104 protein-coding genes and 2 tRNA genes (1 of these 106 cut by a window edge) are annotated in these 113,017 nt (G+C 64.2%); 35 read left to right on the forward strand and 71 right to left on the reverse strand.

What is annotated here, in order from left to right:
• The 11 genes from AC1DMA_RS24420 to flgB form a co-directional block, all read right to left on the reverse strand.
• On the reverse strand, positions 1-1,016 hold a 1,016-nt coding region (locus AC1DMA_RS24420), incomplete at its 3' end, for an MCP four helix bundle domain-containing protein (RefSeq protein WP_478145755.1).
• Between the two features lie 45 nt (positions 1,017-1,061).
• On the reverse strand, positions 1,062-1,583 hold the full coding sequence (locus AC1DMA_RS24425) for a chemotaxis protein CheW (RefSeq protein ID WP_478145756.1): 522 nt from the start codon (positions 1,581-1,583) through the stop codon (positions 1,062-1,064).
• 11 nt (positions 1,584-1,594) lie between these two features.
• A complete protein-coding gene (gene flgJ, locus AC1DMA_RS24430) occupies positions 1,595-2,587 on the reverse strand; it encodes a flagellar assembly peptidoglycan hydrolase FlgJ (RefSeq protein WP_478145757.1) in 993 nt (330 codons plus the stop codon).
• An 8-nt stretch (positions 2,588-2,595) separates the two neighbouring features.
• On the reverse strand, positions 2,596-3,711 hold the full coding sequence (locus tag AC1DMA_RS24435) for a flagellar basal body P-ring protein FlgI (RefSeq protein WP_478145758.1): 1,116 nt from the start codon (positions 3,709-3,711) through the stop codon (positions 2,596-2,598).
• Between the two features lie 2 nt (positions 3,712-3,713).
• The gene (locus tag AC1DMA_RS24440) at positions 3,714-4,382 is read right to left on the reverse strand and encodes a flagellar basal body L-ring protein FlgH (protein WP_478127099.1); all 669 of its coding nucleotides are present in this window, start codon (positions 4,380-4,382) and stop codon (positions 3,714-3,716) included.
• Between the two features lie 98 nt (positions 4,383-4,480).
• The gene (gene flgG, locus AC1DMA_RS24445) at positions 4,481-5,263 is read right to left on the reverse strand and encodes a flagellar basal-body rod protein FlgG (protein WP_478127100.1); all 783 of its coding nucleotides are present in this window, start codon (positions 5,261-5,263) and stop codon (positions 4,481-4,483) included.
• An 8-nt stretch (positions 5,264-5,271) separates the two neighbouring features.
• Positions 5,272-6,015, reverse strand: coding sequence for a flagellar basal body rod protein FlgF (locus AC1DMA_RS24450; RefSeq protein WP_478127101.1), 744 nt, complete (start codon positions 6,013-6,015; stop codon positions 5,272-5,274).
• Positions 6,016-6,028: 13 nt separating this feature from the next.
• A complete protein-coding gene (gene flgE, locus AC1DMA_RS24455; protein WP_478145759.1) occupies positions 6,029-7,249 on the reverse strand; it encodes a flagellar hook protein FlgE in 1,221 nt (406 codons plus the stop codon).
• A gap of 66 nt (positions 7,250-7,315) precedes the next feature.
• Positions 7,316-8,002, reverse strand: a complete 687-nt coding sequence (locus tag AC1DMA_RS24460; RefSeq protein WP_478145760.1) for a flagellar hook assembly protein FlgD — start codon at positions 8,000-8,002, stop codon at positions 7,316-7,318.
• 30 nt (positions 8,003-8,032) lie between these two features.
• Positions 8,033-8,428 (reverse strand): flagellar basal body rod protein FlgC, encoded by a 396-nt coding sequence (gene flgC, locus AC1DMA_RS24465; RefSeq protein WP_478127360.1) that lies wholly within the window; start codon positions 8,426-8,428, stop codon positions 8,033-8,035.
• A 36-nt stretch (positions 8,429-8,464) separates the two neighbouring features.
• Positions 8,465-8,872 (reverse strand): flagellar basal body rod protein FlgB, encoded by a 408-nt coding sequence (gene flgB / locus AC1DMA_RS24470; RefSeq protein ID WP_478145761.1) that lies wholly within the window; start codon positions 8,870-8,872, stop codon positions 8,465-8,467.
• Positions 8,873-9,045: 173 nt separating this feature from the next.
• Here flgB and flgA point away from each other — a divergent pair, with 173 nt between their 5' ends.
• The 3 genes from flgA (at position 9,046) to AC1DMA_RS24485 (ending at position 10,579) form a co-directional block, all read left to right on the forward strand.
• Positions 9,046-9,753, forward strand: coding sequence for a flagellar basal body P-ring formation chaperone FlgA (gene flgA / locus AC1DMA_RS24475; RefSeq protein WP_478145762.1), 708 nt, complete (start codon positions 9,046-9,048; stop codon positions 9,751-9,753).
• Positions 9,754-9,836: 83 nt separating this feature from the next.
• Positions 9,837-10,127, forward strand: coding sequence for a flagellar biosynthesis anti-sigma factor FlgM (gene flgM / locus AC1DMA_RS24480; protein WP_478127106.1), 291 nt, complete (start codon positions 9,837-9,839; stop codon positions 10,125-10,127).
• A complete protein-coding gene (locus AC1DMA_RS24485; RefSeq protein WP_478145763.1) occupies positions 10,124-10,579 on the forward strand; it encodes a flagella synthesis protein FlgN in 456 nt (151 codons plus the stop codon). The genes flgM and AC1DMA_RS24485 overlap by 4 nt, the downstream gene beginning before the upstream one ends.
• 32 nt (positions 10,580-10,611) lie before the next feature.
• On the opposite strand, the gene AC1DMA_RS24490 is transcribed toward AC1DMA_RS24485, so the two are convergent.
• The 3 genes from AC1DMA_RS24490 to AC1DMA_RS24500 form a co-directional block, all read right to left on the reverse strand.
• Positions 10,612-11,745, reverse strand: coding sequence for a zinc-binding dehydrogenase (locus tag AC1DMA_RS24490; RefSeq protein ID WP_478145764.1), 1,134 nt, complete (start codon positions 11,743-11,745; stop codon positions 10,612-10,614).
• A 49-nt stretch (positions 11,746-11,794) separates the two neighbouring features.
• Complete coding sequence (yjjJ, locus tag AC1DMA_RS24495) at positions 11,795-13,174, reverse strand: type II toxin-antitoxin system HipA family toxin YjjJ (RefSeq protein WP_478145765.1); 1,380 nt, start codon at positions 13,172-13,174, stop codon at positions 11,795-11,797.
• Positions 13,175-13,272: 98 nt separating this feature from the next.
• Positions 13,273-14,586: a hemolysin family protein gene (locus tag AC1DMA_RS24500; protein ID WP_478145766.1), complete on the reverse strand. Its 1,314-nt coding sequence runs from the start codon at positions 14,584-14,586 to the stop codon at positions 13,273-13,275.
• 23 nt (positions 14,587-14,609) lie between these two features.
• Here AC1DMA_RS24500 and AC1DMA_RS24505 point away from each other — a divergent pair, with 23 nt between their 5' ends.
• A complete protein-coding gene (locus AC1DMA_RS24505) occupies positions 14,610-15,452 on the forward strand; it encodes a symmetrical bis(5'-nucleosyl)-tetraphosphatase (protein WP_478145767.1) in 843 nt (280 codons plus the stop codon).
• Between the two features lie 119 nt (positions 15,453-15,571).
• Here AC1DMA_RS24505 and AC1DMA_RS24510 read toward each other — a convergent pair whose 3' ends face one another.
• From AC1DMA_RS24510 to guaD, 4 genes are all read right to left on the reverse strand, one after another.
• Positions 15,572-17,035 carry a DEAD/DEAH box helicase gene (locus AC1DMA_RS24510; protein WP_478127112.1) on the reverse strand — a complete coding sequence of 488 codons (1,464 nt, stop codon included), beginning with the start codon at positions 17,033-17,035 and terminating at the stop codon, positions 15,572-15,574.
• Positions 17,036-17,204: 169 nt separating this feature from the next.
• On the reverse strand, positions 17,205-18,086 hold the full coding sequence (ypfJ, locus tag AC1DMA_RS24515; protein WP_478145768.1) for a KPN_02809 family neutral zinc metallopeptidase: 882 nt from the start codon (positions 18,084-18,086) through the stop codon (positions 17,205-17,207).
• Positions 18,087-18,262: 176 nt separating this feature from the next.
• Positions 18,263-18,829: a dCTP deaminase gene (gene dcd, locus AC1DMA_RS24520; protein ID WP_478127114.1), complete on the reverse strand. Its 567-nt coding sequence runs from the start codon at positions 18,827-18,829 to the stop codon at positions 18,263-18,265.
• A 70-nt stretch (positions 18,830-18,899) separates the two neighbouring features.
• On the reverse strand, positions 18,900-20,189 hold the full coding sequence (guaD, locus tag AC1DMA_RS24525) for a guanine deaminase (protein ID WP_478145881.1): 1,290 nt from the start codon (positions 20,187-20,189) through the stop codon (positions 18,900-18,902).
• A gap of 190 nt (positions 20,190-20,379) precedes the next feature.
• Here guaD and AC1DMA_RS24530 point away from each other — a divergent pair, with 190 nt between their 5' ends.
• A complete protein-coding gene (locus AC1DMA_RS24530) occupies positions 20,380-21,549 on the forward strand; it encodes a glycosyltransferase family 4 protein (protein ID WP_478145769.1) in 1,170 nt (389 codons plus the stop codon).
• On the forward strand, positions 21,546-22,208 hold the full coding sequence (locus AC1DMA_RS24535; RefSeq protein ID WP_478145770.1) for an acyltransferase: 663 nt from the start codon (positions 21,546-21,548) through the stop codon (positions 22,206-22,208). Before AC1DMA_RS24530 ends, AC1DMA_RS24535 begins: the two co-directional genes overlap by 4 nt.
• A 25-nt stretch (positions 22,209-22,233) precedes the next feature.
• Here AC1DMA_RS24535 and AC1DMA_RS24540 read toward each other — a convergent pair whose 3' ends face one another.
• The gene (locus tag AC1DMA_RS24540; RefSeq protein WP_478145771.1) at positions 22,234-23,343 is read right to left on the reverse strand and encodes a BMP family ABC transporter substrate-binding protein; all 1,110 of its coding nucleotides are present in this window, start codon (positions 23,341-23,343) and stop codon (positions 22,234-22,236) included.
• A 188-nt stretch (positions 23,344-23,531) separates the two neighbouring features.
• On the opposite strand from AC1DMA_RS24540, the gene AC1DMA_RS24545 reads away from it, so the two are divergent.
• Positions 23,532-25,730 (forward strand): phosphocholine-specific phospholipase C, encoded by a 2,199-nt coding sequence (locus tag AC1DMA_RS24545; protein ID WP_478145772.1) that lies wholly within the window; start codon positions 23,532-23,534, stop codon positions 25,728-25,730.
• A 62-nt stretch (positions 25,731-25,792) separates the two neighbouring features.
• On the opposite strand, the gene AC1DMA_RS24550 is transcribed toward AC1DMA_RS24545, so the two are convergent.
• The 12 genes from AC1DMA_RS24550 to AC1DMA_RS24605 form a co-directional block, all read right to left on the reverse strand.
• Positions 25,793-26,209, reverse strand: a complete 417-nt coding sequence (locus AC1DMA_RS24550) for a hypothetical protein (RefSeq protein WP_478145773.1) — start codon at positions 26,207-26,209, stop codon at positions 25,793-25,795.
• A gap of 118 nt (positions 26,210-26,327) precedes the next feature.
• On the reverse strand, positions 26,328-27,395 hold the full coding sequence (locus tag AC1DMA_RS24555) for an adenosine deaminase (RefSeq protein WP_478127120.1): 1,068 nt from the start codon (positions 27,393-27,395) through the stop codon (positions 26,328-26,330).
• Entirely contained in the window at positions 27,395-28,396 is a 1,002-nt protein-coding gene (locus AC1DMA_RS24560) for an aromatic ring-hydroxylating dioxygenase subunit alpha (RefSeq protein WP_478145774.1), read from the reverse strand. Before AC1DMA_RS24560 ends, AC1DMA_RS24555 begins: the two co-directional genes overlap by 1 nt.
• Positions 28,397-28,477: 81 nt before the next feature.
• The gene (locus tag AC1DMA_RS24565; protein WP_478145775.1) at positions 28,478-29,653 is read right to left on the reverse strand and encodes a BMP family ABC transporter substrate-binding protein; all 1,176 of its coding nucleotides are present in this window, start codon (positions 29,651-29,653) and stop codon (positions 28,478-28,480) included.
• Between the two features lie 66 nt (positions 29,654-29,719).
• On the reverse strand, positions 29,720-30,640 hold the full coding sequence (locus tag AC1DMA_RS24570; protein ID WP_478145776.1) for an ABC transporter permease: 921 nt from the start codon (positions 30,638-30,640) through the stop codon (positions 29,720-29,722).
• On the reverse strand, positions 30,640-31,788 hold the full coding sequence (locus AC1DMA_RS24575) for an ABC transporter permease (RefSeq protein ID WP_478145777.1): 1,149 nt from the start codon (positions 31,786-31,788) through the stop codon (positions 30,640-30,642). Before AC1DMA_RS24575 ends, AC1DMA_RS24570 begins: the two co-directional genes overlap by 1 nt.
• Positions 31,781-33,322, reverse strand: coding sequence for an ABC transporter ATP-binding protein (locus tag AC1DMA_RS24580; protein WP_478145778.1), 1,542 nt, complete (start codon positions 33,320-33,322; stop codon positions 31,781-31,783). Before AC1DMA_RS24580 ends, AC1DMA_RS24575 begins: the two co-directional genes overlap by 8 nt.
• Before the next feature lie 155 nt (positions 33,323-33,477).
• Positions 33,478-34,761 (reverse strand): NCS2 family permease, encoded by a 1,284-nt coding sequence (locus AC1DMA_RS24585; RefSeq protein WP_478145882.1) that lies wholly within the window; start codon positions 34,759-34,761, stop codon positions 33,478-33,480.
• A gap of 171 nt (positions 34,762-34,932) precedes the next feature.
• The gene (locus AC1DMA_RS24590) at positions 34,933-35,889 is read right to left on the reverse strand and encodes a LysR family transcriptional regulator (RefSeq protein WP_478127126.1); all 957 of its coding nucleotides are present in this window, start codon (positions 35,887-35,889) and stop codon (positions 34,933-34,935) included.
• Positions 35,890-35,954: 65 nt separating this feature from the next.
• Positions 35,955-38,381 carry a xanthine dehydrogenase molybdopterin binding subunit gene (xdhB, locus tag AC1DMA_RS24595; RefSeq protein ID WP_478145779.1) on the reverse strand — a complete coding sequence of 809 codons (2,427 nt, stop codon included), beginning with the start codon at positions 38,379-38,381 and terminating at the stop codon, positions 35,955-35,957.
• A gap of 1 nt (position 38,382) precedes the next feature.
• Positions 38,383-39,963 (reverse strand): xanthine dehydrogenase small subunit, encoded by a 1,581-nt coding sequence (gene xdhA / locus AC1DMA_RS24600; protein ID WP_478145780.1) that lies wholly within the window; start codon positions 39,961-39,963, stop codon positions 38,383-38,385.
• Between the two features lie 119 nt (positions 39,964-40,082).
• Positions 40,083-40,994, reverse strand: a complete 912-nt coding sequence (locus AC1DMA_RS24605) for a LysR family transcriptional regulator (RefSeq protein ID WP_478145781.1) — start codon at positions 40,992-40,994, stop codon at positions 40,083-40,085.
• Between the two features lie 94 nt (positions 40,995-41,088).
• Between AC1DMA_RS24605 and AC1DMA_RS24610 the strand changes: the two genes are divergently transcribed.
• From AC1DMA_RS24610 to AC1DMA_RS24645, 8 genes are all read left to right on the forward strand, one after another.
• On the forward strand, positions 41,089-42,285 hold the full coding sequence (locus tag AC1DMA_RS24610; RefSeq protein ID WP_478145782.1) for a PQQ-dependent sugar dehydrogenase: 1,197 nt from the start codon (positions 41,089-41,091) through the stop codon (positions 42,283-42,285).
• Positions 42,286-42,320: 35 nt separating this feature from the next.
• A complete protein-coding gene (locus AC1DMA_RS24615) occupies positions 42,321-42,935 on the forward strand; it encodes a c-type cytochrome (RefSeq protein WP_478127131.1) in 615 nt (204 codons plus the stop codon).
• A gap of 59 nt (positions 42,936-42,994) precedes the next feature.
• Positions 42,995-45,148: a thiamine pyrophosphate-dependent enzyme gene (locus AC1DMA_RS24620; protein ID WP_478145783.1), complete on the forward strand. Its 2,154-nt coding sequence runs from the start codon at positions 42,995-42,997 to the stop codon at positions 45,146-45,148.
• Positions 45,149-45,153: 5 nt separating this feature from the next.
• Positions 45,154-46,770, forward strand: a complete 1,617-nt coding sequence (locus tag AC1DMA_RS24625) for an indolepyruvate oxidoreductase subunit beta family protein (protein ID WP_478145784.1) — start codon at positions 45,154-45,156, stop codon at positions 46,768-46,770.
• 137 nt (positions 46,771-46,907) lie between these two features.
• The gene (locus AC1DMA_RS24630) at positions 46,908-47,954 is read left to right on the forward strand and encodes a TRAP transporter substrate-binding protein (protein ID WP_478145785.1); all 1,047 of its coding nucleotides are present in this window, start codon (positions 46,908-46,910) and stop codon (positions 47,952-47,954) included.
• 44 nt (positions 47,955-47,998) lie between these two features.
• A complete protein-coding gene (locus tag AC1DMA_RS24635; protein ID WP_478145786.1) occupies positions 47,999-48,505 on the forward strand; it encodes a TRAP transporter small permease in 507 nt (168 codons plus the stop codon).
• Positions 48,502-49,803, forward strand: a complete 1,302-nt coding sequence (locus AC1DMA_RS24640; RefSeq protein WP_478145787.1) for a TRAP transporter large permease — start codon at positions 48,502-48,504, stop codon at positions 49,801-49,803. Before AC1DMA_RS24635 ends, AC1DMA_RS24640 begins: the two co-directional genes overlap by 4 nt.
• The gene (locus tag AC1DMA_RS24645) at positions 49,803-50,222 is read left to right on the forward strand and encodes an acyl-CoA thioesterase (protein ID WP_478145788.1); all 420 of its coding nucleotides are present in this window, start codon (positions 49,803-49,805) and stop codon (positions 50,220-50,222) included. The genes AC1DMA_RS24640 and AC1DMA_RS24645 overlap by 1 nt, the downstream gene beginning before the upstream one ends.
• A 92-nt stretch (positions 50,223-50,314) precedes the next feature.
• On the opposite strand, the gene AC1DMA_RS24650 is transcribed toward AC1DMA_RS24645, so the two are convergent.
• Complete coding sequence (locus AC1DMA_RS24650; RefSeq protein ID WP_478127138.1) at positions 50,315-50,677, reverse strand: SPW repeat protein; 363 nt, start codon at positions 50,675-50,677, stop codon at positions 50,315-50,317.
• 150 nt (positions 50,678-50,827) lie between these two features.
• Here AC1DMA_RS24650 and AC1DMA_RS24655 point away from each other — a divergent pair, with 150 nt between their 5' ends.
• Positions 50,828-51,154 carry a RodZ family helix-turn-helix domain-containing protein gene (locus tag AC1DMA_RS24655; RefSeq protein ID WP_478127139.1) on the forward strand — a complete coding sequence of 109 codons (327 nt, stop codon included), beginning with the start codon at positions 50,828-50,830 and terminating at the stop codon, positions 51,152-51,154.
• Positions 51,155-51,291: 137 nt separating this feature from the next.
• On the opposite strand, the gene AC1DMA_RS24660 is transcribed toward AC1DMA_RS24655, so the two are convergent.
• The 4 genes from AC1DMA_RS24660 to AC1DMA_RS24675 form a co-directional block, all read right to left on the reverse strand.
• Positions 51,292-52,164 carry a carbohydrate ABC transporter permease gene (locus AC1DMA_RS24660; RefSeq protein ID WP_478145789.1) on the reverse strand — a complete coding sequence of 291 codons (873 nt, stop codon included), beginning with the start codon at positions 52,162-52,164 and terminating at the stop codon, positions 51,292-51,294.
• A 130-nt stretch (positions 52,165-52,294) separates the two neighbouring features.
• A complete protein-coding gene (locus AC1DMA_RS24665; RefSeq protein ID WP_478127141.1) occupies positions 52,295-53,206 on the reverse strand; it encodes a carbohydrate ABC transporter permease in 912 nt (303 codons plus the stop codon).
• Between the two features lie 41 nt (positions 53,207-53,247).
• Positions 53,248-54,576: an ABC transporter substrate-binding protein gene (locus tag AC1DMA_RS24670; protein WP_478127142.1), complete on the reverse strand. Its 1,329-nt coding sequence runs from the start codon at positions 54,574-54,576 to the stop codon at positions 53,248-53,250.
• A 36-nt stretch (positions 54,577-54,612) separates the two neighbouring features.
• The gene (locus tag AC1DMA_RS24675) at positions 54,613-55,686 is read right to left on the reverse strand and encodes an ABC transporter ATP-binding protein (protein WP_478145790.1); all 1,074 of its coding nucleotides are present in this window, start codon (positions 55,684-55,686) and stop codon (positions 54,613-54,615) included.
• 156 nt (positions 55,687-55,842) lie between these two features.
• Between AC1DMA_RS24675 and AC1DMA_RS24680 the strand changes: the two genes are divergently transcribed.
• Genes AC1DMA_RS24680 through AC1DMA_RS24690 form a run of 3 tightly spaced genes read left to right on the forward strand, consistent with a single transcriptional unit; the run spans position 55,843 to position 59,589 of the window.
• Positions 55,843-56,670 carry a FadR/GntR family transcriptional regulator gene (locus tag AC1DMA_RS24680; RefSeq protein WP_478127144.1) on the forward strand — a complete coding sequence of 276 codons (828 nt, stop codon included), beginning with the start codon at positions 55,843-55,845 and terminating at the stop codon, positions 56,668-56,670.
• Between the two features lie 10 nt (positions 56,671-56,680).
• On the forward strand, positions 56,681-57,697 hold the full coding sequence (gene denD, locus AC1DMA_RS24685; protein WP_478145791.1) for a D-erythronate dehydrogenase: 1,017 nt from the start codon (positions 56,681-56,683) through the stop codon (positions 57,695-57,697).
• Positions 57,697-59,589 (forward strand): IlvD/Edd family dehydratase, encoded by a 1,893-nt coding sequence (locus tag AC1DMA_RS24690; protein WP_478145792.1) that lies wholly within the window; start codon positions 57,697-57,699, stop codon positions 59,587-59,589. Before denD ends, AC1DMA_RS24690 begins: the two co-directional genes overlap by 1 nt.
• 523 nt (positions 59,590-60,112) lie before the next feature.
• Here the strand turns inward: AC1DMA_RS24690 and AC1DMA_RS24695 are convergent.
• From AC1DMA_RS24695 to polA, 3 genes are all read right to left on the reverse strand, one after another.
• Positions 60,113-61,015, reverse strand: a complete 903-nt coding sequence (locus AC1DMA_RS24695; protein WP_478145793.1) for a LysR family transcriptional regulator — start codon at positions 61,013-61,015, stop codon at positions 60,113-60,115.
• 16 nt (positions 61,016-61,031) lie between these two features.
• Positions 61,032-62,330 carry a M20/M25/M40 family metallo-hydrolase gene (locus AC1DMA_RS24700; protein WP_478145883.1) on the reverse strand — a complete coding sequence of 433 codons (1,299 nt, stop codon included), beginning with the start codon at positions 62,328-62,330 and terminating at the stop codon, positions 61,032-61,034.
• 128 nt (positions 62,331-62,458) lie between these two features.
• Positions 62,459-65,251, reverse strand: coding sequence for a DNA polymerase I (gene polA, locus AC1DMA_RS24705; protein WP_478145794.1), 2,793 nt, complete (start codon positions 65,249-65,251; stop codon positions 62,459-62,461).
• 98 nt (positions 65,252-65,349) lie between these two features.
• Between polA and AC1DMA_RS24710 the strand changes: the two genes are divergently transcribed.
• The 3 genes from AC1DMA_RS24710 to AC1DMA_RS24720 are packed head-to-tail and all read left to right on the forward strand — an operon-like array spanning position 65,350 to position 67,588.
• Positions 65,350-65,733 carry a hypothetical protein gene (locus tag AC1DMA_RS24710; RefSeq protein ID WP_478127150.1) on the forward strand — a complete coding sequence of 128 codons (384 nt, stop codon included), beginning with the start codon at positions 65,350-65,352 and terminating at the stop codon, positions 65,731-65,733.
• A 7-nt stretch (positions 65,734-65,740) separates the two neighbouring features.
• A complete protein-coding gene (locus AC1DMA_RS24715) occupies positions 65,741-66,784 on the forward strand; it encodes a homoserine kinase (protein ID WP_478145795.1) in 1,044 nt (347 codons plus the stop codon).
• Between the two features lie 9 nt (positions 66,785-66,793).
• Positions 66,794-67,588: a BPSS1780 family membrane protein gene (locus AC1DMA_RS24720; protein ID WP_478127152.1), complete on the forward strand. Its 795-nt coding sequence runs from the start codon at positions 66,794-66,796 to the stop codon at positions 67,586-67,588.
• A 31-nt stretch (positions 67,589-67,619) separates the two neighbouring features.
• Here AC1DMA_RS24720 and AC1DMA_RS24725 read toward each other — a convergent pair whose 3' ends face one another.
• Positions 67,620-70,019, reverse strand: a complete 2,400-nt coding sequence (locus AC1DMA_RS24725; protein ID WP_478145796.1) for a UvrD-helicase domain-containing protein — start codon at positions 70,017-70,019, stop codon at positions 67,620-67,622.
• 220 nt (positions 70,020-70,239) lie between these two features.
• On the opposite strand from AC1DMA_RS24725, the gene AC1DMA_RS24730 reads away from it, so the two are divergent.
• The gene (locus AC1DMA_RS24730) at positions 70,240-71,217 is read left to right on the forward strand and encodes a GMP reductase (RefSeq protein WP_478127154.1); all 978 of its coding nucleotides are present in this window, start codon (positions 70,240-70,242) and stop codon (positions 71,215-71,217) included.
• Positions 71,218-71,249: 32 nt separating this feature from the next.
• On the opposite strand, the gene AC1DMA_RS24735 is transcribed toward AC1DMA_RS24730, so the two are convergent.
• Positions 71,250-72,116, reverse strand: coding sequence for an alpha/beta hydrolase (locus AC1DMA_RS24735; protein ID WP_478145797.1), 867 nt, complete (start codon positions 72,114-72,116; stop codon positions 71,250-71,252).
• Positions 72,117-72,207: 91 nt separating this feature from the next.
• On the opposite strand from AC1DMA_RS24735, the gene AC1DMA_RS24740 reads away from it, so the two are divergent.
• Positions 72,208-72,283 (forward strand) — tRNA-Ala (locus AC1DMA_RS24740).
• A 276-nt stretch (positions 72,284-72,559) separates the two neighbouring features.
• Here the strand turns inward: AC1DMA_RS24740 and AC1DMA_RS24745 are convergent.
• Positions 72,560-73,465 carry a LysR substrate-binding domain-containing protein gene (locus AC1DMA_RS24745; protein WP_478127363.1) on the reverse strand — a complete coding sequence of 302 codons (906 nt, stop codon included), beginning with the start codon at positions 73,463-73,465 and terminating at the stop codon, positions 72,560-72,562.
• Between the two features lie 151 nt (positions 73,466-73,616).
• Here AC1DMA_RS24745 and AC1DMA_RS24750 point away from each other — a divergent pair, with 151 nt between their 5' ends.
• Genes AC1DMA_RS24750 through AC1DMA_RS24760 form a run of 3 tightly spaced genes read left to right on the forward strand, consistent with a single transcriptional unit; the run spans position 73,617 to position 76,208 of the window.
• Positions 73,617-74,390, forward strand: a complete 774-nt coding sequence (locus AC1DMA_RS24750; RefSeq protein WP_478127176.1) for an SDR family NAD(P)-dependent oxidoreductase — start codon at positions 73,617-73,619, stop codon at positions 74,388-74,390.
• Positions 74,391-74,418: 28 nt separating this feature from the next.
• Positions 74,419-75,111 carry a cupin domain-containing protein gene (locus AC1DMA_RS24755; protein WP_478145798.1) on the forward strand — a complete coding sequence of 231 codons (693 nt, stop codon included), beginning with the start codon at positions 74,419-74,421 and terminating at the stop codon, positions 75,109-75,111.
• Entirely contained in the window at positions 75,108-76,208 is a 1,101-nt protein-coding gene (locus tag AC1DMA_RS24760) for a flavin monoamine oxidase family protein (RefSeq protein ID WP_478145799.1), read from the forward strand. The genes AC1DMA_RS24755 and AC1DMA_RS24760 overlap by 4 nt, the downstream gene beginning before the upstream one ends.
• A gap of 69 nt (positions 76,209-76,277) precedes the next feature.
• On the opposite strand, the gene AC1DMA_RS24765 is transcribed toward AC1DMA_RS24760, so the two are convergent.
• The 3 genes from AC1DMA_RS24765 to AC1DMA_RS24775 all read right to left on the reverse strand — a co-directional run bounded on the left by AC1DMA_RS24765 (position 76,278) and on the right by AC1DMA_RS24775 (position 78,215).
• On the reverse strand, positions 76,278-77,180 hold the full coding sequence (locus AC1DMA_RS24765) for a DUF1254 domain-containing protein (protein WP_478145800.1): 903 nt from the start codon (positions 77,178-77,180) through the stop codon (positions 76,278-76,280).
• On the reverse strand, positions 77,159-77,350 hold the full coding sequence (locus AC1DMA_RS24770; protein WP_478127180.1) for a hypothetical protein: 192 nt from the start codon (positions 77,348-77,350) through the stop codon (positions 77,159-77,161). The genes AC1DMA_RS24765 and AC1DMA_RS24770 overlap by 22 nt, the downstream gene beginning before the upstream one ends.
• Positions 77,351-77,507: 157 nt before the next feature.
• A complete protein-coding gene (locus AC1DMA_RS24775; RefSeq protein ID WP_478145801.1) occupies positions 77,508-78,215 on the reverse strand; it encodes an SDR family oxidoreductase in 708 nt (235 codons plus the stop codon).
• A 107-nt stretch (positions 78,216-78,322) separates the two neighbouring features.
• On the opposite strand from AC1DMA_RS24775, the gene bktB reads away from it, so the two are divergent.
• From bktB to AC1DMA_RS24800, 5 genes are all read left to right on the forward strand, one after another.
• Entirely contained in the window at positions 78,323-79,504 is a 1,182-nt protein-coding gene (gene bktB, locus AC1DMA_RS24780; RefSeq protein ID WP_478145802.1) for a beta-ketothiolase BktB, read from the forward strand.
• Between the two features lie 64 nt (positions 79,505-79,568).
• Positions 79,569-79,644 (forward strand) — tRNA-Lys (locus tag AC1DMA_RS24785).
• A gap of 164 nt (positions 79,645-79,808) precedes the next feature.
• Positions 79,809-80,381: a TetR/AcrR family transcriptional regulator gene (locus tag AC1DMA_RS24790; RefSeq protein WP_478127183.1), complete on the forward strand. Its 573-nt coding sequence runs from the start codon at positions 79,809-79,811 to the stop codon at positions 80,379-80,381.
• Positions 80,382-80,450: 69 nt separating this feature from the next.
• Positions 80,451-80,924, forward strand: coding sequence for a (2Fe-2S)-binding protein (locus AC1DMA_RS24795; protein WP_478127184.1), 474 nt, complete (start codon positions 80,451-80,453; stop codon positions 80,922-80,924).
• A gap of 13 nt (positions 80,925-80,937) precedes the next feature.
• Positions 80,938-83,202: a xanthine dehydrogenase family protein molybdopterin-binding subunit gene (locus AC1DMA_RS24800; protein ID WP_478145803.1), complete on the forward strand. Its 2,265-nt coding sequence runs from the start codon at positions 80,938-80,940 to the stop codon at positions 83,200-83,202.
• A gap of 30 nt (positions 83,203-83,232) precedes the next feature.
• Here AC1DMA_RS24800 and AC1DMA_RS24805 read toward each other — a convergent pair whose 3' ends face one another.
• Complete coding sequence (locus AC1DMA_RS24805) at positions 83,233-84,687, reverse strand: alpha/beta hydrolase (RefSeq protein ID WP_478145804.1); 1,455 nt, start codon at positions 84,685-84,687, stop codon at positions 83,233-83,235.
• A 150-nt stretch (positions 84,688-84,837) separates the two neighbouring features.
• Here AC1DMA_RS24805 and AC1DMA_RS24810 point away from each other — a divergent pair, with 150 nt between their 5' ends.
• On the forward strand, positions 84,838-85,260 hold the full coding sequence (locus tag AC1DMA_RS24810) for a GAF domain-containing protein (RefSeq protein WP_478127187.1): 423 nt from the start codon (positions 84,838-84,840) through the stop codon (positions 85,258-85,260).
• A 16-nt stretch (positions 85,261-85,276) separates the two neighbouring features.
• Here AC1DMA_RS24810 and AC1DMA_RS24815 read toward each other — a convergent pair whose 3' ends face one another.
• The 3 genes from AC1DMA_RS24815 to AC1DMA_RS24825 all read right to left on the reverse strand — a co-directional run bounded on the left by AC1DMA_RS24815 (position 85,277) and on the right by AC1DMA_RS24825 (position 87,971).
• On the reverse strand, positions 85,277-85,792 hold the full coding sequence (locus AC1DMA_RS24815) for a DUF1697 domain-containing protein (RefSeq protein ID WP_478127188.1): 516 nt from the start codon (positions 85,790-85,792) through the stop codon (positions 85,277-85,279).
• Positions 85,793-85,824: 32 nt separating this feature from the next.
• Positions 85,825-86,049, reverse strand: a complete 225-nt coding sequence (locus tag AC1DMA_RS24820; protein WP_478127189.1) for a hypothetical protein — start codon at positions 86,047-86,049, stop codon at positions 85,825-85,827.
• A gap of 86 nt (positions 86,050-86,135) precedes the next feature.
• Positions 86,136-87,971 carry an ATP-binding protein gene (locus AC1DMA_RS24825; RefSeq protein WP_478145805.1) on the reverse strand — a complete coding sequence of 612 codons (1,836 nt, stop codon included), beginning with the start codon at positions 87,969-87,971 and terminating at the stop codon, positions 86,136-86,138.
• A gap of 173 nt (positions 87,972-88,144) precedes the next feature.
• Here AC1DMA_RS24825 and AC1DMA_RS24830 point away from each other — a divergent pair, with 173 nt between their 5' ends.
• On the forward strand, positions 88,145-88,651 hold the full coding sequence (locus tag AC1DMA_RS24830; protein ID WP_478127191.1) for an SRPBCC family protein: 507 nt from the start codon (positions 88,145-88,147) through the stop codon (positions 88,649-88,651).
• A gap of 8 nt (positions 88,652-88,659) precedes the next feature.
• Here AC1DMA_RS24830 and AC1DMA_RS24835 read toward each other — a convergent pair whose 3' ends face one another.
• Both AC1DMA_RS24835 and AC1DMA_RS24840 read right to left on the reverse strand, forming a co-directional pair.
• Positions 88,660-89,922, reverse strand: a complete 1,263-nt coding sequence (locus AC1DMA_RS24835; protein WP_478127364.1) for a DUF2252 domain-containing protein — start codon at positions 89,920-89,922, stop codon at positions 88,660-88,662.
• A 256-nt stretch (positions 89,923-90,178) separates the two neighbouring features.
• On the reverse strand, positions 90,179-91,144 hold the full coding sequence (locus AC1DMA_RS24840) for an AraC-like ligand-binding domain-containing protein (protein ID WP_478145806.1): 966 nt from the start codon (positions 91,142-91,144) through the stop codon (positions 90,179-90,181).
• A 156-nt stretch (positions 91,145-91,300) separates the two neighbouring features.
• Between AC1DMA_RS24840 and AC1DMA_RS24845 the strand changes: the two genes are divergently transcribed.
• Positions 91,301-92,347 (forward strand): carbon-nitrogen hydrolase family protein, encoded by a 1,047-nt coding sequence (locus AC1DMA_RS24845; protein WP_478145807.1) that lies wholly within the window; start codon positions 91,301-91,303, stop codon positions 92,345-92,347.
• A 12-nt stretch (positions 92,348-92,359) separates the two neighbouring features.
• Here the strand turns inward: AC1DMA_RS24845 and AC1DMA_RS24850 are convergent, their stop codons facing one another.
• From AC1DMA_RS24850 to AC1DMA_RS24945, 20 genes are all read right to left on the reverse strand, one after another.
• Positions 92,360-92,800 carry an acyl-CoA thioesterase gene (locus AC1DMA_RS24850; RefSeq protein ID WP_478145808.1) on the reverse strand — a complete coding sequence of 147 codons (441 nt, stop codon included), beginning with the start codon at positions 92,798-92,800 and terminating at the stop codon, positions 92,360-92,362.
• The gene (locus AC1DMA_RS24855) at positions 92,797-93,336 is read right to left on the reverse strand and encodes a MarR family winged helix-turn-helix transcriptional regulator (RefSeq protein WP_478127195.1); all 540 of its coding nucleotides are present in this window, start codon (positions 93,334-93,336) and stop codon (positions 92,797-92,799) included. The genes AC1DMA_RS24850 and AC1DMA_RS24855 overlap by 4 nt, the downstream gene beginning before the upstream one ends.
• Positions 93,333-94,106, reverse strand: coding sequence for an SDR family NAD(P)-dependent oxidoreductase (locus AC1DMA_RS24860; protein WP_478145809.1), 774 nt, complete (start codon positions 94,104-94,106; stop codon positions 93,333-93,335). The genes AC1DMA_RS24855 and AC1DMA_RS24860 overlap by 4 nt, the downstream gene beginning before the upstream one ends.
• A gap of 46 nt (positions 94,107-94,152) precedes the next feature.
• Positions 94,153-95,760 carry an ATP-dependent acyl-CoA ligase gene (locus tag AC1DMA_RS24865; protein ID WP_478145810.1) on the reverse strand — a complete coding sequence of 536 codons (1,608 nt, stop codon included), beginning with the start codon at positions 95,758-95,760 and terminating at the stop codon, positions 94,153-94,155.
• Positions 95,750-96,481 carry an ABC transporter ATP-binding protein gene (locus AC1DMA_RS24870; protein WP_478145811.1) on the reverse strand — a complete coding sequence of 244 codons (732 nt, stop codon included), beginning with the start codon at positions 96,479-96,481 and terminating at the stop codon, positions 95,750-95,752. The genes AC1DMA_RS24865 and AC1DMA_RS24870 overlap by 11 nt, the downstream gene beginning before the upstream one ends.
• A complete protein-coding gene (locus AC1DMA_RS24875; RefSeq protein ID WP_478127365.1) occupies positions 96,478-98,193 on the reverse strand; it encodes a branched-chain amino acid ABC transporter ATP-binding protein/permease in 1,716 nt (571 codons plus the stop codon). Before AC1DMA_RS24875 ends, AC1DMA_RS24870 begins: the two co-directional genes overlap by 4 nt.
• A gap of 137 nt (positions 98,194-98,330) precedes the next feature.
• Complete coding sequence (locus tag AC1DMA_RS24880; RefSeq protein WP_478127199.1) at positions 98,331-99,386, reverse strand: branched-chain amino acid ABC transporter permease; 1,056 nt, start codon at positions 99,384-99,386, stop codon at positions 98,331-98,333.
• A gap of 19 nt (positions 99,387-99,405) precedes the next feature.
• Positions 99,406-100,563, reverse strand: coding sequence for an ABC transporter substrate-binding protein (locus AC1DMA_RS24885; RefSeq protein ID WP_478145812.1), 1,158 nt, complete (start codon positions 100,561-100,563; stop codon positions 99,406-99,408).
• Positions 100,564-100,602: 39 nt separating this feature from the next.
• On the reverse strand, positions 100,603-101,085 hold the full coding sequence (locus tag AC1DMA_RS24890) for an aromatic-ring-hydroxylating dioxygenase subunit beta (RefSeq protein ID WP_478145813.1): 483 nt from the start codon (positions 101,083-101,085) through the stop codon (positions 100,603-100,605).
• On the reverse strand, positions 101,082-102,407 hold the full coding sequence (locus tag AC1DMA_RS24895; RefSeq protein WP_478145814.1) for an aromatic ring-hydroxylating dioxygenase subunit alpha: 1,326 nt from the start codon (positions 102,405-102,407) through the stop codon (positions 101,082-101,084). Before AC1DMA_RS24895 ends, AC1DMA_RS24890 begins: the two co-directional genes overlap by 4 nt.
• Positions 102,408-102,435: 28 nt before the next feature.
• Positions 102,436-103,578: an ABC transporter substrate-binding protein gene (locus tag AC1DMA_RS24900; RefSeq protein WP_478145815.1), complete on the reverse strand. Its 1,143-nt coding sequence runs from the start codon at positions 103,576-103,578 to the stop codon at positions 102,436-102,438.
• Between the two features lie 115 nt (positions 103,579-103,693).
• Entirely contained in the window at positions 103,694-104,851 is a 1,158-nt protein-coding gene (locus AC1DMA_RS24905; RefSeq protein ID WP_478127204.1) for an ABC transporter substrate-binding protein, read from the reverse strand.
• 176 nt (positions 104,852-105,027) lie between these two features.
• Complete coding sequence (locus AC1DMA_RS24910) at positions 105,028-105,759, reverse strand: SDR family NAD(P)-dependent oxidoreductase (RefSeq protein WP_478145816.1); 732 nt, start codon at positions 105,757-105,759, stop codon at positions 105,028-105,030.
• Positions 105,756-106,568 (reverse strand): cyclase family protein, encoded by an 813-nt coding sequence (locus AC1DMA_RS24915; protein WP_478127206.1) that lies wholly within the window; start codon positions 106,566-106,568, stop codon positions 105,756-105,758. The genes AC1DMA_RS24910 and AC1DMA_RS24915 overlap by 4 nt, the downstream gene beginning before the upstream one ends.
• Before the next feature lie 59 nt (positions 106,569-106,627).
• A complete protein-coding gene (locus AC1DMA_RS24920; RefSeq protein WP_478145817.1) occupies positions 106,628-107,881 on the reverse strand; it encodes an SDR family NAD(P)-dependent oxidoreductase in 1,254 nt (417 codons plus the stop codon).
• Positions 107,878-109,047: a thiolase family protein gene (locus AC1DMA_RS24925; protein WP_478145818.1), complete on the reverse strand. Its 1,170-nt coding sequence runs from the start codon at positions 109,045-109,047 to the stop codon at positions 107,878-107,880. Before AC1DMA_RS24925 ends, AC1DMA_RS24920 begins: the two co-directional genes overlap by 4 nt.
• Positions 109,044-110,666: an AMP-binding protein gene (locus tag AC1DMA_RS24930; RefSeq protein WP_478145819.1), complete on the reverse strand. Its 1,623-nt coding sequence runs from the start codon at positions 110,664-110,666 to the stop codon at positions 109,044-109,046. Before AC1DMA_RS24930 ends, AC1DMA_RS24925 begins: the two co-directional genes overlap by 4 nt.
• A 7-nt stretch (positions 110,667-110,673) precedes the next feature.
• Complete coding sequence (locus AC1DMA_RS24935) at positions 110,674-111,156, reverse strand: aromatic-ring-hydroxylating dioxygenase subunit beta (RefSeq protein ID WP_478127210.1); 483 nt, start codon at positions 111,154-111,156, stop codon at positions 110,674-110,676.
• Between the two features lie 130 nt (positions 111,157-111,286).
• Positions 111,287-112,600, reverse strand: a complete 1,314-nt coding sequence (locus AC1DMA_RS24940; protein ID WP_478145820.1) for an aromatic ring-hydroxylating dioxygenase subunit alpha — start codon at positions 112,598-112,600, stop codon at positions 111,287-111,289.
• Positions 112,601-112,612: 12 nt separating this feature from the next.
• Positions 112,613-113,017, reverse strand: the 3' portion of a protein-coding gene (locus AC1DMA_RS24945) for a PDR/VanB family oxidoreductase (RefSeq protein WP_478145821.1). Its footprint extends 588 nt past the window's final position; 405 of the gene's 993 nt are visible here — the last part of the coding sequence; the start codon falls outside the window, past its right edge; the stop codon is at positions 112,613-112,615.

The following is a 113,017-nucleotide window of genomic DNA, read 5'->3' on the forward strand; positions in this document are numbered from 1 at the left end:
CTGACCACGCTGCCGCCCTTGACCGCGACTGCCGAGGCCGACACTGCGAGTTGGTTCGCCTGCCGCGCGTTGTCCGCGTTCTGCTTCACCGTGGAGGTCAGCTCTTCCATCGAAGCCGCCGTCTCTTCCAGCGAACTCGCCTGCTCTTCAGTGCGCGATGAGAGATCGTGATTGCCCGCCGCGATCTCCTGCGAAGCCACGAGGATCGAATCCGTCGATGCGCGAATGCGGCCCACCACGTCGGTGAGCTTGTCTTCCATTTCACCCATTCCGCGCAACAGACGTCCGAAGTCGCCGCCGCGATCGGAATCGAAGTCCTTGCTGAGATCGCCCGCGGCAACGGTCTCTGCAATCAGCAGCGCCTCGCCGATCGGCTCGACGATGCTGCGCGTCAACAGCCACGCCAACACGGCACCCACGGCCAGCGCGATCAGTGCAAGCACGACCAACTGGGTCCGGCCCGAACGGTCAAGCCCGTCGATCGCATCTGCGGATTTGTCGATCTGCTCCTTCTGATAGGTGAGCATCGCGCGGATGCTTCCGTCATAGCTGTCGAGTGCAGCCAGCAGCTTGTCGCCGCTGAGCCGGTCGGCTTCCTCGCGCTTGCCTTCGGACTTGAGCTTGAGAATCGTGTTGCGAAGCTCGACGTATTCGCCCCGGTTCTTCTTGATGTCTGCGCTCAGCGCAAGCTCTTCAGGCGATGCAAGAACACTCTCGAGCCGCTTCTGCGCCTCCGAGATCGCCGCACTGGTCTTGGTGATGTTCTTCTGCAGGTAATCCTGCACTTCGGCATCGTTGCTCTTGAGCAGCGAGAAGGTGCGCACGCTGTTCGTGCTCGTGAGCAGGAGCCAATTGGCCGCCAGACGTTCTTTCTCGAGCGACTTCCGCGCCATCTCGTGCGTCGCGTCGCCAAGGCTCTGCAATCGCATCACACCGACGACGGCGATCGCGGCAGCCAATGCCAGCACCAGCGCGAATCCGCTTCCGAGGCGCGTCCCGATCTTCCAATCCTTCATTCCGGTCTCCCATGGTTTCGTTATGGATTTCAGGGTTTCAGGGCCTCAGGCGGCCATCTTCTCGATCAGTCCCATGTCTTCGCTGGACATCAGGCGGTCGATGTCCACCAGGATCAGCATCCGCTCGTCCAGCGTGCCCAGGCCGATCAGGTAGTCCGTGTCCAGCACCGAGCCCATCGCGGGTGCCGGCTTGATCTGCTCGGCCGCCAGCGTGATCACGTCGGAGACGCTGTCCACCACCATCCCCACCACGCGGCCTCCGATGTTCAGCACGATCACCACCGTGAACTGGTCATAGCTCGGCGTGCCCAGCGCAAACTTGATGCGCATGTCGATGATCGGAACGATGATCCCGCGCAGGTTCACCACGCCCTTGATGTACTCCGGAGCGTTGGCAATGCGCGTGACCGCGTCGTAGCCTCGCAGCTCCTGCACCTTCTGGATGTCGATGCCGTATTCCTCGTCGCCCAGCGTGAAGGTGACCACCTCCAGGCGACCCGCGCTCGCGAGTGCCGCCGCCGCAGCGGCGCTGCTCGCGTGTTGTTGAATGCTCGTGATCTCTGCCATTTGGATTCCTTTCAACCGAACTTCTGCATGATGCGAACCAGCTTCTGGCCGTATTGCGGATCCGTCGCGTAGCCCGCGCGCTGCAAGCCGTGTGCGGCTTCGGCCGGGTCGTCGGTGGCCAGCACGTTGGCGTAGCGCGGATTGCGCGTCATGAAGCGCGCGTAATCGGTAAATGCCTCGTCATAGGAGCCATAGGCCCTGAACTTCGCGCGCACGCGTTGCGGCTCGCCATCCACGTATTCGGTCGTGGTCGTCTCGACCACGGGGCCCTTCCAGCTGCGGTCGGCCTTGATGCCGAAGAGATTGAAGCTCTGAGTGCCATCGTCGGCACGGATCTCACGCTTGCCCCAGCCGGATTCGAGCGCGGCCTGCGCCAGGATCAGCGGAGCCGGCACGCCGCTCGCGTTGCTCGCCGCCTGTGCAGAGGCGCCCATGCGGTTGACGAATCCGTCGATGTGGCTCTGCAGCGATGCCGTAGCGGCCGAGCTGCTTGCCGAGCGATCGTTGTTGACCTGGTAGGCACTGAGATCCGCACGCGCCGCGGGCGACGGCGAAGATCCCACCGGCACGCCGGCGTCCGGCTTCAGCGGCATCGCGCCGCGAGGTGCCAGGGACATCGGCGCGACGTCGGCGTCCATGTTGGTCGAACCTGACGCGACGCTGCGCTGGAGCTGCGCCAGCATGGCCTCAGCCAGGCCCACGCCGCGTCCCGACAGGTTCTGTGAAAGCTGCTGGTCGAGCATCGACGTGTAGATCTTCTCGTTCTGGCCACCGTCGAGCAGGCCGCTGGATGGCGTCGCCTCGCGCATGCTCTTGAGCACCATGTTCATGAACATGGCCTCGAACTGGCGAGAGACCTGCTTGAGACCCTCTTCCGGCGAGTTGCGGACGGTGCGGCGCAGGGCATCGACGCCCTGCACATCGAGCGCGAAACGCTGGTCGAGTGCGCCGGCACGGCTGCCGGCGTCGCTGCCGGTCCACGAAGTGGCTGCGGGGATCGCCATGTCCGCCCTCAGATGATTTCAAGCTCGGCGCGCAAGGCACCGGCCGATTTCATCGCTTGCAGGATCGAGACCAGGTCCTGCGGATTTGCGCCCAGGGCATTGAGACCCTTGATCACATCCGAGAGGGAAGCACCGCTGCGCACCATCTGCAGCGCACCGCCGGATTGGTTCACCGAGATTTGCGAAACCTGCGCGGCAACCGTGTTGCCGTTGGAGAAAGGTCCGGGCTGGCTCACCACCGGCTCGGTGTTGATGACCACCGACAGATTGCCGTGCGCGACTGCACAGTCGTTGACGCGGACGGCCTGGTTCATGACCACCGAGCCCGTGCGCGCATTGACGACGACGCGTGCCACCGCCTGCGCGGGCGTGAGTTCGACGCCTTCGAGGCGCGCGAGGAAGCTGACCCGCTCCTGGGGCGCCTCCGGGGCACGGACGCGAATCACGCGCGCGTCGACAGCGTCCGCAACGCCTGAACCGAACTGCCGGTTGATCGCCTCGACAGCCTTCTGTGCCGTGCTGAAATCCGAACGCGTGAGTTCGATGGTCAGCATGCCATCGCCGCCGATGGAAGACTCCACCGTGCGCTCGACGGTCGCTCCCGACGGAATGCGTCCGGAGCTCAACTGGTTGATCTGCACCTTGCTGCCGTTGGCCGACGCACCCGCGCCACCGACGACCATGTTCCCTTGCGCGATGGCATACACCGAACCGTCCACACCCTTGAGTGGTGTCATCAGCAAGGTGCCGCCGCGCAGGCTCTTGGCATTGCCCATGGACGATACGGTCACGTCGATGCTCTGCCCTGGCCGCGCGAACGAAGGCAGCGTAGCAGTCACCATCACCGCCGCCACGTTCTTGAGCTGCATGTTCACGCCTTGCGGGATGGTGATGCCGAGCTGCTGAAGCATGTTGTTCAGGCTCTGCGTCGTGAACGGCGTCTGCATCGTCTGGTCGCCCGTACCGTCGAGGCCCACCATCAGGCCGTAGCCGATCAGCGGGTTGTCGCGGACGCCCTGGATGGTCGCGAGCTCCTTCAGTCGCTCGGCATGCACGTAGGGGTTGAGGCACAGGGCGCAAAGGGCGCCCAGCGCGGCGGAGAGGATGAAGCGTTTGGTGATCATGATCAGAATGGCGACACATTCAGGAAGATGCGCTGCATCCAGCCCATGTGCTGGGCCTCGTCGATGTAGCCCTTGGCCGTGTATTCGATGCGCGCGTCGGCCACCTGGGTCGACAGCACGGTGTTTTGGCCGGTCACCGTGCGCGGATTCACCACACCCGAGAACCGGATGAATTCGGTCCCCTGGTTGATGCCCATCTGCTTTTCCCCACTCACCAGCAGGTTGCCGTTGGGCAGCACGTCGGTCACCGTCACGGTGATCACGCCGTTGAAAGTGTTCGCGGCATTGGCGCCGCCCTTCGCGGTCAGCGCGTTCGAGCCGGACATCTTCGCGTCCTGCCCGTCAAGCAATCCGATCATGAACTTCGGAATCGTCGCAAAGGCCGCACCCACGCTGCCATCGCGGCTCGCGTTGGCCCCCGAGTTCTTGCTCGCATTCACCTTCTCGCTGATCACAATCGTCAGGATGTCCCCGACATACCGTGGCCTGCGGTCCTCGAACAGCGCCACCCCCACGCTCTCATTGAAGATCGCCCCCGTAGACGGCCGCCGCTGCATCGACCCCATCGTGTCCGCCCGCGCCGTCATAGGCTGATGCACCAACGGCTCCCGAGGCAACTGCGCACACCCGGCCGACAACACAACGACGCCCCAAAGAACCCCCGCGCCCATACCAGAGACACCGCGGAACCGGCTCCGCCGGGCCGCCGGTGTCGCCCCCTTCCAGGGGGTAGGCGAAGCGACACGAAGTGCGCGAAGCCTGGGGGTAGTCATAGCTGCGCCAGCCGTTGCAGCATCTGATCCGACGTCTGGATCGCCTTGCTGTTGATCTCGTACCCGCGCTGCGTCGCGATCATGTTCACCAGTTCTTCCACCACGTTGACGTTCGACGCTTCGGTGTAGCCCTGGCTCAGGATGCCCGCGCCATCGACGCCGGGGTTCACCAGGTTGGGCGCGCCGGACGAATCGGATTCGGTATAGAGGTTCTCGCCCGTGCTCTGCAGCCCGGCCGGATTCAGGAAGGTGGCGAGCTGGAGCTGGCCGACCTGCACGGTCGCCGTGCTGCCTGCCTGCGTGACCGAGACGATGCCGTCGCGCCCGATCGTCATGCTCGTGGCGTTCTGCGGAATCGTGATGACCGGCTGGATGGTGAAGCCGCTCGCCGTCACGAGCTGGCCGTCCTTGTCCGTCTGGAAAGAGCCATCGCGCGTGTACGAGGTCGTGCCGTCCGGCATCAGCACCTGGAAGAAGCCGGCGCCATTGATGCCGACGTCCTTCGGGTTGTCCGTCTTCGTCAGGTTGCCTTGCGAGTGCATGCGCTCTGTCGCGACCACGCGCACGCCGGTGCCGACTTGCAGGCCCGAAGGCAGGCGCGTCTGATCGGAGGTCTGGCCGCCCACCTGACGCAGGTTCTGGTAGAGCAGGTCCTCGAACACCGCGCGGCTCTTCTTGAAGCCGGTGGTCGCCACGTTGGCAAGGTTGTTCGACACCACGTCGAGTTGCGTCTGCTGGGCTTCAAGGCCGGTCTTGGCGACGTAAAGGGAACGGATCATTGGATTTCTCAGTTGTAGGCAAGCAGCTTGTTGGCTGACTGCGCGTTGGTGTCGGCGGACTGGATCGACTTCATCTGCATCTCGAAGCTGCGTCCGTTGGCGATCATTGCGACCATGGCTTCGACCGGGTTGACGTTGCTGCCTTCCACCGCACCCGCGGTGACCGTGACGGCGGGATCGGCATCGGCGGGCGGCAGCCCGGGGCGCATCCGAAAGAGGCCGTCGTCACCGCGCACCAGATCGGCCGTCTGCGGGTTGACGAGCTTCAGGCGGCCGACTTCGGACACGCCGGTGATCGGATCGCCAGGGCCGCGCGCGGCGATGGCGCCGTCCGCGGCAATCGTGACAGTGGAACCGGGCGGAATCACGAGCGCACCGCCGTCGCCGACGACCGGACGCGAACCCATCGTCATCACTTGGCCGTCCGGACCCACCTGCAGGTTGCCGACGCGCGTATAGGCCTCGCCGCCATCCGGCGTCTGGACCACGAGCCAGCCGTCGCCCTTGACCGCGACATCGAGCTCGCGCCCGGTCTCGGTGATCGGGCCGTGCGAGAAGTCGGCGCCCGCCGTGGTCGCCGCCACGAATGCACGCGTCTGCGCTTCCTCCCCAACGACCGGCACCGCACGGAAGGCATTCACCTGCGCGCGAAACCCGGGTGTCGAGACGTTCGCCATGTTGTTGGCGACCGAGGCCTGCTGTTCCATGGCCTGCTTGGCGCCGCTCATGGCGACGTACAACATTCGATCCACGGCTGCTCCTGCTTCAGCGCATGTTGATCAAGGTCTGCATGACCTGATCCTGCGTCTTCACGGTCTGGGCGTTGGCCTGGTAGTTGCGCTGCGCCACGATGAGGTTGACCAGCTCCGAAGTCAGGTCGACGTTGGATGACTCCAGTGCGCCGGATTCGAGCGAACCGAGCTTGGTGCCCTCGCCCGGCGTGCCGGTCAGCGCCTGGCCCGAAGCCTGCGTCTCGGCATACATGTTCTGGCCCTTGGGCTCCAGGCCGTTGGGATTGGCAAAAGACGAGAGCACCACCTGGCCCAGCAACTTGCTCTGCTCGTTGGAGAACTTGCCGGTGATCGTGCCGTCGGAATTGATCGAGAACGACGTCAGCTCGCCGGAGGTGTAGCCGTCCTGGTTGAGCTTGCTCATCGCGTTGGTGGAGCCGAACTGCGTCGTGCCGGTGAGGTCGACCGTCATGTTCAGCGCCGCCGAGCCGTTCGGGAAGTTCGCGGTCGGCAGCGTGATCTTGCCGCCCGCGGGTGCCGTGAGATTGCCGTTGGTGTCGAAGGTCAGCGAACCGCCGGCGAGCTTGGTGCCGCCGTTGAGCGCAGCGCCGTCGAGGGTCCCGTAGGTGTCCCACGTGCCGGCGCCCGTCTTCACGAAGTAGACCGCGAGGTCGTGCGGATTGCCCAGCGAGTCGTACACCGGACCGATCGCATTGGAATAGTTGAAGGTCGCCGAATCATTGGCGTCGAAAGGCGTCTTCGTCGGGGCAGTGCTGCGCGAATCGAGATTGAACTCGGCGTCCACGCCCGTGGTGGCGTTCGGCGTCATGGCGGCGGTCGGGATCTGGATGGCCGACGGCGTGCCGCCGTTGATGCCGCCGCTGGCGTTGACGCCGAAGCCCGTCAGGCGCAGGCCGGATGCGTTGACGATGAAGCCGTCCTTGTCCTTGGTGAACTGGCCGTTGCGCGAATACATGACCTCGCCGCTGGCGCTGGACATGCGAAAGAAGCCATCGCCGTTGAGGATCGCGACATCCAGCGGACGGCTGCTGGTCTGCGTCACGCCTTGCGTGAAGTTCTGCACCACACCAGCCACCGACGCGCCGAGGCCGACGCGCGAACCGGCATAGACGTCCTGGAAAGTGGCGGCAGCGGACTTGAAGCCCACCGTGCCCGAGTTCGCGATGTTGTTGCCGATGACGTCGAGGTTGGCGGCGGAAACGCTCAGGCCGCTGATGCCTTGGGAGAAACTCATGATGAATCCTTGTTTGATGCAGAAGGAAAACGGAAGACGGGAGACGGAAGGCGTGCCTGCCTTGCGTCAGAGGAACATGCGCACGTCGGAGAGATTGATGGTCTGGCCCGATGCGAGCTCGAGCGTCGGGCCGCTCGCGCTCTGCTTGACGGCGGCCACCTGCGCGAAGGTGAGCGCAGTGGCGTCCACAGCCGTGCCGCCATTGGTTGCGGCCACCGTGAACTTGTAGCTGCCGGCCGCCACGGCGTTGCCCTGGTCGTCCTTGCCGTCCCATGTCACGGCATTGACGCCCTCGGTCATGGAGCCGGCTTCGATGGTGCGCACGGTCTTTCCGCTCGCATCGACGATCTTGATCTGCACGTCGGCAGCAGTGCCTGGTAACTGCACTGCAAAGGCCTGCACAGCCGGGTCCTTGCCGTCTTCCGGCGCGGTGGTGGTCAGCGAGTCGCCCGGCGACAGCACGTGATAGCCGATGAGAGACGCAGCCTGCAGCACCTGGTTAGAGCCCGTCTGGTTCACCAGCCCCGAGAGCGTGCTGTTGAGCTTCTCGATGCCGCTCACGGTGCTCATCTGTGCGAGCTGCGAGGTGAGCTCCGCGTTCTCCATCGGATTGAGCGGGTCCTGGTTGTTGAGCTGCGTGACCAGCAGCTTGAGAAAGCGCTGCTCGGTGTCGTTGTTCGAGACACTGGCGGTGCTCGCTGCGGCACTGGCTGCGTTCAGCCCGCTGATGGAAGACGTGTCTGCGATAGCCATGGATGCTTTCCTTGCTTTCCGTGAGTGGTTTTATTGGCCGATGGTCAGCGTCTTGACCATCAGCGTCTTGGCTGTGTTGAGCACTTCGACGTTCGCCTGGTAGCTGCGCGACGCTGAAATCATGTTGGTCATTTCTTCGACGACGTTCACGTTCGGCATCGCCACATAGCCTTCGCCGTTGGCATGCGGGTTCTTCGGATCGAAGACCATCTTTGCGGGCGACTGGTCCTCGACGACGCCCGAGACCTGCACGCCACCGATGTCCTGCTGACCCGAGGGCGCGACTTCGAAGAAGACCTGCTTGGCACGGTAGGGTTCGCCGTCGGGGCCCGCCACGCTTTCCGCATTGGCAAGATTGCTCGCAGTGACGTTCATGCGCTGCGACTGCGCAGTCATGGCGGAACCCGCCACGCTGAAGATGTTCATGGAACCGCTGGAGATTGGCATCGCGTGTTCCCTCGCTTACTGCTGCACCGCGGAGAGCAGCGTCTTGATCTTGGCGCCGATCACGGTGAGGTTCGATTCGTAGCGCAGCGCGTTGTCCGCGAAGTTGATGCGCTCGAGGTCCATGTCGACCGTGTTGCCGTCGATGCTCGATTGCATGGGCACGCGATAGAGCAAGTCCTGGTCGGGCATCGACTTCGCTTCGCCCGCGAAATGGCGCGACGATGTCGTGGCCAGCGCGAACGATTGCGACTGACGCCCTTGCTCCACGGCCTGCGACAGACGGCTGCTGAAATCGAAATCGCGGGCCTTGTAGTTAGGCGTGTCCGAGTGGGCGATGTTGGCCGCCAGCACTTCCTGGCGCTCCGCCCGGAGATTGAGTGCCTCGCGGTTGAAGCGAAGCGCCGCATCCAGCTTGTCGATCATTCTTTCCATCCTTGGTGGCGTCGCGTCCGCACTGGGCATGGCGACAGATGGAAAGCGAGTCTATGGACGCGCCGTTTTTGCAATGGGTCGAACAAAGGGGGTTTTCAGCGGCACTTCGCCACTTCGGCATCGGGGGTGTCTTCCTAGAATTGCCCGGCAACTCCTCGATCACCATGCAACAACGCAAGACCCGGAACCGCCTGCTGCGCCTCATGCTGCCGGCATGGATGGCCTGCATCGGCGGGGCCTCCTTCGCGGCCGCGCCCATACCCGAAGCGGCACGCGCGGCCATCGACAAGCTTCTGCAGGCGCAGACGGCCGGCCTGCCCGGCAAGGCGACGGTCACCATCAACTCGACGGGGTCTGCACCGCTTCCGCCATGCGATGACTTCGAGGCCTTCATGCCGACCGGCACGACGCCTTGGGGGCGTCTGTCGGTAGGCCTTCGCTGCCGGGGCGACAAGCCCTGGAGCCGCTTCATCTCGGTCAACGTCGCCGTGACAGGCACTTACTTCGTCGCCGCACGCGCCATATCGCCTGGCGAGAGCCTCGGCGCCGGAGACGTGATCGAACGCACCGGCGACCTGAGCAGATTGCCGCGCTCGGTCGTCACCGACGTTTCGGCGCTGCGGGGCGTCACCAGCACGCAGCGCATTGCCGCAGGCGCGCCGCTGCGAAAGGAATTGATGCGAGGCGTCGTCGTGATCCAGCAGGGCCAGACCGTGCAACTGGTCGCACAGGGCCAGGGTTATGCCGTCAGCACCGAAGGCAAGGCGATGACACGCGCCGAAGCCGGCGCCACGGTGCAGGCCAAAACGCGCGATGGCCGTCTGGTGAGTGGGATCGCCGACGAGGAAGGCCAGATCCGGCTTGCTCAGTAAGCCGCGCTCGCCATTCGATGCGATCGGGCCTAAAGTTCCCGGTCAAGCCGCCGATATATGGGCCAGCCCTTTGAGGAATCATCTTGAAAATCGATCAACCCGCGCCTTCGGCCACGCCTCTTTCCCGCCCCTCCAAGCCGGGCTCTGCCCCAGCGTCCGCCGCCGACGCCGCGAGCCGCTCCAAGGAGGTGGTGCAGGTGTCCGGACAAATCCACGCGCTGCCCAACTCCGCCGGCAGCGATTTCGACGCGGCCCGCGTCGCGGCAATCCGCGAGGACATCCGCGCCGGCCGCTATCAAGTCAACCCCGAGCGGATCGCCAGCGGCCTGCTCGACAGCGTCCGCGACCTGCTCGGCGCCGAGAAGAAGCAATGAACACCATGCTGCTCTACCTGCACGCGGAAAAATCCTGCGTGGAGGAATTCCTGGCCATCCTGTCGCAGGAAGAGGAGGCCATGACGAACCGCCGCTTTGCGGAAGCCGAGCAGATCACCGAACAGAAGGTCCAGTTGCTGGAACGCCTGGCCGAACTCGACCGCCAGCGCGAAGCCGCACAGGCCGCACTCGGGTTCGAACCCGGCCGCGCCGGCGCTGATGCGGCGGCGGCGGCCGGCGGGGAAGCAACCCGGCAGGCTTGGGCGGCATTGCTCGAACTGGCCGAGCAGGCCCGAGTGCACAACCTGCGCAACGGTTCGGTTGTCTACGCGCAGCTCGATTTCACGCAGAAGGCACTGCACTTCCTGCAGTCGAGCGTGCAGATGTTCTATGGACCGGACGGCGCCCGCAAGACGGCGGCCGGCGGCCGCGCGCGCCTGGCGCTGGGCTGAACTCTCCCCTCGGGCGCGAAAGCCGCGCCCGGCTACTTGTTCGGATTGAGCAGGTACTTCTCGCCGGTTGCGTGCTTCGAATAGACCGCAATCTCGTCCAGGCGCAGCGCCTCGACCAGCGAGACTTCTTTGGTGTAGCGGCTCGCAAAAGTCGTCTTGAGCTCCTTCGCCACCCGCGCCTTCAGCTTCTGCTGCCCTTCGGGGCCGATTTTCTGAAGGAAGGGGAACAGCAGCCAGCCGCCCATCCCCCAGGTCATGCCGAAATTGCGCACGAACTCCGTCGGCCCGCGATCGAGGCCGCCGTAGATGTAGACCTGCTTGTAGGTGGTCGAGCCATAGCGGCTGTATTCGGTGGCGGTCCTGTTTGCGGCAGCTTCCATGCAGGTCAGGATCTGGCCCGCCAGCTTGCCGCCGCCGATTGCGTCGAAAGCCAGCGTGGCGCCGGTGGCGACCAGCGCCTCGGTCAGATCGTGCATGAAGGTCGGCGATGTCGCGTCGCAGACATACTTGGCGCCCATGCCGCGCAGGAGATCTTCCTGCCCCTTCTTGCGCACGATGTTCACCAGCCCGATGCCATCCTGGATGCAGATCCGGTTGAGCATCTGCCCAAGGTTGGACGCCGCCGCCGTGTGCACCAGCGCCTTGTGTCCTTCGCGCCGCATCGTCTCGACCATGCCCAGCGCCGTCAGCGGATTGACGAACGAGGACGCCCCTTCGGCAGGCGTCGCGCCGTCGGGAAGCACCATGCACTGCTCAACGGGAATGCAGCGGAATTGCGTGTACATCGCGCCGCCGAGCACCGCGACCGTCTTGCCCATCAGCGCCTGCGCTTCGGGCGAGGCGCCCGCCGCGACCACCACCCCTGCGCCTTCGTTGCCGACCGGCATCGATTGATCCAGGCGAGCGGTCATGCTCTTCATGGCGGCTTCGGGCACCGGGGCGGTGATCACCGGCCGGTCCGGCGTGCCGCCGGCCTGGGCGGTGCGCATGTCCGCCGCGCCGAATAGCAGCCCCAGGTCCGAAGGATTCATGGGTGCTGCTTCGACTCGGACGACCACTTCGTTGGCCGATGGCTCTGGCAGTGCTTCCTCGGCGAGCGCGAGTTCGAGCACGCCGTCGCGGCGGATCAGCGAACGCAATTGGAGGGTGGTTTTGGGCAGGTGCATGGCGGTGTCCGGTCTGCGAAATGAGGGCGGTCAGTATAGGAGTCAGGGTTCAGACGTGCTCGGCCCGATCCTTCAGGTGCCGCGCATTGGCTGCGGCGATTGCCCTGAAGGGATCGCTGATGCGTGCATCCGTAGACGCGCGATGCCAGAAGTCCAGGGCAGCCAGGCACGCGCCCGTCCAGACAGCCCGTTGAGCCGGCAACGGAAGAGGTGCCTCGAAGTTCCGCGGCGGGACCTCCCCGCCCGCGAGTGGCGCATAGAGCATCGGCAGCATGTCGTAGACCGGCGCGAGCGACAGGCAGCCTTGCGGCCGGAAACTGAGGTTGCCAAGATGCATGTCGGCGTTGGCAATCAACCGACCGAACCACCACAGATGCTGGATGCGGATTTCATCCTGGGCAGATAGCAGCCCCGCGCCGGCAAGACGGCCCGCGATCCTGGTCCAGTCCATCGCAGCTTCGCCAACCAGCGCAGCGTTGATTGCTTCAAGGCTGCACAGGCGGCTTCTTCCAAACATGCCGATTCGATCGAAGCGCTCCACCTCCAGGAATGTGCGGCCATCGTGCACGAGGATGCGACTTCGCGAGCGCTCGATGCCGGGCAGCGTCCCGGCAGCTTCCAGCGCCAGATGTTCGGCCACCAGCAGATCCGCCCAACGCCGGACCGCCGGCGATCCGTCAGACCCCGAGAACTTGACCAACACATGGGGCGTCGCCTGTCCTTCGAGCGTTCGCAATGCTGGGAACTTCGGGAATTCACCCGCGGCGCTCGAGCCTGGCACCCCTGCCGCAATCGCCTGTTCCGCCAACGCGGCGTAGGCGCGGCCTACGCGCGAGCTGTTCAAGGGCTCGGCCGGCTTGACCTTGTGCTGAAGCCAATTCTCGTAGGCGAGGTCGCCGAGGATGAGGCTGCCACTGGCATCTGAACCTGTACGGCTCAACACGAAGAGGATGTCGTCGTCGGACCACTCGGTCGGATCCGGGGACACCGCAAGCTGGCGATGCTCAGCCCGTGCGAACTGGCGGCCCATGTACCCTTGCGGACGCATGTCGTAGAGGGGATAGGGAAGGCCCTCCCACCACCCGTCGCGCGACGCTTCGTCCAGCGGCCAACCGGCCTTGGCGAGATCCAGCAGGGCGCCAGAAGGAGATACCGGGGTCAGCGACGCGATGGATTCGGCCCTGCCCTCGGCATTGACCTCGTACAAGGATAAGTCGGAGGCGTCCCCGCGCAAGGGACGGCGCAATGCATAGCGCGCGCGCCGCGCTTTACCGATGGTTAGGACTCGGTCTCCAAGCTCGCCCAACAGCCGATGCAAGGTCGCGACACTGACACCCACAGCATCAGCCAACTCGGCGGCGCTAGCCATCGGGCGTCTGGCGAGTAGCGCGGTCAGCTGGTCGCGCGCAGCCTGGTTACGATTTCGCATGCTCTTTATGAGAAGATTCCTGAGAAGATTATTCCCATCATCTCATAGAGCGATCGACCGATTTTTACTATCTTTTTTGAGAAGATCAGGAGACCAAATCAAGGCGCAAGATCATCCGCGCCCGCATCCGGATAGGCCAGCACCCGGTCGATCCGCTTGCCATCCAGAGCCGCGACTTCGAAGCACCAGCCTGCGCATTCGATGCGCTCGCCGACTTCGGGCAGCTGGCCGGAGACAGACATCAGCAACCCGGCCACGGTGTTGTAGCGGCCGCGATCTTCATCGGGCAGTTCGCGAATACCAAGCCGCGCGCGGAGTTCGGACACCGGCATCAGGCCATCGAGCTCCCACACGCCGTCGGGACGCTCCCGCGCCCAGGCTTCCTCGTGCGTCTGCACCTGCAATTCGCCGGTGATCGCCTCCAACAGGTCGCGCGGCGCCATCAGGCCCTGGACGACGCCGTATTCATCGACCACGAACACCAGCCGCCCGGCGCGCAGACGAAACTGCTCGAGCAGCTCCATGCCCGTCAGTGTTTCAGGCACGAACACGGCCGGCTGCGCCGCCTGTTCGACAGTCCCTTGGTGATCGGGGCCGAGCCGGAGCAGATGGGCCACGCTGATCACGCCGACGACGTCGTCCAGCGAATTTCGGCAGACCGGATACCAGGAGTGGACCAGGTCGAGAGCGCCGGCGTCGGAAACCTTCCGAAGGCACTGCGCGATCGTGAAAGAGGCTTCGAGCCATTCGATGTCGGCGCGCGGAACCATCAGCGACGTGAGCCGCCGATCGTCGAGGTGAAACACATTGCGCACCATCTGGTGCTCGTGCATTTCGATCACGCCGGCATCGACGCCTTCTTCGAGACTGGCGGAGATTTCCTCTTCGGTCACTACGCGTGCGGCGTTCGAATCGATGCGCAGCAGCTTGAGGGTTGCGGCCGTGGCGCCCGACAGCAGCAGGACGAAAGGCTTGGCTGCCGTGGCAAGGCCGCGCATGGGGCGCGCCACAAAGCGCGCGACCGGCTCCGGATAGAGCTGCCCGATGCGCTTGGGCACCAGTTCGCCGAAGATGATCGTGAAAAAGGTGATGCAGCTCACGACGACCGCCGTCGACGCGATGCTGGCGCTGCCCCGGCCCATGCCTGCTTTTTCCATCCACTCGGCGAGCGGCGCCGCGAAAGCCGCCTCGCCGACGATGCCGCTCAGCATGCCAATGGACGTGATGCCGATCTGGACACTGGACAGGAACTGCGTCGGATCGGCCATCAGCTTCAGCGCCGCGGCGGCACCTGCGTCGCCCGTCTCTGCCAAGGCCGCGAGGCGTGCGCGGCGACTGGTGGAAAGGGCCATTTCGGACATTGCGAACAGCGCATTGAGCGTGGTCAGCAAAGCCAGTAGGAAAACATCCATGGACGCGGGAGAGAATGGGGACCATGGCACTTTACTTGATCGGCGATGTGCAAGGCTGCGACGAACCGCTGCAGCGCCTGCTCGACCTCATCGCCTTCTCGCCGAGCCGCGACGCTCTGGTGGTGCTCGGCGACCTTGTCAATCGTGGGCCGGACTCCGCCCGCGTGCTTCGGCGAATGCAGCGTTATGGCGCCTCGGCGCGCAGCCTTCTCGGCAACCATGACCTGCACCTGCTCGGCGTTGCCTATGGCGCCCAGAAGGCCGGGCGCAAGGACACCACCGCCGACGTGCTCACGGCGCCTGACCGCGACCTCATGCTCGATTGGCTGCGCCACCAACACATGGCGCTCCATCAGAAGATCGGCGGTGACGACCTGCTGATGGTGCATGCGGGCGTCTTGCCGCAATGGACGGTCGAAGACACCGTTTCGCTGGCGTCCGAACTGGAATCGGTGCTGCGCGGCCCGGCGATCGCCGATTTCCTGCCTGTGATGTACGGCAATGAACCCGACCAGTGGAATGACGCCCTCACCGGCGCCGAACGGCTGCGCGTCATCGTCAATGCGCTGACGCGGATGCGTTTCTGCACTGCCGAGGGTGCAATGGAATTCGAGAGCAAGGATGCGGTCGGCACTGCGCCATGGGGCTACATGCCGTGGTTCGACGTCCCAGCGCGCAAGACGGCGACCGCCACAGTCGCTTTCGGCCACTGGTCGACCTTGGGCTGGTTGTCACGGCCGGACCTGATCTCGACCGACACGGGCTGCGTGTGGGGCGGTTGCCTCAGCGCCGTGCGCTTTGGCGCATCTACGCAAGAACGCGAGCTGATCCAGGTGAAATGCCCCCAAGCCCAAAAACCAGGCTGAGCATAGATCAGCCCCCTTCGAGAAACACCGCGGAACCGGCTTAGCCGGGCCGCTGGTGTTGCCCCCGGCAGGGGGTGGGCGCCCGACACGAAGTAGTGCGGGCAACCTGGGGGCGAGCCCTATTCCGCCGACTTGAAGAGGGCGGGCACCTTGCGCTTGCTCTTGATGTTGCTGGAGAGCCCTCGGGCAGGCGCAGCTTTGGCCGCGGCTTCCCATGCGGGGGCGGCTTCGCGCTCGGCGGGCGCCTCATAGGGCTGCTCGAAGAACGGGTCTCGGGGGGCCGCGGGTGCACGGTGGGGGCGACCGCCTCGAGCCGAACGGGCATCGCCACGGTCGCGGGGGCGGTCCAGCGTGTCAAGCACGTCGCGTGCATCGCCCGCTTCGCCCTCTTCGCGCCAATGGCGGCGGCCATCGTTGATGCGGCCGCGCGGACGGTCTTCCTCGAACTCGATCGGCTCGAGCTCGATCTTCTTCTTGATCAATTTCTCGATGTCGGCGACGAGTCGAACGTCGTTGCCGCCGCTGGCGAAGCTCACCGCCAGGCCTGAGGCTCCGGCGCGACCCGTGCGTCCGATGCGGTGCACATAATCTTCGGCGTTGAACGGAATGTCGAAATTGAACACCGCCGGCACGTCCTTGATGTCGAGTCCGCGCGCAGCGACGTCGGTCGCAACCAGCAGGTCGACCTCGCCGGCCTTGAATGCAGCAAGCGCCTTGAGTCGCTCGTCCTGACTCTTGTCGCCGTGCAGCGCGGTGGTCTTGAGCCCCTCGCGCTCGAGCGAACGCGCGAGCCGCGCGCAGCCCAGCTTGCTGTTGACGAAGACGAAGGCCTGCGTGATGCCGCGCTGGCGCACGATCTGCTTCAGCGCGCGGCGCTTGTCGTCGTCACCCACGCTGTAAAAGCGCTGCTCGACCGTGGAGGCCGTTTCGTTCGGCCGCGCGACCTCGATCGTGACCGGGTTCTGCAGGTAGCTGCCAGCCAACCGCTTGATTTCAGGGGAAAAGGTTGCCGAGAACAGCAGCGTGATGCGCTGCTTGGGCAGATAGGACAGGATGCGCTGCAGGTCGGGCAGGAAACCGATATCGAGCATGCGGTCGGCCTCGTCGAGCACCACGTACTCCACCTGGTTGAGGACCGCGTTCTTGGCCTCGATGTGGTCGAGCAGGCGGCCGGGCGTTGCTACCAGCACTTCGACGCCTTTTTTGAGTTCGAGCGTCTGCGGCTTCATGTCGATGCCGCCGAACACCACTGCACTGCGGAGGTTCGTGTACTTGGCGTACAGCTTGACCTGCTGCGCGACTTGGTCGGCGAGCTCGCGCGTCGGCAGCAGCACCAGGGCGCGCACCGGATGGCGCGCGGGCGAGGTGGAGCTGTTCTCGTGCTTGAGCATCCGCTGCAGCAACGGCAGCGAGAACGCCGCCGTCTTGCCGGTGCCGGTCTGGGCGGCACCCATCACGTCCTGGCCCGACAGGACCACGGGAATGGCCTGCTCCTGGATCGGCGTCATGGTTTCGTAGCCCATTTCGGCTACGGCGCGCGCCAGCGGTTCGGCCAGGGAAAGATTGGAGAAGGAGCTTGTCATGAAGCCGAGCATTCTCTCACCCCCAGGCTCCGCGCACTTTGTGTCGCTTCGCCTACCCCCTGACCGGGGGCAACACCGGCGGCCTGTCGAAGCCAGTTCCGCAGTGTTTCTAGGATTTCGCCGTCCCGCTGCGGGGGGGGCGAATGAAGGCACACTGGCTGTCGGGTTTTTAGAGGCTTTTTGAGGCGAAGGTGTCGCAGTCTTCCATGTTGCCGCTCTTGAAGCCGGTCATGAACCAGCGTTGGCGCTGGGCGCTGCTGCCGTGGGTGAAGCTGTCGGGGACGACGGCGCGGCCGGCTGAGCGTTGGAGGGCGTCGTCGCCGATTTTCTGGGCGGCGTTCATGGCGGATTCGATGTCGCCCGGATCCAGCCACTGCTTGGACTCCTGGGAATGATGAGCCCAGACGCCGGCGAAACAATCGGCCTGCAGTTCCACACGGACGCTCAGCGCGTTGTTCTGGCCCTGGCTCAAACGGCCGCGCATCTGGTCGACCTTGCCGGTGACGCCGAGTTCGTCCTGCACGTGATGGCCGACTTCGTGCGCAATGACGTAGGCCTGCGCGAAGACGCCGGGCGCGCCGAGTTGGTTTCTCAGCGTGTCGTAGAAGCCGAGGTCGATGTAGACCTTCTGGTCGCCGGGGCAATAAAAAGGACCCATGGCCGACTGGCCGGTGCCGCAGGCGGTCGGCGTGGCGCCGCGGAAGAGCACCAGCTTGGGCGCCGTGTACCTCGCGCCGCGCTGCTGGAAGATGTCACCCCAGACCACTTCGGTGTTTCTGAGCACGGTGGAGACGAAGGCCGCGTCCTTGTCGTTGGCCGGCGGCTTGTGCGCCGGGCCTTGTTGCTGCACCTGGGGCGCCGGCTCGCCGCCGCTCAGGAGCCCGAGCACCGTCAGCGGGTTGATGCCGAAGATCCAGCCGGCGATCAACGCGACCGCCACCGTTCCGATGCCAATCCCGCGCCCGCCGATCGGCAGGCCAAAGCCCCCGCCGCCGCCGTCATCGCGGCGGTCTTCGACGTTGTCGGATTGTTCGTTGCCTTCCCATCTCATGACGCACTCCTTGCCGCTGCCGCAGCGGTCGCAAGATGGTACGCGTTCACCGCGGCACCACGTCTCCGACATTCATGGCGAGATGCTGCCGGTCGCGGGCAGCCGGCCAAGGCCGCTCCGGCCCCGAGATGCTGTAGGACCGGGCCCGAGGTGGCCCACAGGTTTCGGGAAGCCACTCAGGCCTTGGGCAAGGTCACGCCGCGCTGGCCCTGGTACTTGCCGCCCCGGTCCTTGTAGCTCGTCTCGCAGACTTCGTCGCTTTCGAAGAACAGGACCTGCGCGCACCCTTCGCCAGCGTAGATCTTGGCCGGCAGCGGCGTGGTGTTGCTGAATTCGAGGGTGACGTAGCCTTCCCATTCGGGCTCGAAGGGCGTCACGTTGACGATGATGCCGCAGCGGGCGTAGGTGCTCTTGCCCAGGCAGATGGTCAGCACGTTGCGCGGGATGCGGAAATACTCGACCGTGCGCGCGAGTGCGAAGCTGTTGGGCGGAATGATGCAGCTGTCGCCGTGAAAGTCGACGAAGCTCTTCTCGTCGAAGTTCTTCGGGTCGACGACCGTGCTGTGGATGTTGGTGAAGACCTTGAACTCGGGGGCGCAGCGGATGTCGTAGCCGTAGCTCGAGGTGCCGTAGCTGATGATCTTGTGACCATCGCGCTCGCGGATCTGGCCGGGCTCGAAGGGCTCGATCATCCCGTTCTTCTCGGCCATGCGCCGGATCCACTTGTCGCTCTTGATGCTCATGTCGGGGGTCCTTCCTAGGGGCCGCTATTCTAGGCAGCGGCGGCCCTCCGTCCCCCTGCCCTCCGCTGCCTCAGTCGGCGAGAGCTTGCGAGACCACGGTCCGCTCGATCAGCCGGTCGTCGCCCAGCACGATGAGGGCAAACAGCATCTCTTCTAGCGTGTTCGCCAGTGCCGTCTTGCGCGCCAGCAGCGGCGTCGCCGTCGGGTTGATCACCACGAAGTCGGCCTCGCAGCCAGGCTGCAGATTGCCCACCACGCCTTCCAGCCCGAGCGCTCGCGCTGCCCCTGCCGTGTGTCGCCACCAGAGCTGCGAGGGCGGAATGCTGACGCCGGGCTTGGTCTGGCCCTCGCGGCCCGCGTAGTAGGCAGCCAACATGGTGGCGAAAGGGCTGAAGCTGGTGCCGCCGCCGACATCGCTGGCCAGGCCATACGGATAGCCAATGCGATCTGCGCCTTCGAAGTCGAAAAAACCGCTGCCCAGGAAGAGATTGCTCGTCGGGCTGACGGCAGTCGCGGTGCCGGTTTCACGCATCAGCCGGCGATCGTCGTCGTCGAAGTGGATGCAATGCGCGTACACGGCGCGCTCGCGCATCAGACCGAAGCCGGCATACACATCGAGGTACGAACGGGCATGCGGAAAGAGCTCCCGAGCCCATTTCACCTCGTCCTTGTTTTCCGCGACGTGCGAGTGAATCCAGGTGTCGGGGTATTTGGCCGCCAACTCGCCGGCGCCGCGCAACTGGGCGTCGGTGCTGGTGGGCGCAAAGCGCGGCGTGATGGCATAGCCGAGCCGGTCGACGTTGTGCCACCGGCGAATGAGCGCCTCGGAATCGATCAGGCTCTGCTCGGTCTGGTCACGTACACCGTCAGGCGAATGGCGGTCCTGCAGCACCTTCCCCGTGATCATGCGGAGTTTGCGTCGCCGGGAGGCCTCGAAGAAGGCGTCCACGGATGCGGGGTGGGAGGTGGCGAAGGTCAGCGAGGTCGTCACCCCATTGCGCATCAGTTCGTCCAGGAATACCTCGGCGACTTCGCCGGCATGAACCGGGTCGGAAAAGCGGCCTTCGGCCGGAAAGGTGTAGTTCTCGAGCCAGGGCAGCAGCCCGTCGGCAGGCGCGCCGATGATGTCGGTCTGCGGAAAATGGACATGCATATCGATAAACCCCGGCGCAAGGATGCGCCCGGGCCAATGCGTGACAGGCACTTGCGGATACCGCTGCGCGAGTGCGGCGTAGGCACCGGCGTCCTGCACGCGCTGCCGTCCATTGGCATCGGGGCCGACGACCAGGAGGCCGTCTTCGTCGAAGACCGGCTGGCCGGCGGGATCGAATCGCAAAAGGGAGGCACGGTACGCTTGCATGGGCACGGAGGGTAAGTCAGCAATGCGGGTACGCGATGTGCATGCGCGTATGGGCGCTATACGGCGGCAATACTGCAGCTTTCCGGCCGATGGTAAGCGCGGCACCGGCGCGAGGCTCGACCATAATTCCGGCAACTCTTTCCAGGAAGATCATGAAATCACGTGACGCCGCCAAGAGCGCCCGCAGCCGATGAAGGTGCTGCTGATCGCAAACTACGAGCCGGACGGACAGGCCAGCATGCTGGCTTTCAAGCGCGTCCTCGAACGTGAACTGCCCCGGCTCGGGTGCGAAGTCCGCGTGATCGCGCCCACCATGCGACTGCTGCGCTACTTCAAGACGTCGCGCTGGTGGAAGTGGCCCGCCTACGTGGACAAGTTCATCCTGTTCATACCGTCGATTGCGCGCCCGGTGCGCTGGGCCGACGTGGTTCATGTGGTCGATCATTCCAACAGCATCTACGTTCCCTGGGTGGACAGCAAGCCCAACGTCGTCACGTGCCACGACGTGATCGCGGTGCAAGCGGCCAAAGGCATGATCGAGGGCTGGCAGGTCGGCCGGTTCGGGCGGCTGCTGCAGCGGCTCATCGCACGGGGGCTGGCAAAGGCCGACCTCATCACCTGCGTGTCGGATCTGACCCGCCGTGACCTGCTCGCGCTGGGCTTCGCGGACGAACGCAGGGTCACGACCGTGCTCAACGGCCTGAACGACAACTTCGCCCCGGTGCCGACGGACGATGCGAGGCGGCTGATTTCGCGGTTCGGCCTTTCTCCCGAAGACAAATACCTGCTCCACGTCGGCTCGGAACTGGACCGCAAGAACCGGCGCGGAGTGCTCGAAGCCTTCATCGCCCTGCAAGAGCGCGCCCGGGCCGGCGGAACGCCTGCCATCGTCCAGCGCCTGGCGCTGGTCGGGCCCGACCTGAACGACGAATTGATGAACGTGGCACGCCAGCACGGCGTGGCGGATCTGATCCTGACCGTCAGGAACATCTCGCATGAGGAACTGCGGGCGCTCTATTCGAGCGCCGTGGCGCTGCTTTTTCCGTCGTTCCAGGAAGGTTTCGGCTGGCCGGTCATCGAGGCGCAGGCTTGCGGCTGCCCCGTGTTGACGTCCAATCGTGCGCCAATGAACGAAATTGGCGGCCCCGGCGCGGTCTACGTCGATCCGAACGATCCGACAGCCATGGCCGCGGCGATCGAGTCGGCGGCACCGCACCTGGACGAGATGCGCCGCCTCGGCCTCGAGAACGCCGCGAACTACACCGCTGAACGGATGGCATCCAACTACGTCTCCGCTTACCGGCGAGTGATTGCCGAGCGAAGCGCGACGAACCAACCGCACCCGCGAAAGGCCCCATGAGAAAGCTGCTGGCGCTCGGCGTCGTGTTTCTCCCCTGGGCCATCAAGCGCTGGGTCTTGCGCCGCTTCTGGGGCTACCAGATCGCGGACGGGGCGCGCATCGGGCTGTCCTATATCTTTCCGGGCCAGCTGGTGATGGGCGAAGGCGCCTACATCGGGCACCTGAACGTCGCCATTCACCTGGGCCGGATGGAGTGCGGTGCGCACTCGATCATCAATCGCTCCAACTGGATCACCGGCCACCCGCCGGGCGGCGCCCACTTCACGCAACGGACGCAGCGCGATCCGGCGTTTCTGCTCGGCGACCATGCGGCGGTCACCAAGTCGCACATCATCGATTGCACCGACAGGATCGAGATCGGCGCCTTCACGACCGTCGCCGGCTACCAATCGCAGCTCATCACGCATGGGATCAACGTGTTCGAAAGCCGGCAGGACTGCAAGCCGATCCGCATCGGCGCCTACTGCCTGGTGGGCACGCGGGTCACCGTGCTCGGCGGCTCGGCCTTGCCCGACAGGTCAGTGCTGGGCGCCGGATCGGTGCTGAACAAGGTCCACACCGAGGAATACGCCGTCTATGCAGGGCAACCCGCTGCCAAGGTGAAGACCCTCGACCCCGAAGGCGCCTACTTCCATCGCGCAAGCGGCTTCGTTGACTGAATCCAGGGCGGGCTGTGGCGGGAGGTCAGTTGACCTTGCCTTGAACACCTTCGACCAGCCAGTTCATCTTGAGGATCTGCTCATCGGTCAGGCTCTGGCCCTTGGGGATGACGACATGGCCCTGGTTGTCGCGCACGTCGGCAACGGCATGAAAAGGTTGCAGCTTGCCTGAAGCGATGTCCTGCTGGCGCAGCATCACTTCGTCCTGCACGGCCTTGGGCACCTTCGTGCCGAAATCGCCCACGCGGATCATTCCTTCCTTGACGCCACCCCACACGCTGCCGCTCTTCCAGGTGCCGTCGAGCACGGCGCGCGCGCGCTGCGTGTAGTACTCGCCCCACTGGTGGGTCACCGCGATGATCTGCGCATCGGGTGCGACCTTGCGCATGTCGGAGTGATAGGCCACGGCCATCTTGCCGCGCTCCTGCGCCGCGGCCATGACGGCGGTCGATCCGGTGTGAAAGGCGATCACGTCGACGTTCTGGTTGAACAAGGTCATCGCTGCTTCGCGCTCCTTGGGCGGGTCGAACCAGACGTCGAGCCACACCACCTTGACCTGCGCCTTGGGGTTGACCGAGCGCATGCCCAACGTGAAGGCGTTGATGCCCTGGAGCACTTCGGGGATCGGAAAGCCGGCGACGTAGCCGGCGACATTGGTCTTCGTCATGCGGCCGGCCGCGACACCTGCGAGATACCGGCCTTCGTAGTAGCGCGCGTTGGCGATCGCGACGTTGGGTGCGGTCTTGTAGCCGGTGATCGACTCGAACTTCACATCCGGAAAATCGCGCGCCACCTTCAGCGTCGGCTCCATGTAGCCGAAGCTCGACGTGAAGATCAGCTTGTTGCCCTGCTGCGCGAGATCGCGGATGACGCGCTCGGCATCGGCGCCTTCGGGAACGTTTTCGACATAGGTGGTCTTCACCTTGCCTGCGAGGGCGGCCTCGACGGTCTTGCGACCGTTTTCATGCTGGCGCACCCAGCCGGCGTCGGTGACGGGCGCGACATAGACGAATCCGATCTTGAGCGGATCGGGCTTCGGCGTGGTGTTCGCGGGGGTTGCGGTGTTCGCGGGTTGCGAAAAAGCGGGAAGAAAAAAGCAGGCGGCCGCGAACGCGGCAGCGAGGTTTTTGTACATGGTAGTCCTCTACATGGCCCCAAAAAGAAAAATGGCGCTGCGGGGCAGCAGCGCCGGGCGGGCATTTTACGCGCGCTGTGCCTGAATGAGGCGGGCCCGTGTCACACACTCTTCACGGCGATGTCACGGCTTCTCCCTAGTCTCGTGTGCGTTCACAGCCCACGAACCAACTCCCGGAGGAGAACCCCATGAACTCGCGCCGCAAATTCATCCAAGGCACCGCCACGACCGGCATTGCCGCCGCCACGCTCGCCGCATTTCCACCCAGCATTCGACGCGCTCTTGCGATTCCGGCGCACAACAAGACCGGCAGCATCAAGGATGTCGAACACATCGTGATCCTGATGCAGGAGAACCGCTCCTTCGACCATTACTTCGGCACGCTGCGCGGCGTGCGCGGCTTCGGCGACCGGTTCACGATCCCACTGCCGCAGGGCCTGAACGTCTGGCAGCAGACCGATGCCAACGGCCGGCAGGTGCTGCCCTTCCATCTCGACGGCAGCACGGGCAATGCCCAGCGCTTCAGCGGCACGCCGCACTCATGGGCGGACGGCCAGAACGCGTGGGACGGCGGCCGCATCAATCAATGGCCGCGCTACAAGACGGCCGCGTCGATGGGCTACTTCAAGGAAGCCGAGTTGCCCTATCAGTTTGCGCTGGCCAATGCCTTCACGATCTGCGATGCCTATCACTGCTCCATGCATACGGGCACCAATTCGAACCGCATGTTCCTTTGGACCGGCACCAATGGCCCGACCGGCGCGGGTGTCGCGTCGGTCAACAACGAGTGGGACTCCATCGATGCATCGACCTTCGGATACGAATGGAAGACCTACCCCGAGCGCCTCCAGGCCGCCAAGGTGAGCTGGATGGTCTACCAGAACATGCCGGACAACTTCGGCGACAACCCGCTCGCGGGATTCAAGCAGTACCGCATCGCCAACGAAGTCTCGGGCAAGCCGGTGAGCAACGACGCGCTTTCGCCCGCCTACGATCCTGCGAGCGACGATGCCGGCAACCCGCTCTACAAGGGCATTGCCAACACGATGCCGGGCGATCTCAACGATCCGTCGACCTACTTCGATCGCTTCCGCCAGGACATCAAGTCCGGCAAGTTGCCGCAGGTGTCATGGCTCATTGCCGGGGCGACCTATTCGGAGCACCCGGGCCCGTCCAGCCCGGTTCAGGGCGCCTGGTACATCCAGGAGACGCTCGATGCGCTGACTGCCGTGCCCGAGGTCTGGAGCAAGACCGTGCTGATCGTCGATTTCGACGAGAACGACGGCTACTTCGACCACTGCCCTTCCCCCTCCGCGCCTTCGCTGAATCCGGACGGCACGCCGGCCGGCAAGACGACGCTGCCCGAGCGCGAAGTCGCCTTCGAGCGCTTCACGCACCCCAATCCGCCCGGCACGAAAAGCCAACCGCAGCCCGACGGGCGCGTGTACGGACCCGGCATGCGCGTGCCGATGTATGTGATCTCGCCATGGAGCCGCGGCGGCTGGGTCAATTCGCAGGAGTTCGATCACACCTCGGTCGTCCGCTTCATCGAAAAGCGCTTCGGCGTCAAGGAGCCGAACATCAGCCGGTTCCGCCGCGCGGTGTGTGGCGACCTGACGAGCGCCTTCAATTTCGAGAATCCCAATGACGAAGTGCTGCCCACGCTAGCAGGCCGCAAGTCGCGCGCGCAGGCGGACGCGCTGCGCGCCGAACAGGAAAAGCTCACGCCTATCACGCCGCCCGCCAACCCGCTGCTGCCGCAGCAGGCCACCGGAACGCGGCCGTCGCGCGCGCTGCCCTATGAACTGCACGTGAGCGCGCGCGCTGATGCACTGCATGGGCGCGTCCGGCTCGTGTTCGCCAATACTGGCGAGGCAGGGGCCGTGTTCCACGTCTACGACAAGCTCAATCTCGATCGCCTTCCGAGGCGCTACATGGTCGAACAAGGCGAGCGCCTGGAAGACGACTGGAGCGCCATGACCAGCAACGCCGGTCTCTACGATCTCTGGGTGCTCGGGCCCAACGGCTTCCATCGGCACTTTAAGGGGGACCTGAATCGCCTGCGCGCCCGCGGTGCACCCGAGCCGGAGTTGCGCGTCGGATACGAGAAGCGCCGCGGCGACCTCTACGTGAAACTGCGCAACGACGGCGACCGGCCGTGCCAGTTCACCGTCAAGGCCAAGGCTTACCGCAATGACGCGCGGCAGGTTCGCGTCAAGGGCGGTGAAGACACCGAGTTGCACTGGGACCTGGACGACAGCGGCTGCTGGTATGACTTCGCCGTGACCTGTGATTCGGACCCGGCCTATTACCGCCGGTTTGCCGGTCGCGTAGAGACCGGGAAGCATTCCGTGAGTGATCCGGCCTTCGGCAAGCCGGATCTTTGAACCAGCAAGCAAAAAGGGGCGCTGCCCAGGCCGCGCCCCTTTTTCTTTCAATGGAATCTTTTCTACTTGGAAGCGGTCGCCGGGTTCTGCATCGTTGAAATGACTCGGCTGTTGACGCGCGAGCCGCCTACGACGTTCTGATCCGGCGCCGAAGCGGCGGCGATCGCCTGCGCGTTGATGACAGCCGGGTCGACCATCGGCGTGAAGGGCTCGGCGCCGCGCGAACCGCGCGTCACGTTCTGGTCCGGTGCATGCGCCGTTGCGATCGCTTGCTGCGCCACCTTTTCAGGGTCGGCCATCGGCGTGAAGGCTTCGGCACCGCGCGAGCCGCGCGTCACGTTCTGGTTGGGCGCATGGGCTGCGGCGATGGCCTCGGCCTGGACATCGGCACGGCTGCGGCCTTGAACGGTCTGAGCCTGGACGCTGGCAACGGCGCACGCCGCGAGCAGTGCGCCCCAAGTGATCTGCGAGAGTTTCATGTCGAATCCTTTGGATGAGGGATAAGGGAAAACCCTTTGGACGTTAACCCTCGTCCGTGGCGAAACGATGACGAAACCCAAACCCACGTCCCCGACGTGACGAACTCAAACACGCCGCTCAGGCGAAGCCGTCGAACACAGCGTTGAGCCGGTCGACATAGGCACGCTTGGCCGCCGCCTCGACAAAGCTCCCTTCGAAACTGTTGGCGGCCAGTTGCCAAGCATGCTGCGCAGTGAGGCCGGTGGCGGCAAAGGTCTCGATGAAGTTCTGGTTCATGTAGCCGCCGAAATAAGCCGGGTCGTCCGAGTTCACCGTCGCCACCAGACCGCCATCGAGCAACTCCCGTAGGTTGTGCTGGCCGAGATCGGGAAAAACGCAGAGCTTGAGATTCGACAGCGGACACACGGTCAGCGGGATGCGGTCGTGTGCGAGCCGCTTCATGAGCGCTGCGTCCTTGGTGCTTTGTACGCCATGGTCGACGCGCTCGACCTTGAGCACGTCGAGCGCGCTCCAGATATAGGCTGGTGGTCCCTCTTCGCCCGCGTGCGCGACGAGATGAAAACCCAGCTCACGGCAACGAGCGAACACCCGCGCGAACTTCTCGGGCGGATGGCCGAGTTCGCTCGAATCGAGGCCGACGCCGATGAAGCGATCGCGGAACGGCAGCGCCTGCTCGAGCGTCGCGAAAGCGTCTTCCTCGCTCAGGTGCCGCAGAAAGCACAGGATCAGTTCGGCATCGACTCCGAGCTTGGCCTTGGCCTCGACGCAGGCGCGGTGCAGCCCGTCAATCACCGTCTGCATCGACACGCCGCGCTCGGTGTGGGTCTGCGGGTCGAAGAACATCTCGGTGCGGATGACGTTGTCCGCAGCGGCGCGCTCCAGATAGGCCCAGGCCATGTCGTAGAAGTCCTGCTCCTTGAGCAGCACGCTGGCGCCCGCGTAGTAGATGTCCAGAAAGCTCTGCAGGTTCGTGAATGCGTAGGCGCGGCGCAGGTCTTCCACGCTCGCATACGGAATGGCGACGCCGTTGCGCTTCGCCAGCGCAAAGATGAGTTCGGGCTCCAGCGAGCCCTCGATGTGTATGTGCAGTTCGGCCTTGGGCATGGCGGCGAGCAGCGCGGGCAGGCGGTCGGCAGGCACGTCGCGGACTGCGTGCCGGGTGGGCCGGAACTTGGAGATATTCATCAGCAGACTCCGAAGGTAATGCCGCGCGTCTTGAGATGGCGGCGGTAAATGGACGAGGCCTTGTCGGCCACGGTGTGAAGCTCGGCCCGGAGATCGAGCGGCAGGCGCTTGGGGCTTTGCGACTCGAGCACCGGCTTGTCCTGCAGGAAGATGGTGTCCTGGAACGCGCGCAATGAAGCCTCGTCGCGCTCGAAGTCGGCCGTCGCAAAGCGGAACCAGACACGGCAACGCTCGGCGTCGATCGGGCAGATGTACATCGCGATCGATTCGCGGTAGTCGCCGATGCCGACGCTCACCGCGTCGGGCACCTTGGTGAGCACCGCCGCATACGGCGCAGTGACCTCGTAGGTGTATTCGACCTGCGCGGGCGCGGTCGAATTGACGGTCGACTGCGGCTGCCATGCCTTGCACCCGGTGGCAAGAAGGCCGTTGGGCGTGGCTTCGACGCGGTAGTCGTCGATCGCCGCCATGTCGCGCGCACCCAGCCAGCCTTCATGCACGAAGCCGAAATGCGCCATGTCGAGAAAGTTCTCGATCAAGCGGGGAGCGCTGGTTTCGACGTCGTAGGGTCCGCAGTCGATCTTGCGAAGGCTCGCATCGGCTTCTGCGGCGAACGTGGGCAGCAATTCATCGCCGCTCCCTTCCGGCGCCGCAAGTTGAACCCAGATCAGCCCATTCGCCTCATGCGCTGCGTGCGGTGTAACGCGGTGTGTCGCCGGAGGGACGAACGCGGGCAGAGCGGGCACTTGCGTGCAATGGCCTCCCGCCTCGAAGCGCCAGCCGTGATAGGGGCATTCAAGGTGCGCAGTGCCCTCGCAGTCGACCACGCGCCCCAGCGAAAGCTGAGCGCCTCGGTGCGGGCAGCGGTCGGGCCAGGCGTGCACGGCAGCCTTGTCGTCGCGCCACAGAACGATGTTTTCGCACAGCAGCCGAACCGCGACGGGCGCGTTCGCCACGTCATCGACAAGCGCCACGGGATGCCAGAGTTGTCTTTCAATCATTGCCGGATCTGAAATGAGAAAGCTGAAATGAAAAAGGGTTGCCCAAGGACAACCCTTTGCGCCGGAGAACCGGGTCGCCGATTACTTCTTGTCGCCGCCCGGAACCTTGCCTTCCACGCCCTTGACGTAGAAGTTGATGCCCGTGAGGAACTTGTCGTCGGCCACGGCGCCGTTGGCGACCAGCTCCTTGCCTTCCTGATCCACGATCGGGCCCTTCCAGATCGAGAAGGTGCCGTCCTTCAGGCCCTTCTTGACTTCGTCGACCTTGGCCTTGGCTTCGGCAGGCACGTCCTCGGCGATCGAGACGAGATCGATCGCGCCTTCCTTCACGCCCCACCAGCTCTGGCCGGTCGTCCACTTGCCGTCGAGCACGTCCTGGGTGGCCTTGATGTAATACGGAGACCAGTTGATGACGGCCGAGGCGAGGTGAGCCTTCGGTCCGTAGGCAGTCATGTCCGAATCCCAGCCGAATGCGCGCTTGCCCTTTTCCTGCGCGGTCTTGAGCACGGCGGGCGAGTCGGTGTTCTGGAAGAGCACGTCGGCGCCGCCATTGATCAGCGCGGTGGCGGCTTCGGTTTCCTTCGGCGGGCTGAACCATTCGTTCACCCACACGACCTTGGTCGTGATCTTCGGGTTCACCGATTGCGCGCCCAGCGTGAAGCTGTTGATGTTGCGCAGCACTTCGGGGATCGGCACCGAGCCGACCACGCCCAGCGTGTTGCTCTTGGTCATCGAGCCGGCGACGATGCCGGCCATGTAGGCGCCTTCATAGGTGCGGCTGTCGTAGGTGCGCATGTTCTCGGCCGTCTTGTAGCCGGTGGCGTGCTCGAACTTCACGTCCTTGTTGTCGGCTGCGACCTTGAGCATCGGCTCCATGTAGCCGAAGGTCGTGCCGAAGATCAGCTTGTTGCCCTGGCTCACCATGTCGCGGAACACGCGCTCGGCGTCGGCGCCTTCGGGCACGCTTTCGACGAAGGTGGTCTTGATCTTGTCGCCGAATTCCTTTTCGAGCGCCTTGCGGCCGTTGTCGTGCGCGAAGGACCAACCACCGTCGCCCACCGGGCCGACGTAGGCGAAAGCAATGTTCAGGGGACCGGTCGGAGCCGGTGCCGGCGCAGCGGCAGTGGGTGCCGGCGCCGCGGGTGCTGCTGCCGGTGCGGCGGCTTCTTCCTTCTTGCCGCAGCCGATGAGGGCGGCCGAAGCCACTGCCGTGAGGGCAGCCAGCTTGAGCAGGGAACGCTTGTTCAGATCATTCATTTCTTGAAATCCTCAAAGGACAGGTTGGCAGAGAAACAGAGCGAAACGGAAAACGGAAACGCGAGATTATGAGCCGGGGTAGAACGGTTTTCCTATCGAAGCGGGCATGTTCACGCGAATGAACGCGGGGTTGCGCGAGATCAATGCCAGCACCACGATCGGCGCGACGTACGTCAGCATGCTCAGGAATTGACTTGGCACGTTGACGCCAGTGCTTTGCAGGTGAAAACCGAGCATGGAGACACCGCCGAACAGGTATGCGCCGAGCAGCACGCGCACCGGCCGCCAGGTCGCGAAAGTCGTCAGTGCCAATGCAATCCAACCCCGTCCGGCCACCATGCCTTCGACCCACAGGGGTGTGTACACCGTCGAGAGATAAGCGCCCGCCAATCCGCACAGCGCGCCGCCGGCGATCACCGCCGTCAAGCGAATGCGCCGTACCGGATAGCCCAGCGCGTGCGACGACTCCGGCGATTCGCCGACCGAGCGCAGCACCAGTCCCGCCCGCGTGCGATAGAGTAACCAGATGAGCCCGAAGGTCAGCACCACCGCGAAATACACCATCGGGTGATGCCGGAACAGCGCCGGTCCGACCAGAGGGATGTCGCCAAGCACCGGGATCGCATACGACACGCTCTCCGGCAGCTTGGCCTGCACGAAGTTGATGCCTGCGAATGCCGAGAAGCCGACGCCGAAGAGACTGAGCGCAAGCCCCGTCGCGTACTGGTTGGTGTTGAGCCAGATCACCAGCACGCCGAAGAAGGTAGCCAGCAATGCACCGGCAGCCATGCCCGCCAGGAAGCCGAGCCAGGTGTTGTGCGTCGTGACCACCGTGGCAAAGCCCGCGATGGCGGCGCAGAGCATCATGCCCTCGGCGCCGAGGTTCACGATGCCGGCCTTCTCGTTGATCAGCAGGCCCAGCGCCGCAATGGCGAGCACCGTGCCGGCGCTCAGGGTTGACCCCAGGAGGAGTGCGTAGCTTTCCATCATGCAGTTCCTTCGGAAGGACGGGCGACGGGCGCAGTGAGCGGCGTGCTGGCCTGCAGCGAAGACGTTCCGGGTTCAGCCACGGCCTTGGGCGCGAGCTTGCGCCGGATGCGATAGGCAATGAGCGTGTCGCAAGCCAGCAGCGTGAACAGCAGCAGGCCCTGGAACACCCCCGTGAGCGATTTCGGCAGCCCGAGCCGCGACTGGGCCAGCTCGCCGCCGATATAGAACATGCTCATCAGCACCGCCGAGAAGATCATTCCCACCGGGTGCAGCCGTCCGACGAAGGCCACGATGATCGCGGCAAAGCCGTAGCCGGCCGGCACATAGGGGTTGAGCTGTCCGATCGGGCCCGCCACTTCGAGTGCACCCGCAAGACCGGCCGCACCGCCCGAGGTGAGCAGCGCGATCCACACCGCGCGCCGCGCCGAGAAGCCTGCGTAGCGCGCCGCAGCAGGTGCCAGTCCGCCGACCTGCTGGGCGAACCCGGCCCGCGTGCGGAACAGAAAGACCCACAGCCCCGCTGCGCCAATCAGCGCGATGACGAGGCCGATGCTCACGCGCGAGCCCTTCATGAGCCGCGGAATCTGCGTCACCGCTTCGAAGGTCTTGGTCTGCGGAAAGTTGTAGCCGTGCGGATCCTTCCACGGCCCGTAGACCATGTAGCCCAGCAGCAGCGTCGCCACGTAAACCAGCATCAGGCTCACGAGGATTTCGTTCGCGTTGAACTTGTCCCGCAGAAAGGCCACGATGCCCGCCCATACCATCCCGCCCGCGATGCCCGCGAGCAGGATGCCGGCCACGATCCACTGGCTGGTCTCCTTGTCGGCCAGCAACGCCACGCCGCCGGCTGCCATGGCGCCGAAGACGAACTGCCCTTCGGCGCCGATGTTCCACACGTTGGCGCGAAAACACACCGCCAGGCCGAGCGCGATGATCAACAGCGGCGTGGCCTTGACCATCAGCTCGCCCAGCGCATAGCTGCTCTTGATCGGCTCCCAGAAGAAGACCAGCAAGCCCTTGACCGGGTCCTTGCCCAGCAGCGCGAAAAGGACCATGCCGATCACCACCGTGATCAGCAGTGCCAGGATCGGCGAGCCGTAGCTCCAGAAGCGCGACAGCTGTGGGCGGGGTTCGAGCTTAAGCATGGGCCACCTCCGGCGACGCCACGGCGGCGTTGTGCGGCCTGTCCCAGAGCCCGCTCATCCACTCACCGATCTGCGGCACCGTCGCAGCGGCGCGGTCGATGGACGGCGACAGCCTGCCCTTGGCGATCACGTACAAGCGGTCGCTGATCTCGAAGAGCTCATCGAGTTCTTCGCTCACCACCAGCACTGCGCAGCCCGCGTCGCGCAACGCGAGGATCTCGCCGCGAATCAACGCCGCGGCGCCCACGTCGACGCCCCAGGTCGGTTGCGAGACGATGAAGATCTTCGGATTGGCGTCGATCTCCCGGCCGACGATGAATTTCTGCAGATTGCCGCCCGACAGCGAGCGTGCCGCAGCGCCCGGCCCTCCGGCCTTGACGTTGAAGCGCTTGATGATGTCGCTGGCATGCTGGTTCAGCGCGCGTGTGCGAATCCATCCGCCCTTGCCGATCGCATTGCTGCGCGTGAGCAAGAGGTTGTGCGCCAGACCCAGCGTCGGGACGGCGCCGCGGCCCAGCCGCTCCTCGGGCACGAAATGCAGCCCCAGCGCGCGGCGGCGGCGTGGCCTGAAGTGCGCGGCAGGCTGCCCGAACACCTCGATCATCCGGGACTCCGCACGGGTGTCTTCGCCCGACAAGGCATAGAGCAGTTCCTTCTGCCCGTTGCCCGACACGCCCGCGATGCCGACCACCTCGCCGGCGCGCACGTCCAGCGAGATCCCGTCCAGATCGACGCCGAACTGATCCTCGCGCGCCAGCGAAAGGCGCTTGACCTCGAGCGCCACAGCACCTGCATGGATCGGCCGGTGCGTGAGCGGCGGCGGCTCCGCGCCAATCATCAGGCGCGAGAGCGATTCGTTGGATTCGTTCTGCGGGTTGCAGACCCCCGTCACCTTGCCGCCGCGCAAAACCGTGCAGGCCGTGCACAGCTCGCGGATTTCATGCAGCTTATGGCTGATGTAGAGGATGCTGCAGCCCTCGGACGCCAGCTTCTTCAGCACGACGAAGAGCTTTTGCACCGCCTGCGGCGTCAGCACCGAGGTCGGCTCGTCGAGGATCAGCAGCTTGGGGTCCGTCAGCAGCGCGCGGATGATCTCGACCCGCTGCATCTCGCCGACCGACAGCGTGTGCACCGGGCGCGAGGGGTCGATGTCCAGCCCGTATTCGCCGGCCTTGGCCTCGACCCRCCGCGCGACTTCCGCCAGCGCAAGGCTCTTGTCCAGGCCCAGCCACACGTTTTCGGCGACGGTGAGCGTGTCGAAAAGGCTGAAGTGCTGGAAAACCATGCTGATGCCCAGCGCCCGCGCCTCCTGCGGGTTGCGCACGTTCACCGGCTGGCCGTTGAACATCACCGTGCCCTCATCCGGCTTGACCGAGCCATAGATGATCTTCATCAGCGTGGACTTGCCGGCGCCGTTTTCGCCGAGCACCGCGTGCGTTTCGCCGGCCGCCACCGTGAGCGAAACATCGCTGTTGGCGACGACCGCCGGATAGCGCTTGGTGATGTGCGCAAGTTGGAGTCTGTGGATTTTCATGGCTGTGCCTGCCTTTTCATGCGCGTATTACACCCCCGAAATCGGGTAATTCCAGTCCAGAGACACCGTGGAACCGGCTTCGCCGGGCCACCGGTGTCGCCCCCGGTGAGGGGGTTGGCGTAGCGACACGAAGTGCGCAAAGCCTGGGGGTCGCTTCATGACCCGCCTATGTAGATGAACTTGAAGAGGAAGACTCCGCCGATGAGCCACACCATCCAGTGCACCTCCTTGACCTTGCCCGTGAACAGCTTCAGCGCCGCATAGGTGATGAAGCCGAACGCCAGGCCGTTGGCGATGGAATAGGTGAAGGGCATGGTGAGCGCCGTGACGACCGCGGGGATCGTCTCGGTGGTTTCGTCCCAATTCAGCTCGGTCAATTCCCTAAGCATCAAACAGGCCACGAAGAACAAGGCCGGGGCTGTCGCATACGCCGGCACTGCACCTGCCAGGGGCGAAATGACCAGCGCCGCCAGGAACAGCACGGCCACGGTGAGCGCCGTCAGCCCCGTGCGGCCACCTGCCTGCACGCCCGCGGCGCTTTCCACATAGGCGGTCGTGCTCGACGTGCCCAGCAGCGAACCCGCAAAGATCGCGCCGCTGTCGGCGAGAAGCGATTTGTTCAGCCGGTCCATCTTGCCCGGCACCAGCAGGCCCGCGCGCCGCGCCACGCCCATCAGCGTGCCGGTGGCGTCGAACAGTTCGACAAGGAAGAAGACCAGCACCACGTTCAGGATGCCGCCCGACAGCGCCGCCTTGATGTCCAGTTGCAGGAAGGTCGGGGCGATCGACGGCGGCGCCGCGAACACACCATGAAAGGTGTTGCCGCCGAAGAAGAAGGACAGCACCGTCACCGCGATGATGCCGATCAGGATCGCGCCGGGCACCTTGAGCCGGTCAAGCACCACGATCAGGAAAAAGCCCAGCGTCGACAGCACGACTTCGGGCGTGTGCAGATCACCGAGCGTGACGTAGGTCGCCTTGGAAGGCGCGACGATGCCCGCGCTCTTGAGCGCAATGATCGCGAGGAAGAGCCCGATGCCGACCGTGATCGCGATCCGGATCGAATGCGGTATCCCCTTGATGATCAGCTCGCGGATCTTGAACACCGTCACCAGCAGGAAGAGGCAACCCGAGATGAACACCGCTCCCAACGCAGCCTGCCAGGTGAAGCCCATCTGCAGCACCACCACATAGGCAAAGTACGCGTTGAGCCCCATGCCCGGCGCCAGCGCGATCGGGTAGTTGGCATACAGCGCCATGATGCCGGTGCCGAGTGCGGCGATCAGGCAGGTGGCAACGAACACCGCGTCCTTCGGCATGCCCGCGTCGCCGAGGATCGACGGGTTCACGAAGATGATGTAGGCCATCGTCAGGAAGGTCGTGAGGCCCGCCACGATTTCCGTGCGCACGGTGGTGCCGTGTTCTTCAAGCTTGAACATCCGTTCCGCCCAGCCCTTGGCAGAGGCTTGCTGCGGGGCCGCGTGGCGTGGGGGGGCCTGCCCGCTGAGGTCGAGCATCTGATCTGTCCGGTTCATCGTCTTGTCTCCGAGTGCTTGTGTGTGTCGATGGCGTGGGTTGTCTTGATCGCGACGCCGGCGCGAAAAACTGTTCTATTCGGGGCCGGAGCCGGGGGCCGCCATGGGCCGCAACGACGCCGCTACCGACTTGGCCCGCTCGCGCAGCCAGCGCGCCGAACTCGATGAATGGGTGCGCTCATGCCAGAGCTGGTAGTACATGAGGCGCGGCAGCGGCACGGGGCATTCGAGGATCGCGACCGGCAGTCGGTCGAGGAAGCGCTCGCAATACTGGCGGCCGGTGGTCAGCACCAGCAGGCTCGACGCGACGATGTCCGGAATGAGCCCGAAGTGCGCGCAGCGCGCTGTGATGTTGCGCTGCCGGCCCATGTCGTCGAGCATCTGGTCGATGATCCCGCGCGCGCCCGGATGGGTGGGCGTCGGCGCGATGTGCTCGGCCGAGAGCCAGCTTTCCAGGTCCCATCCGCGGCGCACAGCCGGATGGTCCTTGTTGACCAGCGAGACGATGTCGTCGCCGAAGAGCCGCGCCATGTGCAGGTCTTCCGGCGGCTTGAGCCAGTTGCCGATCACCACGTCGACCTGCCCGAGCGAGAGATGCGCGTGATAGTCCGAATCCGAGGACAGCGGATGGATCTCGATCTGGCAGAGCGGCGCCTGGCTCTTGATCTGCGCCACCAGTTGCGGCAGGAAGAGCGGGTCCATGTAGTCGCTCGCCGCGATGCGAAAAGTGGTGGCGGCCGTCTGCGGATCGAAGCCGCGCGCGTCGCTGAACAGTACCTCGGCGGACCGCAGGATGGCGGCAGCCGGCTCGATCATCCGCAGACCCGCATCGGTCGGGACCATGCCCGAGCCCGAGCGCACCAGCAACGGGTCGCCCGAGAGCTCGCGCAGCCGCTTCAGGGCTGCGGAGACGGCGGGCTGGTACATCCCCAATCGGATGGCGGCACGCGAAACGCTGCGGTCGGTCAACACGGTGTGAAGAACCCTGATGAGATGAAGATCAATCTTGTCTAGAAGCGCCTGGTCTCTCATAGCTGCCCGCGTAGGTCTGGTAGGTGCGGGCAGTTATACAGCGCGGCTTTCACATGAAAGCGCCCTCAGGCAGCCGCGTTCTGCACCGCGGTGATCGCACGCAGGATCGACTCGCTGGTGGCAGGCGCGCGCAGCGGTGGATCGGTGCGATGCTCGCCCGCTGCCGACACGGCGTCGCGGATCGCGAAGAACACCGAGAACGGCAGCAGCAGCGGCGGCTCGCCGACGGCCTTGCTGCGGTGGATCGAATCCTCGAAGTTCTCGCCTTCGTAAAGCCGCACGTTGAGCACCGGCGGGCAATCGTTCGCGGTCGGGATCTTGTAGGTGCTGGGCGCATGCGTGGTCAGCAGTCCGGTCTTCGGGTGCCACACCAGTTCTTCGGTGGTCAGCCAGCCCATGCCCTGGATGAAGGCGCCTTCGACCTGGCCGATATCGACTGCAGGGTTCAGCGACTTGCCGGCGTCATGCAGGATGTCCGCGCGCAGCAACTTCCATTCACCCGTCAGCGTGTCGACGATGACTTCGCTCACCGCCGCGCCATAGGCATAGTAGAAAAAGGGACGGCCCTGCATCTTGTCCTTGTCCCAGCTCAAGCCGGGCGTGGCGTAGAAACCGTCGGACCACAGTTGCACGCTGTCGAGGTAGGCCTCGCCGACCAGCGTACTGAAGGGCAGCGTGCGACCGTTGACTTCGACCTTGTCGTTGGCAAAGCGCACCGCCGAAGCGTCGCCGCCGTGGCGTGCGGCCGCGCATGCGGCCAGGCGTTCGCGAATTTGCCGGGCGGCATCCTGGGCGGCCTTGCCGTTCAGGTCGGCACCGGTCGATGCCGCGGTGGCCGAGGTGTTGGCGACCTTCTGCGTATCGGTGGCCGTGACCTTCACGCTCTCGAAGCTCACGCCCAGTTCATGCGCAACGACCTGCGCCACCTTGGTGTTCAACCCCTGCCCCATTTCGGTGCCGCCGTGGTTCACGAGGATCGAGCCGTCGGTGTAGACGTGCACCAGCGCGCCGGCCTGGTTGAAGTGCTTGACGTTGAACGAGATGCCGAACTTCAGCGGCGCGAGTGCGATGCCGCGCTTGAGAACCGGACTCGCGGCGTTGAAAGCCGCAATCGCTTCGCGGCGCGCGCGGTAGTCGCTGCTGGTCTCCAGTTCGTCGACCAGTTCATGAATGATGTTGTCGGTCACGACCTGGCCGTAGGGCGTGACGTTGTTCTCGCCCTTGCCGTAGAAATTGACCCGGCGCACATCCAGCGGATCGCGCCCCAGTTCACGCGCCACGGTGTCCAGGATGTTCTCCATCGCAATGGCACCCTGTGGACCCCCAAAGCCGCGGAAGGCCGTGTTGCTTTGCGTGTTGGTCTTGCCCGAAAAACCGTGCATGGCCACGTTGGGCAGCCAGTAGGCGTTGTCGAAGTGGCACAGGGCGCGCGTCATTACCGGACCCGAGAGATCGGCCGAGTGCCCTGCTCGCGAGACCATCGTGATCTCGGCGCCGAGGATGCGGCCTTCGTCGTCGTAGCCGACTTCATATTCGTACCAGAAGCAATGGCGCCGGCCAGTGATCATGAAGTCGTCGTCCCGGTCCAGCCGCAGCTTGACCGGTCGCTTCAGCTTGTTGGCGGCGACGGATGCCACGCAGGCGAAGAGCGCCGATTGCGATTCCTTGCCGCCGAAGCCCCCGCCCATGCGACGGCACTCCACGTGCACTTCGTTGGCATGCAGATGAAGCGCATGCGCCACCAGATGCTGCATCTCGCTCGGATGCTGGGTCGAGCAATACACATGCATCGAACCGCCTTCCTTCGGGATGGCGTAGCTGATCTGGCCTTCGAGATAGAACTGCTCCTGGCCGCCGACGTCGAGCTCGGCCTTCAGCCGGTGCGGCGCCCTGGCAATGGCCGCCTTCGCACCGCCTTCGTTCGTGCTGCGCACGACGTGCATCGGCGGCACGACGTACTGCTCTTTCGCATGCGCTTCTTGCGGCGTCAGGACGGGCGGCGCGGCCTCGATGTCGAGCGCGTCCTTAGCGCGGGCGGCGGCGCGTCGTGCGACATCGCGTGTTTCGGCGATGACGGCGAAGACGGGCTGGCCCATGTAGCGGATGTCACCGCTGCAGAGGATGGGGTCGTCGTGCACGATCGATCCGCAATCGTTGCTGCCCGGGATGTCCGCGGCGGTGATGACCGCCACCACGCCGGGCATGCTGCGAATCTCATCGAGCTTCATGTCCTTGAGCCGGCCGTTGGCCACGGGCGAGAGACCCAGCGCGCAATGCAGCGTGCCCGCAAGTTCGGGGATGTCGTCGATGTAGGTCGCCTCGCCGGCCACGTGCAGCCGCGCCGATTCGTGCGGCCGGCTGATGCCCACGCGCGCGCCATCGTCATGCGCCTTGGCTTCCGCGCCCACGTCGATGCGTGCGGCGGTGTTGGTGAGGTAGTCGGCAAAAGCCTCAGCCGGTTTGAGGAGGTTCGGGTCCAATGGCTTGTTCATCTCAGGCTCCTTCCGCCACGATGTGCGGCATCACGCTCCAGACGCTGGTCGCTTCGAGCGGCAACGGATCGGTCGTGCGCGTTTCCAGCCAAAGCCGTTGCAGCAGGTTTTGCGCCACCTGGAGTCGATAGTCTGCGCTTGCCCGCATGTCGGTCAAGGGCTTGAAATCCTGCGCCAGCGCGAGCTTGGCGGCGTTCACGCTGGACTGTGTCCAGGGCTTGCCGACAAGGGCGGCTTCGGCCTGCGCGGCGCGCTTGACGATCGCGGCCATGCCGCCGAAAGCCAGGCGAACTTCCTTCACGACATCGCCGTCCAGGGTGACCGCGAATCCGCCGCACAGGGCGGAGATGTCGCAATCGAATCGCTTGCTGATCTTGTAGGCCCGGATCTGGCGCTGGAGCGCGGCGAGAGGAATCGCGAGCCCCTGGACAAATTCGCCTGGCAGCAGGCGGTTCTTCATGTAGTCGACATAGAAATCGGGCAGCGGCATGCGGCGCACGTGCTCGCCCCGGCGCAATTCGATTTCGGCGTCGAGGGACATCAGCACGGGCGGCGAATCGCCGATGGGCGAGCCGTTGGCGACGTTGCCGCCGATGGTGCCGGCATTGCGGATCGGCGGCGAGGCAAAGCGCAGCCACACGTCGGTCAGGCTGGGGACACGCCGCGTCAAGGCCGCAAAGGCGGATTCGAGCGATGCGCCGGCACCGAGATAAAGCTCGTCGGCCCGCTCCTCGATGGTCTTCATTTCGGCCACATCGCCGACGAAGATGATGTCGCCCAGGTCGCGGAACTGCTTGTTCACCCACAGGCCCACATCGGTCGACCCGGCCAGAAGCTGCGCCGCGGGCTTTTCCATGCGCAGCGCCGCCAACTCGGCCAACGTGGTGGGCGCATGAAAGTGGTCCATGCGCTGGCCCAAGGGCGCGGTGTATTCGAAGGTGCTCTCGTGCTGCAGGCTCTTGAGCGCCTTCACCACAGGCTGGGTGTCCAGGCGCGCATCAGGCAGGTCGAACATGCGCTGACCGGCGTCGAGGATGGGGCGATAGCCGGTGCAGCGGCAGAGGTTGCCCGAAAGATCGTCGGCCAGTTGCTGCCGCGTCGGCCGCGTGCCATCGGCCTGATGGTGCTCATAGGTGGACCAGAGCGACATCACGAAGCCCGGCGTGCAGAAGCCGCATTGCGAACCGTGGCAGTCGACCATCGCCTGCTGCACCGGATGCAGGCGCTGCACGGGGTGCTTGTCGTGCACGTGCGCCTCACGGCCCTGGCTGCATTGCGCCTTGAGATCCTCGACGGTGAACAGCGCCTTGCCGTGCAAGGTCGGCAGAAACTGGATGCAGGCATTGACGGTCTGCAACCGCAATCCGCCGATCGCGCCCTTTTCGCCGGGTTCGGCCAGTTCGCCGATCACAACGGTGCATGCACCGCAATCGCCCTCATTGCACCCTTCCTTGGTGCCGGTGCAGCGAGCATCCTCGCGCAGCCAGTCCAGCACGGAGCGCGTCGGGTGGACGCCGCTGATGTCGACGATCCGGCCGTGGTGGAAAAAGCGGATGGGTTGTGTGCTCGGTGTCATGCTCATGCTCGTTCAAAAATCGGGCCAACCGGAAGTTAGTCCCTTGGAGCCGCATATGCATATATGCGTGCCCATATCGGCTATGTGGGGGTTGGTATGGAAGGGGTGGGTAAACACCTAAGCACCTACGCCTCCGTGAACAGACCCCGGACCACCTGACGCAGCCACCGGTTCGCAGGGTCGGCCTCGAAGCGCTTGCTCCAGTGCAGCGACACCGTGAAGTCGCGCAACGGAAACGCCGGCTCGACGATGGCGTAGCCGCCCTCTTCGGCAAAGCCGCGCGCGATGTTGCGCGGCATCACCACGGCCAGGTCCGTCGCGCGGACGATGGCCGGCAGCACCATGAAGTGCTCGGTCGTCAGGCGCACACGATCTTCAAGATTGAGCAGTTGCAGGATGCGCAGCGTCTCGGCGTGCGTGCGCACCGCCACGTATTCGAGCTTGCGCAAGGCCTCCAGCATGGCCTGCCCATTGCGCCGCGATCGCGCGAAGGGATGGCCCTTGCGCAGGAGCACGATGTAGCGGTCCTTCAGCAGCGCCGCGCGTTGGGTGTCGCGCACCTTCGAAAGGAACCCAAACGCGAAATCGACACGCCCGCTGTCGAGCGCGGGCGCGATGTCGCCGGGCTGCAGCGGAAAGGTCTCCAGGCGCACGCCCGGCGCCAACTCGCCCAGCCGGGACATCAGCAGCGGAAGAAAACGGCCTTCGCCGATATCGCTCATGTGGATGCGGAAAGTCTTGCGCGATTCGGCGGGCTCGAAGCGATCGGGCTCGCTGAGCGCATCTTCGAGCATGCCCAGCGCCGATTGCACCGCCACCGCGAGCCGCTCGGCGCGCGGGGTCGGCGCGACGCCTCCCGGAGCCCGGATGAAGAGCGCGTCCTTCAGCAGCAGACGCAAGCGCCCCAGCCCGTGGCTCGCGGCGGGCTGCGTGAGCCCTAGCGATTCGGCCGCACGGCTGACGCTGCGGGCTCGATAGACGGCGTCGAACAGCCGCAGAAGGTTGAGGTCGATGGCGTCGATATGCATGGCGTTCATATTGCTTAGCTCGATTATTTTATTGAACGCGCACAGCTGCAAACGCACACTGGCGGGTGGCGCAAGCCAACCCACAACGAGAAGGAGACACCACATGGCCACGATCCGTCAGTTCGCGGTGATAGCCGCTTTGCTCTGCGCGGCAACCGCCGCATCGGCCCAGCAAGCTCCGGCAGACGAGCCCGGTTGGGCCAAGGGGCGTCCGAAGACGGACGCGGCCAATCGTCTGGCGCCGGTGCCGGCCTTCCCGATACCGACCGCACCCGACCAGTTGCCTACAGCCAAGTTCAAGCTGCCGCCGGGCTTCAAGGTGGAGACCTGGGCCTCTGGCGTGCTCGACGCGCGCGAACTGCGCGAAGGCGCCAAGGGCAACGTGTTCGTGAGCACGCTGTTCGTCGGCAACAAGGTCTACGTGATCCCCGGAAAAGGCAAGCACGAGCCCAAGACGCTCATCGACAAGATGCCCTTTGCCACTGGCATCGCGTACCACAAGGGCGCGCTCTATCTCGCCACCAACACGCACATCTACCGCTACGACAACATCGAGGACAAGCTCGACAACCCCGGCACGCCCGTGGTGCTCACGGACAAGCTGCCGGGCGGCCAGGACCACAGCTGGCGCTTTCTGCGCGTACACAACGACAAGCTCTACTACGCCGTCGGCGCACCCTGCAACCTCTGCGAGCCGGACGACCAGCACGGACGCATCTTTCGCATGAACCTCGACGGCAGCAACGTGGAGACCATTGCGCAGGGTGTACGCAACACGGTCGGCTTCGACTTCGATCCGAAGACGGGCGACCTCTGGTTCACCGATAACGGGCGCGACTGGTTCAGCGAAGACCTGCCGAACGATGAGCTCAATCACCTGACGAAGGTCGGCCAGCATTTCGGCTATCCATATTGCCATCAGGGCAACATCCTCGACGCTGAGTTCGGCTGGGGCAAGAGCTGTGACGACTACGTGAAGCCCGCGGCGCTGCTCGGCCCGCACGTGGCCGGACTGGGACTGGTCTTCTACGACGGCAAGATGTTCCCGAAGAAGTACCAGGGCGCGATGTTCATCGCACGCCATGGCCCGTGGAACCGCTCGAAGAAGTACGCCGACATCGCCGTGGCATGGCCTGACGGCAAGGGCGGCGCCAAGGTCGAGCCCTTCATGACGGGCTTCGTCGAGAACAACCAATACCTCGGGCGACCGGTCGATTTCCTCGTACTCAAGGACGGCTCGATGCTCGTGAGCGATGACCACGCGGGTGCGATCTATCGCATCAGCTACGGCGGCCGATGAGGAGGCTGGCGCAACCGGCGATCAGGGCGGGGGCCATGGCGCTCCTGGGGCTTGCGGCTCTGGCAGCAAGCGCCCAGGGGACGCAAGGCGCGGCATCCACGCAAGGCAGCTATGCGCAGCGCTTCGCAAGCGTGTGCGCGGCCTGCCATGGCGCCAATGGCCGCAGCGAGATGGCGGGGACGCCATCGCTAGCGGGCCAGCATTCGTTCTATGCGATCACGCAGCTCTTTCTGTTTCGCGAAGGCCGGCGCAGCAATGAGGCGATGTCGGCCATTGCCAAGGGCATGACGGACCAGGACATGCGGGGCTTCTCGGATTTCATCGCGACGCTGCCGCCGGTGCCTCCACCTGCACCGGCCACGCCGCCCGATGCCGCGCGCATGGCGCGCGGCCAGGCGCTCTCGCAGGAGTTTCGCTGCGTGATGTGCCATGGCGCGGATCTGAGCGGCGGCCAGCAGGTGGCGCGCATCGCGCAACAGAGCGAGGACTACCTGAAGCTCACGCTGCACGAATTTCAATCGGGCAAGCGCCCGGGCTACACGCAGGCGATGGCCGAGGCCGTGAGGCCGATTCCGTCGGACGACCTCGACACGCTCGCCTACTACATCGCGCGCTTTCCCGGCGCGCCGAAACCATCGGCCGGCAAGTAGCGGTGCAAACAGCGGCGCAGACAGCGGCAGCAATTTCAACGCGATCGGAGTCAAGTCTCTTGGAAGTTTCATTCAGCAAGGAAATCGAGGCCTTGCGCCTCGGTGCAGGCGATACGTTTCATGGCGAGGGCATCCTCGCCATCACCAAGGGCCTTCTGCAATCGGGCGTGGCCTATGTCGGCGGCTACCAGGGAGCGCCCGTGTCGCACCTGCTCGACGTGATGGTGCAGGCCAAGCCGTATATGGACGAGCTCGGGGTCCACGTGGAAGCTTGTTCGAACGAGGCATCAGCGGCTGCGATGCTCGGTGCGTCGATCCACTACCCGCTGCGCGGCGCGGTGACGTGGAAGTCGATCGTCGGCACCAATGTGGCGGCCGATGCGCTGTCCAACCTGTCGTCGCCGGGCGTGAAAGGCGGCGTGCTGATCGTCGTCGGCGAAGACTACGGCGAGGGTGCTTCCGTCATCCAGGAGCGGACGCACGCCTACGCGCTCAAGTCGAGCATGTGCCTGCTCGACCCACGGCCCGACCTTGGCGTGATGGTGAACATGGTCGAGCACGGTTTCCGCCTCTCCGAACACTCGAACATGCCCTGCATGATGGAACTGCGCATTCGCACCTGCCATGTGCGCGGCAGCTTCGAATGCAAGGACAACCTGCCGCCTGCCGTCTCGAAGCGCGCGTTGATCGATGAACCGGCCGGCTTCGACTACATGCGGCTCGCGCATCCGCCGGTGACATTTCGCCACGAAAAGCTCAAGGGCGAAGAACGGTTGCCGGCCGCACGCCGCTATATCGCCGAACACAAGCTCAATGAGCTGATCCCCGGCACGCACGCCGACCTCGGCATCGTCGTGCAAGGCGGGCTCTACAACGCGCTCATTCGCAGTCTTCAGCAACTCGGCTTGGCGGATGCCTTCGGCGCCACCGCCATTCCCCTGCTGGTGCTCAACGTCGCCTATCCGCTGGTGCCGGAAGAAGTGGCGGACTTTTGCGCGGGCAAACGCGCGGTGCTGGTGGTCGAGGAAGGCCAGCCCGAATACATCGAGCAGGAGATCGCCACCCTGCTCCGCCGGCGCGACATCCAGACGCCGCTGCATGGCTGCGACATGCTGCCGGCCGCCGGCGAATACGGCGTCGAAGTGCTGGCGACCGGACTTGGCCAATTCGCGGCGCGCTATCTGCCGGAACATGCGCAAGACTCCGCCGCGGAATGGCTGACCGGGAATCGCGACCGCCGCGCAGCCGTGGCGAAGTCGCTGGAGTCACCGCTGCCCATCCGCCCGCCCAGCTTCTGCATTGGCTGCCCCGAGCGACCTGTGTTTGCCGCGCTCAAGCTGGCGCAGCAGGACAGCGGCCCGGTGCACATCGCCGCCGACATCGGCTGCCACGCGTTCGGCACCTTCGAGCCCTTCTCGATGGGCCACTCGATCCTCGGCTACGGCATGAGCCTCGCAAGCCGAGCCGGTGTGTCGCCGATGATGCAGCGCCGGGCGCTTTCGATCATGGGCGACGGTGGCTTCTGGCACAACGGGCTGCTGACCGGGGTGCAGAGCGCGCTCTTCAACGGCGATGACGCGGTGCTGCTTATTTTCAAGAATGGCTACACCTCGGCGACGGGCACGCAGGACATCATCTCGACGCCGGACGACGAGGTGAAAGAGCGGGCCATCGACAAGCAGCAGAGCCTGGTCGACAAGAACCAGACCATCGAGTCGACGCTCAAGGGCCTGGGCGTGCAATGGCTGCGCACCGTTCACACCTATGACGTCGACAAGATGCGCAAGACGCTCAACGAAGCCTTCACGAGCGACTTCAACGGGCTGAAGGTCATCATCGCCGAGGGCGAATGCCAACTGGAGCGCCAGCGCCGCATCAAGCCGTGGATCGCAAGCCTGCTCAAGAAGGGCGAGCGCGTGGTGCGCGTGAAATACGGCGTCGACGAGGACGTGTGCAACGGCGATCACGCATGCATCCGCCTGTCGGGCTGCCCGACGCTCACGATCAAGGACAACCCCGACCCGCTGAAGGTCGATCCCGTCGCCGTGGTCATCGACGGCTGCGTGGGCTGTGGTTTGTGCGGCGCCAACGCGCACGCCGCCGCGCTGTGCCCGAGCTTCTATCGCGCCGAAGTGGTGCAGAACCCCAAGTGGCACGAAAGGCTGCTGCATTCGCTGCGCGGCACGCTGGTACGCGCACTCCAACCGGCATGAAGACGATGAATCGCACACAACCCGTCAGCCTCCTGATCTGCGCCCTAGGTGGCGAAGGCGGCGGCGTGCTGACCGAATGGCTCGTCGATACGGCGCGACATGCTGGCTATGCGGCGCAGAGCACGTCGATTCCCGGGGTGGCGCAGCGTACGGGCGCGACCACCTATTACGTCGAAGTCTTTCCGGTGCCGCTGGCCGAGCTCGCGGGGCGCCGGCCTGTCTTCAGCCTGAGCCCGGTGCCAGGCGCGCTGGACGCCATCATCTCTTCGGAGCTGCTGGAGACCACGCGACAGATCGGCAATGGCATGAGCGCGCCCGAGCGAACCATCGTCATCACCTCGTCGAATCGCACGCTGACCACCGCCGAACGCATGCAGCCCGGCGACGGCCGCGCCGATGGGCAAAGACTGCTGGATGTCGTGAAAGCTTTCAGCCGCGAGCACCACGTTTTCGACATGGGCGCGGCGGCACGCGAAGCGGGCACCGTCGTCAGCGCAGTCATGCTGGGCGCGATCGCAGGGAGCGGGCTCTTTCCCTTTCCGCGCGAAGCCTATGAGCGCGTCGTGCGCGGTGGGGACACCAGCGCGCCCGAGAAGGTGAGCAAGATGGCGGCGGCCAGTCTGCGTGGGTTCTCGAAGGCGTTCGACGCGGTCAACGCACCGCGCCAGCACGCCGCGATGATCACGAGCCTGCTGGCCTCCAGCGGAGACGAGGCGCCGGGCGCCAAGGCGCTGTCCTCATCGGTGGCGAGTTTGTTCCCTCCGTCAGTGCACGAGATGCTGGCGCTGGGCCATGCACGCGTTCTCGACTATCAGGATGCGCGCTACGCCGATCTCTACGTCGAGCGCCTTCAGCGGGTGCTCGCCGCCGAGCGCGCTGCCGATCCGGCGGGTGCACAGGGCTTCGCCGTCACGCGCGAGATGGCACGCTGGCTCGCGTTGTGGATGGCCTTCGACGACATCGTTCGGGTGGCCGAACTCAAGAGCCGCGCAAGCCGCTCGCGGCGCGTGCGCGATGAAGTGAAGGCCGGCGAGGACGACATCGTCAAGGTCTACGACCACTTCAAGCCGGGCGCTCCGGAGTTCGCGGCCCTGCTGCCGACTTCGCTGGCTGACCGCGTGACCGCGTGGGATCGGCGCCGTTCGGCGCCTTGGGCGTTGCCTCTCAAGGTGGGCAGCCATTCAGTCTTCGGCATGGCCTCGCTGCGCTTGCTGGCGTCCCTGCGTTGGCTGCGCAGACGCGGACAGCGATTCGCGCAGGAACAGGCACTGATCGAACGCTGGCTCGGGGCGGTGGTCGAGGGCACGCGCACGCATTGGCGCCTGGGGCATGAGATCGCACTCTGTGGCCGGCTCATCAAAGGCTATGGCAGCGCCAACGAGCGCGGCAAGAACAATCTGCTGCACGTCATCGATCATCTGGCCATCGCGCCGCTGCCCGAGGGCTTGCCGGCCTCGCGCGCCACGGCCATCGCGGCAGCGCGCGAAGCCGCGCTCGCGGACGATGCCGGCATCGCGCTCGATGCCACGCTGGTGCGCCACGGCGCAGCGCCGCGTCCCGTCAAGCCGCAACCGATCCGATGGATGAAGCGCACGCCAAACGCCGCGCCTCGCGCGCACTGAGACAAGTCTCTCAAGGTAAACGCCGATTTACGCAATCACCGACTCTTATAAAAAATAACCGATTCCGCACCGCACAAAGTCGGCAACCGCAGAGTGCCGACCGCCACCCAACCAACAACAACCGTAAGGAGACACCCATGTCGACAACCCGCTTCGTGACTTCGGCCGCCGCGCGCRCCGTGCTGGCGCTTTCGGCCGCGCTGGCGCTCGCCGCCGCACCGGTCCATGCACAGGACAAGCCGGTCAACCTCAAGCTGTCCAGCTGGGTGCCGGCGCAGCATCCGCTGAATCCATCGCTGCAGGCATGGGCCGATGACATCAAGAAGGCGTCGAACGGCACGATCACCGCGACGCTGTTCCCATCGGAGCAGCTCGGCAAGGCTTTCGACCACTACGACATGGCGCGCGACGGCATCGCGGACTTCGCCTACATCAACCCCGGCTACCAGCCGGGCCGCTTCCCGATCATGGCGGGCGCATCGCTCCCCTTCCTCTTTGCCAACGCCAAGGGCGGCACGGTCGCCATCGACACGTGGTACCGGCAGTACGCCGCCAAGGAGATGAAGGATGTCAAGTTCTGCTTCGCCTTCGTGCATGACCCCGGCACCTTCCATGCGCGCAAGAAGATCGTGCTTCCGACCGACATCAAGAGCATGAAGATTCGCCCTGCGACAAGCACCATCGGCCAGATGGTCACTTCGCTCGGCGGCACCAACGTGCAAGCCTCGGCGCCCGAATCGCGCGACATGCTGGAGCGCGGCGTCGCCGACGCCATCACCTTCCCGTGGGGCTCCATCGGGCTGTTCGGCATCGACAAGGTGGTGAGCTATCACATGGATGTTCCGCTCTATGTCACGCCTTTCGTGTGGGCCATGAACCAGAGCAAATACGACAGCATGTCGCCCGCGCAGAAGAAGGTGATCGACGACCATTGCACCAGCGAGTGGGCCGAGAAGGTGGCCGCGCCATGGGCCGACTTCGAATATGGCGGCCGCGCGAAGATCGGCTCGCAGGCCGGCCACGAGATCTACAAGCTCACGCCCGAACAGCTCGACGCGTGGCGCAAGGCGACCGCGCCCGTCGAAGCGCAGTGGGCTGAAGGCGTGAAGAAGGTCGGACAGGATCCGAAGGCCGTGCTCGATTCGCTCAAAGCCGACCTCGTCAAGAACAAAGCTGCCTTGTGATGGCGGGCCGGGACGACATGCCGTCGCCGGCGCCTATGAAAGGGATGCTGAGCGACAAGCTGATCAACGGGATCGAATGGCTCGCGGCCATGTTTGTCGGCATCGTCGCGCTCAATATCTTCGTGGCGGTGGTGTTGCGCAAGTTCTTCGACACGTCGATCCCCGACGCCTACGACTTCGGACGCATGCTGCTGGGCATCCTCATCTTCTGGGGCATTGCCGCGACGAGCTACCGGGGCGGCCACATCACGGTCGACCTCGTGTGGACAGCGGCCAGCCCGCGCATGAAGCGCTGGATCGATGTCTTCGCCACGCTGGTGCTGCTGTTCGTGGTCGCGGTGCAGACCGCCACGCTGTTCGACAAGGTCCGCGGCACCTATGTCGACCATGTGCTGACCTACGACATGAACATCCCCACCTGGCCGTTCTATGCGGTGGCCTGGCTCGGCGATGTCTCGGCGGTCGTGCTGATCGCGATCCGCACCTATCGATTGATCTTCCATCCTGAGTTGCTCCACGACGAGAAGCCGGAAATGAAAGCTGATGAATGAGCACTGACGCGATTGCCGTTCTCGGCTTCTTTGTTCTTTTCGCGTTGATGTTGTTGCGGGTGCCGGTCGGCATGGCCATGGGACTGGTGGGAGTCACCGGCTACGCGTGGATCGTCGGCCCCGGCCCTGCGCTCAAGCTGGTCGGCCAGACTTCGATGCGCACGGTGACCGACTACACCTTCGGCGTCATTCCCATGTTCATGCTGATGGGGTCGCTGGTCTCGGTGTCGGGTGTGAGCCGCGAGCTTTTCAAGGCCGCCAACTCAATGATCGGCCACCTGCGCGGCGGCCTCGGCGTGGCGACCGTGCTGGCCTGCGGCGGCTTTGCGGCCATCTGCGGCTCGTCGGTGGCAACGGCTGCCACGTTCTCGGCCGTGGCGTATCCGGAGATGCGTCGCTTCAACTACCCGCAGTCGTTTTCCACAGGCGTCATCGCCGCGGGCGGCACGCTGGGCGCCATCCTTCCGCCATCGACAGTGCTGGCGGTCTACGCGATCCTCACGCAGCAGGACATCGGCAAGCTCTTCATGGCGGGGATCATTCCCGGCATTCTGGCGATGGCGATGTATGTGATGACCATCGCGCTCATCGTGCGCTTCAGGCCGACGTGGCTCCCCGGCGGCGAGATCAAGCCATGGGCAGAGCGCGTGGCCGATCTCAAGAACGTGTGGGCGCCGCTGGTGCTTTTCATCTTCGTGATCGGCGGGCTGTATGGCGGTTTCTTCACGCCAACCGAGGCTGGCGGCGTGGGTGCGAGCGGCGCTTTCATCCTGGGCGTGCTGCGGCGCAAGCTCGACGGACCGAAGATCCGCGAAGCCCTTCTGTCAGCCACGCGCACTGCGGCAGCGGTGTTCACGGTGCTGATCGGCGCGCTGCTGTTCGGCTACTTTTTGACGATCACGCAAAGCCCGCAGAAGCTCACCGAATTCCTGACCAGTCTGGGCATCGGCCGCTACGGCGTGCTGGCGCTCATCATGCTGATGTACCTGGTGCTGGGCTGCCTGATGGACGCCATGGCGATGATCATCCTGACGGTGCCGATCATCTTTCCGGTGATCGTGCATTTGGGCTTCGACCCGATCTGGTTCGGCGTCATCATCGTGATGACCGTGGAGCTCGGGCTGATCCATCCGCCGGTGGGGATGAACGTGTTTGTCATCAAGAGCGTGGTCAAGGATGTGAGCTTCACGACGATCTTCAAGGGCGTTCTGCCGTTCATCCTGACCGACATCCTGCGCCTCATCATCCTCATCGCATTCCCGATCATTGCGCTGTGGCTCCCGACGAGAATGAACTGATGAGCATCGAAGTCACCTACACCGTGCGGGTCGAATTCGGCGATTGCGATCCGGCCGGCATCGTCTGGTTTCCCAATTTCTTTCGCTGGATCGATGCGGCGTCGCGCCACTTTTTTGCGGAACGCGGCGTGCCGCGCTGGGAAGAGACGGCCCAGACGCTCGGCGTTATCGGCACGCCGCTGGTCGACACGCACACGCGCTTCGTCAAGAGCGCCAGCTATGGCGACACGTTGAGCATTGCGGTCACGATTCCCGAGTGGCGCGAGAAGAGCTTCGTGCAACGCTATCGCGTGACGCGGGGCGAAGACCTGATCCTCGAATGCGACGAGGTGCGCATTTTCGCCGCCAGGCGCGAAGGCGGCGGCATCCGCGCAGTGCCGATTCCGCCCGAGGTCCGCCGGCTCTGTGACGAGGCCTGAGCGCAGGCACTACTACCCCCCTGTCGATCCTCGTCGTTGCAAAGACGCTCGCGGCGGGCCGCCTCCGCAGGGCTCCCGCCGCGTCTTTCAGTTCAATGCGCGGCGCGGTTCAGCCAGCCGCTGTAGTCCTTGTCGGTCGTCAGCGTCCAGAGCGCCAGCACCGCGACGACGATGCCGCTGATCACCGTGGAGAGCATCGGATCTCGCATCGTGCTGAAGCCCAGCACCCACGGCGATATCACCAGCCAGGCGCCGAGCGCGCACTCGATCCATTCTTCCCAGGCGCGCGGCACGATCATGGCTCCGAGCGCAGCCGCGATCAGCGCCACGCCCACCACGACGGCGTTCGCGGTGGGGGTCCTTTCGCTCTGGAAGCCCACGATCCAGGGGGACAAGACCAGCCAAACGCCAAGCAGCGCATTCACCACGTCCTGCCAATGCTTGAGTCGCTTCATCACACACCTCCTGCCGGCCTCCAGACACGAGAAATTCCGGCCGGCAAAAGCTTCGATAAAGCGAATTCGGCCGTGTTCCCGAGCCCCGATGATGTGGTCGGTCGATATCTATCCTTAGCCAAATCACGTCCTTTGTGAAAAAATAGTTTCATGCCGCGGAACTCCGATGCCATCGAAACACTTCCTTCAGCCGTCGCTGTCGCATTGACTCAGCTCGGCTCCGATCTTGCGCTTGCACGCAAGCGGCGCAAGCAGTCGCTCCGAAGTTGGGCAACGCGTCTGAACGTCTCTGTCCCTACGCTCGCCAAGATGGAAAAAGGCGATCCGACAGTGTCTGTCGGGGTCTACGGCACGGCGCTGTGGCTGATCCAGCGTCACGACGCTCTCGCCACCTTGGCCGCACCACAGCACGACCTTGCGGCGCTGGAAAGCGAAATCCAGACAGCGTCTCGTCGGGGAGCGAAGAGCAATGCCTGAACCCATTCCCTACGTCCCCCGGGATCAGCTTTCGCCTTGGACAGACCCTCGCGCAATATCTCGACAACGACAGGCTAGGCGCGCAGCGAGGGCGCCATGCTGCCGGCGGATAGCTCCGGCAGGGATACGGCCCTGCGTCACTCCTTCACCGACCCCGTAAGCCCCGAGACGTAGTACTCGACAAAGAACGAATAGATGAAGGCCACCGGCAACGAGCCCAGCAGCGCCCCGGCCATCAACGGCCCCCATTGGTAGACATCACCCTGCACGAGCTCGGTCACGACACCGACCGGCAGCGTCTTGATTTCCGACGAGGAAACGAAGGTCAGCGCATAGATGAACTCGTTCCACGACAGCGTGAAAGCGAAGATGCCCGCCGAGATCAAGCCCGGCACTGCGAGCGGCAGCACGATCTTCACGAGGATCTGCCAGCGCGTGGCGCCGTCGATCAGCGCGCACTCCTCCAGTTCCGCTGGGATCGATCGGAAATAGCCCATCAGCAGCCACGTGCTGAACGGAATCAGGAAGGTCGGGTAGGTCAGGATCAGCGCCCAGCGTGTGTCGAAGAGCCCCAGATTGAAGACGACGCTCGCCAGCGGAATGAAAAGTATCGACGGCGGCACCAGGTAAGCCAGGAAGATCGCCAACCCCGTATGCCGCGCGCCACGAAAGCGCAGGCGTTCGATGGCGTAGGCGGCAAACACCGATGCCGCGAGCGAGAAGAAGGTCGACACCACCGAGACGATCAGCGTGTTCCACAGCCATTGCGGATACGAAGTCTCGAAGAGCAGCTTGTAAAAGTGCCCGATGGTCGGCGCGATCACCCAGAAAGGATTGCCTTCGCGCGACAGCAGCTCGGCGTCGGGCTTCACCGAGGTGATCGCCATCCAGTAGAACGGGAACAGCAGCACGATGAGGAAAACCAGCAGCGGCAGGTAGACCGTCACCATCTTGCGCGGAATGGACTCCAGGTAGCCCATGCCGACCACATCAATCTGACCACCTTTCATGGCCCCACTCCCTGACCCTTCACAGGTCCCTTCAAGAAATACCGCGGAACCGGCTTAGTCGGGCCGCCGGTATTGCCCCCGGCAGGGGGTTGGCGAAGCGACACGAAGTGCGCGCAGACTGGGGGCGAGTTCACTTGTCGGACCCCCCTTGCTGCCAGGCCCGGCGCTGCAAGCCGAAGAAGCTGAACATGATGCAAGCCAGGAGGAAGGGCACCATCGCAATCGCGATCGCCGCACCCTCGCCCAGCGCGCCGCCTGAAATCGCACGCTGGAACGACAGCGTCGCCATCAGGTGCGTTGCATTGAGCGGACCGCCGCGTGTGATGACGTAGATCAGCTGGAAGTCGGTGAAGGTGAACAGCACCGAGAAGGTCATGACCACCGCGATGATCGGCGTCAGCAGCGGCATCGTGACATGCCGGAATTGCTGCCAGGGCGTTGCGCCATCGATGGCCGATGCCTCGTAGTACGAAGGCGAAATGGTCTGCAGGCCAGCCAGCAGCGTGATCGCCACGAATGGCACTCCCCGCCAGACATTGGCGGCGATCACCGCCATGCGTGCATTCCAGGGGTCGCCGAGAAAGTCGATGTAATGATCGATCAGCCCCATCTTGACCAGCGCCCAGCTGACGATCGAGAACTGCGAGTCGTAGATCCACCAGAAGGCAATCGCCGACAGTGCGGTCGGCACGATGTAGGGCAGCAGGATGACGGCCCGGAAGAAGGTCTTGAAGCGGATGTTCTTGTTCAGCAGCACCGCCAGCCACAGGCCGAGGAAGAACTTGAACACGCTCGCCACCGTTGTGTAGAAGAGCGTGTTGAAGAGCGCCAGCCGCGTGACCGCATCGTTCCAGAGAAAGATGTAGTTCTCCAGACCGATCCACTCGCCTCCGCGGCCCACCTTGGTATCGGTGAACCCCAGCCAGGTGCCCAGGCCGAGCGGATAGGTCAGGAACATCAGCAGCAGCACCGCCGCCGGCAACATGAACAGGAAGCCGAGAGCGTTGCGGCTGTTCTGCAGCCGGGCCAGTGGTGTCGTCATCGAGGCGGGCGTGCGCGTCAGACTTTGCGTCACACCTTGCGTCAGACCTTGTAGTAGCGCTCGGCGCGCTTCTGGGCGCGCTCCATCGCCTCTTTGGGCGTCTTGGAGCCGCTGGCCGCTTCAGCCACCATGTTCGGAATGATGAAGTCAGCCGCGACGCCCGCGGACGCATAGCCCAGCTTGCCTTCGTAGCCGGCTGGACGAAGGTTCTTGACCGAATCGCGGTAAGGCGTGTTCTTCGGATCCGAGGTCCAGATCGGATTGGCCTCGTACGCGCGAAGCGGTTGCGCGACATAGCCGCCCGCGCCTTTCAGCCAGTCGTCGAACTGCGGCCGCTCCATCATGAAGCGCAGGAATTCTTTGGACGCCTGCGGGTACTTCGTGTACTTCATGATCATCTGATTGAAGAACAGATGCGATTCCGTCGGCACACCCACGGGGCCGATCGGGAACACGGCATGGTTGATGTCCGCAGCCATTTCCTTGAGCTTCGGATCGGGCGAGTTCTTGGCCGCGTAGTAGATTGAAATGCCGTTGTTCGTGAGGCTGATCTGTCCGTCGAGGAAAGCCTTGTTGTTGTTCGGGTCCAGCCACGACAGCGTGCCCGGAATGAAGTTGGCGTACAGCTCCTTCGAATACTCAAGCGCCTTGAGCGTCTCAGGGCTGTCGAGCATGACCTTGTTGTTCTTGTCGACCAGCTTGCCGCCGAACGACCAGATCAGCCAGTTGGTCCATGTAGCGTCGCCCGTCGCGTTGCCGAGCGCCATGCCGCCGGGGATGCCCTTGTCCTTCAGCGCCTTGTAGAGCTTCAGGAAATCGTCGGTGTTCGTCGGGAACTTGTCGAAGCCGGCCGCCTTGACCATGCTTTCGCGATAGACCATCAGCGAACCTGCCGCGCCGAGCGGAAGGCCGATCCACTTCTTGCCATCCGGCCGCATGAAGAGTTCGCCGGCCGGATACCAGCCGCCGTATTTCTTGCCGAGATATTCCGCCAGATCGGTGACGTCGAGCAGCTTGTCCGGATAGAGGTTCGCGTCATCGTTGGTCGACAGGATGATGTCGGGGCCCGCACCGGTATTGGCGGCCACCGCGGCCTTGGGGCGGACGTCTTCCCAGCCTTCGTTGTCCACGCGCACTTCGACGCCGGTTGCATCGCTGAACTTCTTCACGTTCGCCATGTAGGCGTCGATGTCTCCCTGCACGAAGCGGCTCCAGCGCAGCACCCGCAGCTTGGCGCCCTTCTCGGGCTTGAAGGTCACGGTCTGGGCATTCGCGAGCGGCGAAAAGATCGCGGTGCCGACGCCGAGCGAAGCGGCAGCGGCAATGCCTGCCGAGCTCTTGAGAATCTCGCGGCGATTGAAGTCACTCATTCATGTCTCCTGTGTTGAACGGGCCAGAAAAGAACCTCAAGCCACCAGCCGCTGGCCGGTGCCTGCATCGAAAAGGTGTGCGCGCTGCAGATCGGGCTGCAGGTGGATGGTCGTCCCTGGCGCGAAGTCGTAGCGCTCGCGGAAGACCGCGGAAATCTCGGCGCCTTCGTGGCGGCAGGCGACGAAGGTGTCCATGCCGGTCGGCTCCATCACGACCACGCGCGAAGGAATGCCGCCGTTGTCCGAAAGGCTCAGGTGCTCGGGCCGGGTGCCGTAGATCACAGCCTGTCCGTCGGCGCCGCCGGATCGCAGCGGTGCATCGAGCTGCGTGCCGTCCGCGAGCTCGACCCGCGCCGCGCCGCCGCTGCGGCGCAAGGTGCCCGGCAGGAAGTTCATCGCCGGAGAGCCGATGAAACCTGCGACGAACTGGTTGGCCGGATGGTCGTAGAGATCGAGCGGACTGCCCGTCTGCTCGATGCGCCCGTCGCGCATCACGACGATCTTGTCGCCCATCGTCATCGCCTCGATCTGGTCGTGCGTGACATAGATGGAAGTCGTCTTCAGCCGCTGGTGAAGCTCCTTGATCTCGCTGCGCATGGCCACGCGCAACTTGGCGTCGAGGTTGGACAAGGGCTCGTCGAACAAGAAAACCTGCGGATCGCGCACGATCGCCCGGCCCATCGCCACGCGCTGGCGCTGCCCGCCCGACAACTGGCGCGGGTAACGTCCGAGCAACGGCGTCAGCGCGAGGATCTCGGCTGCGCGCCCGACTTTCTGCTCGATGGCGGCCTTGTCCATCTTGGCCAGCGCAAGCGCAAAGGCCATGTTGTCGCGCACGGTCATGTGCGGATAGAGCGCGTAGTTCTGGAAAACCATCGCGATGTCGCGCTCCTTCGGCGGCAGGTCGTTGACTCGCCGGTCGCCGATGCGGATTTCACCGCCGTTGATTTCCTCCAGCCCGGCGATCATGCGCAGCAACGTCGACTTGCCGCAGCCCGAGGGACCCACCAGCACTGTGAAGGAGCCGTCGCGTATGTCGATGTCCACGCCATGCAGGATGGGCACTTCGCCGAAATTCTTCTTGACCGCCTGGATCGTGACACTTGCCATGCACTGGAGTCCTCGGAGTTCGCAGAAAACGCGGATCACGCAAGGCATGAAGGCCTTGCGTCGCAACCGCGCAGTATTGGCATTGAGACAAGCTCGCGCATCAGGGCAAACCGTTAGGCATTAACCCCTGCAAATTTGTATGATCACCGTATCACCGTGCAAACATCTCCCATCGCCGGGCGGCCTCCGGCGCCCTCACCCACCCAGCCCCTTCCGCTGATCGTCGATCGGCTGTCGGACCGGTTGGCCGTGCTGTTGAGCGAGCAGATCGAATCCGGCACGCTCCAGGCAGGCGACCGGCTTCCGACCGAGCAGCAGATCGCCGCCGCGCACCGCGTCTCGCGCACCGTGGTGCGAGAGGCGGTGCATCAACTCAAGTCCAAGGGCATGGTTCAGTCGCGGCAAGGTTCGGGCGTCTATGTGGCGCCGCGCCCGGTCAACCAGCCGCTTGCCTTCGATCCCGCAGTGTTGACTTCGGTCCAGTCGGTCGTCCATGTGGTGGAAGTGCGGCGCGTGCTCGAAGGCGAGATCGCGGCACTCGCGGCCGAGCGCGCCACCCGAGGTCAGATTGCCGCCTTGCGCCGGGCACTTGCGGCGATCGACGCCGCAGTGGCCGAAGGGCGGGACGGCGTCGCCGAGGACCTTGCCTTTCACCAGGTGATCGGCGAATCGACGGGCAACCCGCAGTTCCGGCTTCTGCTCGGCTTCCTCGAGCAATACCTGCGCGAAGGCATGCGCATCACACGTGGCAACGAGGCCCGGCGCGCCGACTTCATGACGGCCGTGCAGCGCGAACATCGCGCCATCTTCGAGGCCATCGCGGCGCACGACCCTGTCGCAGCGCGGCTTCACGCAAACGAACACCTGATCCGCGGCGAACAGCGGTTGATCGAGGGCGGCGTCATCGACGGCCGCCGTCGGCAAGCCGCGGTCAAGGCCGTGCGCGCCGCGGACCCCACGACCTCCCGAAAGGGAAAGCAATGAAGGAGACTGCATGAAACTGATGATCACCGGAGGCGGCGGCTTCGTCGGCGCGCGCCTCGCAAGGGCGCTGCTTGCCCGCGGCACGCTGGCGGGCCAGCGCATCGAGCGCCTGGTGTTGACCGACATCGCACCGCCACCCGCCGACCTGCTCGCCGACGCACGCGTCGAGGCACGCACCGGCCCATTGCTCACGCAGACCGACGCGCTACGCGACGAACCCTTTGACGGCGTTTTCCACCTGGCTTCGGCGGTCTCGGGCGAATGCGAGCTCGACTTCGACCTGGGCCTGCGCTCCAACCTGGACAGCACCCGGGCATTGCTCGACGCGATCAGGGCGCGTGTCAATGCGGGCGGCAAGGTGCCGCGCCTGATGTTCTCGAGTTCGGTCGCCGTGTTCGGCCCCGACCCTGCAGTACCGCTGCCGAAAATCGTTGCCGACGACACGTTGCCGGCGCCACAGACTTCGTACGGCACGCAGAAGCTGATTTGCGAGCATCTCATTGCCGACTACACGCGCAAGGGCTATGTCGATGGCCGCGCTGCACGGCTCATGACAGTGACGGTGCGTCCTGGCCGGCCGAACGGCGCGGCATCTTCGTTCTTCAGCGGCATCATCCGCGAGCCGCTGGCGGGGGTCGAAGCGATCTGCCCGGTTTCTCCCGATGTGTCGCATCCGATGTCGTCGCCGTCGCGCACGGTCGACGGGCTGATCGCCGTCTATGAAGCCAGCCGGGAAGAGTTCTGCGGCCGCACCGCACTCAATCTTCCGGCAATCAATGTGCGCGTCAGCGACATGCTCGACGCGCTCGAAGAGGTGGCCGGACCCGCCGTGCGCGCCCGTGTTCGCTTCGAGCGCGACGAGCGCATCGCCGGCATCGTTGCCAATTGGCCAAGCGGCGCGTCTGCCGCACGCGCAGCCCGGCTGGGCTTGCATCCACACGACAACTTCGCCGACATCATTCGGCAATACATCGAAGACTGCGCGGCACTGCCGAACGCGGACCTGACCCTGAAGGGAATGCGCTGATGACATCGAAGAAGACGAGCAACTCAAAGAATGCGAACACTGTGAAGTCGACGAAGAGCGCCAAGGTCGCGAAGAAGAATTCCGCCAGTTCAGCCACTGCCGCGCCGGTGCGCGCCGGCAGCCTGCGGTCGCAGGCATGGTTCGACAATCCGGCCAATGCCGACATGACGGCGCTCTATCTGGAGCGCACGATGAACTTCGGCCTGGGGATCGACGAGCTCCAGTCGGGCCGCCCCATCATCGGCATCGCGCAGACCGGCTCGGACATCGCGCCCTGCAACCGTCATCACCTGGTGCTCGCCGAGCGCGTGCGCGAAGGCATTCGCGATGCGGGGGGCATCGCTTTCGAGTTCCCGATCCATCCGATCCAGGAAACTTGCAAGCGCCCGACGGCGGCACTCGATCGCAACCTGCAATATCTCTCGCTGGTGGAAGTGCTGTACGGCTATCCGATCGATGGCGTGGTGTTGACGACCGGCTGTGACAAGACGACGCCGGCGCAATTGATGGCTGCCGCGACGGTGGACATTCCCGCCATCGCGCTCAATTCGGGGCCGATGCTCAACGGCTGGTACAAGGGCGAACGCACGGGCTCGGGCACGATCGTGTGGCGTGCGCGCGAGATGATGGCAGCAGGAGAGATCGGCTATCAGGAATTCCTGAAGCTCGTCGCTTCGTCAGCGCCGTCGACAGGGCATTGCAACACCATGGGAACGGCGTCGACCATGAATTCGCTGGCCGAGGTGCTCGGCATGACGCTGCCCGGCAGTGCTGCGATTCCGGCGCCCTACCGTGATCGCCAGGAGATGGCGTATCACACGGGCAGGCGCATCGTCGAGATGGTGCGCGAAGACTTGAAGCCTTCGGACATCCTGACGCGCGAAGCTTTCGAAAATGCGATCGTGGTCAACTCCGCGCTCGGCGGATCGACCAACGCGCCGGTGCACCTGATTGCCATCGCGCGGCACATCGGCGTGGAGCTCACGACCGATGATTGGGAAAAGCTCGGCTACAAAATCCCGCTGATCGTGAATCTGCAGCCGGCCGGCGAGTATCTGGGCGAAGACTATTACCGCGCGGGCGGCGTTCCGGCAGTAGTCGCCGAATTGATCGCGCAGGGCAAAATCAAGCCAGCGCTCACGGCCAACGGCAAGACGCTCATCGACAACTGCGAAGGCAAGTTCACGAGCGACCGCACGGTCATCTTCCCGTACAACAAGCCGATGAAGAAGAACGCGGGGTTCCTGAATCTGAAGGGCAATCTCTTCGAATCGGCCATCATGAAGACGAGCGTGATCACGCCCGAATTCCACTCGCGCTATCTCGAAGACCCGAACGATCCGATGGCATTCGAAGGTACGGCGATCGTGTTCGACGGGCCGGAGGACTATCACCGTCGCATTGACGATCCGAAGATGAAAATCGATCCCAAGAGTGTGTTGTTCATGCGCGGCGTGGGGCCGGTGGGCTATCCGGGCGCTGCCGAGGTGGTGAACATGCGTGCGCCTTCGTACCTGATCAAGAAGGGCGTTACGGCGCTGCCTTGCATTGGCGATGGCCGGCAGTCCGGAACGTCCGGGTCGCCATCGATCCTCAATGCTTCACCCGAGGCTGCGACGGGTGGCGGGCTTGCGCTGGTTCAAACGGGCGATCGAGTGCGCATTGACCTGAAGAAGCGCACGGCCAATATGCTGGTGCCGGATGAGGAGCTTGCTCGTCGGCGCGCCAAGCTGGACGCTCAGGGCGGGTATCCGTATCCGGCCAGTCAAACTCCATGGCAGGAGATTCAGCGGGGCATCGTGGATGAGCTGTCTGGAGGGATGGTGCTCAAGCCTGCTGTGAAGTATCAGAAGGTGCACGCTACGTTTGGGATTCCTCGGGACAATCACTGAGTTGTTGTTTGCTGTGTTGCTTGCTGTTTGGGGGGCCGCCCGGTATGGGGTGTGGGCTGTGGCGACCCCGCTGCGCCGGCCCTTCGGGCTTCCCTGCAGTGCTCACGCCAGGCGGGGTCCGCGTGAAACTCGCCTACGGCTCAAACACACGCAGCCCTGATCCGCCTGACGCTCCGCGCTTCGGCGGCGCAGAAGGGTCGCCACAGCCCACACCCCATACCGGGCTCAGTGTTGCGCTGGGGTTGCGCGCGCCTCGAACGCCCACGGCCTGCGCGTTGGCCACAGCGATGGCGGCGGACAAATCACCCCCGCCCTTACCGGCGGAGGCGGGCGGTGTGCCCTGGGCTGGCCGTTGAGGCACCGCCGAGCAGCGCAGCGGTACGCGGATCAGGGCTGCGCGTGTCTGAGCGCAGCGAGTTTCGCGCGGACCCCGCGTACCGCGAGCAGCGCAGGGCAGCCGCGCAGCGGCCGGTGACGTCGGCCGGCCCAGGGCACACCGCCCGCCTCCGCCAACCCACCCCCTTCAACTCACCCCCTCAACAGCCTCCCGCATAAACACCGTAATGCTCCGCACAGCCACAGAATCCGGCTTCCCCGCAAACCGCAGCGCCCGAATAGGCACCGGGATATGCGGCTCCAGCGTCAGCACATCCACCTTCTCCCGATCCGCCGAACCAGCGGTACATCCATCGACCAGCGCGACCCCAAGTCCATGGTGCGCCATCGCAAGCGCCGCATGGTAGGTCTGCACAGTGACCACCGCCTGCTTGAATCCGACGCCAGCCTGCCGACACGCCTGACTCAGACTCGTCCCGACTGGATCCCGACTGTCGAGCCCCACCACCGGAAGGTCGACCAGATCGTGCAGCGCCACCGATCCGTTGCGCAGTAGTGCGCGGGGCAACATTCCCTTAGGCGCAATGCACACCATGCGGCTGTCAGCCAACGCCTCTTGGGTCAACGAAGGATGCACGGCCGGACTGAATGCAAAGCCGACATCCGCCTCCTGCAGCAGCAGTGCCGACATGATCTGCGGTGAATGCAGCGACTCGACGGTCACCGCCACACCAGGATGCTTTTTCCGAAAGCGCTTGAGCGCGCGCGGCAGCACTTCGTAGCTCAAAGCCAGCACCGTCAGGATGCGCAGTTCTCCCGCGTCGCTCGCCGAACGCAGGTTCGTCGCGAGGCGCTGCACCTCGTCGAGCTGTGCAAAGAGCCGTTCGATGTGCGGATACAGCGTCAACGCCTCGGTGGTCGGCGTCAGGCGACCCTTGGCCCGCTGGAAGAGCGCGAACCCGAGTTGGATCTCCGCATGCTGCAACGTCCGGCTCACCGCCGGCTGTGTGATGTTGATGAGCCGCGCCGCCGCACTCACGCTCCCGGTGAGCATGATCGCGTTGAAGACTTCGATGTGACGTAGACGCATTGCGAGAGAAGGCGCCTCAGTTCGATCCGGACCCGAGCTTCCCGCGAGACACGTCCATGATCATTTGCGTCGCGAGATAAAGCCGCGGTTCGATCGAATCGATGAGCACATATTCCGCGTCCATCGAATGCGCACCGAAACCCTGGAGTCCGAACCGCTCCACAACGGCGGCCTTGGTGTTCAAGCCCGCAAAAGCCGCGTCGGTGCCGCCGCCTGCCACCTTGTCGTCCGCGCCCAACGTGCGGCCGAGGCTCTTGTAGATCTGCTGAGCGTGCGTCGCGAGCGCGCGGGATGCATCCGTCGCCTCCAGCGGCGGGCGGCGGCGCTCGAACTTGATTTCGACTTTGGCTTGAGGAATCAGCTGGTTCTTCGATCGCTCCCGGACCTCGCGCTCGATGCGGTCGTAGTCGCTCACCTTCAGCACCCGCACATCCGCACCGGCGGTCGCCGTGGCCGGAATCACGTTGCGATTGGTGCCCGAGCGTGAAATCGTCCAGTTCATCTTCAGGCCTGTGGCCGGATCGGACAGGTCGCGCATTTGCAGGATCTGGTGCGACAACTCGTACAACGCATTCACGCCCGCCTCCGGTGCCGAACCCGCGTGGGACGCCTTGCCAGTGACATTGAGCGTGACCGACGCAATGCCCGCGGTCGCGAGCGACAGCTTGTCGTCCCGAATCGGTGCGCCCTCGAAAGACATGCCCACGTCGTGCTCACCGCCCAGCCGCGTGAGAAGCGCCCGGGCACCCGGCGAACTAATCTCCTCGTCGCCATTGATCAACACCGTCAGCGTGCCGTAGTCCTTAAAGTCCAGGGCCTTCAGCAGCGCCACCGTATGCGCGATGACCGCCACGCCCTGCTTGTCGTCCGCGATGCCCAGCCCGTATGCCTTGTCGCCATCGATGCGAAACGGCTGCTGTCTCGACATGCCCACCTGATAGACCGTGTCCATGTGCGCGATCAGCATGATCTTCTTCGTGCCCGTGCCCTTGAACGTCGCACGCACCACCTTGCCGATCTTCTCCGGCGTGTCTTCCATGCGATAGGCATCGCCCGAAGGATCGATCAGCTCGACCTCCCCGCCCAGCGCCTTGAACCGTGCCGCGATCAATTCCGCAATCTTGTCCAGCCCTTCCGTATCGCGACTCCCCGACTCCACCGAAACCAGCTGCTTCAAAGTCTCCAGCAACGCCGGCTTCTCCTTCGCAGCAAGCCCCGCAAGCCGCTCATCAGGTGCAGCCAACGCGCAAGCACAAGCCGCACCCATCGCCGCAAACACGACCGCCCGACGCGTAGAAGCACCCACAAATTTCATCGTCATCAAAACTCCAAAAAACGACCATCCCAAAAACACCGCGGAACCGGCTCTGCCGGGCCGCCGGTGTTGCCCCCGGTAGGGGGTAGGCGGCCACACGAAGTGGGCAAGCCTGGGGGCGAGCCAGGCTAATGCGCTTTGTCCCAATTCGGGCCAAAGCCGATCTCCGCGAGCAGCGGCACCTTGAGTTCGGCGACGCTCGCCATGATCCGCGGGATCTCGATGCGAACCCACTCGACTTCTTCTTCGGGCACTTCGAACACCAGTTCGTCGTGCACCTGCATGATCATCTTGGTCCCGCGCTTCTCGGCATCCAGCACGTCCTGCACCTTCACCATGCTGAGCTTGATCAGATCGGCGGCGGTGCCCTGCATCGGCGCGTTGATGGCTGCGCGCTCGGCACCGCCTCGGCGGGGTCCATTCGGCGAATTGATCTCCGGCAGGTAGAGGCGGCGTCCGAAGACGGTCTCGACATAGCCTTTCTGCTTGGCCAGCGCCTTGGTCTCATCCATGTACGCCTTCACGCCCGGATACCGCGCGAAGTAGCGCTCGATGTACGACGAGGCCGCCTTGGTTTCGATGCCCAGATTGCGCGCGAGCCCAAAGCTGCTCATGCCGTAGATGAGCCCGAAGTTGATCACCTTCGCATAACGGCGTTGCTCACTCGACACTTGCTCCACCGCGACGCCAAAGACCTCGCCAGCAGTCGCCCGGTGAACGTCGATGCCTTCGGTGAACGCGCGCAGCAGGGATTCATCGCCGCTGATGTGCGCCATGATCCGCAGTTCGATCTGCGAATAGTCGGAGCTTGCGATCACGCTGCCAGCGGGCGCGACAAAAGCCTCTCGCACGCGGCGGCCTTCGACGGTGCGGATCGGAATGTTCTGCAAATTGGGATCGTTGCTGGACAAGCGCCCCGTCACCGCGACGGCCTGCGCATAGTGCGTGTGCACCCGGCCGCTGCGTGGATTTGCTAGCAACCCGAGCTTGTCGGTGTAAGTGCCCTTGAGCTTCGAGAGTCCGCGGTGCTCCAGGATCTTGGCCGGCAGCGGAAAATCCTCCGCGAGCTTTTCCAGGACTTCTTCATCGGTACTCGGCGCGCCGCTCGGCGTCTTCTTGACGACCGGCAGCCCCAGCTTGGTAAAGAACACTTCGCCGATCTGCTTGGGCGAACCGAGGTTGAAAGGCTGGCCCGCGAGCTCGTAGGCTTCTTGCTCCAAAGCCATGATGCGCTTGCCCAATTCATTGCTTTGCGCGGCCAGCGTGGGCGCGTCGATCAGCACACCATTGCGCTCGATGCGATAGAGCGTCTCGCTCGATGCCATTTCCAGCTCGTAGACGAAGCGCAGCTTTTCATTCGCCTCGAGCTGCGGCCAAAGCACGCGATGCACATCCAGCGTCTGGTCGGAGTCCTCGCACGAATATTCGGCGGCCTTGTCAATCGACACCTGGCTGAACGAAATCTGATGCGCACCTTTGCCGCAGAGGTCTTCGTAGTCGATGCCCGTTCGTCCCAGATGCCGCTCCGCAAGACTGGCGAGGCCGTGCGGCTTGTGTACTTCCAATACATAGCTTTGCAGCATCGTGTCGTGCGCATAGCCTTGAACTTCGATGCCGTGATTGGCAAACACGTGGCGGTCGTACTTGATATGTTGGCCGAGCTTTTTCTTCGAGCCGTCTTCGAGCCATGGCTTGAGTTTTGCCAGGACTTCATCGCGCGGCAGTTGAACAGGTGCGTCCGGATAGTTGTGGCCCACCGGGATATAGGCCGCTTCGCCGGGCGTCACGCTGAAGCTGAGCCCGACGATCTCGGCGCGCATTTCATCGAGTGAGTTGGTCTCGGTGTCGATCGCCACGAGCTCCGCCCCCCGGATCTTCGCCAGCAACGCGTCGAAGGCCTCCCACGTCATGATCGTCTCGTAAGCCAGGTTGGAGACCTTGGCAGCGGCTGCGAAACTCGGGTCGTCGAAGAGGCCGGTCCCGCCTTCAGGGCCTTTTTTCTTCTTGTTCTCCTCGATCAACTCGGGCGACACCTCGTGCGCTTCGAGCGTCCGCACCAGCGACTTGAAGCCGTACTTTTCGTAGAAGATCTTCAATTCGTCGATCTGCTGCGGGCCGATGGCAATCGCATCGAGCGACGGCAGGCCCTTGACGTGCTCGCCGAGCTCGCAATCGGTCCTGATGGTCACCAGCCGGCGTCCCTGCGGCAGCCAGTCGAGCGCCTTGCGCAGGTTCTCGCCGGCCTGGCCCTTGACCTCGCCGGCGCGCGCAATGAGGGCATCGAGCGAGCCGAATTCGAGCAGCCACTTGGCGGCCGTCTTGGGACCGACCTTTTCGACGCCCGGGACGTTGTCGACCGTATCGCCGACCAGCGTCTGATAGTCGATCATCAGGTTGGGCGGGACGCCGAACTCCGCCGTCACGCCGGCCACGTCGCGCTTCTTGCCGTTCATCGTGTCGATGATGGTGATGTGCTCGTCAACGAGCTGGCTCAGGTCCTTGTCGCCGCTGGAAACGGTGACTTCGATGCCTTGCGCGGCAGCCGTTCGAGCCAACGTGCCGATCACGTCGTCCGCCTCGATGTCCGGCACGCACAGCACCGGCCAGCCAAGAAGCCGCACCACCTGGTGGATCGGCTCGACCTGGCTGCGCAGATCGTCCGGCATCGGCGAGCGATTTGCCTTGTAGGCGGGATACCAGTCGTCGCGGAAAGTCTTGCCCGGCGCGTCGAAGACACAGGCGGCGTAGTCGGCCCGCACCTCGCGGCGCAGGGCCTGCATCATGTTGATCATTCCCCGGATGGCACCCGTGGCGGGACTGCTGTTGTCGCCGGGAACGGCGCGCAAGTCGGGCATCGCATGAAAAGCGCGATAAAGATAGCTCGATCCGTCGACGAGCAGCAGTGTTTTCTTGTCGGTCATCAGGGCATTTTGCCGTGCCGCGACCGGCCGTCCGGAAGGTGTGCCGGAACGCCACGGACTTGTATCCCTGGCGCGAGCGCGGACCTACAATCCTGATCATGTCCTCCATGCCGCTCCATCTTTCCCGCATTCGCCTGGCCATGTTGTTGTTCGCCAGCGCCGCGGCGATTGCCGCCGTCCAGGCGCAGACGCCCCAGCCGGCGCAGCCCCCGGCCACGGCGGACAACCCGACAGACGCGGACAAGGAAAACGGCCGCCGCAACCAGAAGATCGAGCACATCCACACCGAAGACAGCGGCGCCACTGTCGACGAAGTTCGCGTCGGCGGCCAGACGATGAGCATCACGGTCAAGCCCAAGAACAACGCACCGGCCTACAACGTCATGCCCAACCGCGAACAGGGCACCAACATGCAGGGACAGCCCGACCAGAGCAACTCCGACCCCGGCTCACGGGTCTGGTGGAACGTCTTCAAGTTCTGAGCACACGGTGGCAGTTTTTACGGAAGTCGGATTCGAAGAAGCCGACGCACTGGTGCAACGCCTGGGACTCGGCCCGCTGAGCGAGCTCAGAGGCATCGAAGGCGGAATCGAAAACACCAACTACTTCGTGACGACGGCAAACGGTGAGTTCGTGCTGACGCTTTTCGAGCGGCTCGGCCCCGAACAGCTCCCCTACTACCTTTGTCTTATGAAGCACCTCGCGGCGCGCGGCATCCCCGTGCCGGAGCCGGTGATCGATCCGAAGATCGAGCCGCCGAAGGGGCACGCACTGTCGATTCCCGCCAACGCGTCCTGCGAATTGCTGCTCACGGTGGCGGGCAAGCCTGCAGCGGTCGTGCAGCGGCTCCAGGGCAAGAGCGAACTGGCACCGACCGCCCGCCACTGCGCCGAGCTCGGCCGGCTGCTGGCGCAGATGCACATCGCGGCGCGCGACTACCCCCGCATTCAACCCAACCTCCGCGGCCTGCCCTGGTGGAACGACACCGCGCCCGTCGTCTTGCCTTACCTCGAGGCGCCCCAGGCCGCGCTGTTGCGCAGCGAACTCGCCTATCAGAACCACATCGCCGAATCGTCGACCTACGCCGCATTGCCCCGCGGGCCCATTCATGCCGACTTGTTTCGCGACAACGCCATGTTCGACACCCATGCGAGCGCCGACGCGCCACGGCTCACGGGCGTTTTCGACTTCTACTTCGCGGGCACGGACACCTGGCTTTTCGATCTTGCCGTGTGCCTGAACGACTGGGCCATCGACCTCCAGACCGGTCGCCACGATGCCGAGCGCGCCAGCGCATTGCTCGCTGCCTATGGCTCGGTGCGCCCCCTGACCGGCCCGGAACGCGCCTTGCTGCCGGCCATGCTCCGGGCCGCCGCGCTGCGCTTCTGGATTTCGCGCCTATGGGACTACCACTTGCCTCGCGAAGCGAGCATGCTCAAGGCGCACGATCCGACGCACTTCGAACGCGTGTTGCGCGAACGCGCCCATGCGACCTTCGAGTTCTCACATGACGCGGATCTGCAGGCCGCCTGACCCGATCCGATGAAACTCAATCTTGTTCCGGCACGCACCGGCGTGCTGTGGGTCCGAAGCGGGCTCAAGGCCTTCGCACGACAGCCGCTCGCCTTCGTTTCGCTTTTCTTTTTCTTCATGGCGCTGGTGTCCATCGCCTCGCAACTGCCATTGATCGGTGCGGCCATTGCCCTGATGCTGCTGCCGACCATGACGCTCGGGCTGATGGCAGCCGCTGCGCAAGCCACCGGCCCCGAAAAGCCGCCTGCCGGAACCGTGTTCATGGCCGCCGTGAATGCCGTTCGCTCCGACGTTCGTCCCATGGCGGTGCTGGGCGCGATGTACGCGGCACTGTTTCTCGTGGTGATGGCGATCTCCGCGCTGGCCGATGGCGGGCAGTTCGCGCGCGTCTACCTGCTCGGCGGACCGCTCACGCGCGAACTTGCGGAAACGACCGAGTTCCAGGTCGCGCTCTGGATTGCCATGGGTCTCTACCTGCCGCTGTCGCTGGCCTTCTGGCATGCACCAGCGCTCGTGCACTGGCATCGCGTGCCACCGGCGAAGAGCCTGTTTTTCAGCTTTGTGGCGTGCTTCAAGAACTTCGGCGCACTCACCGTCTTCGGCCTTGTCTGGACAGGCGTGTTCATCGGCGCGGGCATCGTGTTGAGCCTTGCCGCAACCTTGCTCGTCGCCATCGGCGCGATGGGCATCGGCGCAAGCGCGTCTGCGGCCGGAGCTGCGGTGATGATCGGCGGCGCACTGGTGATGGCGGCCATGTTTTTCACCAGCACCTGGTTCACCTTCCGCGATTCATTCCAGGAATAGGCCCAGCACCGCGAGCGCGGCGCCGACCGCGCTAAACCGGCGTCAGCTTGGCAACCGACAGCGCCAGCCACTTGACGCCATGGCGCGGGAAGTTCACTTGGGCCCGGGCGTCGTCGCCGGTGCCTTCCAGCGACACCACGGTACCTTCACCGAACTTGTTGTGGAAGACCTGCATGCCTGAACGAAGCCCGTGCGACGGCGCGGCTTTTTGTGGCGGAACAGGTGGACTCGCGAAGGTCTCCTTGCCGTAGCCGCCTCCACCGCCGCGCGTGCTTGCGTAGCCGCCGCCGTAGCCGAAAGCGGATGGTGTGAATCCCTGGTTCTTTGGAGTGAGCCACTTCAGGGCGCTCTCGGGCAGTTCGTCGAAGAAGCGGCTCTTGACGTTGTAACGGGTCTGCCCGTGCAGCATGCGGGTCTGCGAATGGCTCAGGTACAAGCGCTTGCGGGCGCGAGTGATGGCCACATACATCAGCCGACGCTCTTCCTCGAGGCTCTCGTAGTCGCTCATCGAGTTCTCGTGCGGAAAAAGGCCCTCTTCCAGGCCGGTGATGAACACGCAATCGAATTCGAGCCCCTTTGCAGCGTGCACGGTCATCAGCTGCACGGCATCCTGGCCGGCCTGCGCCTGGTTGTCGCCGGATTCGAGCGCTGCATGTGTCAGGAAAGCCGCCAACGGACTGAGTGTCTCGCCCGTTTCCGCATCGGGCGCGAGCGGCTCGTCCGTAATGGGGCGGTTCGGATCGATGCCCTGGCTGACCGGCGACTGCCGCAGTTCGTCCACTGGCAGCGCCACCGCGTCGCGGCCAAAGCCTTCCTGCGTGACGAAGCTTTCTGCGGCGTTGACGAGTTCTTCCAGATTCTCGATGCGGTCGGCGCCTTCGCGATCGGCCTTGTAGTGCTCGATGAGCCCGCTGTGGTCGAGCACCAGTTCGATGATCTCGCGCAGGGACATGCCCTGCGTCTGCTCGCGAAGCACGTCGATCTTCGCGACAAAGGCGGAGAGATTGCCGCCAGCCTTGCCACCGACGGCGCTCACGGCGTCGTGCAACGAGCGGCCGGCCGCGCGGGCCGCGTCCTGCAGTTGCTCGATGCTGCGCGCGCCAATGCCGCGCGGCGGAAAGTTGACGATGCGCAGAAAACTCGTGTCGTCGTCCTTGTTCTCCAGCAGGCGCAGGTAGGCCAGCGCATGCTTGATTTCGGCCCGCTCGAAGAACCGCAGCCCGCCATACACGCGGTACGGCACGGCGGCATTGAACAGCGCTGTTTCAATCACCCGGCTCTGCGCATTGCTGCGGTAGAGCACGGCCATCTCCTTGCGATCGATGCCCTCACGCACCAGTTGGCGCATCTCCTCGACCATCCATTGCGCCTCGGCGAAGTCGCTGGTCGATTCGTAGACGCGCACCGGCTCGCCGGGGCCCTGGTCCGTGCGCAGGCTCTTGCCCAGCCGCTTCTTGTTGTGGCTGATGAGTTCGTTGGCCGAATCGAGGATATTGCTGTAGCTGCGGTAGTTCTGCTCCAGCTTGATCTGGTGCGTCACGTTGAACTCGTTCACGAAATCCGCCATGTTGCCCACGCGCGCGCCACGAAAGGCATAGATGCTCTGGTCGTCGTCGCCCACCGCGATCACGCTGTTGTCGCCCGGCGTGAATCGGCCGTCGGCCGTGGTGCCCGAAAGCATCTTGATCCATGCGTATTGCAGCCGATTGGTGTCCTGGAACTCGTCGATCAGGATGTGCCGAAAGCGCCGCTGGTAGTGCTCGCGCACGGGATCGTTGTCGCGCAACAGCTCGTAGCTGCGAAGCATCAGTTCGCCGAAGTCGACCACGCCTTCGCGCTGGCATTGCTCTTCATACAGCTGATAGAGCTCGACCTTCTTGCGATCGTCATCGCTGCGGATCTCGACGTCGCGCGGACGCAGGCCATCTTCCTTGGCGCCGGCGATGAACCACTGGGTCTGCTTGGCCGGAAAGCGCTCGTCATCGACGTTGAACTGCTTCATCAGCCGCTTGATGGCGGAAAGCTGATCCTGCGTGTCGAGGATCTGGAAGGTGGACGGAAGCCCGGCGAGCTTCCAGTGCGCCCGCAAGAAGCGGTTGCACAGGCCGTGAAAGGTGCCGATCCACATCCCGCGCACGTTGACCGGCAGCATGGCCGTCAGCCGTGTCATCATTTCCTTGGCGGCTTTGTTGGTAAAGGTCACGGCGAGGATGCCGCCGGGCGACACCTGGCCGGTTTGCAGCAACCATGCGATGCGTGTGGTCAGCACGCGGGTCTTGCCCGAACCGGCTCCGGCGAGGATCAGCGCGTTGCCCGCGGGCAGCGTCACGGCCGCAAGTTGCTCCGGATTCAGATTGGCGAGCAGAGGGGACGCGGCGGGCGCTTCCCCCATGGCGTCGGGCGCGCCGGAAAACAAGTCATATGGGAGCATGTGCCCATTGTAGAAACGCCCACCCGCCATGGAGCGGGCGGGTAGAATCAGTCACCGGGCCCAAGTTTCTTGACGTCCGGTTTTTTTTGTGCCTGCGCACAGCAGGGTTCGCAGAGTTCGGTATCGCCGCCACGGCGAACCCGCAAAGCCGGGCTCCAAGCCAAGCGCCCCATCGCCGCCGAAATCCTTTGGCGACGACCTTTCAGGAGCTTGGAATCACATGCAAATCTTCGACTACGACAACATCCTTCTGCTGCCCCGCAAATGCGTGGTGGAAAGCCGCTCCGAGTGCGACGCCAGCGTCACCCTCGGCGGCCGCAGTTTCCGCATTCCGACAGTGCCCGCCAACATGAAGACGGTGGTCGACGAGACCATCTGCACGTGGCTTGCCAAGAACGGCTACTTCTACGTGATGCACCGCTTTGACCTGGACAACGTCAAGTTCGTCAAGGACATGCACGCAAAGGGCGTGTTCGCGTCGATTTCGCTGGGCGTGAAAAAGCCCGATTACGACACGGTCGACCAACTCGCCGCCGCGGACATGGCACCCGAATACATCACGATCGACATCGCCCATGGCCACGCCGACACCGTGAAGAACATGATCGGCTATCTCAAGAAGAAGCTGCCGAAATCGTTCGTGATTGCGGGCAACGTGGGCACGCCGGAAGCGGTCATCGACCTGGAAAACTGGGGCGCCGATGCCACCAAGGTGGGCATCGGCCCCGGCAAGGTCTGCATCACCAAGCTCAAGACGGGCTTCGGCACGGGCGGCTGGCAGTTGTCGGCGCTCAAATGGTGCGCGCGCGTCGCGACCAAGCCGATCATTGCCGACGGGGGCATTCGCGACCACGGCGACATCGCCAAGAGCATCCGCTTCGGCGCGTCGATGGTGATGATCGGCTCGCTCTTCGCGGGACACGAGGAATCGCCCGGCAAGACCGTTGAAGTCGACGGCGTTCTCTTCAAGGAATACTACGGATCGGCCAGCGACTTCAACAAGGGCGAATACAAGCACGTCGAAGGCAAGCGCATCCTCGAGCCGATCAAGGGCAAGCTGGCCGAAACGCTGATCGAAATGGAGCAGGACATCCAGAGCTCCATCAGCTACGCGGGCGGCCGCAAGCTCATGGACATCCGCAAGGTCAACTACGTCACCCTGGGTGGCGACAACGCGGGCGAACACCTGCTGATGTAGGCCCGCTGCGTGCCGCTACCTGAGGCGGAGCTTCAGGTGTCGAGCAGTTGCATCGCCAGCGCATGCAGGCGGTGCGCGGGATCGGCCAATGCGTCCACCACACCGAAGTGGTCGAGCCCCGGAAGGATCTCGCTGACCGGCACTGCAGCAGGGCCCCAGGCCTTGCGCATCAGCGCGTTCTGGCGGATGAATTCCTCGCTTTCCTCGCTGCCGGCCACCGTGTAGAGCTGCCCGCGCTTTGGCGCCGGCCAGAACGCCGGACTGAGGCGCAGCGCTTCGGCATCGGTCAATCGCAGCGCATCGGCGAGGAAAGGGGCGTGCTGGAGCGGACGAAGGTCATGGACGCCTGAAATCGAAAATGCGTTGCGCACGAGTTGGGCAGGCAGGTCCGGTGAGACAGCCTTCCAGTCGCACGCCAGAAGCATTGCTGCAAGGTGCCCGCCCGCGGAATGACCGGAAACAGTGATTCGCGAAGGGTCGCCGCCGTGCGCCGCGATGTTGCGCCAGGTCCATTCGAGCGCGCGAACCATTTGCAGGGCTATGTCGGCAACGCGGACCGGCTGCTCGGCCGTTCCGGGGCACAGCGCGTAATTGGGCACGACCACGCAAACACCCTTGTCGACGAACGCAGGGGCGACCATGGAAGAGTCGTTCTTGTCGAGCGAGCGCCAGTACCCGCCGTGGATGTAAACCAGCACCGGCGCGTTGGGGTCGGACGCGGCAAACACATCGAGCGTCTCGCCGGGCTCGTCGCCGTAGGGCAAGTCCAGGCTGCCCCTCAGGGAAGCGCGCGCGGCGGCAGAACTCGAAGCCCATCGCGCCAGATGCACCGGATGTTCCGGCACGCGCGCGCGATTGTTGTACATGGTGTCCAGCCAGGCTGGGTCGTGCAGCGACATTCCTCGGTCCTTTTTTTGCGGCAGGGAGCGCATCTTGGCATGCCGGAGACGTGCATCGGAGCGCTCGTTCTGGTTAGAATTTGTGGGCGTTGGGGGGGTAGCTCAGCTGGGAGAGCGCCGCGTTCGCAATGCGGAGGTCGTGAGTTCGATCCTCATCCTCTCCACCAACGAAACGAGTGTCCTACGGAAACACGTTCCGCCATCGGCGGGACAACCGTGAGACACAACGATGGCATCCATCATCAAGCGGACCGCCACCACCGGCCGTACATCCTTCCAAGTCAAGATTCGCCGGGCGATCTTGAGGCCGCGACTGCACGTCTGCTTCTGGAGTTGAGGCACGAAGCGGCTACGCGGCGGATCTGGCCTGAGGCGTCCGCGTCGTCGCTCCTGCAAGCGTTCGGCCGCGCACTTTTTTGACCGGGAAAGTAGAGTCGCACGCGCTACTGCTTGGCTTCGAATTGAAGCCAGTCACGGAAGGCCCTCAACCGTGGCAGGCCGCAGCACTCTGGTCGGTAGACGACGTAGTACGCCAGCGCTGACGCAAGGGAAATTTCCGGGAACAGCCTCACCAGCCTTCCGGCGGCCACGTCATCGCGGGCCATGACGCTCCGTGCGAGTGCGATGCCCTGACCGTCGATCGCTGCCTGCAACACAGCAGCGGAGTTGTTGATCTTCAGGCCACGCGCCGCGTCGATCCCGCCGACTCCTGCCTCCCTGAGCCAAGCCTCCCATGTAGGGAAGCCCTCCCGTGCGTCCATCGACAAGTCATGGATCAATAGTTGACCCTGCAGGTTCGTGGGCGTGGCCTCGATCCGTGCGAAGAGTTGCGGCGAGCAAACCGGGTACACCTCCTCGTCCATCAGCTTCTCAGATGCCAATCCCGGCCAGGTTCCCCTGCCGAACCGCACCCCTATGTCAATGCGCTGGGCGACAAAGTCCACCGGCTTGAGATTGGTGTCCAGCCGCACGTCGGTATCTGGCCAAGTGCTTTGAAAGCGGTCGATGCGCGGCAGCAGCCACTTGGCCGCGAAAGCCGGACTGACTGCGACCGTCAGCACGCCGCTTGTCGATCCTTCCTTGAGGCGTTCCAGGCCCAACGCGAGGCGGTCCAGTCCGGCTCGGATGTCCGGCAAGGCCCGGTCAACGGTATCGGTCGGAATTAGCCGCTGGCGCCCGCCGGTGCTGCGCAAGAACAGCGGGCTGCCAAGCCAACCTTCCAGCGTTCGCACGAGTTGTCCCACGGCAGCCGGGGTCACATGGAGTTCGCCGGCCGCCGCCGCGAAGCTCTGATGCCGGGCGCTCGCTTCAAGGGCACGGAGGGCGTTCAAGTGGACCGGAGATTTCATGGGAAGACAAACAATTTCTTTGTAGCGCAGACAGATTATCTGGTTTGCCCCTAACCGATCAACGGCGAACAATCATGACTTCGGTGGTCTGTGGCTTGGTCTCAGCCGCAGTTCAACAAGGATAGTTTTTCTACTCAATCGGAGATTTCATATGAGCAATCAGTTCAGGGGCAAGAAGCTGCTGGTTATCGGCGGCACAAGCGGCATCGGCTATGAGAGCGCCCGTGCTGTTCTGGCCGAGGGCGGCGCTGCCGTGATTGTCGGCAACAGGCCAGAGAAGGCGGACGCAGCACGCAAGGATCTGTCCGCACTGGGCAGCGTTGCCGCAATCGCAGCCGACCTGACCAGCGCTCAGGGCTTGCAGACATTGCTGCGCACCATCGACTCGGATCATGCCGACGTCGACCTGCTCGTCAATGCGGCCGGGGTCTTCTTCCCCAAGCCGTTCCTGGACCATCAGGAGGCGGACTACGACCAGTACATGAACCTGAACAAAGCGTTCTTCTTCATCACGCAGAAGGTCGCTGCGAACATGGTCGCCGCCAACCGCACTGGCGCCATCGTCAACATCGGCTCGATGTGGGCAAAGCAGGCAATCGCCGCCACGCCTTCGTCCGCCTACTCGATGGCAAAGGCTGGCCTTCACTCGCTGACGCAGCACTTGGCAATGGAACTGGCAGGCAAGAACATCCGGGTCAATGCTGTGTCCCCCGCAGTGGTACAGACCCCGATCTACGAGGGCTTCATTCCCAAGGCTGAGGTGCACGCCGCGCTGCAAGGTTTCAACTCCTTCCATCCCATTGGCCGCGTGGGCACCCCGCAGGATGTGGCTGAGGCGGTGGCCTTTCTCCTGTCCGACAAAGCCGGCTGGGTCACAGGCGCGATCTGGGATGTGGACGGCGGCGTAATGGCCGGCCGCAACTGAGCATCGACCGACTGCATCGAGCTGCACCATGCGCATCAACGCCGACTTTACAAAGGCTGCTGTCGTCATGCCCGATGCGCATCGCTGGGTGCCGTCGCCTCAAGGCGGTGTCGCCCGCGTAATGCTTGACCGCGTTGGGGGCGAGCGTGCTCGTGCGACCAGCTTGGTCCGGTACGACCAGGGTTCTCGATTCCCGGCGCATGAGCATCCGGGGGGCGAGGAGATCCTTGTGCTCGATGGCGTGTTCTCGGATGCAGAGCAGGACTTCCCGGCGGGGTGGTACTTGCGCAATCCGCCAGGATCTGTGCATCAGCCCTTCAGCGACGACGGCGCGGTCATCTTCGCGAAGCTGTGGCAGATGGAGGGCGCCGAAGCTGGACCGGTGCGCACAGACACCCGCGACCCCGCGAACTGGCGCCGCAACGGAGGAAGAGAGCAGTGCGCCCTGTTCGACAACGGTCAAGAATGCGTCCGTATGGAACGACTGCTCCCGGGCCAGCGGCTCACGTTGGATGCGACGTCTGGAGCGGAGCTTCTTGTGGTGGATGGCGAGCTGGCGAACGATGTGGGGCGTTTTCCCGCTCGCAGCTGGATTCGCACCCCTGCTTCATCATGGGTCGATCTCGAGGCAGGCAAGGCGACAACCGTGTTCATCAAGACAGGCCATCTGCCAACGCCTGAGCAGGTCTCACGGTTCGAGCAGGGTCTGCAGACTCCATGACGCAAGCACGCATCATCGTCGTCGGTGGCGGACTCGCTGGTCTTTATGCGGCCTTCTTGTTGGAGTCTTCCAACGTGGACGACTACTTGCTGCTGGAAGCCCGGCCTTGCCTCGGCGGGCGCGTGGTATCCGCCTCTTCGTCGAACCCGGACATGGCTCGTGTCGATCTGGGGGCAACATGGTTCTGGCCCGAGTTGCAGCCGGAGTTCGCTGCACTGGTCCAATACCTGGGCTTGCGCACTTTTGCGCAGCCAACCACGGGCGAGGCACTGTTTGAGCGGGCTGCGCAGCGAGGGCCAGAGCGCCTTTCTGGTTACCCGGCGTCTCCCGAATCGATGCGACTGGCCGGGGGCATGGGTGCGCTACTGGACGCGCTGAAAGCCCGCGTCGATTCCAGGCGCGTCTTCACGGGCCATGCCGTTGAAGCTATCCACGCGTCGTCCGGCGGCCTGCGCATCGACGCACGGCGCACAGGGGGAGCGGCCGTCGCGTTTGCAGGTCAACACCTGCTGCTAGCGATGCCACCACGGCTCGCCGCCTCGATGGTGCGCTTCGAGCCAGAGTTGCCGGCGCAGCTGGCGGCCCAGTGGACGAACACGGCAACGTGGATGGCCCCGCATGCCAAGTACGTCGCCATGTATGACACGCCGTTCTGGCGCAGCTCGGGTCTATCCGGTGATGCTTTCAGCCATGTGGGTCCCATGGTCGAGATTCACGATGCAGGCCCGGAGGCAGGGGCAGGTGCCCTATTCGGATTCGTGGGGACGCCAGCACGAGTGAGGCGGGGCATTCCCGTCGAGCAGTTGCGCGCCCTATGCCGCGCCCAGATGGTCCGATTGTTCGGGCCGCAGGCGGCTACCCCGGTGCAGGAGTGGCTACAAGACTGGTCGAGCGAACAGTGGACCGCAGTGCCGGCCGATTCCAGTGCTGCCGCTGGAGGCCATGCTGCTGCGCCTGCTTCGACCGCTGCGACTGGTCCGTGGGCAGGATGCATGTCAGGCATCGGCAGCGAGTGGTCCCCGGAGTTCCCGGGCTACTTGGCTGGCGCGATCGATGCTGCGCGTCGAGCTGTAGAACGACTGATGGAGACGATGTGAACCGCAATCTTTGGCTACTGACGTAAGCGGCAGTTCTGGGCTATGCGCTGCCACGATGCTCGCAGGCGACTACTCCGCCAATGGGCACACCGTGCAGTCATCGACAGGATCGCGTTGATCCGCCTCAGCCCCTCGGACGATCGGCTCGCGCTCCGCGTCGCGCGCCAATTCGTAGGTCGCCTCGATCTGGTCGAAGCGAAGCACGAGCCCCTGTTCGGATGTGAACTCGATCTGCAGCGAGTCTTCTTCCGCGAAATTGACGAACAGGACAGTTGGCAACGCGAGCGCGTTGAAGTGGTCGACGCGGTTGACTCGTGCAACGCAAGGTCGTTTCGACGAGCCTCTGGGCGCGACTGCCAGCACTTGCGAATAACGCGCCGACTCACCGAGCAGCGGCTTGGCGTCGGCCAGCACGGCCGGAAGCAATTCGCGAAAGGCCAGAGGCCGAACCCAGCGGGTTTCCGCGCCGTCGCCACCATTGCCGCTTTCGCCGCCTTTCGACGGATTGCTCACAACCGGTACTTTGCGCCAGTCCGTGACTTTGGACCTGCCGTCGAACTCGGCAACCGGATAGAGCCCGATCTCGTTGATCACCGGCTGCACCGCCGCTAGGTCCTGCGGCGTGTCTTCCCTGAAAACGCGCGGCACCACCACCCCCGTGCCAGTCTGCGACGCGAACACCTTGCTGATGCCGTGCGGTACCGTGCCGACCCAGTTGGGTCCGACCAGCAGATAGAAGCCCGGCCGCGTGCCATACATCTTGCGCAGTTCGGCGAAGCTGTCGGTGCGCGAATCCACCACCTGGTACACCCAGAAGCGATCGCCGAAATCCGGCACTTGCAGCACCACCGGCGACTCGTCGAGCGCGATGATGGCGTTGCCATACACCACGTCCTGATTGGGACACGCGACAGCGCGCTCGGCTGGATCGATGTAGTCGGTGAGCATCGTCAGCGTATTGACCGGTCCCACCGCAGCACGCCGCCCAGGAGCATCGGGTGCGGCAACTTGCCGAAGGTGCTGCGGCGGTTGTAGACGTTGACGATCGGCCACGCCCAGAAAAAGACGTCGCGCGCGACCAGTCGGATGTATTCGTCAGTGAGTCTTGCCTGCCTGTCGGGTCCGGGGATCACGTGCGCCATCGTTGTCTCCTCGAACGAAACCGCGCGGCAAGCATATGCGGTGCGCCTCCGCCCTCCCCTAGCATGCGCAGGTCGCGGGCAAAGCGCACTTGTGTCCGAAGGTGAAGCGACGCCTGCCCCTTGGTGCATGCGCCGGCCACCGCCGGCCCGGACAGGATCAGGTGTCGAGCGTGAGGTGCTGGCCGTGCACTGCGGCCGCGCCTGGAGAAACGAGGAAGGCGATCGCCTGGGCCGCCACGCTGGTCGACACCCATCCTGCCGGGTTGGCATTCGGCATCGCCTGCCGATTGGCGGGGGTGTCGAGCACGCTGGGCGCAATGCTGTTGACGTTGATGCCGTGCGGCGCCAGTTCGGCCGCGGAGGCTTCGACCAGTCGCTGCAGGGCGCTCTTCGACGCGATGTAGGCCGACATGGCCGACAAACCCCGGGCGGCCGTCTTTGCGGTGACCGCGACCACGCTGCCGGACTTGCGCTCGATCATCGACGGCACCAGCGCCTGCGAAACCGCCACGAAAGACCAGGCATTGAGATTCATCATGCGGTCCCAGGCGTCGCGGCTGAGCGCATGCACCGTCTCCCCCATCTCGAAGCCGCCCGCGATGTGGACCAGCGCATCGACCTGCTTGAAAGCGCCGAGGATGCGTGTTGCCACATCGGCCATTGCCGGCGCGGATGTGACATCCGCCTCCAGCAGCAGATGCTGGGAGTTGTCCAGGCCGGGAAAGGCGCTGGTCAGATGCTCCAGCCGCTGATCGATCAGCGCGAGGCGGGCGCCCTGGTCGAGAAAGTACTGCACCACGGCGCGACCGAGCGCGCCTGCGGCGCCAGTCACGACCACGTGCCGCGAGGGGTTCGCTTCGTTCATTTCAAGGCTCCTGGTTGGGCAAGGATGGTAACGCCGGCGTCACGACACCAGCGCTCGTGCTGGCATGATTGCAGCTGTCGTTTTGCGTTTTGGATTGGAGACTCGTCATGAAAGAAGTAGTTGTCGTCAGCGCGGTTCGCACCGCCATCGGAACATTTGGAGGAAGCCTGAAGGATGTTCCACCCACCAAGCTGGCCGGCTTGGTCACCAAGGAAGCCTTGGCGCGCGCCAAGGTCGATGGCAAGGACGTCGAAAACGTGGTCTTCGGCCATGTCATCAACACCGAACCGCGCGACATGTACATGGGCCGCGTCGCCGCCATCGAAGGCGGCTGCGCGCAGGAGACGCCCGCGCTGACGGTCAACCGGCTGTGCGGCTCGGGCCTGCAAGCGATCGTGACTGCGGCGCAGAGCATTCAGCTGGGCGATGCCAAGGTGGCCGTCGGTGGCGGCGCAGAGAGCATGAGTCGAGCGCCTTTTGCTTCATTGACGGCTCGCTGGGGCGTTCGCATGGGCGACACCAAGCTCGTCGACATGATGATCGGCGCGCTCCATGACCCGTTCCAGAACATCCACATGGGCATCACCGCAGAGAACGTCGCCAAGAAGTGGGACATCAGCCGCGAAGCACAGGACCAGACCGCGCTCGCGAGCCATCAGCGCGCGCAGAACGCCATCGAGTCTGGCCGGTTCAAGTCGCAGATCGTTCCGGTGACGCTCGAAAGCCGCAAGGGACCCACGCAGTTCGACACGGACGAGCACGTGCGCTTCAACGCCAAGATCGAAGACATGGCAAAGCTCAAGCCCGCCTTCCTCAAAGAGAACGGTACCGTCACGGCCGGCAACGCTTCGGGCCTGAACGACGCGGCCGCCGCCGTCGTGCTGATGGAAAAGGAAGAAGCGGCCCGGCGCGGCCTGAAGCCCATGGCGCGTGTGGTGGCCTACGCCTTTGCCGGCGTGGATCCGAACTACATGGGCATCGGCCCGGTGCCGGCATCGCGCAAGGCGCTCGAGAAGGCTGGCCTCAAGGCGTCGGACATGGACGTGGTCGAAGCCAACGAAGCTTTCGCGGCGCAGGCCTGCGCGGTGACGAAGGACCTCGGGCTCGACCCCGCGAAGGTCAATCCGAATGGTTCGGGCATTTCGCTGGGGCATCCGATCGGCGCGACCGGTGCGTTGATCACCGTCAAGGCGCTGTATGAACTCGAGCGCATTCAGGGCCGCTACGCACTGGTCACGATGTGCATCGGCGGGGGCCAAGGCATCGCCTGCATTTTTGAAAGAGCCTGAAGAAGCGTGCAAAAGTTGTGGCTATAATCGTCGGATTGCCTGAAACGACAGAGATGTTTTTCAGGGGCTCTTAGCTCAGTTGGTAGAGCAGCGGACTCTTAATCCGTAGGTCGAGTGTTCGAGTCACTCAGGGCCCACCAAAAATTGAGAGCACACAGTGCTCGACTTCAAAGGCCTCCCTTGCGGAGGCCTTTGTTTTTTTCCGCTCCCATACTTTCTCTCCCAAGCACTGCATCGCGATCTGTCGGCGGCTTTTAATGAACACCTGTTCATTCAAGAGCCGAAAAAACCTAAGATCGACACCGTGAAACTCAAAGACGACGAAAAGCTCCGAGCCATCGCCGAAGCGACCTTCACGCTCGTCGAGCAAACCGGCCTGAGCGGCTTGACCATGGCCTCCATCGCACGCGAAGCGGGCTTGGCCACGGGCACGCTCTATGTGTATTTCAAATCCAAGGAAGAGTTGATGGTCGCGCTCTACGAGCAGGCCAAGACAGCGACGGCGGCCAGCCTCATGCATGGCGACAATCCCAAAGCGCCCTTTCGCAGCCGCTTTCGGCACATGTGGATGAACTGGCTGGAGCACCGCCTCACGCACTATGCGCAAGTGATCTTTCTGGAGCAGTACTACAACTCGCCATGGTTCAGCGAAGAGAGCCGAAACCTCTCGGCTCGCCTCATCAAGGGCTGGATTGATCTGATTGAAGAGGCCAAGGCCCAGCAGATCCTGAAAGACGTCCCGACCGTGCTGCTCATCAACAGCTTCGGCGGCTCGGTTCGCGAAACGGCCAACCTTTTGCGCTCAGGCGCATTGGCTCACACCAATGCCAATCTGACGATGGCTTTCGGCCTCTGCTGGGACGGCATCAAGGCTTGATTCGCTTGACCGTGGCGGCATACAGGTCTATCGTTTGGCCGAATTATTGTTCGCTCAAAGGACCTCGCGATGACAACACTCAATATCAACGGCAAGGATCGACAGGTCGACCTCGACCCCTCCACGCCGATCCTCTGGACACTGCGTGACACGCTGGGCATGACGGGCACCAAGTTCGGCTGCGGCGCAGCGCTGTGCGGCGCCTGCACGGTCCACCTGAACGGGCAGGCGATCCGTTCATGCATCACACCCATCTCCGCTGCCGAGGGACAGAAGATCTCGACGATCGAAGCCGTCACCGATGGCAGCGACAAGGTCGGCAAGGCCGTTCACGAGGCGTGGGTCAAGCACGACGTGGCGCAATGCGGCTACTGCCAGAGCGGCCAGATCATGTCCGCGACCGCTTTCCTCAAGACGCTCGCGCCGGGCAAGCTGCCGAGCGAAGCCGACATCGATTCGGCCATGGCCGGCAACATCTGCCGCTGCGGGACCTATGCGCGCATTCGTGCCGCAGTTGCCGACGCCGCCAAAACACTGGCTTGAAGGAGACCACGACATGAATTTCGATCAGACCACCTTCGAGCTTCCGGCCAACCTGCAGGCGCTGATGCAAGGCCAGGACGACACGACACAAGCACAAGCACCAGCCACAGGCCTTCCCCGGCGCAGCTTCATGAAGCTCACGGTCGTGACAGGCTTCGCGCTGGGCGTCTTCCCGATGAGCGCACTGGCGCAGGACTCGAACGCCACCGGCGTGAAGCCCGCAGGATTGAAGCCATTGCAGCAGCCCGCTGCCTTCGTGCGAATCGACCGTGACGGAACCACCACCATCACCATCAACCGGCTCGATCTAGGACAAGGCGTGCAGACGGCGCTGCCGATGATCCTGGCGGAGGAGCTCGATGCTGATTGGTCGAAGGTCAAGAGCGTTCATGGGAACAACGATCCGGCCTACGTCGATCCAGCATTCGGCATGCACATCACCGGCGGATCGGGTTCGGTCAAGAATTCGTACACGCAATACCGTGAACTCGGTGCGCGCACACGGGCGATGCTCATCAGTGCAGCAGCGGCGCAGTGGAAGGCCGATCCGGCCACGCTGAAGACGCGCGACGGCGTCGTCATCGGCCCGGGAGGCAAGAAGCTTGGCTATGGCGAACTTGCAGAGGCGGCAATGAAGCAGCCGGTGCCGGAGGCCGTCAAGCTGAAGGACCCGAAGGACTTTCGGCTCATTGGCAAGCCCACGGGCAGGCTCGACGCGCAAGCCAAGTCGAGCGGCCAGCAAAGCTACGGCATCGACATGCGCCTGCCTGGCATGCTGACCGCCGTGGTGGCTCATCCGCCGGTGTTCGCGGCCAAGCTCAAGTCCGTGGATGACAGCGCAGCGAAGCGCATCAAGGGCGTCAAGGCCGTGCTCCGCGTTCCGCTCGACCGCGGCGGCGAAGGTGTGGCCGTGGTCGCAGACGGCTACTGGCCTGCCAAGCAAGGCCGCGACGCGCTCAAGCTCGAATGGGACACCAGCAATGTCGAGAAGGTCGACAGCGACAAGCAGCTCGCGCAGTACCGTGACCTCGCGACGAAGCCGGGCCCGCGCAAGTACGACGCCGACGTGTCGAAGCTCGCCAGCGCACCGCACAAGATAGATGCCGAGTTCGTGTTTCCCTATCTCGCGCACGCGCCGATGGAACCGCTCAACTGCACGGTCAGCCTCACCGGCGACAAGGCCGAAGTGTGGACGGGCACGCAGATGCCGGGCATTGACGGAATGGCGGCCGCAAAGATTCTCGGCGTGCCGCCACAGAACGTCAGGGTCAATGTGCAGATGGCGGGGGGCGGCTTCGGTCGCCGCGGTCTCTTGACCAGCGACTTCGTCTCGGAGGCTTGCAGCGTGGTCAAGGCCGCACAGGCAGCGGGCATCGCGGCACCGATCCGCACGCTGTGGAGCCGCGAAGACGACATAAAGGGCGGCTATTACCGTCCGATGCATCTTCACACGGCGAAGATCGGCTTCGACGCACAGGGCAAGATCATTGGATGGGACCATGCGATCGTCGGCCAGTCACTGCTGATGGGCAGCATGTTCGAGCCGATGATGGTCAAGGACGGGATCGACGCCACGGCGGTCGAAGGCATGAAGGAGCCGTACGAGATTCCGATGCGTCTCACCGTGCATCACCCGAAGCTCAACGTGCCGGTGCTCYGGTGGCGCAGCGTGGGCTCGACCCACACGGCGTTCGTCATGGAAACGCTGCTCGACGAAATCGCCCGCACCACCAGGCAAGACCCCGTCGCCTATCGCATGAAGCTCATCGGCGATCAGCATCCGCGGCACAAGGCGGCTTTGCAACTGGCAGTGGACAAGTCCGGCTACGGCAAGAAGAAGCTCGACGCAGGACGCGCCTGGGGCGTGGCCGTGCACGAGTCCTTCGATTCGGTGGTGGCGTACGTCGTGGAGGCCTCGGTCAAGGACGGCACTCCGACACTGCACAACGTCACCGCAGGCGTGCATTGCAACCTGGTGGTCAATCCGGAGACTGTGGAAGCACAGGTGCAAGGCGCCGCCGTCATGGGTCTTTCGATGTGCCTTCCGGGCGCAGCAATCACGCTCAAGGACGGTGTGGTGCAGCAAAGCAATTTCGGTGACTTCGTGGTCCCTCGAATCACCGACATGCCGAAGATCGCCGTGTACACCGTGCCGAGTGCCGACGCACCCACAGGCATGGGCGAGCCAGGACTGCCGCCGCTTGCGCCTGCGTTTGCGAATGCGGTAGCGGCGATCACGGGCAAATCGGTGCGCGAGCTGCCCTTCAAGCTGGCCTGAGCAATTGCGAAACTGCGCGGCGCTGCATGCCTACCGTCGCGGAAGACCCTCTTCGATCCGATCGGCCATGTACGGGTAGAACGGGTTCGACAATAGTCGCGTGAGAAAGTCGGAGCTGACCGCGAGCGCGCGGTTTTCTCCGCGCACGGCGAGCGCGCCGAGGCTGATGCCAAAGTCCTCTCGCCCATCCGGCTGCAATCCGTACAAGCCGTCCGTCACCGGAAACGGCAGCGCCACATGCGACAGCGAATACACCTCGCGCGGAAACGCAAGCCCCAAAGGGCGGACCTTCTCTGCCACCGCACCCGCTTCGGTGGCGCGCTCCACCACTTGCAGGGAGCCCGTGTCGTCATTGGTGATCCACGTCGCCCTGAATGATCTCGGTGCCGGCGCGAGCAATCGGGCCGGTTGCGGATCGCTCGCGTCGTTCAACAGCGGACCAAACTTGGCGCTGCGGTTCATGTCGAAGAGCACCAGCTCGCTGCCGTTCGCAGGAAGGCGCTCATAGAGACTGGTCACGATGGCGCGCGTGCTGACGGTGGCATCGACCACCGACTGGAACGTGAGGATCGGCGCCAGCCTGGCCAAGCGCCCGGCGCTCGCCTCGCGCTCGATGTGGGCCTGCAGGTCCCGCGTCAGCAGCGACGATTGCCGCGCGCCATTCACGGGAAAGGAGTTGTATTTGAAAGGATTGAACTCAGGCGTGATGCCGAGCCACGCCGCCTTCTCGAAAGCCGGGAAGACCGCCGGCCACCCGAGCACGCCGGCGAATCGCGAAAGCGCGGTCACACCGATCATCGGCGTGATGAGCACGAGCCGGTCCGGCCGCGCGAGGCTTTCGTCGTCCAGCGCATCGAGCGCGTAATTCATCGCTAGCGCCCCACCGTTGGAATAGCCGACCACGTGCAGCGGCAGCGGTGCAGGCACGCGGCGGCGGGCCTCGCGCACCGCCAGACGCGTCGCTTCCGACCAGTCTTTCCAATCGATGTTCGTCAATCCCGCGGGTACGGTCCCGTGACCGGGCATGCGCATCGCGACAGCGACAAAGCCGTGATCCCGATACAGCTCGGCGATATGGCGGAGGCTGTAGGGTGAATCCGTCAGTCCGTGCAGCAAGACGACGGCGCCGGCGGGCTGCCCCTTCGGCTCGAGCACGAACGAACGATTCCAGTCCTGCGCGAAGTGCGCCGCGTTGAGCGGGCTGGCCTCGTAGTAGCGGTTGCCGGGCACCTGGTCTTCTCGAGGCAGCTTGTCCATCACCTCGGCGCGCACTTCCGCGAAGGCGGCATTCTCGGCAGCCATGTAGGCGTTCCAGTCGGCCCTGCGGAGTTCATCGCGGGAAAGCTCATGCGGCACGTGCGTGTGCCATTGCTTGAGAGGCGGCCCGTTCTGAACGCCGTAGATGCGGCCGCCGACCAGAACGACCATGGCCGTGACGGCAATGAGTCCGATGTATTTCAGGATCCTTAACGACCGTGGCCTCATTGCTTTCCTTGAAAGTTCCGGTGACATCGGAAAACAAACGCATTGGGTTTTTGCGAGCCGCGCATTTGCCCTATAGTCATCGGAGCCGCTCCGCAGTGAGGAAGGATGACTTTGGCACCACGTAATTTCGATACATTTTCAGCGGTTCTGTTGAGCGATGGTCCCGCTGCCGCGCTTGCTTATCTGAACAAAGGCGTCCCTCACCGATACACCGCGATCTACCGCTTCGACGACAACCTTCTGCGCAACGTTCTGTTGCACGACAAACGCAATCAGCTTCCCCCTCAGTTCCTGCTTGCCGTGCCCTTCGAGCACAGCTTCTGCCAGTTCGTGCGAAAGGATCAATCGTTTCGAACGGACGACTCGGGCCACGACCAGAGGCTGACAACTCATCCATACCGGGGCGTGGTCGTGTCTTATCACAGCGTTCCTATCGCAAACAATTTTGGCGAGCTATGGGGAACGCTGAGTCACTTCGACCTGATGACCAACTCGGTATCGGACGAAGAGTTCCACCTGCTCGAACGAGCGGCGCAAGCTTTGAGCAGGCACGTGAACAAGCTGGTCACCTGACGGAGCGCCGCTGCCTTCAGGCCGCGGCGCATTTCCTGACGGTGTCCCAGGTGCGCGTGGTGACGCCATCGCCGAATGTCTTCTCGATCAACGTCATGAACACTGGGCCGCGCGGCCCGGGAACATAGGCCGAGAAGACTTCGCTGCCCTTCATCGAGAGGATCTGAGCCGCATCGAACTCGATCGGCAGCGCAAGCTTCGTTTCGCTGGGCCTGCGCAGGAAGGTGACGACGCGTTTGGCATTGGCAGGCAGTTCAAAGTCAGCGTAGGGGTCTGCCTCAATCAGGGAGCGCAGGGCATCTGCCGGTCTCACGATCGTGAGGAACGTGCGGTCGAGGCGTTGGGCCATTGCCGCCTCGGCCCTGCGTTCGAGCGCGGCGTTCGAGGCAGCGCGGGCATTGAAGACCACATTGCCACTCGACAGCAGCGTCTTCACATCGGCGAAGCCGGCGCTTTCGAAGCAGCGCTTCAGCTCCGCCATCTTGGCATTCATCGGGCTCACACCGCGAAGAAGTGCGACATAGCGAGGCATGGCGTGCGATATCGATATGTTGGACTTTGCCCTCAGTCGCAGCGATAGGTGACTTCGCCCTGTGGCGTGCCCGGTCCCTTGGTGTCGAGAAAGCGCATCGGCGCCCCGAAGTTGCGGCAGTACGCCTCGGCTTCCGCGGCAGTCGGCGACTTGAGCACGCCGTCGCCGAGAAAGGTGACGCGGGGAGCGGAGCGCGAAGCACATCCGGCGACCAGAGCCACAAACACGAAGACTGAGAAGGTAATGAAACGACGCATCAGGAAACGCATTGCTGCGAGTTGGAGAGGAATGGGTGGTGGCGTCACTGTAATCGCACCCGGCCCGGACAACTCCGCTGCCGACGTCAATCCACCGAGGCGGCCGTCGGCAGCGTGAAGCTGAACACCGCGCCACCGCCATCGCGGTGAGAAGCCCACAGCTTGCCGCCGTGCGCTTCGATCAGCTTGCGGCATATCGCCAGCCCCACGCCGAGGCCACTGGATTTGGTCGAGTAGAACGACTCGAAAATCCGCTCGAGGTCTTCGCCGGCAATGCCGACGCCGCGATCCGCGACTTCCACCAGCATGTCCGCACTCTCGTTCAAGCAGATGCCGACCGAAATCTCCCGCTCGAGGTTGGAACGGGCCAGTTCGGTGGCTTCCATTGCGTTTCGCAGCAGGTTCAGGATGACTTGCTGCAAGTGGATCTCGTCGACCACAATGCCCGGCAGTGACGTTTGCGCCTTCAGCACGATGCGGATGTCGCGCAGTTCGCAGTCCATCTTCACCATGCCGACGCATTCGGTCACGGCCCGGTCGATATCGATGAGCTTCGGCTCCAGATCGTGCCGCTGAACCATGCTGCGCATGCGCGTCACCACATCGCCCGCGCGGGTCGCCTGTCCGATGATCTTGTCGAGCAGATCGGTCAGCCGGACCATGTCGGGCGCAGGCTCCGCGGCGCGACGCCGCGCGGCGAGCGCATAGTTCTCGATCGCCCCAAGTGGCTGGGTGATCTCATGGGCGAGGCCGACCGACATCTCGCCCGCGGTGTGTACGCGCACCAGATGCGCCAGCCGTTCTCGCCAATGGGCCGCCTCGACCTCGGCTGCCAGCTTGCGGCGCTCCGCGGCCTCGCGCACGCGCAAGTTGGCGAATACTTCGGCAAGCAGGGTCACGCCGGGCGTCAATGCATCCGGCCATTCGTGTTCGAGCTCGATGCTCGCCAGAGTCAGCGCCCCGGCGATGCTGCCCCCCACCCTGATCGGCACGGCCAGCAGTGAACGTATGCCGAGCTGACGCAGCGTCTCCGCGTCCGCCTGCGCCTTTGGCGGGAGGTCTGGAACGTGAACGATTCGAATGACACTGCCGCTTCGGACCTGCGCGTAGATCCACGGCAACTGGGGCACTTTGCCCTCCGCCGCAGGGCCTGCGAATCCGTCGGCGTTCCACTGCTGTGTCACCCCGAACGGGATATTGGCGCCGACGTGCCAGAGCGCCGCTCTTTCGGCGCCCACGAATTCGCCAATCTGCCGAAGGCCCAGCGCCATCGCCTGGTTCTGCTCGCCGGGCTTCGACATCAAGAGGGACGCGAGGATGCCACTTGCAAGCCGCTCGAAGCCCAGCGCCATCTGGAGTTCCTCCTGCGCGCGTTTGCGAGCGAGTGCGCTCCCGAAAATCTCCGCCAGGAGCCGCATGCGCGCCAGCAGGTCGTCCGGCCAGCTCCGCTCTTTGTGAACGCAGCCGAATCCGAGACTTCCATGCAATTGCCCTCCCACGGTGATCGGCATCATCACGTGAGACTTCAAGCCGATCCTGCGCCAGGTCTCCTTGTCGACGCTTGCTTCAGGCGGTAGTTCGTCCAGCCGCGCAAACGCAATCGGCTCGTTGGCTCTCGCCTTCAGCAGCCCCCATGGATTCGTTTCACGCGCCGACTTGAATTTAGGCACGAGGTCCACGCCCTCGATGGCGTAGGAGTGGGTTGCCTCCGCGCGGCCGGTGATCGGGCAAAGGCGATTCAGCGTGGATCGATCGATGCCCAGGGTCGAGACCATCCGCGCCAACCCTTGATTGATCGCGCCATCGATGTCTTGCGCAGGCAGCGAGATGAACGCGGCCGACAAGTCCGTGAGCAGGCGCTCGAATCGGAGCAGCTCCTCCAGCGGTGCTTGGGACGGGGCCGAAGCGACAACGTCATTCATGGTCGTGCGGAAAGGGCAGTTCGGCTGGCTTCGGATTTGGATTCGATCCTAGTGCAGAACACCCGCCATCGAAGCTCATGAAATGCACCTAATGCCACGTCTTCGAGACCTTCTGCCACGTACGTGGTCTTAGGTGACCACCGGGATGGATGCACGCCAATCAGCGCGCCAGAATGAAAGTTCCGATCGGAGATCGAACCATGCACTTTGCCTGCCGCCCCGTCGATGCGTCGTTCTTCGACACAGCACCCTTGCAGTTCAAGAACATCGTCGACCTCGAGGCGCCGCCCTCGAAAGTCTTTGCCGTCTTCGAAGATGAGGCATCCTGGCCGCAATGGTTCCATGCCATTCACAAGGTCGTCTGGACCAGTGAAAAACCGTATGGTGTCGGCACGACCCGAACCGCGTCGCTTGCTGCAGCCAATATCGACGAGCACTTTTTCATCTGGGAACCCGACCACCGGATGGCGTTCTACGCGACTGGCACCTCCGTGCCGCTGGCCCATGCCATGGCGGAGGACTACCAGTTGGAAGAAACCGAGCCCGGAAAAACCCGGTTTACCTATCGCGTTGCCATGGACCCGCACCTCGCGATCAGCATGGGCGGCCCGCTGTCGAAGATGTACTTCGAATCAATGTTCGCGAGTGCCTGCAAGCATCTGCAGAGCTACGTGAAGTAGTCGAGAAGCTACCCGGCGGCAGGGGCCAGGAGCCGCTCCATCGCCGCCACTTGGACGGCGCCTTCGCGCGCTGCGGCGGCAAAGGCGTTGTAATCGCGATGGGTCTGCCGCGCATACCTTTCCGCAAAGCGAACCATGGCGTTGTCGAACACGTCCGACTTGCCGAGATAGCCGCCGATCGTTGCCGCATCTCCTGACTTGGCATGCGCCAGCGCCAGTGCCCAGCCGCAGATGCTGCAATATTGGGAAAAGGCCGACGGGCTGGTCGCGTGTGGTTCAAGTTCGATGCTGCCCTTCATGTCGCGCAACTGGCGTACGTAGTAGTCCACGCCATCGAGCCGGCCCCAGCCGAGGAAGATGTCGGGCGAACCCTGAATGAGCCGCTGTCCGACCACCACGCGCCGCCCCTGGTTTGCGGGCATCGCGAATTCGGCATCCGGCGGCAGGTAAGGCGACAGCACCGAAGGCTGCGCCTCCTTGATCTGAAGGAACAACGGATCATCCTTGTCCCGGCCTTGCAACAGGATCACCCAGCAGCGCGTGCCGACGCTGCCGACGCCGACGACCTTCTGCGCGAAATCCATCACCCGATAGCGCGACAGCAGTTGGCGCCGCTCGGGCGCCAGCGAGTCGAGGTAGGCGAAGAGGAACCGGCCCAACGCCTCCTCCACCGGCCGCCCTGCCGAGGTATGCGTCGCCCGCACGATGAAAGGATGCTGCTCGACGATGTGATGCCGGTTGTCGATGAGGTCGGTCATCTTGTCCAGCACCTGCAGATGGTTGCGCTTGCGAGCCTTTTCCAGCACGGCCACCGCGCCGGGCTGAAGCCATGGCGGCAGCGCATCGAGCAGCCTGGCGCTGTCGATCGTGTCGTACCACACGTCGAGTTGGCCCATGCCGGCATAACGCCGAATGTGCCGGCGGTAGCTCTCGACGGCGGTGCGGGATGCTGTTTCGCAGGCCACGGCATCGCCGCCCAGATACTGCGTCGCAACAAATGCGCTGGCGGCAAGTCGCTTGATGTCCCATTCCCAGGGGCCGGGTTGCGTCTCGTCGAAGTCGTTGATCGCGAAAACAAGCTGCCGCTCGGCCGAAGCGAAGACGCCGAAGTTCGCCACATGCATGTCACCACAGGTCTGCACCTGGAGCCCCGTTGTCGCGCTCGGCGCCAGATCCGCCGCCATCACTGCCGCCGATCCGCGAAGGAATGCGAAAGGCGACTGCATCATGCGCATATGGCGCACCGGCACCAGTTCGGGAATGCGCGTCAACGCCTGCGTGCGAATGATTCCAACCGGATCGACTTTCGGCGGCCGCTGAAACTCACCATGGCTCGCACGGGGAACGCGTTCTCGCAGCGCCTTGCCGGCGGCCATCCGCTCGTCGACGCTGGGCCTCTCACTGGTGAACGCATCGGAGAGCTCCTGCGCCCTTGCTGCGTGTTCGCTGCTTTCGGGTTCGTTCCGCTGGATTCGCGCCATGCCTCCTCGCTCCGTTTTTTGTTACTTTGGGCGTCATTCTGAATCCTCAGTGCGGGATCTGCTGGCGCCACTCGCGCGGCGAGCAGCCGAAGCGCTCGCGGAAGGCACGGCTGAAGTGCGCTGCGTCGCTGAAGCCCCGGCCATAGGCGATCTCGCCCACTGTGCGACCCGCAAGACGCGGATCGAGCAAGTCGCGGCTGCAGGCCTCGAGGCGGCGTTCCCAGATGTATTGCGACGGCGTCAAAGGCTCGCTTTTGAACACCCGGTGGATCTGGCTGACCGACATGCCAAGCTCCCCCGCCAGCGCGCCCACCGACAGCGCAGGATCTTCCAGCCGGGCGTCGATGCGCCGCTTGATGCGCGCGAGATGGAATGCCGTCAGGTTGCTCAGGGCCGGTGAGCGCGCGGCCGGCAGCGTCTGCAGGCCCGCGACCAGGATGTTGAGCACCCCGCTCGCCACCGCAAGCGCCGATGCAGGCTGCAGCGCATCGATGTCTTCGCGCAGCGTCCGGATCATGCCGAGCAGCAGATGACCGGCACCCGCGCGGCCCGACACGGTGGTGGCGGTCAGCGCTTCCGTCTCACGCAGTTCACTGCGGAGCCGCTCGCCCGGCAGCTTGAGGACGATCTGCTCGAAGGCGCCGTCGAACAGCAACTGATAGGGGCGCGTGCTGTCGTACAGGGCGAAATCCCCCACCGATAGCACAGCGTCTCGCCCGTCCTGCCGCACCACGCCCCGGCCGCGCGCCTGGATGCTGACCAGGAAGTAGTCGTCTGAAGACCGCGCAATGTGGGCGGGCGTGCGCATGACCTTCTGCGGCCCGGAGGTCACCACCGACACGTCGAGACTTGGCAAGGTGTGCTGCCGGATGCTGCCTTCGAAATCGCCCCTCCCACCCGGGGCAGGCACCGGATCGCAGCCGAGCTGGACGTAGACATTGCAGATCATGTCCGTCCAGTACGCGAGACGCTGGTCGCGGGGAACGAGGTCGGTGCTGAGCAGCCGGGCCATCAGAGGCTCCTTCCGAAATTCGGCGTTGCAACGCTGAATCAAGAACGCCGCGCGTTCCGGACAAGGCGCATTCTGGCGGCGAACTTACGCTTCAAGCAACGCGCATGCCACCGCGCTAACCCGAAGAGATTCCTTCCCAACCACCCGGAGCCCCTGATGTCCAGCAAAGCCCATCCCCGTCTTCGCGTCGCCGCCGTGCAGGCCGCCCCCGTGTTCCTCGACCTCGACGGCACGATCGACAAGACCATCGACCTCATCGCGCAGGCGGCAAGCCAGGGCGTGAATCTGATCGCATTCCCGGAAACATGGGTGCCGGGCTATCCGTGGTGGATCTGGCTCGATTCGCCGGCCTGGGGCATGCAGTTCGTGCAGCGCTATCACGACAACTCGCTCGTCGTCGGCTCGGCCGAATTCGATCGCGTCAGGGATGCCGCGCGCAAGCACAAGATGTGGGTTTCGCTCGGCTACAGCGAGAAAGCAGCCGGCAGTCTGTACATCGCGCAGGCGCTGATCGACGAGCAGGGCAATACGCTGCAGACGCGCCGCAAGCTCAAGCCCACGCACGTCGAACGCACCGTTTTCGGCGAGGGCGACGGCTCGGACCTCAGCGTGATCGAGACGCCGGTCGGCAACATCGGCTCGCTCTCCTGCTGGGAGCATCTCCAGCCGCTCAGCAAGTACGCGATGTATTCGCAGAACGAGCAGATCCATTGCGGCGCGTGGCCCAGTTTCTCGCTCTATCGGGGCGCCGCCTATGCGCTGGGCGCGCAAGTCAACAACGCCGCAAGCCAGGTGTATGCGGCGGAAGGTCAATGCTTCGTGGTCGCGCCCTGCGCCACGGTGTCCAAGGGCATGCACGAGATGCTGTGCACCGATCCGGGGAAGCAACAGATGCTGCTTGCGGGCGGAGGCTTCGCGCGCATCTACGGGCCGGACGGCTCGCCGCTGGGAACCAACTTGCCGGAAGACCAGGAAGGACTGGTGGTGGCCGATATCGATCTTGGAATGATCTCGCTGGCCAAGGCGGCCGGGGATCCCGCGGGCCACTATTCGCGGCCGGATGTCACGCGGCTGCTGTTCAACAAGACGCGGCGTGAGCCGGTGGTGATGCAGCGGCCGGGAGAACTCGAGGCGGGAGGCTTCGAGGCGGTTGCGCCGCAGGGCGAAGCGGCCGCCGGGCCCCGACAGGCACTTGCGGCCTGAACCGGGGGAGCGTCAGGATTCGGCCTGTGCTCCACGCGAGATGGCCTCGCGCATCGCCGCCGGAATCTCGATCGCGCGATGACTTTCAAGCGAGGTGGTCACCAGCACCTGCCGCATGCGCATGCGCGTCTCACCTTGGTGATCGAAGCAGTGCAGTCCCAGCGTGATCGAGCGCGTGCCCAGGCGCTCCACGGTCAGCCCGAGGATCACGCGGTCGCCCATCCGGCTCACCGCGCGAAAGTCCGCCTCCAGGCGCACCGTGGGCAAGCCGATCCGCTGGTCGACGATGAGCTTGCGATAGCCGATGCCGAGTCCTTCGTCGACCCAGTCTTCCACCAGGCCGTTGAACATCACGAAGTACTGCGGATAGAAGACGATGCCCGCGGGGTCGCAGTCGGAAAACCGGATGAGCCGCTCGCGGCGGAATTTCGCTGCCGCGGCGGGTTCGCTCATGGGTTGTCCTCCGGAGTGGGTTCGTTGCGCATCATTTGCACGCGCAGTTGCCCGAGTTGGCTGTGCAGTTGGCGCACGGTCTTCATGTCGAGCCCGGAGAACATCTCGAGGATCCACTGCTCGTGCTCCTTGGCCATGGTCTCGAAAGTGCGGCGCCCCTTGGCCGTGAGGCTGACGATCCATGCGCGGCGGTCATCGGGGCTCGGCGTGCGCGAGACGACGCCTTCGCGCTCCAGCTCGTCCGTGAGGCCGGTCACGTTGCCGCCGGTCACCATCAGATAGCGCGAGAGCACGCGCATCTTCAGCCCTTCGCGGTAGCGATAGAGCTGCGCCATGTAGTCGAAGCGCGCGAGCGTGATGCCGAAGCGCTCGCGCAGCCGCTTACGGATTTCGGATTCGATCTGGGTAGTGCTCGCAAGCATGCGCAGCCACAGCCTGAGCACCGCATGGTCCTCATGGCCGGCCCGTGCTTCGTGCCCCAGTTCTTCCGCATCGCTGAGCACGGCATGCGAAGGGTCGTTGGTGCTGTCGATCAAGTCACTTCTCCTCCGGACACGGAAATGGACTGCCCGGTGACCGAGGCGCTGCTCTCTCCGCAAAGCCAGCGCACGGCATCGGCCACTTCGCCAGGCTGCACGATGCGGCGTTGCGGGTTCACTCCGGCGAACTCGGCCAGCGCATCGGCTTCGCTGCGGCCGGTCTTGCCGACCACATTCGCGACGCTGGCGCGCAGGATGTCGGTGTCGGTGTAGCCGGGACAGACGGCATTGACGGTGATGCCCTTGCGCGCCACTTCGAGCGCGAGCGATCGCGTCAGCCCGACGACGCCGTGCTTGGCAGCCGTGTAGGCGGCAACGTAGGCATAGCCCTTCTGCCCCGCCGTGCTCGCGATGTTGACGATGCGGCCCCAGCCTGCGTCGAGCATGTCCGGCAATGCGGCTTGCGCACAAAGAAAGCTGCCGGTGAGATTGACGGCCAGCATCCGCTGCCACAGGTCGACGGATGTCTTCAGGAAAGGTGCGCTCTCCGCCTGACCGGCGTTGTTGACGAGGATCGACACAGCGCCTGAAGCGGCACGCAACGCATCGAAAGCGGCGCGCACCGACTCTGGATCGCTCACATCGACGGTGGCGACACTGTGGCCCGCGCCAGGGAGTGCGCCGCATGCGCGTTCCAAGGCCGCCCGATCACGGCCCAGCAGGCTGATCCGAGCGCCTTCGGAGGCAAGGGTTCTTGCGATCTCGGCACCGATTCCGCGTGCGGCGCCGGTCACCACGGCGTGGCGACCCTTCAAGGCATTGTTCATGGCGGACTCAATTGATTGACAACTAAATAATTTTATCCGCGCGCATTCAGCGGACGCGCGAGACTCGCGCCGCCCGGTCCCACGTGCCCGCAGTCACGCCGCGCTCTCGCAGCTTGTATTTCTGTACCTTGCCGTTCTCGGTGCGCGGCAGATCATCGAGCAGGTCGACGTAGCGCGGCACTGCGAAGTAAGGCAGGCGCGCTTCGCAGAACGCGATGAGTTCCTGCACCTCGATCGGCCGCTCAGGGCGCCCGACCAGCGCGACCATCACTTCATCTTCGGCAAGCTCGGAGCGCACCGGGTAGACCGCGCAAGACGCCACGCATGGATGACTCAGCAACACCTGCTCGACTTCGAAAGACGAGATGTTCTCTCCGCGACGGCGGATCGCGTCCTTGATGCGGTCGACAAAACGAAACGCTCCATCGGCATCGCGTATCACTCGGTCGCCGGTATGGAACCACAAATTGCGCCACGCCTCGACCGTCTTCGCGGGCATGTTGAAGTAGCCGTTCGCGAATGCATAGGGCTCATCGGCACGCAGCAGAAGCTCACCAGCCTCGCCCGGCGGGAGTTCGACATCGTCATCGTCGGCAACGCGCGCCTGGAAGCCGGGACGCAGCCAGCCCATGACGCCGCCCCGTGGCGAATCCGGTGCGGTCGCGATCGCGAAGTTGGTCTCGGTCGATCCGTAGCCCTCGAGCAGTCGCACGCCAGTGCGCTCGAAAAAGGCCTTGCCCGCCGCCGCGGGCACGCCGGGGCCCAGGCCGGTGCGTACGCGGTGGTCGCGCTCGCCGCGGCCCTCCGGCTGCGCGAGGAGGATCGGCACCATCGCACCGAGCAGATACACGACCGTGGCACCGCTGGCGCGCATGGCAGGCCAAAAGCCGGAGGCCGAGAAGCGCTGCTCGAACACCACTTCACAGCCAACGACCGCAGCCTGCGCAAAGGTGTTGAGCGCATTGATGTGAAAGAGCGGCAGCGTCGTGCACAGCACGTCATCGGGGCCGACGCCCAGCACCTCCGCACTGTTGACGCCCCACCAGAAGTACTGTGCGTGCGGACAGACCACGCCTTTGGCAGGTCCGGTCGTGCCGGAGGTGTAGAGGATCGCGAGCGGATCGCCAGGCTGCATGGCGGCCGGCGCGATGGCCTCTGCAGAGGCCGGGAAGCTTGTGACGCGCACGGTCGCGGGAGCTTGCCACGCTTGGGCGCCATCACCTGGCATGTCGTCGACGACCCAGACCTCGCGCAGCTTCGTGCTGGCCAGGTCGGCAGTGACCAGGCGCTCCACGAACTGGGCTTCGATGACCAGCAGATTCGCTTCGCTGTTGGCAAGGAAGTATTCGATCTGCGGCCCCATAGAGGCAGTGTTGATCGGCACCGTCACCGCACCCAGCCATCCCGCGCCAAGAAAGACTTCGAGGAACTCGATCCGATTGGCGCACATCAGCGCGACCCTGTCGCCGCGAGAGACGCCGGCCTGCACCATCGCCGACGCGCGCGATGCAGCCGCAGCGCCAGCATCCTCATGCGTCCACGTACGCCCCGCGATTCGAAGCAGCGGCCGACTGCCGAAAAGCACGGCTTGCCGCTGAAGCAGCGCCGGCAGCGTGCGCTGCGCAGGCGGAATGGCCCGCGCCTCAGTCGTCATCGTGCGTGCCTCCGCCGAGGTAGGTCGCCTGCACGCGCGGGTCGCTGGCGAGATCGGCCGAGACGCCGGACAGCGCAATCTCCCCGGTTTCGAGCACGTAGCCGTGGTCGGAGCTTTCAAGTGCGGCGCGCGCGTTCTGCTCCACCAGCAGGATCGACACGCCGTCTTCGCGCAGCTTGCGCACGATGGTGAGGATGTCCCGCACGATGAGCGGCGCGAGGCCCAGGCTGGGCTCGTCGAGCATCAGCAGTCGCGGCGCGGACATCAGCGCGCGTCCTACCGCCAGCATCTGGCGCTCGCCACCGGAAAGCGTGTCGGCGCGTTGCGCGCGCCGCTCCGCCAGGCGCGGAAAGCGGTCGTACACCGATTGCAAGCGGCGCTTGAGTGCATCGCTGCGCAGGCGCTTCGAGAAAGCGCCGAGCTGCAGGTTGTCGAGCACGCTCAGCTCGCCGAAGAGTTCGCGCTTCTCGGGCACGAGGCACAGGCCTCGTTCGACACGCGCCTCGACATCCAGCCCGTGCAGGTCCTCGCCTTCAAAACGCAGGGTGCCCTTGCTCGGAAGCAAGCCCATGGCGGCAGCAAGCAAGGTGGTCTTGCCTGCGCCGTTCGGGCCGATGACGGAGATGATCTCGCCAGGCTCGAGGTTCAGCGAAACACCTCGCACGGCATCGACTTGCCCATACGAAACATGCAGATCGGCGATCTCCAGCATCGCCGTCATACGACGCTCCCGAGGTAGGCGGCCTGCACGCGCTCGTCGGCGCGCACTGCAGAAGGCACACCTTCCACCAGCTTGGAGCCGAAATTCATCACCACCAGCCGGTCCACCAGTTTCATCACGAAGTCCATGTCATGTTCGACGATGAGGATGGTCACGCCCTCCTCCCGCAGCTTGCGCAGCAGATCGCCAAGGGCTATCTTTTCCTTGCGACGCAAACCCGCAGCGGGCTCGTCAAGCACGAGCAACACAGGGTCTGCGGCGAGTGCGCGCGCGATTTCGAGGATGCGCTGCGTGCCGAGCGGCAGGCTGCCGGCCATTTCATGCGCGCGGTCGCCAAGACCGATGCGATCGAGCTGGCGCTGTGCTTCCTGGAGGATCTGCCGCTCCTCCGTTCGGTCGAGCCGCAACCCAGCCTTGAGCAGCCCGGTCGTCGTCCGTGAATGCGCGCCAAGCGCCACGTTGTCCAGCAGGCTCATGTGCGGCCGAAGCTTCACGTGCTGGAACGTGCGCGCAAGCCCCAGCCGAGCGACCTTGCGCTGCGGCATGCCTGCAATGTCCTTGCCGAGGAAGCGCACCTGGCCCGAACTCATCGGCAGCGTACAAGTCAGCAGATTGAACATGGTCGACTTGCCGGCGCCGTTCGGGCCGATGAGGCCGATGATTTCGCCGGCGTTCACTTCAAAGCTCACGTCGTTCACGGCCACCAGTCCGCCGAAGCGCTTGACCGCGCCTGTGACTGACAGGATCGGCGACCCCCTTTGCGGCAAAGTGCGATTCGGCAGCGGCGCTACGGGTGCCGTCGCCTCACGCGATGGCGGGGCGAACCGACCACGAGTCCAGCGGCGCACGAAACCCATCAAACCGCCGCGCGCGAAGTGCAGCAGCAGGATGAAGAGCGTCGCGAAGGCGACCGCCTCCAGCTGCCCGGCGCTCTGCGTCAGCATCGGAAGCACATCCTGCAGGGCGTTCTTCATCAGAAGCACCAGCGCAGAGCCGACGAGTGCGCCTGCGAGCTGACCCAGACCACCCGCCACGGCCATCAGCAGGTATTCGATGCTCGCGCGCACATCGAAGGGCGATGGGCTCACGAAGCGGTTCATGTGCGCATAGAGCCAGCCCGCAAGTCCTGCGAACAACGCGGCTGTGACGAAGAGCGAGAGCCGCACGCGGTAGGCATCCTCACCCACGCTGGCGAGCAGCGTCGCACCGCCGCGCAAACTGCGAATGGCACGGCCCGGCCGCGATTGCAGCAGGTTGACGCTGAACAGGAACGCCAGTCCGACCAGCGCCCAGATAAGGTAATAGATGGCCCGCGGATCGGCCAGTGACCAGCCTGCAATGCTCAACGCCGGAATGTTCGACAAGCCCGTGTGACGGCCCAGCCCGTCGACATTGCCGAACAGCATCGCGATCGACAAACCCCAGGCGATGGTGCTCAGCGGCAGAAAGTGGCCGCCCAACCGAAGCGTGAGCATGCCGATCGCCAATGCCGAAAGGCCGGTCAGCAACAGCGCGAAGAGCAGTCCGATCCATGGCGACATTCCCTGCGCCGTGGTGAGCCATGCCGTCGCATAAGCCGCGATTCCGACGAACGCCGCCTGCCCGAATGATGTCGCTCCGCCGATGCCGGTGAGCAGCACAAGACCCAATGCCACGAGAGCGCCGATGCCGATGTCGTTCAGCAGGGAGACCGTGAAGTTGCTCGCCAGCATGGGCGCAATCGCCAGCACGGCGACGAGAAGGGCGATCCACAGGCGTCGCTGACTGAACCAGCCGCCGTGCGCCGCCGCCTTGGGGCTCTCTGTGGCGAGCGCCAGGGAAGCGTCGCCCGGGGTTCCGATCGATTGGCTCATTGGTCCACCTCGTCTTCTTCCTCTTCGGAGTGAACGGTCATGTACGACCTCAGCATCAGCACCGGGATCAAGAGACTGAACACGATGAGGTCCTTGAGCGCGCCGCTCCAGAACGATGCGAAGCTTTCGACCACGCCGACAGCCAGTGCGCCGATGGCCGTCATCGGATAGCTCACGAGGCCGCCGATGATGGCGGCGACGAAGGCCTTCAGGCCGATGATGAAGCCAGAGTCGTAGTACATGGTCGTCACGGGTGCGATCAGCACACCGATCAGTCCGGCCAGCAACGACGCGCTGCCATACGCCAGCAGTGCCGTCCGCGCCGGGCGGATGCCGACGAGTCGCGCGCCGACGCGGTTGACCGCCGTCGCGCGCAGCGCCTTGCCGGCAACCGTGCGTTCGAACACGAGGAAGAACAAGCCGCTCAAGACAATGGCCGAGATCACCATCAACAGCACCTGGCCGCTCACGGTGAAGCTGTCACCGATGGAGAGCACGCCGCTGGCAAGCGGATTGGTGCGCGAACCTTCCGGACCGAAGAACAGCAGGCCAAGCCCCGACAGCAGGAAGTGCAACGCCAGGGAAACGATCAGCAGCACCAGCACCGATGCATCGGCGATCGGCTGGAAGACCACCCGCGCCAGCAGCGGCGCAATGGGGACCACAAGAAGCACAGTCACTGCGATCTGCACAGCGGCTGGAGCGCCTGCGCGCGACGCGGCCCATGCCAAGGCGCAAGGCACGAGCGGCAGCACGCCCCAGGCCAGGATGGCTTTGGGAATCCTCGATGCCTCGCCCTTTCGGATCAGGCTCCCCATCTCGGTGAGCACCGCGAGCGCGGCCAGCACCATGACCAGCCCGATGGTCGGCGGCAGCCGGCCGGTCTCGAAAGCCGCCAGGGTCAGCGCAGCAAAGGCTGCGATGTCGCCGAAGGGCACGAACACCACCCGGGTCACGGAAAAAATCAGCACCAGACCCAGCCCGGCGAGCAGATAGACCGCGCCGTTGGCGAGCCCGTCAGTGCCCAGGATGAGCGCCACGTCCCATGTCATTGCAAAGTCCTTCGGGTGATCAGGGCGCCAGCTTCCACTGGCCGTTGTCCAGCTTCACGATGACGCGGGCGCGCTCGTCGACGCCGTAGAGATTTCCCGGCTTGAAGTTGTAGACGCCGTGCGTTCCCACCACTTCCTTGGTGCTGGCGATGGCGTCGCGCAGCGACAGCCGGAATTCCGGCGTGCCCGGCTCGCCCTTCGCGCGCGCGGCCGCGTCGGTGAAGACCAGCCAACCGTCGAAGGAATAGGCCGAGTAGGCGTCGCTCGTCGGCGCGTTGTTGGTCTTCTGGAAGACCTTGCGGAAGTCGAGTGCGATCTTCTTGGTCGGGTATTCGTCGGGCAGTTGCTCGGCGACGATCACGGGGCCCGTCGGCATCAGCGCCCCCTGACCTGCCGCGCCGACGACGCGCACGAAGTCGGGGTTGATCAGGCCGTGCTGTCCGTACACATGCCCCTTGAATCCACGTTCGTTCAGCGCCAGGAAAGGCAGAGCGCCCGGCGTGCCGGCGCCACCGGTCATCACTGCATCGGGCTTCATTGCCAGCAGCTTGAGGACCTGGCCGGTCACGGAAGCGTCGGCGCGCGCGTAGCGCTCGTTGCCCAGCACCTTGATGCCGGCAGCCGGCGCGGACTTCATCAGCGCCTCATAGACCAAATCGCCCCAGGCGTCGGAGAAGCCGATGTAGCCCACCGTCTTGACGCCGTCCTTCTTCATGCGCTGCACCACGGCGTCGATCATCAGTTGCGTCGGTTGCGCGACAGTGAACACCCAGGCGTTCTCCGCCGGATCGAGCTGGATGGGTGTGAGGCCGATCATCGGCACCTTGGCATCGCGGCCCACCTGTGCCATCGCGATGGCAGCAGGCACGCCCGAAGTGCCCATCAAGATGTCGACCTTGTCCTCCTCGACCAGCTTGCGCGCGTTGCGCCCCGCCGTCGTGGGATCGGAGCCGTCATCGAGCACGATGAGCTGGATCTTGTGGCCGTTGACCTCCGGCTTGTAGGCGAGCGCGGCCTGCATGCCCTTGGCGTAGGGCACGCCCAGCGACGAGTTGGGCCCGGAAAGCGAAACGCTCAGGCCGACCTTGATATCGGCTGCGAGCGCGGTCATCGCCAGACTGGCGCCCAGCGCGGCAGCGAGCGCTGTGCGCGCGAAGGTCTGCATCAAGCTCTTCATGTCGTGACTCCTGGTGGGGTGAAATGGATGAGCACTCGCTCAGATGAACAACTGGATCGCCGGCAAAGCACGCCAGGCGTTGAGAAGATCGACCCGCTTCAGCCGGATCGACCAGCCGGCGGCATCGCGAACGAGAAGATGGCGGCAGGTGCCAGCCAGCGTCACCTGGTCCTCGCCGCGCGCTTCGACGTAAATGAAGGGAGTCCGGAGTGCCACTTCGCCGCTCGCCGCGTCTTCGCGCTCGACGATGGAGCGTTGCAGCACATGCTGGCAGTGGCTGGCGGGATGCTGCGAATGAGCACGCGGATTCTTGAGCCTGTCGATGCGCAACTGCAGCAGCAGCCGGTCTTCATAGGCAATCGAGTTGTGCGATTGAGGATCGGCCTGCGCTGCGCCGAGAAGCGGCACCCAGTAGCGTCCTTCTTGCGCGAAGAGCGCCAGCCAGTCGTCGAAACGCCGTGCGTCGAGCAGCGCGGCTTCTTCGGCGATGAAATCGCGGGGGTCGGTCATCGTGGCTGTCATGGCCTCGCCTCCATGCCCGCCGTCATGAACTTCGCCCAGGCGCGAAACTGATTGCGCATCAGCAACTCGTTGGTGCCGTTGGTGGTGATCGAAGCTTGCGAGAGCTCGGCGGCGTCGAAATTGCGGTGCAGGCTCACCCACTCGTTGCCTTCCGCGCGAAGGCCCTGCTGCATGCTCTCGAAGAGATGCACGTCGTCGTGCGCCACGACAGACATGGGCGAGAAGACGAGCCGGTTGTAGCTCATGGCTCGCTCGAAGAGCAGGTCGGGCGCTCCCGCGGCGCGGAAGCTCCAGGCCTCGATCAGCGTGCGGTTTGGGGCCAGCGGGCGAATCACGCGAATCGCCTGCGGCGAGCCCTTGACGGACAAGCTGGGAAAGAACACCGAATTCTGCGGGGAACGCTGCAGGATCTCGGCCGCACGTTCCACGCCGTGAGCGGCCTGCATGGCTGCTTCGTATTCGGGCAACTGCGCATAGTTGGAATGGATGCTGAAGTTGACGCCGAGCACGCTGTGCCCGTTGGCGTAGACGCGGCCGCCCATCTTGTCGAAGAAGTCGTAGCCGGAGCCGAACGGGAGGATCTGCTCCATGGCCATCGGCTTGGGTTCATCGGCCGCGCGCCCCTGCCAGAGCGCATCGGCGGCCTGCGTTGCCGACTCATGCGTCGACATCGGATGCACCGTGTCGTTGATGTTCTCCAGGTACATCTTCCAGTTGCAGTGGATGATGTTGCGCATCACGCCGCCGCCGACCGTCAGTCTACCTTCGGGCGATCGATCGACCATGTTGTCGATGGCATGCAGCACGTCGCCGAAGTAATCGCCGAACTCAGGGCCTTCATCCGACAACCGCGCGAAAACAAAGTCGCGATAGACGGYGACGTTCTTGAGCGCCGTCAGCCCCCGCCCCGACTCGCATTCCTTCAGGCGTGTGCCTTCGTAGCCACTCTTGAGCGGAATGGCGAGCGGCGCACCGTCGAGCTTGTAGGTCCACGCATGGTAGGGACAGCGAAAGAACTTGCCCGTGTTGCCGCACTCGTCCGACACCAGCCGGGTCCCCTTGTGCGCGCATCGGTTGTAGAACACGCGTACGGTGCCATCGGCCTGGCGAACCATCATCACCGGCCGGCCCGCGAGGTCGAGTGACCAGAAGTCGCCGGTGTTCGGCACCTGGCTGGCGTGCCCGACATAGAGCCAAGTGTTGGCAAAGAACTGCTCCTGCTCCAGGGCGAAGAGTTCTTCGCTCAGGTAGACGTCCCGATGCACACGATCGTCCTGCACGAGCGCGCGAATGGCTTCTGGCTGGTTGCGGTAGGTGTTCATCGCCAATCTGCCTGCGCTTGGATGCGGATCAGGGAACCAGCTTCCACTGGCCTTTTTCGCTGCGGACGATCACCACTGCGCGCTTGTCCGAGCCGTAGCGGTCATCCGCCTTGAAGTTGTAGATGCCGTGGGTGCCCGTCAGCTCCTTGGTGCTCACGATGGCGTCGCGCAATGCGGAGCGGTACTGCGGCGTACCGGGCTCGCCCTTGGTTCGAGACACTGCGTCGGCAAGCAGCAGGTAGGCGTCGTAGGTGTAGGAAGAGAAAGCATCGTTCGGCGCCGAGCCGTTGGCCTTCTTGTAGGCCTCCCGGAAAGCCATCGACACCTTCTTGATCGGATTGCTGTCCGGCAACTGGTCGGCGACCAGCACGGGTCCGCTCGGCACTTGCAGCCCTTCGATGGATGTGCCACCCACCCGAACGAAGTCGGCGTTGATCAAGCCATGCGTTCCGTAGATCTGCCCTTTGTAGCCACGTTCCGCGAGCGCGAGGTACGGCAGCGCACCCGGTGTGCCGGAATTGCCGGCGAACACTGCATCGGGTCGGGTCGCAATGATCTTCAGCACCTGGCCGGCGACAGATGAATCGCTGCGCGCATAGCGCTCGTTGGCCACGACCTTGATGCCGGCCGCATCGGCACTCTTGACGAGAGAGTCATAGGCAAGATCGCCCAATGCGTCCGAGAAGCCGATGTAGGCCACAGTCTTGACGCCCGATCTCTTCATGCGGTCGACGACCGCCGACACCATCAGTGGAAAGGGCTGCGACACGGTGACTGTCCATGCGCCTTCAGGCCCTGGAATGGTCACCGGCGTCGGCGAAATCAACGGCGTGTTGAGTTCGCGCGCAACCGCGGCGATGGCCATTGCGCCCGGCACACCCGAAGTGCCGATGAGGACGTCGACCTTGTCTTCGACCACGAGCTTGCGCGCATTGCGCCCGGCAGTCGTGGGGTCGGAAGCATCGTCGAGCACGATCAATTGGACCTTGTGACCCGACAGAACCGGATGCTCGGCAATTGCGGCGCGAATGCCCTTCTCATAAGGAATGCCGAGTGCCGACACCGGCCCCGAGAGCGAGCTGATGAAGCCGACCTTCAGATCGGCCGCGACGGCCTGAGTGGCCGCGAGCGCGATGGCCGATACGCAGAAGAAAGCGAAGAGTCTTTTCATGGTTCAGATGTTCTACATGGGTTTGTCAGGGATACCGCGGAACCGGCTCCGCCGGGCCGCCGGTATCGCCCCGTGAGAGGGGTGGCGAGCGACACGAAGTGCGCGAGCCTGGGGGTCAAGGAACAAGCTTCCATTGGCCCTTTTCGAGCTTGACGATGACCCGCGAGCGTTCGTCGGAGCCGTAGCGATCGGTGGGCTTGAAGTTGTAGACGCCGTGCGTTCCGACCAGCTCCTTGGTGCTGACGATCGAATCGCGCAATGCAGCCCGATAGGCAGGCGTCCCGGGTTCGCCCTTGGTGCGTGCCGCAGCGTCGAGGAACAGCAGCCATGCATCGAACGAATAGGCGGAGAAGGCATCCGTGGGCGCCGCTCCGTTGGCCTTCTGGTAGGCACCGCGGAACTCCATCGACACCTTCCGGATCGGGTTGGAATCCGGCAATTGCTCAGCAACGATGACCGGCCCGGTCGGCGCCAGCAGGCCCTCGACTGCGGAGCCGCCCACGCGGACGAAGTCGGGATTGATCAAGGCATGCATGCCGTAGATCTGGCCCTTGTAGCCACGCTCGGCCAGCGCCAGATACGGCAACGCGCCGGGCGTGCCGGAAGTGCCTGTGATCACGGCATCAGGGCGCAGCGCGACGATCTTCAGGACCTGGCCCGTCACCGACGCATCAGCGCGCGCATAGCGCTCGTTCGAAACCACCTTGATGCCCGCGGGCTCGGCGCTCTTCTGCAGCGCGTCGTACACGAGATCGCCCCAGGCGTCGGAGAAGCCGATGTAGCCGACCGTCTTCACGCCCGACTTCTTCATGCGCTCCACCACGGCGCTCACCATCAAAGGGGCAGGCTGCGGCAGTGTGACCATCCACGCACCCTCTTCGCCCGGCAGGTTCGCGTTGGCAATGGATATCAGCGGCGTCTTCGTTTCGCGTGCGACGGCCGCGATCGCCAATGCGCCGGGAGAGCCCGCCGTGCCGATGATGACGTCGACCTTGTCCTCATCGATCAGCTTGCGCGCATTGCGCGCAGCAGTGGATGGATCCGACGCATCGTCGAGTTGCACCAACTGGATCTTGTGGCCGTTGAGTTCGGACTTGTACGCGACCGCAGCCTTGATGCCCTTTTCGTAGGGAATGCCGAGCGAGGAAACAGGCCCCGACAACGAAGTGATGAACCCGACCTTGAGGTCGGCGGCCCATGCGTTCGCCGCGGTGAGCGCACCGACGGCGGCGGCGATGCCGGCCATGGTGCGGATGCTTGTCAGGACTTTCATGCAAGGCTCCTTGGGATGCAGGTAGACAAAGAACGCAAAGATCGACTCACCACGACGTACTCCGAACAAACCACATGATTTGTGAATTATTTAGAGCTAAACGATATTAGCGAGCGTGTGGCGTGACGACAAGTGAGAGAAAACGCTAGGTGGACGAATTCGCAGGCAATGCACTGCTAGAGGGCCAGACTGCCCACGCTGGTGCCGCCGCAAACATAGAGGACCTGTCCGGTGACAAAGCTGTTCGCCGGGTCGGCAAAGAAACGCACGGCGCGTGCCACATCGGTTGACTCGCCGAGTCGACGCACTGGCACTGACGCAGCAAGTGCGCGCTCTTTGTCGCTGCCTGCTTCGACGACGTCGTAGAACATGTCGGTACGAATTGGGCCGGGCGCGACCACGTTGACGGTGATCCCTTCAGGCGCGAGTTCGAGTGCCCAAGTGCGGGCCATGCCGAGCATGCCGGCTTTGGTGGCTGAATAGTTCGTGCGCGTCGCCAGGCCGAGCGCCGCGCGGGACGACAACAACACCACGCGACCAAAACGCTGTGATCGCATTGCAGGCAGAGCAGCCTGCACGATCTGAATTGCGCAGCCCAGGTGCAGATCCACCAATGCGTCGAGATCATCGAGCTTCACGTCGGCGAGCAACGCAGGGCGGATGACACCGGCGTTGTGCACCACGGTCGTCACCTCGAAGCGACGGACCAGTTCCGCCACCGCCTGTGCCGTGGCAGCACGGTCAGCGAGGTCGACCTCGATGCTGTGCAGTTTCGAGTGATCGATGTCCGCTCGCCGTCTCGCCAACGACACCACTTCGTAGCCCTGCTCGAGCAAGTCTTCGCAGATGGCTTTGCCGATGCCGGCGCTCCCGCCCGTGACGACTGCCACTTTGTCGGCGGCGCTCATGCATTGGCTCCGACGAGCGCGAGCACGCGCAAGGGGCTTCCGCTGCCCTTCTCGATCTTGAGCGGCGGGCAGATCAACACTGCGCCAGCCGCTGGCAACAAATCAAGGTTGCTCAGGCACTGCAAGCCATAGCGACCCGCGCCGTGCATGTAGTAGTGGCACGGATAGGGTGGCCGCAGGTGGTAGCCCTGGCCCGCATCGGTGCCGATGCTTTCGGAACCGAAGCCAAGCACATCGCGTTGCTCGACCAGGAAGCGCACGGCCTCGGTGCTCGGGCCCGGCGTGTGCTGACCGGTCTCATCGAAATTTTGGTAGGCCTCGGGGTCATGGCGCTTCGACCAGTCAGTGCGCATCAGGACCCACGCGCCCTTCGGAATGCGGCCGTGGCTTGTCTCGTATTGCTCGATGTCTTCGATGGTCAGCAGGTAGTCCGGATCGTCCTTCACCTGTGGCGAGCAGTCGATGACGCACGCAGGTGCAACGAAGTGCTGCACCGGGATCGTGTCGACCGAGTTGTTCGGCAGATCGCGCCCGGAGATCCAGTGGATCGGCGCATCGAAGTGCGTGCCGGTGTGTTCGCCGCAGGAAAAGTTGTTCCAGTACCAGGCGGGGCCACGCTCGTCGTACTTCGACACTTCCTCGATGCGGAAGGGCCAGCACTGGCCCATCTCGGGAGGCAGCGCGATCTGCGGAAACTCGGGCGTCAAGGTCTGTGTGAGATCGACCACCCGGATGCGGCCCGTCGACATGGCGCCCACCAATCCACCGAGGATTTCGGCCGTGGACATCAGTTCAGTAGTTGTCGTCATTGCATTGCTCCAAGTCTTTCAAGGGCGGCCACACCAAGTGGGCAGGCCTGGGGTGTTGATCAGCCCCCGCCGGCAGCGAGTTCGCGTTCGAGGATCTTCGGGTTGTCGCGCCAGCGTTCGAGCCACTCCTGGGCCACATCGCCGGGATACACGTCTTCGACACCATCGCGCAGCGCCTTCACGATGGCACTGGCAATTCCGCTCGGCGCCAGCTTGGGCGGCGGGGTGTGCTGATTCCATTCGTCGTCGATCGGGCCGGGAAAGAGGTTGATCACCCGGATGCCCGCTGGTCGCATTTCAGCGCGAAGGCACTGCGCGAGGGAATGCGCTGCGGCCTTCGAAGCGCTGAAGGTGCCGTGCGGCGGGAAGTTGCTGAGTGCGTAGATCGACAGCAGATTGACCCACGCCGTTGCGCCGATCGTGCCATCGGCAGAGCGCCCCTTGAGCGCCGGCCCGAACTCCTGCGCGAGTCTCAGCAGGCCGAAGTAGTTGATGTCCATCTCGGCCTTGGCGACGTCCGTGCCGCGCCGCGATCCGATGCCGTAGGTGCGATGCACCTCGGCGTTGTTGATGACGATGTCGACCCTGCCGCCGATCTCTCCGGCCAGTTCGCTCACCGAGCGCCCATTGGTGAGATCGAGCGGCACCAGCGTCACCTGCGGCAAGCTCGTGATGTCCTCGAGGCCGCCCATCTTCTTCCAGGGCTCCGCATGGCCGACCCAGACGATGTCGGCGCCGGCCTTGACCAGCGCCCGCACGATGGCTTGCCCGACCTCGGTCTTGCCATCGGTCACGAGCACCTTGCGGAACTTGGGGTCGCTGGTCATTTCTCTCAGCATCTTGTCGTCGGCCATGTGGGCGCTCCCTTCTTTCGGAAATCCAATGAGTACGGCCTGTCCCGCACGATCGAGCCGCGCGCCGACATGCACGCGAGATGGCGCATCGCCGACTTCGCCGTGCAGGTGGACCATGAGCGTCGGGCCGGCATCGAGGTGCACGAGCCCCAAGCGCCAGGGCAGCCGTTCGCGAAAGAACAGGTCGTTGCTGTGATGCAGCGTGGTGCTGCTGATCAGTTCGCCTTCGCCGTTCTGCTCACGCCAGTGCAGCCGCGGCGAGAGGCACTTGTGGCAGGCCTCGCGAGGCGGGTATTGCACCGTGCCGCAGACTTCGCAGGTCTGCAGTTCGAAGCGGCCTTCAGCGGCTGCGGCGGTGATGCCCAGCGCCACACGGCCGCGCGCCGATGGCGGCAGATTGATCTGCCGTGTGCGCAGCACCGGGTTCTTGCGCTTGGGGCGCATCAGGGGCATCGTCATGACGGCCTTCCAAAAATGACCGCGCCGGTGCACAGGCAGCGGTCGTAAGTGACCATGCCAAAGCCGGCAACCAAGCCCAGTTCAGCGTTGGGCACGGTCCGCGGCCCTGCCGCATCGGTCAGCTGGCGGAGGGCTTCCGTCATCCCGAGAAAGCCGCCGGCCGCACCCGCCTGCCCGGCCGATAACTGGCCGCCACTGGTGTTGTTGGGAAAGCTGCCGTCATTCGTCATGCTGTGGGAGCGCACGAAGGCCGAACCCTCGCCCTTCTCGCAGAAGCCGAGGTCCTCGAACTGCATCATCACGATGACCGGGTAGTCGTCGTAGGTCTGCACGAAGTCGATCTCCGAAGGCTTTGCACCGGCCTGGGCGTAGAGATCGTCGCGGTCCATGCGCCATCCGCCCTGGACCATCACCGGGTCTTCCGAGTACGCGTTGTGCCGTTCGATCGAACCGCGAATCACCACATGGGCCAGCCCAAGATCGCGCGCCCGCTCTTCGCTCATCACGAGAAAGGCTTCCGCGCCGGCGCATGGCATCACGCAGTCGAACAAATGGATCGGGTCGGAGATCGGCCGCGCGGCGATGTACTCATCGAGCGTCAGCGGCTTCTTGAACATCGCGTTGGGGTTCTTCAGGGCGTTGCTGCGCTGATCGACGCAGATGCGGCCGAAGTCTTCGCGCGTGGCACCGAACGTGCGCATGTAGTTCGCGGTGATCATCGCGAAGATCGAGTTCGGGCCGCCTGAGCCGTAGGGATACGTCGCATCGCGTGCAAAGTTGCTGAAGCTGCCCAAGGTCTGCCTGAACGAATCGACGTGGTTGGTATCCGCAGCCACGCAAGCCACGACGTCGGCATCACCGGACTGAACCGCTCGCGCTGCGCGACGAAGGCACATCACGCCCGATGCGCCGCCAGTCGGCACATGATCGAGCCATCGCGGCGACAGGCCCAGATGCTGCGTCACTCCCACGGCGGTGTCCGGCGCGAGCGAAAAGCTGCTCACGCACAAACCGTCGATCTCATCCTTCTCGAGGCCGCTGGCTTTCACCAGCGACTCGATCGCCTGCCCGAGGAACCAATGCGCGGTCCGCGTCGAATAGCGGACGTAGGGCACCGTCACAGGCACTGCCACAGCCACACCCTCATAGGAAAGCCGGCGCTTCATGATTGCCTCTTCTTCATGGATCGCGTGTCGAAGCAGTGCGGCTGCCCCGGCAGCGCGTGCGCCAGCTCGCGCAATTGGCCGCGCTGTATCTTCTGCGAAGCGGTGAGCGGCAGCGCATCAACAAAGGCGACATAGCCCGGCGCCTTGTAGTAGGCCAATTGCGCCAACGCGTGCTCGACGATGCTGGCGGCCATCTGCTCGCGGGAACTTGCATCGACCTCGTCGCGCACGACGATGCATGCAAGCACCTCATCGCCGCGCACCACATCGGGGGTGGCCGCGACTGCGGAGGTCTTCACGGCCGGGTGTTGGTTCAGCACGCTTTCGACTTCGACCGCCGAGATGTTCTCGCCGCTGCGACGGATGACGTTCTTCTTGCGATCGACGAAGTAGTAGTTGCCTTCCGCATCGCGCCGCACCATGTCGCCGGTGTGAAACCAGCCGCCGGCCCAGGCTTCGCGCGTCGCTTCCTCGTCCTTGAGGTAGCCGGAGAAGAAATAGCGCTTCGGGTCGGCGCCGGAAGATCGCACCAGGAGTTCGCCCGGAGTGCCATCCGTGACATCCTGGCCTTCATCGTCGACGAGGCGAATCTCCACGAAATCTTCGCGGCGGCCGAAACAGCTCGTGCCGACCTGGCGCGGCTCGTGGTTCGCCATCACGCAAGCAGCGGCACCGGTTTCGGTCATGGCCCAAGCCTCGACCAAGGGAAACCCGAAGCGCGCTTCGAAAGGCGCATGGTTCTTGCGGTCCACGCCAGCGCCGAACCCCCAGCGAATGTCGTGCTCGCGGTCCAAGGGCGATGCGGGCGCCGACAGAAGCATCGCCGGCATCACGCCCAGGTAGTGCGCGATGGTGGCCCGGCTTTCGCGGGCACTCTGGAGCCAGGACTTCGGGTGGAAGCGGTCGAGCTGCACCAGACAGCCGCCCGCGACCAACACCACCATGGTCGAGAACGCCATCGCGTTGACATGGTTGAGCGGCAGCGGCGTGATGATGCGTTCGGCGTCCGGCCGCACAGGACAAAGATCGCCCAATTCCGCGTACCACTCACCTGCGCGGAGGAAGTACTCGTTCGACAGCATGCAGCCCTTGGGCCGCCCGGTCGTGCCCGAGGTGTAGAGCAGCGCGCATTCCGTCGCGAGTCCGATCGGCTCGGCGGCGCGCGGTGGCGCTGTCTTCGATGGCGGGACGGCATCGTCCGGCCCCATGGTTTCAAAGGGCCGGCCGGCGATCTCGGCAGCAGCGCGAAGATCGCCGGCGCGGTGCGGCAAGGTCACGGCAAGCGCGATCTCGCTGTGGCCGATCAGATAGCTCAATTCCGCCGATCGCATTTCAGCGTTGATCGGCACCACGCTCACTCCCAGTGCGCTCAGAGCGAACCAGTGGAATAGAAACGCCGGCCGGTTTTCAAGCAGGAGGCCGACGCGATGCCCGTGGCCGTAACCTGCCTTCGCGTACGCGGTCTGGAGTCGCTCGACCTCGGCAGCAGCGGCTCCCCAGAGGATCGGGCCGGCCGGGATGCCATAGGCATCCGCCGTGACCGACTCGGTGAACAGAAACTCGCCCTGTGGCGTGCGCCGCGCGCTCGCTGCGAAAGCCCCGTGAACAGTTGCTTCCATGTCGGGCCTAGATGAAGAGCTGCACAGCCGGAAGAGCCGCGTCGCAGTTGAGCAGGTTGACTCGCTTGAGCGTCATGCGCAGCGCGCCGTCTTGCACTGTCAGATGGTGAAAGAAGGTGCCGACGTAGAACTGGAGCTCGTCGCCTTGCGATTCGGTGTAGTGAAACTCCGACCGCACGACAAAGCGGTTCGCCGCCATGTCGAATTCTTCGACAGTCGGTGTTTGCAGCAAATGGTGGCAACGGCTCGGCGGCTGCTGCGAAAACGCGCGCGGGCTCTTGAGACGTTCGATACGCAAATCGCGCAACAGCTTGTCTTCATAGAGATGCGACGTGTGATTGATGCCGTCTTCCTGATCAGGCACCAGCGGAACCCAGTAGAAACCGTCATCCGTGAAGAGTGCATTCCACTCCTCATATCGTTTGGCATCCAGCAGCCGCGACTCGTTGACCACGAAATCAATGAGATCCTGGCGGGTAACTTCTTTCATCTCATCCTCTCCGTCCCTGGCCCATTCAAGAAACACCGCGGAACCGGCTTTGCCGGGCCGCCGGTGTTGCCCCCTCCAAGGGGGTTGGCGAAGCGACACGAAGTGCGCGAAGACTGGGGGTAGTTCAAATTCACATCGTTCTCGTCATGTAGCGGGCCCAACTGCGGTACTGGTTGCGCATCGGCAGCTCGCTGGTGCCGACGGTCGTGATCTCGCCGCCCGCTGTTTCAGCCGGATCGTAGTTGCGGTGCAGGCTGACCCATTCGTTGCCGCTCGCATGCAAGCCCGCCTGGATGCCCCGGTAGGCCTGGAGGTCGTCGTGTCCGACCACAGAGAACGGCGAGTTGATGAGCCGGTTGTACATCGTGGTGCGCTGCAGCAGTTCGGGCGGCGCGCCCTTGAGGCGGAAGGTCCAGCTCTCGATCAAGGTCTTGTCGACCGAGATCGGCCGCACGACGCGAATCGCCTGGATCGCACCCTTGATGGTGAGATTGGGGTAGTACACGGTGTTGTGGCGCGCCATGCCGAGGATCTGCGCAGTGCGCTCCTCCCCGTAGCGGGCCTTCATCGCGTTGTCGTACTCGGGGATAGCCTTGTACTTGCTGTGGATGCTGAAGTTCACGCCCGTGAAGCTGTGGCCGTTGTCGTAGGTGCGAACGCCCATGTCCTCGAAGAACTTGTAGTCGGACATGAAGGGCACGAACTGCTCGATGGCCATCGGCTTGGGTTCGTCGGCGGGCTTGTCGGCCCACATGGACTTGGCGGTGCCGGCGGAAGACTCATGCGCCACCATCGGGTGCATGGTGTCGTTGAGGTTCTCGACAAACATCTTCCAGTTGCACTGGTGCACGAAGCGCAGACAACCGCCGGCGATTTCGAGTTCGCCTTCGGGGGAGCGGTCGGCCATGTTGTCGATGGAGCTCAGCGAATCGCCGAAATACGTTTCGAAGTCCGGTCCGACATCATTGATCTTGATGAAGATGAAGCCTCGATAGCTGCGCACGTTCTTCAACGTGGTGAGTCCCTTGGCGGACTCGCACTCGTGCAGTTGCGTGCCTTCGTAACCATTCTTCAGAGGGATCGACAGGAGCGATCCATCCGTCTTGAAGGTCCATGCGTGATACGGACAGCGAAAGAACTTGCCGGTGTTGCCACACGGCGCCGACACAAGACGCGAGCCCTTGTGCGCACACCGGTTCATCATGGCGCGCACCGAACCATCGGTGTGGCGAACGATGATCAGTGGCCGGCCTGCGATTTCGGTATTGAGGTAATCGCCTGGCTTCGGTATCTGGCTTTCGTGGCCCGCGTAGTTCCAGGTGTTCGCGAAGAAGTGCTCCTGCTCCAGCTCGAAAAGTTCGGCGCTGGTGTAGATATCTCGATGCACGCGATCGGCCTGCACCAGCGCGCGCACGGCTTCGGGGTTGCCTCGGTACGAAGTCAAAGTCGTTCTCCTTCAGATGTCCAGCACCAGCCGCTGTCCCTTGATGCGCGAAATGCAGATCTGCATGACGTTGCCTTCCGCCTTCTCGCGCGCGGTGAGCACGTAGTCGCGGTGGTCGATGTCGCCCTCTATCACGGGCGTCGCGCAGACACCGCATTCGCCGCGCTTGCAGTCGAACATCGGGTCGCAACCGTGCTCGATCAGGCAATCGAGGATGCTCTGGTCCGCCGGCACCGTGAAGCGCTGGCCGGACTGAAGCAACTCGACCTCGAACGCGTGGTCGCCCTCTTCGACGGCCGGCGTGGTGAAGAGCTCGAAATGCACGCGGTCGTGCGTCCATCCGCGCGCCTGGGTTTGAGCGAGCACGGCGTCGAGCATGACCTTGGGGCCACACACGTAGAGCCGATCACCCGCGGG

The organism is Variovorax sp. 05N34 (assembly GCF_056397405.1).

Excerpts from the sequence above, each read along its gene's own strand:
- AC1DMA_RS24425 (WP_478145756.1), bottom strand. The coding sequence starts at position 1,583 with ATGGCAGAGATCACGAGCATTCAACAACACGCGAGCAGCGCCGCTGCG.
- flgJ (WP_478145757.1), bottom strand. The coding sequence starts at position 2,587 with ATGGCGATCCCCGCAGCCACTTCGTGGACCGGCAGCGACGCCGGCAGC.
- AC1DMA_RS24435 (WP_478145758.1), bottom strand. The coding sequence starts at position 3,711 with ATGATCACCAAACGCTTCATCCTCTCCGCCGCGCTGGGCGCCCTTTGC.
- AC1DMA_RS24440 (WP_478127099.1), bottom strand. The coding sequence starts at position 4,382 with ATGGGCGCGGGGGTTCTTTGGGGCGTCGTTGTGTTGTCGGCCGGGTGT.
- flgG (WP_478127100.1), bottom strand. The coding sequence starts at position 5,263 with ATGATCCGTTCCCTTTACGTCGCCAAGACCGGCCTTGAAGCCCAGCAG.
- flgE (WP_478145759.1), bottom strand. The coding sequence starts at position 7,249 with ATGAGTTTCTCCCAAGGCATCAGCGGCCTGAGCGTTTCCGCCGCCAAC.
- AC1DMA_RS24460 (WP_478145760.1), bottom strand. The coding sequence starts at position 8,002 with ATGGCTATCGCAGACACGTCTTCCATCAGCGGGCTGAACGCAGCCAGT.
- flgC (WP_478127360.1), bottom strand. The coding sequence starts at position 8,428 with ATGAACATCTTCAGCGTGGCGGGTTCCGCCATGACTGCGCAGTCGCAG.
- flgB (WP_478145761.1), bottom strand. The coding sequence starts at position 8,872 with ATGATCGACAAGCTGGATGCGGCGCTTCGCTTCAACCGCGAGGCACTC.
- flgA (WP_478145762.1), top strand. The coding sequence starts at position 9,046 with ATGCAACAACGCAAGACCCGGAACCGCCTGCTGCGCCTCATGCTGCCG.
- AC1DMA_RS24485 (WP_478145763.1), top strand. The coding sequence starts at position 10,124 with ATGAACACCATGCTGCTCTACCTGCACGCGGAAAAATCCTGCGTGGAG.
- AC1DMA_RS24490 (WP_478145764.1), bottom strand. The coding sequence starts at position 11,745 with ATGCACCTGCCCAAAACCACCCTCCAATTGCGTTCGCTGATCCGCCGC.
- yjjJ (WP_478145765.1), bottom strand. The coding sequence starts at position 13,174 with ATGCGAAATCGTAACCAGGCTGCGCGCGACCAGCTGACCGCGCTACTC.
- AC1DMA_RS24500 (WP_478145766.1), bottom strand. The coding sequence starts at position 14,586 with ATGGATGTTTTCCTACTGGCTTTGCTGACCACGCTCAATGCGCTGTTC.
- AC1DMA_RS24505 (WP_478145767.1), top strand. The coding sequence starts at position 14,610 with ATGGCACTTTACTTGATCGGCGATGTGCAAGGCTGCGACGAACCGCTG.
- AC1DMA_RS24510 (WP_478127112.1), bottom strand. The coding sequence starts at position 17,035 with ATGACAAGCTCCTTCTCCAATCTTTCCCTGGCCGAACCGCTGGCGCGC.
- ypfJ (WP_478145768.1), bottom strand. The coding sequence starts at position 18,086 with ATGAGATGGGAAGGCAACGAACAATCCGACAACGTCGAAGACCGCCGC.
- dcd (WP_478127114.1), bottom strand. The coding sequence starts at position 18,829 with ATGAGCATCAAGAGCGACAAGTGGATCCGGCGCATGGCCGAGAAGAAC.
- guaD (WP_478145881.1), bottom strand. The coding sequence starts at position 20,189 with ATGCAAGCGTACCGTGCCTCCCTTTTGCGATTCGATCCCGCCGGCCAG.
- AC1DMA_RS24530 (WP_478145769.1), top strand. The coding sequence starts at position 20,380 with ATGAAGGTGCTGCTGATCGCAAACTACGAGCCGGACGGACAGGCCAGC.
- AC1DMA_RS24535 (WP_478145770.1), top strand. The coding sequence starts at position 21,546 with ATGAGAAAGCTGCTGGCGCTCGGCGTCGTGTTTCTCCCCTGGGCCATC.
- AC1DMA_RS24540 (WP_478145771.1), bottom strand. The coding sequence starts at position 23,343 with ATGTACAAAAACCTCGCTGCCGCGTTCGCGGCCGCCTGCTTTTTTCTT.
- AC1DMA_RS24545 (WP_478145772.1), top strand. The coding sequence starts at position 23,532 with ATGAACTCGCGCCGCAAATTCATCCAAGGCACCGCCACGACCGGCATT.
- AC1DMA_RS24550 (WP_478145773.1), bottom strand. The coding sequence starts at position 26,209 with ATGAAACTCTCGCAGATCACTTGGGGCGCACTGCTCGCGGCGTGCGCC.
- AC1DMA_RS24555 (WP_478127120.1), bottom strand. The coding sequence starts at position 27,395 with ATGAATATCTCCAAGTTCCGGCCCACCCGGCACGCAGTCCGCGACGTG.
- AC1DMA_RS24560 (WP_478145774.1), bottom strand. The coding sequence starts at position 28,396 with ATGATTGAAAGACAACTCTGGCATCCCGTGGCGCTTGTCGATGACGTG.
- AC1DMA_RS24565 (WP_478145775.1), bottom strand. The coding sequence starts at position 29,653 with ATGAATGATCTGAACAAGCGTTCCCTGCTCAAGCTGGCTGCCCTCACG.
- AC1DMA_RS24570 (WP_478145776.1), bottom strand. The coding sequence starts at position 30,640 with ATGGAAAGCTACGCACTCCTCCTGGGGTCAACCCTGAGCGCCGGCACG.
- AC1DMA_RS24575 (WP_478145777.1), bottom strand. The coding sequence starts at position 31,788 with ATGCTTAAGCTCGAACCCCGCCCACAGCTGTCGCGCTTCTGGAGCTAC.
- AC1DMA_RS24585 (WP_478145882.1), bottom strand. The coding sequence starts at position 34,761 with ATGTTCAAGCTTGAAGAACACGGCACCACCGTGCGCACGGAAATCGTG.
- AC1DMA_RS24590 (WP_478127126.1), bottom strand. The coding sequence starts at position 35,889 with ATGAGAGACCAGGCGCTTCTAGACAAGATTGATCTTCATCTCATCAGG.
- xdhB (WP_478145779.1), bottom strand. The coding sequence starts at position 38,381 with ATGAACAAGCCATTGGACCCGAACCTCCTCAAACCGGCTGAGGCTTTT.
- xdhA (WP_478145780.1), bottom strand. The coding sequence starts at position 39,963 with ATGAGCATGACACCGAGCACACAACCCATCCGCTTTTTCCACCACGGC.
- AC1DMA_RS24605 (WP_478145781.1), bottom strand. The coding sequence starts at position 40,994 with ATGAACGCCATGCATATCGACGCCATCGACCTCAACCTTCTGCGGCTG.
- AC1DMA_RS24610 (WP_478145782.1), top strand. The coding sequence starts at position 41,089 with ATGGCCACGATCCGTCAGTTCGCGGTGATAGCCGCTTTGCTCTGCGCG.
- AC1DMA_RS24615 (WP_478127131.1), top strand. The coding sequence starts at position 42,321 with ATGGCGCTCCTGGGGCTTGCGGCTCTGGCAGCAAGCGCCCAGGGGACG.
- AC1DMA_RS24625 (WP_478145784.1), top strand. The coding sequence starts at position 45,154 with ATGAATCGCACACAACCCGTCAGCCTCCTGATCTGCGCCCTAGGTGGC.
- AC1DMA_RS24635 (WP_478145786.1), top strand. The coding sequence starts at position 47,999 with ATGCTGAGCGACAAGCTGATCAACGGGATCGAATGGCTCGCGGCCATG.
- AC1DMA_RS24640 (WP_478145787.1), top strand. The coding sequence starts at position 48,502 with ATGAGCACTGACGCGATTGCCGTTCTCGGCTTCTTTGTTCTTTTCGCG.
- AC1DMA_RS24645 (WP_478145788.1), top strand. The coding sequence starts at position 49,803 with ATGAGCATCGAAGTCACCTACACCGTGCGGGTCGAATTCGGCGATTGC.
- AC1DMA_RS24650 (WP_478127138.1), bottom strand. The coding sequence starts at position 50,677 with ATGAAGCGACTCAAGCATTGGCAGGACGTGGTGAATGCGCTGCTTGGC.
- AC1DMA_RS24655 (WP_478127139.1), top strand. The coding sequence starts at position 50,828 with ATGCCGCGGAACTCCGATGCCATCGAAACACTTCCTTCAGCCGTCGCT.
- AC1DMA_RS24660 (WP_478145789.1), bottom strand. The coding sequence starts at position 52,164 with ATGAAAGGTGGTCAGATTGATGTGGTCGGCATGGGCTACCTGGAGTCC.
- AC1DMA_RS24665 (WP_478127141.1), bottom strand. The coding sequence starts at position 53,206 with ATGACGACACCACTGGCCCGGCTGCAGAACAGCCGCAACGCTCTCGGC.
- AC1DMA_RS24670 (WP_478127142.1), bottom strand. The coding sequence starts at position 54,576 with ATGAGTGACTTCAATCGCCGCGAGATTCTCAAGAGCTCGGCAGGCATT.
- AC1DMA_RS24675 (WP_478145790.1), bottom strand. The coding sequence starts at position 55,686 with ATGGCAAGTGTCACGATCCAGGCGGTCAAGAAGAATTTCGGCGAAGTG.
- denD (WP_478145791.1), top strand. The coding sequence starts at position 56,681 with ATGAAACTGATGATCACCGGAGGCGGCGGCTTCGTCGGCGCGCGCCTC.
- AC1DMA_RS24690 (WP_478145792.1), top strand. The coding sequence starts at position 57,697 with ATGACATCGAAGAAGACGAGCAACTCAAAGAATGCGAACACTGTGAAG.
- AC1DMA_RS24695 (WP_478145793.1), bottom strand. The coding sequence starts at position 61,015 with ATGCGTCTACGTCACATCGAAGTCTTCAACGCGATCATGCTCACCGGG.
- AC1DMA_RS24700 (WP_478145883.1), bottom strand. The coding sequence starts at position 62,330 with ATGAAATTTGTGGGTGCTTCTACGCGTCGGGCGGTCGTGTTTGCGGCG.
- polA (WP_478145794.1), bottom strand. The coding sequence starts at position 65,251 with ATGACCGACAAGAAAACACTGCTGCTCGTCGACGGATCGAGCTATCTT.
- AC1DMA_RS24710 (WP_478127150.1), top strand. The coding sequence starts at position 65,350 with ATGTCCTCCATGCCGCTCCATCTTTCCCGCATTCGCCTGGCCATGTTG.
- AC1DMA_RS24720 (WP_478127152.1), top strand. The coding sequence starts at position 66,794 with ATGAAACTCAATCTTGTTCCGGCACGCACCGGCGTGCTGTGGGTCCGA.
- AC1DMA_RS24725 (WP_478145796.1), bottom strand. The coding sequence starts at position 70,019 with ATGCTCCCATATGACTTGTTTTCCGGCGCGCCCGACGCCATGGGGGAA.
- AC1DMA_RS24730 (WP_478127154.1), top strand. The coding sequence starts at position 70,240 with ATGCAAATCTTCGACTACGACAACATCCTTCTGCTGCCCCGCAAATGC.
- AC1DMA_RS24735 (WP_478145797.1), bottom strand. The coding sequence starts at position 72,116 with ATGTCGCTGCACGACCCAGCCTGGCTGGACACCATGTACAACAATCGC.
- AC1DMA_RS24745 (WP_478127363.1), bottom strand. The coding sequence starts at position 73,465 with ATGAAATCTCCGGTCCACTTGAACGCCCTCCGTGCCCTTGAAGCGAGC.
- AC1DMA_RS24750 (WP_478127176.1), top strand. The coding sequence starts at position 73,617 with ATGAGCAATCAGTTCAGGGGCAAGAAGCTGCTGGTTATCGGCGGCACA.
- AC1DMA_RS24755 (WP_478145798.1), top strand. The coding sequence starts at position 74,419 with ATGCGCATCAACGCCGACTTTACAAAGGCTGCTGTCGTCATGCCCGAT.
- AC1DMA_RS24760 (WP_478145799.1), top strand. The coding sequence starts at position 75,108 with ATGACGCAAGCACGCATCATCGTCGTCGGTGGCGGACTCGCTGGTCTT.
- AC1DMA_RS24770 (WP_478127180.1), bottom strand. The coding sequence starts at position 77,350 with ATGGCGCACGTGATCCCCGGACCCGACAGGCAGGCAAGACTCACTGAC.
- AC1DMA_RS24775 (WP_478145801.1), bottom strand. The coding sequence starts at position 78,215 with ATGAACGAAGCGAACCCCTCGCGGCACGTGGTCGTGACTGGCGCCGCA.
- bktB (WP_478145802.1), top strand. The coding sequence starts at position 78,323 with ATGAAAGAAGTAGTTGTCGTCAGCGCGGTTCGCACCGCCATCGGAACA.
- AC1DMA_RS24795 (WP_478127184.1), top strand. The coding sequence starts at position 80,451 with ATGACAACACTCAATATCAACGGCAAGGATCGACAGGTCGACCTCGAC.
- AC1DMA_RS24805 (WP_478145804.1), bottom strand. The coding sequence starts at position 84,687 with ATGAGGCCACGGTCGTTAAGGATCCTGAAATACATCGGACTCATTGCC.
- AC1DMA_RS24815 (WP_478127188.1), bottom strand. The coding sequence starts at position 85,792 with ATGCCTCGCTATGTCGCACTTCTTCGCGGTGTGAGCCCGATGAATGCC.
- AC1DMA_RS24820 (WP_478127189.1), bottom strand. The coding sequence starts at position 86,049 with ATGCGTCGTTTCATTACCTTCTCAGTCTTCGTGTTTGTGGCTCTGGTC.
- AC1DMA_RS24825 (WP_478145805.1), bottom strand. The coding sequence starts at position 87,971 with ATGAATGACGTTGTCGCTTCGGCCCCGTCCCAAGCACCGCTGGAGGAG.
- AC1DMA_RS24830 (WP_478127191.1), top strand. The coding sequence starts at position 88,145 with ATGAAAGTTCCGATCGGAGATCGAACCATGCACTTTGCCTGCCGCCCC.
- AC1DMA_RS24840 (WP_478145806.1), bottom strand. The coding sequence starts at position 91,144 with ATGGCCCGGCTGCTCAGCACCGACCTCGTTCCCCGCGACCAGCGTCTC.
- AC1DMA_RS24845 (WP_478145807.1), top strand. The coding sequence starts at position 91,301 with ATGTCCAGCAAAGCCCATCCCCGTCTTCGCGTCGCCGCCGTGCAGGCC.
- AC1DMA_RS24850 (WP_478145808.1), bottom strand. The coding sequence starts at position 92,800 with ATGAGCGAACCCGCCGCGGCAGCGAAATTCCGCCGCGAGCGGCTCATC.
- AC1DMA_RS24860 (WP_478145809.1), bottom strand. The coding sequence starts at position 94,106 with ATGAACAATGCCTTGAAGGGTCGCCACGCCGTGGTGACCGGCGCCGCA.
- AC1DMA_RS24865 (WP_478145810.1), bottom strand. The coding sequence starts at position 95,760 with ATGACGACTGAGGCGCGGGCCATTCCGCCTGCGCAGCGCACGCTGCCG.
- AC1DMA_RS24870 (WP_478145811.1), bottom strand. The coding sequence starts at position 96,481 with ATGACGGCGATGCTGGAGATCGCCGATCTGCATGTTTCGTATGGGCAA.
- AC1DMA_RS24875 (WP_478127365.1), bottom strand. The coding sequence starts at position 98,193 with ATGCTGGCGAGCAACTTCACGGTCTCCCTGCTGAACGACATCGGCATC.
- AC1DMA_RS24880 (WP_478127199.1), bottom strand. The coding sequence starts at position 99,386 with ATGACATGGGACGTGGCGCTCATCCTGGGCACTGACGGGCTCGCCAAC.
- AC1DMA_RS24885 (WP_478145812.1), bottom strand. The coding sequence starts at position 100,563 with ATGAAGAGCTTGATGCAGACCTTCGCGCGCACAGCGCTCGCTGCCGCG.
- AC1DMA_RS24890 (WP_478145813.1), bottom strand. The coding sequence starts at position 101,085 with ATGACAGCCACGATGACCGACCCCCGCGATTTCATCGCCGAAGAAGCC.
- AC1DMA_RS24900 (WP_478145815.1), bottom strand. The coding sequence starts at position 103,578 with ATGAAAAGACTCTTCGCTTTCTTCTGCGTATCGGCCATCGCGCTCGCG.
- AC1DMA_RS24905 (WP_478127204.1), bottom strand. The coding sequence starts at position 104,851 with ATGAAAGTCCTGACAAGCATCCGCACCATGGCCGGCATCGCCGCCGCC.
- AC1DMA_RS24910 (WP_478145816.1), bottom strand. The coding sequence starts at position 105,759 with ATGAGCGCCGCCGACAAAGTGGCAGTCGTCACGGGCGGGAGCGCCGGC.
- AC1DMA_RS24915 (WP_478127206.1), bottom strand. The coding sequence starts at position 106,568 with ATGACGACAACTACTGAACTGATGTCCACGGCCGAAATCCTCGGTGGA.
- AC1DMA_RS24920 (WP_478145817.1), bottom strand. The coding sequence starts at position 107,881 with ATGACGATGCCCCTGATGCGCCCCAAGCGCAAGAACCCGGTGCTGCGC.
- AC1DMA_RS24925 (WP_478145818.1), bottom strand. The coding sequence starts at position 109,047 with ATGAAGCGCCGGCTTTCCTATGAGGGTGTGGCTGTGGCAGTGCCTGTG.
- AC1DMA_RS24930 (WP_478145819.1), bottom strand. The coding sequence starts at position 110,666 with ATGGAAGCAACTGTTCACGGGGCTTTCGCAGCGAGCGCGCGGCGCACG.
- AC1DMA_RS24935 (WP_478127210.1), bottom strand. The coding sequence starts at position 111,156 with ATGAAAGAAGTTACCCGCCAGGATCTCATTGATTTCGTGGTCAACGAG.